The organism is Bilifractor sp. HCP3S3_D3, from assembly GCF_052063915.1.
In the GTDB taxonomy this organism is placed as follows: domain Bacteria; phylum Bacillota; class Clostridia; order Lachnospirales; family Lachnospiraceae; genus Bilifractor.
The window spans coordinates 1-115,343 of sequence record NZ_JBQHWP010000009.1; the positions used below are offsets into that span (position 1 = coordinate 1).

94 protein-coding genes and 1 pseudogene are annotated in these 115,343 nt (G+C 50.2%); 38 read left to right on the forward strand and 57 right to left on the reverse strand.

Translation table 11 applies throughout. From position 1 onward, the window contains the following. Positions 1 to 366: 366 nt before the first annotated feature. From ACTNDI_RS06750 to ACTNDI_RS06760, 3 genes are all read right to left on the reverse strand, one after another. Entirely contained in the window at positions 367 to 1,608 is a 1,242-nt protein-coding gene (locus ACTNDI_RS06750; RefSeq protein WP_441100122.1) for an S-layer homology domain-containing protein, read from the reverse strand. A gap of 327 nt (positions 1,609 to 1,935) precedes the next feature. Next, positions 1,936 to 2,187: a hypothetical protein gene (locus ACTNDI_RS06755; RefSeq protein ID WP_441100123.1), complete on the reverse strand. Its 252-nt coding sequence runs from the start codon at positions 2,185 to 2,187 to the stop codon at positions 1,936 to 1,938. Positions 2,188 to 2,615: 428 nt separating this feature from the next. Continuing rightward, positions 2,616 to 2,897: a zinc ribbon domain-containing protein gene (locus ACTNDI_RS06760; RefSeq protein WP_441100124.1), complete on the reverse strand. Its 282-nt coding sequence runs from the start codon at positions 2,895 to 2,897 to the stop codon at positions 2,616 to 2,618. Here ACTNDI_RS06760 and ACTNDI_RS06765 point away from each other — a divergent pair. The 3 genes and pseudogenes from ACTNDI_RS06765 to ACTNDI_RS06775 all read left to right on the forward strand — a co-directional run. Then, positions 2,861 to 3,205, forward strand: a complete 345-nt coding sequence (locus ACTNDI_RS06765; RefSeq protein ID WP_441100125.1) for a type II toxin-antitoxin system MqsR family toxin — start codon at positions 2,861 to 2,863, stop codon at positions 3,203 to 3,205. The genes ACTNDI_RS06760 and ACTNDI_RS06765 overlap by 37 nt on opposite strands. A 17-nt stretch (positions 3,206 to 3,222) precedes the next feature. Beyond that, positions 3,223 to 4,227, forward strand: coding sequence for a type II TA system antitoxin MqsA family protein (locus ACTNDI_RS06770; protein ID WP_441100126.1), 1,005 nt, complete (start codon positions 3,223 to 3,225; stop codon positions 4,225 to 4,227). A 100-nt stretch (positions 4,228 to 4,327) separates the two neighbouring features. Further along, positions 4,328 to 4,525: pseudogene (locus tag ACTNDI_RS06775) on the forward strand (ATP cone domain-containing protein); the annotation flags it as partial. A 313-nt stretch (positions 4,526 to 4,838) separates the two neighbouring features. Here the strand turns inward: ACTNDI_RS06775 and ACTNDI_RS06780 are convergent. After that, on the reverse strand, positions 4,839 to 5,921 hold the full coding sequence (locus ACTNDI_RS06780; protein ID WP_441100127.1) for a DUF2284 domain-containing protein: 1,083 nt from the start codon (positions 5,919 to 5,921) through the stop codon (positions 4,839 to 4,841). Between the two features lie 99 nt (positions 5,922 to 6,020). On the opposite strand from ACTNDI_RS06780, the gene ACTNDI_RS06785 reads away from it, so the two are divergent. The 19 genes from ACTNDI_RS06785 (at position 6,021) to ACTNDI_RS06875 (ending at position 30,497) form a co-directional block, all read left to right on the forward strand. Then, entirely contained in the window at positions 6,021 to 7,766 is a 1,746-nt protein-coding gene (locus ACTNDI_RS06785) for a hypothetical protein (RefSeq protein WP_441100129.1), read from the forward strand. An 869-nt stretch (positions 7,767 to 8,635) separates the two neighbouring features. Further along, the gene (locus ACTNDI_RS06790; RefSeq protein WP_441100131.1) at positions 8,636 to 9,325 is read left to right on the forward strand and encodes an ABC transporter ATP-binding protein; all 690 of its coding nucleotides are present in this window, start codon (positions 8,636 to 8,638) and stop codon (positions 9,323 to 9,325) included. Continuing rightward, positions 9,303 to 11,861, forward strand: coding sequence for an FtsX-like permease family protein (locus tag ACTNDI_RS06795; RefSeq protein WP_441100132.1), 2,559 nt, complete (start codon positions 9,303 to 9,305; stop codon positions 11,859 to 11,861). The genes ACTNDI_RS06790 and ACTNDI_RS06795 overlap by 23 nt, the downstream gene beginning before the upstream one ends. Before the next feature lie 119 nt (positions 11,862 to 11,980). Beyond that, a complete protein-coding gene (locus ACTNDI_RS06800) occupies positions 11,981 to 13,612 on the forward strand; it encodes an NAD(P)/FAD-dependent oxidoreductase (protein ID WP_441100133.1) in 1,632 nt (543 codons plus the stop codon). 384 nt (positions 13,613 to 13,996) lie between these two features. Further along, positions 13,997 to 14,773, forward strand: coding sequence for a RadC family protein (gene radC, locus ACTNDI_RS06805; RefSeq protein WP_441100134.1), 777 nt, complete (start codon positions 13,997 to 13,999; stop codon positions 14,771 to 14,773). A gap of 43 nt (positions 14,774 to 14,816) precedes the next feature. Continuing rightward, positions 14,817 to 15,836, forward strand: a complete 1,020-nt coding sequence (locus ACTNDI_RS06810; protein ID WP_441100136.1) for a rod shape-determining protein — start codon at positions 14,817 to 14,819, stop codon at positions 15,834 to 15,836. Beyond that, entirely contained in the window at positions 15,833 to 16,681 is an 849-nt protein-coding gene (mreC, locus tag ACTNDI_RS06815; RefSeq protein ID WP_441100137.1) for a rod shape-determining protein MreC, read from the forward strand. The genes ACTNDI_RS06810 and mreC overlap by 4 nt, the downstream gene beginning before the upstream one ends. Beyond that, complete coding sequence (mreD, locus tag ACTNDI_RS06820; protein ID WP_441100138.1) at positions 16,678 to 17,205, forward strand: rod shape-determining protein MreD; 528 nt, start codon at positions 16,678 to 16,680, stop codon at positions 17,203 to 17,205. The genes mreC and mreD overlap by 4 nt, the downstream gene beginning before the upstream one ends. Next, complete coding sequence (locus tag ACTNDI_RS06825) at positions 17,190 to 20,138, forward strand: penicillin-binding transpeptidase domain-containing protein (RefSeq protein WP_441100139.1); 2,949 nt, start codon at positions 17,190 to 17,192, stop codon at positions 20,136 to 20,138. Before mreD ends, ACTNDI_RS06825 begins: the two co-directional genes overlap by 16 nt. Before the next feature lie 99 nt (positions 20,139 to 20,237). Further along, complete coding sequence (locus ACTNDI_RS06830; RefSeq protein WP_441100141.1) at positions 20,238 to 21,428, forward strand: FtsW/RodA/SpoVE family cell cycle protein; 1,191 nt, start codon at positions 20,238 to 20,240, stop codon at positions 21,426 to 21,428. Further along, positions 21,364 to 22,671 carry a D-alanyl-D-alanine carboxypeptidase family protein gene (locus tag ACTNDI_RS06835; RefSeq protein WP_441100142.1) on the forward strand — a complete coding sequence of 436 codons (1,308 nt, stop codon included), beginning with the start codon at positions 21,364 to 21,366 and terminating at the stop codon, positions 22,669 to 22,671. The genes ACTNDI_RS06830 and ACTNDI_RS06835 overlap by 65 nt, the downstream gene beginning before the upstream one ends. Positions 22,672 to 22,856: 185 nt before the next feature. Further along, positions 22,857 to 23,282 carry a twitching motility protein PilT gene (locus ACTNDI_RS06840; protein WP_441100143.1) on the forward strand — a complete coding sequence of 142 codons (426 nt, stop codon included), beginning with the start codon at positions 22,857 to 22,859 and terminating at the stop codon, positions 23,280 to 23,282. A gap of 177 nt (positions 23,283 to 23,459) precedes the next feature. Next, entirely contained in the window at positions 23,460 to 24,788 is a 1,329-nt protein-coding gene (locus ACTNDI_RS06845; RefSeq protein WP_441100144.1) for an HlyD family efflux transporter periplasmic adaptor subunit, read from the forward strand. 207 nt (positions 24,789 to 24,995) lie between these two features. After that, the gene (locus ACTNDI_RS06850; RefSeq protein WP_441100145.1) at positions 24,996 to 25,703 is read left to right on the forward strand and encodes a YggS family pyridoxal phosphate-dependent enzyme; all 708 of its coding nucleotides are present in this window, start codon (positions 24,996 to 24,998) and stop codon (positions 25,701 to 25,703) included. 176 nt (positions 25,704 to 25,879) lie between these two features. Continuing rightward, positions 25,880 to 26,476, forward strand: coding sequence for a cell division protein SepF (locus ACTNDI_RS06855; RefSeq protein ID WP_441100146.1), 597 nt, complete (start codon positions 25,880 to 25,882; stop codon positions 26,474 to 26,476). Between the two features lie 518 nt (positions 26,477 to 26,994). Continuing rightward, positions 26,995 to 28,092, forward strand: a complete 1,098-nt coding sequence (gene aroB, locus ACTNDI_RS06860; protein WP_441100147.1) for a 3-dehydroquinate synthase — start codon at positions 26,995 to 26,997, stop codon at positions 28,090 to 28,092. Between the two features lie 119 nt (positions 28,093 to 28,211). Continuing rightward, positions 28,212 to 28,760, forward strand: a complete 549-nt coding sequence (gene lspA, locus ACTNDI_RS06865) for a signal peptidase II (RefSeq protein WP_441100148.1) — start codon at positions 28,212 to 28,214, stop codon at positions 28,758 to 28,760. Continuing rightward, positions 28,757 to 29,674 carry an RluA family pseudouridine synthase gene (locus tag ACTNDI_RS06870; protein ID WP_441100149.1) on the forward strand — a complete coding sequence of 306 codons (918 nt, stop codon included), beginning with the start codon at positions 28,757 to 28,759 and terminating at the stop codon, positions 29,672 to 29,674. The genes lspA and ACTNDI_RS06870 overlap by 4 nt, the downstream gene beginning before the upstream one ends. Positions 29,675 to 29,849: 175 nt before the next feature. Next, complete coding sequence (locus tag ACTNDI_RS06875; RefSeq protein WP_441100150.1) at positions 29,850 to 30,497, forward strand: AAA family ATPase; 648 nt, start codon at positions 29,850 to 29,852, stop codon at positions 30,495 to 30,497. 114 nt (positions 30,498 to 30,611) lie between these two features. Here ACTNDI_RS06875 and asrC read toward each other — a convergent pair whose 3' ends face one another. Genes asrC through asrA form a run of 3 tightly spaced genes read right to left on the reverse strand, consistent with a single transcriptional unit; the run spans position 30,612 to position 33,554 of the window. Then, positions 30,612 to 31,688 (reverse strand): sulfite reductase subunit C, encoded by a 1,077-nt coding sequence (gene asrC / locus ACTNDI_RS06880; protein ID WP_441100151.1) that lies wholly within the window; start codon positions 31,686 to 31,688, stop codon positions 30,612 to 30,614. A gap of 14 nt (positions 31,689 to 31,702) precedes the next feature. Then, positions 31,703 to 32,503, reverse strand: a complete 801-nt coding sequence (gene asrB / locus ACTNDI_RS06885) for an anaerobic sulfite reductase subunit AsrB (RefSeq protein ID WP_441100152.1) — start codon at positions 32,501 to 32,503, stop codon at positions 31,703 to 31,705. Continuing rightward, positions 32,490 to 33,554, reverse strand: coding sequence for an anaerobic sulfite reductase subunit AsrA (gene asrA / locus ACTNDI_RS06890; protein ID WP_441100153.1), 1,065 nt, complete (start codon positions 33,552 to 33,554; stop codon positions 32,490 to 32,492). Before asrA ends, asrB begins: the two co-directional genes overlap by 14 nt. 333 nt (positions 33,555 to 33,887) lie before the next feature. Here asrA and ACTNDI_RS06895 point away from each other — a divergent pair, with 333 nt between their 5' ends. The 9 genes from ACTNDI_RS06895 (at position 33,888) to ACTNDI_RS06935 (ending at position 44,310) form a co-directional block, all read left to right on the forward strand. Further along, positions 33,888 to 34,598, forward strand: coding sequence for a Crp/Fnr family transcriptional regulator (locus tag ACTNDI_RS06895; protein WP_441100154.1), 711 nt, complete (start codon positions 33,888 to 33,890; stop codon positions 34,596 to 34,598). Positions 34,599 to 34,752: 154 nt separating this feature from the next. Continuing rightward, positions 34,753 to 36,063 (forward strand): homoserine dehydrogenase, encoded by a 1,311-nt coding sequence (locus ACTNDI_RS06900; protein WP_441100155.1) that lies wholly within the window; start codon positions 34,753 to 34,755, stop codon positions 36,061 to 36,063. Positions 36,064 to 36,220: 157 nt separating this feature from the next. After that, entirely contained in the window at positions 36,221 to 36,628 is a 408-nt protein-coding gene (locus tag ACTNDI_RS06905) for a DUF6483 family protein (protein ID WP_441100156.1), read from the forward strand. 80 nt (positions 36,629 to 36,708) lie between these two features. Continuing rightward, complete coding sequence (locus ACTNDI_RS06910) at positions 36,709 to 37,353, forward strand: lysoplasmalogenase (protein ID WP_441100157.1); 645 nt, start codon at positions 36,709 to 36,711, stop codon at positions 37,351 to 37,353. A 222-nt stretch (positions 37,354 to 37,575) separates the two neighbouring features. Beyond that, positions 37,576 to 39,162 (forward strand): L,D-transpeptidase family protein, encoded by a 1,587-nt coding sequence (locus tag ACTNDI_RS06915; RefSeq protein WP_441100158.1) that lies wholly within the window; start codon positions 37,576 to 37,578, stop codon positions 39,160 to 39,162. 222 nt (positions 39,163 to 39,384) lie between these two features. Then, entirely contained in the window at positions 39,385 to 39,546 is a 162-nt protein-coding gene (locus tag ACTNDI_RS06920) for a hypothetical protein (RefSeq protein ID WP_441100159.1), read from the forward strand. A 159-nt stretch (positions 39,547 to 39,705) separates the two neighbouring features. Further along, complete coding sequence (locus ACTNDI_RS06925; protein WP_441100160.1) at positions 39,706 to 42,075, forward strand: S-layer homology domain-containing protein; 2,370 nt, start codon at positions 39,706 to 39,708, stop codon at positions 42,073 to 42,075. A gap of 118 nt (positions 42,076 to 42,193) precedes the next feature. After that, a complete protein-coding gene (locus tag ACTNDI_RS06930; protein ID WP_441100161.1) occupies positions 42,194 to 42,724 on the forward strand; it encodes an HD domain-containing protein in 531 nt (176 codons plus the stop codon). 236 nt (positions 42,725 to 42,960) lie between these two features. Continuing rightward, the gene (locus ACTNDI_RS06935; protein ID WP_441100162.1) at positions 42,961 to 44,310 is read left to right on the forward strand and encodes an S-layer homology domain-containing protein; all 1,350 of its coding nucleotides are present in this window, start codon (positions 42,961 to 42,963) and stop codon (positions 44,308 to 44,310) included. A gap of 88 nt (positions 44,311 to 44,398) precedes the next feature. Here ACTNDI_RS06935 and ACTNDI_RS06940 read toward each other — a convergent pair whose 3' ends face one another. From ACTNDI_RS06940 to ACTNDI_RS06965, 6 genes are all read right to left on the reverse strand, one after another. Continuing rightward, on the reverse strand, positions 44,399 to 45,424 hold the full coding sequence (locus ACTNDI_RS06940; protein WP_441100163.1) for a tyrosine-type recombinase/integrase: 1,026 nt from the start codon (positions 45,422 to 45,424) through the stop codon (positions 44,399 to 44,401). Positions 45,425 to 45,702: 278 nt separating this feature from the next. Further along, entirely contained in the window at positions 45,703 to 46,035 is a 333-nt protein-coding gene (locus tag ACTNDI_RS06945) for a hypothetical protein (protein ID WP_441100164.1), read from the reverse strand. A 370-nt stretch (positions 46,036 to 46,405) separates the two neighbouring features. Then, positions 46,406 to 47,911 carry a glycerol kinase GlpK gene (gene glpK / locus ACTNDI_RS06950; protein WP_441100165.1) on the reverse strand — a complete coding sequence of 502 codons (1,506 nt, stop codon included), beginning with the start codon at positions 47,909 to 47,911 and terminating at the stop codon, positions 46,406 to 46,408. Positions 47,912 to 48,219: 308 nt separating this feature from the next. Then, positions 48,220 to 50,793, reverse strand: coding sequence for a family 78 glycoside hydrolase catalytic domain (locus tag ACTNDI_RS06955; RefSeq protein ID WP_441100166.1), 2,574 nt, complete (start codon positions 50,791 to 50,793; stop codon positions 48,220 to 48,222). 18 nt (positions 50,794 to 50,811) lie between these two features. Further along, entirely contained in the window at positions 50,812 to 53,262 is a 2,451-nt protein-coding gene (locus ACTNDI_RS06960) for a beta-glucosidase family protein (protein ID WP_441100167.1), read from the reverse strand. A 116-nt stretch (positions 53,263 to 53,378) separates the two neighbouring features. Further along, complete coding sequence (locus tag ACTNDI_RS06965; protein WP_441100168.1) at positions 53,379 to 54,797, reverse strand: MFS transporter; 1,419 nt, start codon at positions 54,795 to 54,797, stop codon at positions 53,379 to 53,381. Between the two features lie 250 nt (positions 54,798 to 55,047). Between ACTNDI_RS06965 and ACTNDI_RS06970 the strand changes: the two genes are divergently transcribed. After that, complete coding sequence (locus tag ACTNDI_RS06970) at positions 55,048 to 56,256, forward strand: helix-turn-helix transcriptional regulator (RefSeq protein WP_441100169.1); 1,209 nt, start codon at positions 55,048 to 55,050, stop codon at positions 56,254 to 56,256. Here the strand turns inward: ACTNDI_RS06970 and ACTNDI_RS06975 are convergent. From ACTNDI_RS06975 to lexA, 6 genes are all read right to left on the reverse strand, one after another. Then, entirely contained in the window at positions 56,253 to 57,647 is a 1,395-nt protein-coding gene (locus tag ACTNDI_RS06975; protein ID WP_441100170.1) for an alanine/glycine:cation symporter family protein, read from the reverse strand. The two genes, ACTNDI_RS06970 and ACTNDI_RS06975, sit on opposite strands and share 4 nt — an antisense overlap. Before the next feature lie 154 nt (positions 57,648 to 57,801). Next, positions 57,802 to 58,383 carry a glycerol-3-phosphate responsive antiterminator gene (locus ACTNDI_RS06980; protein ID WP_441100171.1) on the reverse strand — a complete coding sequence of 194 codons (582 nt, stop codon included), beginning with the start codon at positions 58,381 to 58,383 and terminating at the stop codon, positions 57,802 to 57,804. Continuing rightward, on the reverse strand, positions 58,380 to 59,282 hold the full coding sequence (locus ACTNDI_RS06985) for a hypothetical protein (RefSeq protein ID WP_441100173.1): 903 nt from the start codon (positions 59,280 to 59,282) through the stop codon (positions 58,380 to 58,382). Before ACTNDI_RS06985 ends, ACTNDI_RS06980 begins: the two co-directional genes overlap by 4 nt. A gap of 112 nt (positions 59,283 to 59,394) precedes the next feature. Beyond that, a complete protein-coding gene (locus ACTNDI_RS06990; RefSeq protein WP_441100174.1) occupies positions 59,395 to 61,533 on the reverse strand; it encodes an NlpC/P60 family protein in 2,139 nt (712 codons plus the stop codon). A 113-nt stretch (positions 61,534 to 61,646) separates the two neighbouring features. Continuing rightward, positions 61,647 to 62,351, reverse strand: a complete 705-nt coding sequence (locus ACTNDI_RS06995; protein WP_441100175.1) for a hypothetical protein — start codon at positions 62,349 to 62,351, stop codon at positions 61,647 to 61,649. 612 nt (positions 62,352 to 62,963) lie between these two features. Next, positions 62,964 to 63,635: a transcriptional repressor LexA gene (lexA, locus tag ACTNDI_RS07000; RefSeq protein WP_441100275.1), complete on the reverse strand. Its 672-nt coding sequence runs from the start codon at positions 63,633 to 63,635 to the stop codon at positions 62,964 to 62,966. A gap of 509 nt (positions 63,636 to 64,144) precedes the next feature. Between lexA and ACTNDI_RS07005 the strand changes: the two genes are divergently transcribed. Then, positions 64,145 to 64,447, forward strand: a complete 303-nt coding sequence (locus tag ACTNDI_RS07005) for a LysM peptidoglycan-binding domain-containing protein (protein WP_441100176.1) — start codon at positions 64,145 to 64,147, stop codon at positions 64,445 to 64,447. Between the two features lie 254 nt (positions 64,448 to 64,701). Next, on the forward strand, positions 64,702 to 65,049 hold the full coding sequence (locus ACTNDI_RS07010) for an MGMT family protein (RefSeq protein ID WP_441100177.1): 348 nt from the start codon (positions 64,702 to 64,704) through the stop codon (positions 65,047 to 65,049). Between the two features lie 155 nt (positions 65,050 to 65,204). Here the strand turns inward: ACTNDI_RS07010 and rsfS are convergent, their stop codons facing one another. The 16 genes from rsfS to ACTNDI_RS07090 form a co-directional block, all read right to left on the reverse strand. Further along, entirely contained in the window at positions 65,205 to 65,582 is a 378-nt protein-coding gene (gene rsfS / locus ACTNDI_RS07015; RefSeq protein ID WP_441100179.1) for a ribosome silencing factor, read from the reverse strand. Between the two features lie 60 nt (positions 65,583 to 65,642). After that, the gene (gene yqeK / locus ACTNDI_RS07020; RefSeq protein WP_441100181.1) at positions 65,643 to 66,236 is read right to left on the reverse strand and encodes a bis(5'-nucleosyl)-tetraphosphatase (symmetrical) YqeK; all 594 of its coding nucleotides are present in this window, start codon (positions 66,234 to 66,236) and stop codon (positions 65,643 to 65,645) included. Positions 66,237 to 66,298: 62 nt separating this feature from the next. Continuing rightward, complete coding sequence (gene nadD, locus ACTNDI_RS07025; protein WP_441100182.1) at positions 66,299 to 66,964, reverse strand: nicotinate-nucleotide adenylyltransferase; 666 nt, start codon at positions 66,962 to 66,964, stop codon at positions 66,299 to 66,301. A gap of 257 nt (positions 66,965 to 67,221) precedes the next feature. Further along, a complete protein-coding gene (locus tag ACTNDI_RS07030) occupies positions 67,222 to 67,515 on the reverse strand; it encodes a YhbY family RNA-binding protein (RefSeq protein WP_441100183.1) in 294 nt (97 codons plus the stop codon). 120 nt (positions 67,516 to 67,635) lie between these two features. Next, a complete protein-coding gene (locus ACTNDI_RS07035) occupies positions 67,636 to 68,262 on the reverse strand; it encodes a hypothetical protein (protein ID WP_441100185.1) in 627 nt (208 codons plus the stop codon). Between the two features lie 112 nt (positions 68,263 to 68,374). Further along, complete coding sequence (gene obgE / locus ACTNDI_RS07040) at positions 68,375 to 69,673, reverse strand: GTPase ObgE (RefSeq protein ID WP_441100187.1); 1,299 nt, start codon at positions 69,671 to 69,673, stop codon at positions 68,375 to 68,377. A 261-nt stretch (positions 69,674 to 69,934) separates the two neighbouring features. Continuing rightward, positions 69,935 to 70,228, reverse strand: coding sequence for a 50S ribosomal protein L27 (gene rpmA / locus ACTNDI_RS07045; RefSeq protein ID WP_441100189.1), 294 nt, complete (start codon positions 70,226 to 70,228; stop codon positions 69,935 to 69,937). A gap of 3 nt (positions 70,229 to 70,231) precedes the next feature. Further along, a complete protein-coding gene (locus ACTNDI_RS07050; protein ID WP_441100190.1) occupies positions 70,232 to 70,564 on the reverse strand; it encodes a ribosomal-processing cysteine protease Prp in 333 nt (110 codons plus the stop codon). Beyond that, on the reverse strand, positions 70,565 to 70,873 hold the full coding sequence (gene rplU / locus ACTNDI_RS07055; RefSeq protein WP_441100192.1) for a 50S ribosomal protein L21: 309 nt from the start codon (positions 70,871 to 70,873) through the stop codon (positions 70,565 to 70,567). 295 nt (positions 70,874 to 71,168) lie between these two features. Next, entirely contained in the window at positions 71,169 to 71,915 is a 747-nt protein-coding gene (locus ACTNDI_RS07060) for a YoaK family protein (protein WP_441100194.1), read from the reverse strand. 151 nt (positions 71,916 to 72,066) lie between these two features. Continuing rightward, complete coding sequence (locus ACTNDI_RS07065; RefSeq protein WP_441100196.1) at positions 72,067 to 72,945, reverse strand: DegV family protein; 879 nt, start codon at positions 72,943 to 72,945, stop codon at positions 72,067 to 72,069. Positions 72,946 to 73,165: 220 nt separating this feature from the next. After that, positions 73,166 to 74,359 (reverse strand): lysostaphin resistance A-like protein, encoded by a 1,194-nt coding sequence (locus tag ACTNDI_RS07070; protein ID WP_441100198.1) that lies wholly within the window; start codon positions 74,357 to 74,359, stop codon positions 73,166 to 73,168. Further along, a complete protein-coding gene (locus ACTNDI_RS07075) occupies positions 74,349 to 75,596 on the reverse strand; it encodes a ribonuclease E/G (RefSeq protein WP_441100200.1) in 1,248 nt (415 codons plus the stop codon). Before ACTNDI_RS07075 ends, ACTNDI_RS07070 begins: the two co-directional genes overlap by 11 nt. Positions 75,597 to 75,757: 161 nt before the next feature. Then, positions 75,758 to 76,543, reverse strand: a complete 786-nt coding sequence (locus ACTNDI_RS07080) for a TIGR03936 family radical SAM-associated protein (protein WP_441100202.1) — start codon at positions 76,541 to 76,543, stop codon at positions 75,758 to 75,760. Further along, a complete protein-coding gene (locus tag ACTNDI_RS07085; RefSeq protein ID WP_441100203.1) occupies positions 76,527 to 78,404 on the reverse strand; it encodes a TIGR03960 family B12-binding radical SAM protein in 1,878 nt (625 codons plus the stop codon). The genes ACTNDI_RS07080 and ACTNDI_RS07085 overlap by 17 nt, the downstream gene beginning before the upstream one ends. A 192-nt stretch (positions 78,405 to 78,596) precedes the next feature. Further along, complete coding sequence (locus ACTNDI_RS07090; protein WP_441100204.1) at positions 78,597 to 80,135, reverse strand: 4Fe-4S dicluster domain-containing protein; 1,539 nt, start codon at positions 80,133 to 80,135, stop codon at positions 78,597 to 78,599. A gap of 552 nt (positions 80,136 to 80,687) precedes the next feature. On the opposite strand from ACTNDI_RS07090, the gene ACTNDI_RS07095 reads away from it, so the two are divergent. After that, entirely contained in the window at positions 80,688 to 80,969 is a 282-nt protein-coding gene (locus tag ACTNDI_RS07095) for a type II toxin-antitoxin system HicB family antitoxin (protein WP_441100205.1), read from the forward strand. Positions 80,970 to 81,043: 74 nt separating this feature from the next. Here ACTNDI_RS07095 and ACTNDI_RS07100 read toward each other — a convergent pair whose 3' ends face one another. From ACTNDI_RS07100 to ACTNDI_RS07200, 21 genes are all read right to left on the reverse strand, one after another. Further along, a complete protein-coding gene (locus tag ACTNDI_RS07100; RefSeq protein WP_441100206.1) occupies positions 81,044 to 81,703 on the reverse strand; it encodes a precorrin-8X methylmutase in 660 nt (219 codons plus the stop codon). Positions 81,704 to 81,801: 98 nt separating this feature from the next. After that, on the reverse strand, positions 81,802 to 83,319 hold the full coding sequence (locus ACTNDI_RS07105; RefSeq protein ID WP_441100207.1) for a cobyric acid synthase: 1,518 nt from the start codon (positions 83,317 to 83,319) through the stop codon (positions 81,802 to 81,804). A gap of 12 nt (positions 83,320 to 83,331) precedes the next feature. Further along, positions 83,332 to 84,414 carry a pyridoxal phosphate-dependent aminotransferase gene (locus ACTNDI_RS07110; protein ID WP_441100209.1) on the reverse strand — a complete coding sequence of 361 codons (1,083 nt, stop codon included), beginning with the start codon at positions 84,412 to 84,414 and terminating at the stop codon, positions 83,332 to 83,334. A 143-nt stretch (positions 84,415 to 84,557) separates the two neighbouring features. Beyond that, on the reverse strand, positions 84,558 to 85,541 hold the full coding sequence (gene cbiB / locus ACTNDI_RS07115) for an adenosylcobinamide-phosphate synthase CbiB (protein WP_441100211.1): 984 nt from the start codon (positions 85,539 to 85,541) through the stop codon (positions 84,558 to 84,560). Then, positions 85,522 to 86,958: a cobyrinate a,c-diamide synthase gene (locus ACTNDI_RS07120; protein WP_441100212.1), complete on the reverse strand. Its 1,437-nt coding sequence runs from the start codon at positions 86,956 to 86,958 to the stop codon at positions 85,522 to 85,524. The genes cbiB and ACTNDI_RS07120 overlap by 20 nt, the downstream gene beginning before the upstream one ends. A gap of 146 nt (positions 86,959 to 87,104) precedes the next feature. Further along, a complete protein-coding gene (gene cbiE / locus ACTNDI_RS07125; protein WP_441100213.1) occupies positions 87,105 to 88,400 on the reverse strand; it encodes a precorrin-6y C5,15-methyltransferase (decarboxylating) subunit CbiE in 1,296 nt (431 codons plus the stop codon). Positions 88,401 to 88,573: 173 nt separating this feature from the next. Further along, a complete protein-coding gene (locus tag ACTNDI_RS07130) occupies positions 88,574 to 89,536 on the reverse strand; it encodes a precorrin-6A/cobalt-precorrin-6A reductase (protein WP_441100214.1) in 963 nt (320 codons plus the stop codon). Then, positions 89,529 to 90,260, reverse strand: a complete 732-nt coding sequence (cobJ, locus tag ACTNDI_RS07135) for a precorrin-3B C(17)-methyltransferase (RefSeq protein ID WP_441100216.1) — start codon at positions 90,258 to 90,260, stop codon at positions 89,529 to 89,531. The genes ACTNDI_RS07130 and cobJ overlap by 8 nt, the downstream gene beginning before the upstream one ends. 190 nt (positions 90,261 to 90,450) lie before the next feature. Continuing rightward, positions 90,451 to 91,554, reverse strand: coding sequence for a cobalt-precorrin 5A hydrolase (locus ACTNDI_RS07140; protein ID WP_441100218.1), 1,104 nt, complete (start codon positions 91,552 to 91,554; stop codon positions 90,451 to 90,453). 100 nt (positions 91,555 to 91,654) lie between these two features. After that, the gene (gene cobM, locus ACTNDI_RS07145) at positions 91,655 to 92,425 is read right to left on the reverse strand and encodes a precorrin-4 C(11)-methyltransferase (protein WP_441100219.1); all 771 of its coding nucleotides are present in this window, start codon (positions 92,423 to 92,425) and stop codon (positions 91,655 to 91,657) included. Between the two features lie 163 nt (positions 92,426 to 92,588). Beyond that, positions 92,589 to 93,815: a cobalt-precorrin-5B (C(1))-methyltransferase CbiD gene (cbiD, locus tag ACTNDI_RS07150; protein WP_441100221.1), complete on the reverse strand. Its 1,227-nt coding sequence runs from the start codon at positions 93,813 to 93,815 to the stop codon at positions 92,589 to 92,591. After that, a complete protein-coding gene (locus tag ACTNDI_RS07155) occupies positions 93,794 to 94,813 on the reverse strand; it encodes an amidohydrolase family protein (RefSeq protein ID WP_441100223.1) in 1,020 nt (339 codons plus the stop codon). Before ACTNDI_RS07155 ends, cbiD begins: the two co-directional genes overlap by 22 nt. Positions 94,814 to 94,828: 15 nt before the next feature. Next, a complete protein-coding gene (locus ACTNDI_RS07160; RefSeq protein WP_441100224.1) occupies positions 94,829 to 95,569 on the reverse strand; it encodes a histidine phosphatase family protein in 741 nt (246 codons plus the stop codon). A gap of 101 nt (positions 95,570 to 95,670) precedes the next feature. After that, the gene (locus tag ACTNDI_RS07165) at positions 95,671 to 96,057 is read right to left on the reverse strand and encodes a bifunctional adenosylcobinamide kinase/adenosylcobinamide-phosphate guanylyltransferase (RefSeq protein WP_441100225.1); all 387 of its coding nucleotides are present in this window, start codon (positions 96,055 to 96,057) and stop codon (positions 95,671 to 95,673) included. A gap of 4 nt (positions 96,058 to 96,061) precedes the next feature. Then, positions 96,062 to 96,844, reverse strand: a complete 783-nt coding sequence (locus ACTNDI_RS07170) for an adenosylcobinamide-GDP ribazoletransferase (RefSeq protein ID WP_441100227.1) — start codon at positions 96,842 to 96,844, stop codon at positions 96,062 to 96,064. A 24-nt stretch (positions 96,845 to 96,868) separates the two neighbouring features. Continuing rightward, on the reverse strand, positions 96,869 to 97,384 hold the full coding sequence (locus ACTNDI_RS07175) for a bifunctional adenosylcobinamide kinase/adenosylcobinamide-phosphate guanylyltransferase (RefSeq protein ID WP_441100229.1): 516 nt from the start codon (positions 97,382 to 97,384) through the stop codon (positions 96,869 to 96,871). Then, positions 97,381 to 98,463, reverse strand: a complete 1,083-nt coding sequence (gene cobT / locus ACTNDI_RS07180) for a nicotinate-nucleotide--dimethylbenzimidazole phosphoribosyltransferase (RefSeq protein WP_441100230.1) — start codon at positions 98,461 to 98,463, stop codon at positions 97,381 to 97,383. Before cobT ends, ACTNDI_RS07175 begins: the two co-directional genes overlap by 4 nt. 30 nt (positions 98,464 to 98,493) lie before the next feature. Then, positions 98,494 to 99,984 (reverse strand): threonine synthase, encoded by a 1,491-nt coding sequence (gene thrC, locus ACTNDI_RS07185; RefSeq protein ID WP_441100231.1) that lies wholly within the window; start codon positions 99,982 to 99,984, stop codon positions 98,494 to 98,496. 239 nt (positions 99,985 to 100,223) lie between these two features. Further along, positions 100,224 to 101,885, reverse strand: a complete 1,662-nt coding sequence (locus tag ACTNDI_RS07190; RefSeq protein ID WP_441100233.1) for a 2-isopropylmalate synthase — start codon at positions 101,883 to 101,885, stop codon at positions 100,224 to 100,226. 454 nt (positions 101,886 to 102,339) lie between these two features. Continuing rightward, positions 102,340 to 103,872 (reverse strand): sodium/proline symporter, encoded by a 1,533-nt coding sequence (locus ACTNDI_RS07195; RefSeq protein ID WP_441100235.1) that lies wholly within the window; start codon positions 103,870 to 103,872, stop codon positions 102,340 to 102,342. A 499-nt stretch (positions 103,873 to 104,371) separates the two neighbouring features. Further along, the gene (locus ACTNDI_RS07200; RefSeq protein WP_441100236.1) at positions 104,372 to 108,070 is read right to left on the reverse strand and encodes an ABC transporter ATP-binding protein/permease; all 3,699 of its coding nucleotides are present in this window, start codon (positions 108,068 to 108,070) and stop codon (positions 104,372 to 104,374) included. Positions 108,071 to 108,596: 526 nt separating this feature from the next. Between ACTNDI_RS07200 and ACTNDI_RS07205 the strand changes: the two genes are divergently transcribed. Together ACTNDI_RS07205 and ACTNDI_RS07210 are read left to right on the forward strand one after the other, a co-directional pair. Further along, positions 108,597 to 110,435, forward strand: a complete 1,839-nt coding sequence (locus ACTNDI_RS07205) for an ABC transporter ATP-binding protein (protein ID WP_441100238.1) — start codon at positions 108,597 to 108,599, stop codon at positions 110,433 to 110,435. Position 110,436: 1 nt separating this feature from the next. Further along, positions 110,437 to 112,230, forward strand: a complete 1,794-nt coding sequence (locus ACTNDI_RS07210; RefSeq protein WP_441100240.1) for an ABC transporter ATP-binding protein — start codon at positions 110,437 to 110,439, stop codon at positions 112,228 to 112,230. A gap of 289 nt (positions 112,231 to 112,519) precedes the next feature. Here ACTNDI_RS07210 and ACTNDI_RS07215 read toward each other — a convergent pair whose 3' ends face one another. Beyond that, the gene (locus ACTNDI_RS07215) at positions 112,520 to 113,836 is read right to left on the reverse strand and encodes a CapA family protein (RefSeq protein ID WP_441100242.1); all 1,317 of its coding nucleotides are present in this window, start codon (positions 113,834 to 113,836) and stop codon (positions 112,520 to 112,522) included. Positions 113,837 to 114,089: 253 nt separating this feature from the next. Between ACTNDI_RS07215 and ACTNDI_RS07220 the strand changes: the two genes are divergently transcribed. Beyond that, positions 114,090 to 115,046, forward strand: a complete 957-nt coding sequence (locus ACTNDI_RS07220) for a LysR family transcriptional regulator (RefSeq protein WP_441100244.1) — start codon at positions 114,090 to 114,092, stop codon at positions 115,044 to 115,046. Positions 115,047 to 115,343: the final 297 nt, after the last annotated feature.

Genomic DNA, 115,343 nt, shown 5'->3' on the forward strand with positions numbered 1-115,343 from the left:
GGTTTGCGCCAGACTTCGTTACGTAGCGGCTTCGGATTGGGGAACCAAGCGGTATCTCAACATGGATCATCTGTTCCAGATGGAACTTATGAACAATACGGAAACGGCTGAGACGTCTGCTGGCTAACTACCAAGAATCCGATGGTTGAAATTGAATTTGCGAAAAATTCTTGACACTATCCGGCGGACCGGGAAGAATGATCATCCTTGTCGTGTCCATCGCTGCGATTGCCCTTGCGATCTTTGCATTGCTTGCGGTCATGAAACGGCAGAAAGGAAATGAAGCTTAAGGATTGACATAAAGAGAGCCGGGAGCGAAAAGCTTCCGGCTTTTATCTTATGGAGGGGGAGTGTTATTTATAAAGATTACTTTGTTGCGCCGCAGATGGAGCATTTATATCCGGTTGTTACGGTTTCGTCATAGGCCTGTTTGTCTACTACGGTTTTGGTCCCGGTCTGCACTTTCTCGGTATGACCTTCAGCATCATGATAAATGGTCTGAACCTGTTCAGGGATAAGACTATATGAATATCCTTCCACAACAACGTGATCAATCATCGCAAGATGATCGGTTGTTGTCCATCCACAATGATTGCATTTGTAGTATGAATTACTAACAACTTTCGTCTCTTCCCATGCCGGCTTATCCTCTACCCATTTCTCCTCGTATACTGGTTCCTCATGTGTTACCGCATCATGATGCACCGTTTTCGTAATCGCAACCCAGTTGTGCTCGTGAGCAGGAGTTGTGCTGGTATCCGACTTTTCTGTGTTTTCAGAGGTACTTCCGGTATCCGTCTGCTTGGTATCCTCAGAGGTGCTTCCGGTATCCGGCTTCTTCGTGTCGTCCGTTACCTTGCTGTCGTCCGGCTTCTTCGTATCATCCGTCACCTTGCCGTCATCCGGCTTCTTCGTGTCGTCTGTTGCCTTGACGTCATTCGGCTTCCTCGTGTCATCCGTTGTCTTGCCATCATCCGCCTGAACGCTGTCGGTATTCGCGATAAACTTTACAATCTGCGCTCTGGTACAGGGATTGTCCGGGCCGAACTGGTTGTTTCCGACGCCGTTGGTGATGTTGTTTTCCGCAGCCCATGCGACCGCCTTGGAATAATACTTTCCGGAAGGAATATCGCTGAAACCTGCATCCTTTGTCGGCTCCTGGCTGCCCTCGAGTCTCCACAGAAGAGTGATTGCCTCTTTCCGATCAATGGTTCGTTCTCCGCTGAAAGTGGTTGCGGAGGTTCCTGCTGTAATCTTGTTGTTTTTCGCCCACATCACAGCCTCGGCATAATACTGATTCGTGACGTCCTTGAACGGATTTCCGGCAAGGGATGTTTTCGGAGAGCCCTCGTATCTCCACAAAAACGAGACAATCTCTCCTCTGGTACAGGACTTCATCGGGCTGAAGGTCGTTTTGGTCGTTCCAGCTGTGATGCCTTTGTCCGCTGCCCAGTATACCGCGTCGTGGTACCACGCACCCGATCCGACATCAGAAAATGAAGAAGCAGAAGCGGCGGGCTTTGTATCCGCATAGGCAGGTAATGTTGCGGAAATTATCATGGTGGCCGTTAGAACTGTCGGGATAAGTTTAAAAAATTTCTTTTTCATAATTACCTTCCTTTAATGGGTTTTGGTTAGAGAAATGTTTACTTTGACATGTAAAATGTGAACAAAAATGGTACAAGAAACGTTATATTCTGAGGCGGAACTATCTGAAGATGGAGAACACGATCTGATTGATTTTACCAATATGCAGGTTCGAAACAAGACGTAAGCGGAAGGAAAAATGCAATTGTGTTCACTAGATTTTACTCCGCATGCCGGCCAGACAAATTGGAAGGAGCTGCCGCACTAAGAAAATAGTGTGGCAACCTTTTGGGGAATGTTTTTGCAAATCAGATAAGCTCTTTTTCTTCGTCCATCAGACGTTTTGCGTCATCTTCTGAGATCTGATATTTCTGTTTCCCCGTAATCCTTTGGTTCGCCGGTGATCATATCATTGGTGCTTCCGGGATCTACCGCGATGGATGAGATATGCGGCGTATCGATCATCCCCTGAATTTCATCCATGGAAAAATTTTCAAAGTCGGATACCGCGTTTTTCAGGATAAACGCCAGGATCGGTCTTTGTGAGAGGATTTTCTTAACCGCCATATCCAGCGCTGGATTCCGGCTTGTATCATACAAAACCCCTCCAAGCTGATTTGCTGTTTTTTTCCATTGGAATGCCCCTCCTTGTTTTATTATTTTAACATCAAACATTGCTTTCCGCAATTTCATGTGCATTTTTTGTGTCAAACCCCAATACGTTATAAGGCCAGGTCAAATGCCCCGACCCGTAAAGGGATCGGGGCTTGCTAAAGGCTCCTGCCCAATACAGTTTCAAAGGCTTACAGCATGTCCATGTGGTTCTAACGTAAGTCTCCCACACTATGCTTTTGCCTGCATCCCTCGGTACATAGGATTACGGCTGCATCGCCGGGCTATTGACAGAGCCCGTTTGTACATCTCGCCAACCGAAGCTGACAAAATGTCAGTTAATTAATTGATTTTTCGTTTTCCAAATCTTGGGTTGGAATCGCCGGATACATACATGGTACCGAGCATTTGAATAGTCATAGCTCCAACACGATCGTCGTTTGATCGGAAACCGCAGCAGTCACACACATACTCGTGCGTTTTGTGATTCCGGTTTTCTTTCGAGTCCGTCCGCATTTCGGGCATCTTTGTGAAGTGTAATGCGGATCTACCTCAAGAACTTCGAAACCGACAGCATTTGTCACAACGCGGTCATATGACCGCATTTTTCTTGAATTTTTAGGATCCTTGAGTATAATATAAAGTACACGGAGGTATCTGAGTGAGTAATCAAGCAAGCAACGGGCAGATTGTAGCATATCTTGCCGAGGTCAAACGGCTACTGTCTGCAGGAAAATACGATTTTGTTCCAAGAAGAAAAAATATGCAAGCATTGGCGCAACATGGTCTTACTATCACAGATGCAAAAAATGAGATTTTAGGGCTTGTTGTCGGTGATTACTACAAAGGCCCTAAGCAGGATCGCGATCCTAATCGTCCTGGAGACATTTGGGAATTTAAAAAAGATATTGATGGAATGCAATTTTACGTAAAAATAAAAATTGTTCAGGAGAACGGAGAAGATATCCTGAAATGTATTGGATTCCACGAGGACGATTTTGCTTAGAAAAGGAGGTGGCGTCGATGAAGAAATATTGCGAGGAATGTGGAAAAGAAGTCGGGACTAAGGTAGTTTTTAAGAAAGAAACGTATGATGTTTGTGGAGAGCCAATCGAAGTTGATGCTCAGATATTGGTTTGTGCTGAATGTGGAGAAGAGTTATATTGTGAGGAATTTGATAACGCCACGCTTATTAATGCATACAACGAATACCGTAGAAAGCATAAACTTCTGCTGCCAGAAGAAATTAAAAAAATCAGAGAACAGTATGGGCTCAGTCAGAGGAGTTTTGCTAAGCTCTTGAACTGGGGAGATAAGACTATCTGTAGATATGAGAATGGCTCTATCCAGGATAAGGCTCATAATAGTCTTCTTCTATTCTTGCGTGAGCCTGAAAACATGAGGACATATCTGACGGAGAATGAGATTGCCCTTGATGAAAGGCAAAAAGCAAAGCTGCTTGATACTGTTGATAAACTTGAACAAGATACGGAATATCGAGTTGGTAGACGGTTCTTTGATTTGTTTTTTTCAAGTGTTCCTTGTGAGGAAAACGGATTCAAGGGATTTGATTATGAGAAGCTCTGCGCCATGGTTCTGTTTTTTGCGAATAAGAGCACTGAATTATTAAAAACAAAGCTTATGAAGTTGCTCAACTACTCAGATATGATTTTCTATAAAGAAAATGGAGTATCAATATCTGGCTTAAAATATGTGCATCTGCCTTATGGACCAGTGCCAGATCATTTTGATATGATTCTTGGAAAAATGGAAGCAGATCATATTGCCCACATCGATGTATTTTATGATGGCGGCTATGAAAAACATCAGGTAATTCCAGAGTGTGATATACCTAAAGGTGTGCTTTCTGATGCAGAGATAGAAGTACTGAACCGTATATACGAGAAGTTTAAGACCTTTGGATCAGTGGAGATTTCCGACTACTCACATAAGGAGAAGGGATATAAAGCCACAAGGACGGGAGAGACTATTTCCTATGCATACGCAATGGATATTCAATTGAATTGATGTAAATAAAAAATTGAAGCAGCGGCCTCCGGCGATGAACCGGGAGTCGCTATTTTCATAATTATTTTTCGTTTTATCAGAAAGCAACACGCAGATTGCCGCCGAGTCTACGCACGCGCTGGACGTGGAAGAAATCCAGGATATGGTAGAGACCGGGATCATGGAAATGCGCAGCTATGAGGTTGCGCAGAAATATGTCCGGTACCGTTATAAGAGAAGCCTGGCTCGTAAGGCAAATATCACAGACGCCAAGATGCCCATCCTGCTCGATGTAGCAAACGAGGAGGTAAAACAGGAAAAACAAATCACTGCAGCGTCTTGCTACCGGTATGGAAATGAAACTGCGATTGGAATTCCTTCCGGACGTGGCCGGTGCGGTATTAAAGAGATGATGATAGTGATCTGCGGTATATCTAGGAAGAAATTAAACACAAACAGGAGAGATAAAGCACGCTCCCTCCCGTCAAAAGTCTGGGACGATTTGATTTTTGGGGATCTTCTCCCGAAAGATAAAAAGTAAAGGAAGGCGTTGTGCCTCGGACTTTGTCTACAGTCTGAAGTCTGCTGCACTAAGAAACAGTGCAGCAGACTTTTTTGATGTTTTTTATAAATCAGACTAGCTGTGGAGCAGCTGGCGGATCGTGCGGCAATGAGCCTGTATTTTTAGTAGAGTATTTCTTTGAGTGCCGGTTATAGAATACCGCACCGAAAAAAGTAACAGAACCTGGCCCGTGCAAATACCGGATCCCTGCCTTTTGGGCAAGCTCACTGACAAGAAAGCCGTATCCTTCTATGGAGTGAAAGCATTTGTCGGGGAACCGGCAAGGGCTGTCCGGCCAGGTGCACTTTTTGCATCTGTCACAGGATTCATTTGAAAGAATCAGGGCTTCCGGAAATTCCTGCCGAATCGGATCTGCCGCACGCTGAATATATTCCTTAAATTCGTGCATGGCGTTTTGAAATGCATCAAAATCAAAGGGGTCGGTTACCGGAAATGCCTTGGAAAAGACCTGCAGTTCTTCGTACTTCATGCATCGCTTCCGGCATTCCTCAAGGGTGCCGACGGCTGGCGGGCATGCCCAGGTTTCCTGATATCTGCCGCATTTGTTTTCCTTGCAGAGCTTTCGTACTTCCGGGTAAAAAACAAGATCGGAAGGATGCAGGATTCCGCTTTCCAGAAGACCGTTTTTCAGCAGCAGTTCCCGAATTCGGGCAGCGGAAGACCATGCCTGCCGCAGTGCGGCAGCTGTTTTTTCTGCAATTAACGCGCTCCATTCGGACATTTTCCGGCAGATGCAGTACCGGCAGAGACTGTCCGCGGTCTCCTGTCTGGCGGGACAGTAATAAACCGCCTTATCCTCCGGGAACTGCACGATCCACTTTGTTTGGTTGGCTGCGTGCAGAGGCTCAGCAAAAATAAATGCAAGAGACACGCAGGAAAGAATGACAGGTAGGTGGGCATCCGGATGATCCGTCATATATTTTTCCAGATAGGCCTTCAGCTTTCTGCTCATTTCAGAAACTGTGTCCCCCGGGATTTCGGCATCCGGATCCGGGATGGCTTCCAGAAGTCGAAGTAATGTTTTCCGGTTGAAGGCGCTGACAGGAACAGGAAAGTCATCTTGTCGGAGCATCTCCCATTCTTTATCGGAATATGCCGCAAGTATTTTAAGTTTTAATTCATCTCTGGTCAATTTTCTGGTAAACTCCTCCATATCAGTAAAGTGTGATTGCTCTATAAACAGAATAGTCATTACAGGGACGGAAGTCCAGCTTTTCAGGAGGTGCAGGATTTGAAACAAAGCTGTAGGGAAAATATTTATCGGATCGGGGAGGGAGTACCGGATAGCTACAAGTGGAATCTGTCAGGCAGGAGACTGGCTGTGCTGTATCGTTTTTTCTCTGCATTTCTTGTCCCTGTCGCCTGGGTGTTTCTGGTAATTTTTCTCGAATGGCATGTGATACGCATCGGGTCATTGACTGCCGGTGGTATTCTTTGGACTGTTGTGGCGTTGGTTGTCCTGTTTTACTCGGTTTTAATTTTCCTGAATCATTTGTTTTCCGGCATTTCCCGAAGGCTGGATCCGGAAGAAAGACATGATTATATCCTTTATGGTTTTCGTTATAGAAGCAGGAGAAATGTAAGACTGAGAGCACAGTCTCTGCTTTTTATGGCACAGCTGGATATTCGGATGCACCGCCCCGAAAGAGCAGGAGAGGCATTGGAAGAGATTCCTACCGACAAGCTTTCTGTGAAGCAGATGAAACTCTATACCCTTCTGAAGCTGGCAGGGGAAGTGTTAAGTGAAGAAGGGGCGACAGAGGGAACGCTAAGTGAGAAAGGAGAGACGGAGGGGACAGTCCGGGGAGTGGGAGAAAAGCAGTCTCGTGCATCGGCAGAGGACTGGTATATCCGCTATTCCGGATTTTCCGATCAAACAGGGAAGTTCCCGGATAATGCCGCTGTAGAATCGTGGATAAAACCGGAAGCTATGGAAAATAAGCGGGCGCAGGACGAAATGATTGCTGTGATTTCCGGTATTTCCATCGAGCCGGAGCTTCATCCGTTTTTAAATTTATTTTTCGGGATGATGCTGGCACACAGCATTTTCTTTCCGGCTGTTCAAAGCTTTACTGCTTCAGGGTGGCATCTGCGGTCGAAGTATTCCTTTTTCGCAGGAGGGCTGGCCGGTCTCTTTGTTCTCATTCTCGGAATTGGGATTCTGTATCTTTTGCTGAAAAAACACAGGGACGCAAAACCTGCAGAAAAAGGGGTGGATAAAGCACGGCTGATTATTGCCGGGATTGCCTGGGTGCTGCTTGTTCTTTCTCTCTCAGCTATGGTATTTCTTGGAAGCTGGGCGGGAACTTCAGATCAGGAGCGCGTACTGGCGGATGCGGTTCCGGATCCGCTTACCGGGATCAAATACGTGTACCTTGCCGAAGAAAAGGATTACGGCGGCATCAGATACTATCGTTCCCCTGATTTTATTTTTATGGAAGAGTGGAGCGAAGCCATGTATTACGATACAGAGGCCGGGAATGATCTGCCGGAAGCAGTCGGAGAGAATCTGAATACGGCGTCTGCTGTGAGCGGAAGTTCCGCAGAGCCCGGGGGACAGGATCAGAAAATAGGAAGCAGCAGCCTGGGTGCGTCAGCGTCGGTCAGCAGCGATTCCGGGTATGACGGCGGGACTGGTTCCGATGACAGCTTTGCCGCACAGAACGCGATGCAGGCGGTTTACGAGTATTTGAAAGGTAATGGAGAATTTCAGAATTTGAGCATTTCGTACAGTGCGAATGCTAAAGGAGACCTCTATGCCCGGATTGGTTCTGGATCCGATGTACAGGGTACGGATAATAGCTATGAGCTTCACCTGTACGACAACGGGGAAAAAGAGTCTGACAGCGGGTTTTGCCGGGAAATTGTACTGGAGAAGGTCTATACGGCCGAGGATGGAGAGACAGAACTGCTTGATTTTTTCCTTGTTCATCCGGGAACACTGGAGGTAACGGATGAACATAAGACGGATTGGTAATTAATATATTTCATGGCTTGCCGCACTAAGAAAATAGTGCGGCAGCCTTTTTGAGGACTGATTTTCTTCGATAAAAGCGTGGATAGAATTTGTGTCAACCCCAAATACGTTACAAGACCGGATGAATGATTCCTTCATTTGGATGTTTTCTGATCCAGAAGGTTCAGGAGTTCTCTCGGTGTTACCACAAAAGGCTTCCCGGGAAAATGTTTAATGTTTCCGGCAACCAGATCCGTTCCCGAACAACAGCCCTTGCAAAAATATTAATCGCCGTTGTTGCTGTCATGCCAAAATCCTGGCAAAGACGATCAAACTGTTTTTTTTACGTTTCATCCATACGAACACTGAACGTTGCTTGTGCCATAATATGCACCTGCTTTTTATATATGATATACGAAAAGGTGCGTAAAGCCAATGATTTGAAACCTAACAGGTTCGAATATGCATCCAAATAGGTTCGAATAGTCAGTTACTCCGACACATAAAAACCGAAATCCTGGGCAGGATAACAAAAATATAGGGGCAGGGGAGGGCACGTGCAGGGGCATATTGTTGACACCAATACGGCATTGCCACATAATAAAAACAGGGTAGTGGCAAACGAATGATGAAAAAATCGTCTCCCACTACTAAAAACAGAAGGAGGGAAAACAAATAGGTGGGATGACGTTTCGTTGTACAGGAACGAGTTCACCGAAACCATTTCGAGACTGGCTTTTTACGGTCTCGGCACCGCAGACATCGACCTTTCGTCCGCATCCCCGAAACTTGTGATGGGCGGATCCTTCCCCAAATGCGTAAAAAAAGGACTCTTCTTGACGTTAACATTAAGCTTTAGACAATTATTTGAATTTAGAGTGAGATATTGTATGAGTGATGACATACTTGTGGGAACCAGAGCATTGACGGTAGATTTTTCGTGTGGAATGACTTTTTTACGAGCTTTAGATAATGTTGACATAACGATTCAGAGGGGAGAATTTGTGTCTTTAGTTGGAGTTTCCGGGAGCGGCAAAACCACTCTTTTGAACGCAATCGGAGGATTAATTGTCCCGACTTCCGGTTCCATAATCTTTAACAGCATTTGTTTTGACTCCATGAATGAAGAAGAACGAACAATTTTCAGAAGAAACCATATCGGGTTCATTTTTCAAAATTATAATCTCATTCCCTCGCTAAACATATTTCAAAATATATGTTTTTCCGCTCAACTGTCGCAAAAATCCATCACCGCTCAGCAAGTGGAGAAAATTGCGCGGCAACTTGGCATAGAGGATAAATTAACACAGATGCCAGCTGAATTATCCGGAGGGCAGCAGCAGAGGGCTGCGATTGCAAGGGCAATGCTTGCAAGGCCATCCCTGTTACTTGCGGATGAACCTACGGGAAGTCTGGATTCGGTCAATGGCAGAGCTATCATGCAATTGCTCCGAACTGCAGTATCTGAAAATAACATGTCCGTTCTTATGGCGACACATAATGAAGAATTTGCTTTACAAACCGATCGGATTATACATATTGAGGATGGTAAAATCATTGCGGAAGAGAGTAAAAAATGACAATTTCATAGATCTTGCCTATAAGAAAAAGAGCGCATTATACCATCAGTTTCTTAAGGGAACTATCGTAATCGGCGTTTTTTTGTTGACCCTTCTGCTGAAGCTGTCTGCGTCAAAGATCATGAATTCAGCAGCCAGGAGTGTGCAGGAGCACGGAAATACCGCAGAAGCTCAAGTAGAAAACGCAGATGCAGAGGTAGTCTCATCTCTTTCGGGGTCGCTTCACATTAAGAAAATCGGAAGAATCCATGATTTAGGAAAGCTCACCGATAAAGAACAGGTTTATGCGTCATGCGTTAACTGCGACACAGATACGTTTCAGACAATGATCCGTCCTTCTTTTACCTCTTTCAGCGGTACATATCCCGAAAAAGTTAATGACATCATGCTTTCCACAGCAGCTTTAAAATATCTGGGGATCTATCATCCGGAAATCGGAATGACGATTTCTGCCGATTTTTATTGGAATGATCTTTTTCATACGCAAAATACAGGAAAACGAACCTTTACATTAACCGGTTATTACGATAGCTTGTCTGATACCTCGACGGCATATATGTCCGGAAATGCAAAAATGCAAAGCGGATTCCATGATTTTCCCTGCACACTGCTGGTTTCATTTACAAATCCTGTGATAACCAAAGCGGAAAGTCAGAACATCCTTTCCAGACTGGTAGCTGATAAACAAGTTCAGATTACATATGAGGATTCTGCACTTTATACATCGCTGGTGCACTTTTCCGGGAATATCGTTCTGGCCGTTTTCTCATTCCTTATTATTTGCTGTGTCATGATATTTTTCATCAGCCGGATTATCCTTACTACTTATAAGGAAAGTGTGCGTTTTTGGGGTCTGATGAAGGTGTTGGGAGTTACCAACAGACAAATTGCCTTTGTATTAAGGAAGGACGAATGCAATACCTGTCTCTGGCCTTATCTTTTCGGTGAAATGTCGGCCTATCTGATTATGTTTTTGAGCAGCCGGATCGCTCTCTATCATCATCATGACGGCCTTTTTATTTTCAATTTGAAATCTGATGTGCTGATCTGCGGATTTGTTTTTCTGATTGTCCTAGCATCTATTATCATTCCAACTTCAACGGTTCTTAAAAAAGTCAATTCGATTTCACCGCTGGATACCGCTTCCTATTATGGGAAGTCTCATGAAATGACAGGCAGTAAGGTGCGACCAGCCAAATTATTAAAGTTTACTGGTAAAAACGTCCCTGTGCAGCTATCCCTGATGTTTCTATCGAAGCAGAAGAAGGCATTTATGGCAACTGTCATTTTTCTCTTTTTGGGATGTGAAATGGCTCTTGTTTCCTATACCTTAGCCTCCGGTGCTGATTACGAAAAGGCATTTTTAGCAATTCCGGATTTCCAGGTCGGTATCACACAGAATGCATGCGCGAATATGAGAGAAAATCTGTCGGAAAACACCGAAAATCAGATGTTTACGTCGGGTATGGTTCATGATTTGACGGACAACCTGCATGATTCCATCCGTGACATTCGTTTTGTGAAAGGATATTTTCCATCCCTGGACACAGATCAGAAGAGTGTGCTTGGAGTTTTAAAAATGAAGGACGATACACAGATCGTTATCCAGCCAATGGATAAAAGCACAGTAGGCAAGTTGTGTTCCTATGAAGAAAAGGCAGGAAGAAAAATAAATAAAAATGAATGGGAACAGCATCATGGTGCGATCATCATAAGCAAAAACCTGCTTTACAGCAATGCAGATTCAGCTATCCGTTCAAACATGGGAAAATCCTTTACCGTATATGATACCTTGCCAGATGGTTCTGACCTCGATGATTATCCATCCGCACAACTATCAGTTTGTGGGTATGCCGAAGCTGAGGAAAAAGATTTTCCCAATATTCCTCTGGCATGGGATGGGGACAATGTTGTCATTATTGCGGTGACACCTGATACCTATAACTTACTTGGTGCCTCTATGCACGAACAGATCCTGTCTATCAGTTTTAATGCGACTGGTAACTTGGAAAGCAGCGTGAAACAGCAGCTTAATGCGTGGATCCGAGATGAAAACTATAACTACGATATGGAAAAGGGGCTGACCACTATCAATCTTCTGGAATGTATATCAAGGACTGATCTGATTGCGGAAAATAAAAATTATATTACGTTCAGCCGGATCACAATGACCGGGGTAAGCATCCTGTTTTTCTTTCTCGGAACCATTGTCTTCCTCAATACTTTATTGACGGAATATGTACGTGACAAACAGGAACACATTCTTTTACGTTATCTTGGAGTAACAAAAAAAGAAATGATAAAAGCCTTCATGATGGAAGGGGTATTATATTTTTCAGTGTTAGCTTCATTGTTGGGTACACTAGGAATATACTTGGACTTTATCATTGGTAAATTAGCAAAGAGAGAAATTCCTTATTTTGAATTTGCTTTTCCTTACCATACTTTCATCCTGCTGTTAACTATTTTTTTTACAATAGGTGTTTTATTGCCTCCAATAATCAGCCAACTTCAATTGAATCAGGCAAAAAAGTAATCAAATAAATAATTAATCAAGAAAAAAGGATATATTTGCTTATTGCGCTAACCGGCTTTATAATTCTAATCTGTAATACTTCCTTCAAAACTTGAATACTTCTCAAAAGGTGGTCCAATATGTTACAAATTTCTCAGTTGAAGCTTCCTGTCTCTCACACAGAAGTTCAACTTCTCCACAAAATAGAAAAAGTGCTGCATGTCCGTTCCACGGATATCACGGAGTGGAAAATCCTGAAAAAATCCATTGATGCCAGGGACAAGAGCAGGCTTCTCTTTGTATACACCATCGGAGTCCGGCTGTCTTCGGAAAAAACGGAACGGTCGATCCTGATCCGGGGCGGTAAAAATCATGTCTCCGCGTATTCGGCGCCGGAATATCATTTCCCGGAAACCGGCTCCCGCGAGCTTTCTGCTCCTCCTGTCATCGTAGGAAGTGGTCCGGCAGGGCTGTTCTGTGCCTGGGAACTTGCGATGCATGGATATCGCCCGGTCCTGCTGGAACGAGGGGAGAGTGCTTCACAGCGGAGGAATGCGGTGGAGCATTTCTGGAATACGGGAGAACTGGATCCGGACAGCAATGTACAGTTCGGAGAGGGCGGCGCAGGTACTTTTTCCGACGGAAAGCTGAATACCGGGGTCAAGGACAAATTCGGACGAAATCATGAGGTTCTGAGAATTTTCGTGCAGGCCGGTGCGCCGGAAAATATTCTCTATGACAGCAAGCCGCACCTTGGCACCGATCTGCTTGTTCGTATTGTCGAAACCCTCCGGAATCAGATCATCGCAGCGGGGGGTGAAGTACATTTTCAGACCAGGGTAACGGATCTTCTGACACGTACCGACCCGCTGACGGGAGAGGAGCATATGACAGGGGTTCGCACAGCGTCTGGAAAGGAATTTTTCTCTGACAACGTCGTACTGGCCATCGGCCATTCCGCCCGGGACACCTTCGAGATGCTGTCCCGCCAGAAGCTTCTCATGGAGCCGAAGCCCTTTGCGGTAGGCGTGCGTGTCGAGCATCTGCAGAGCATGATTAACCGGGATCAATACGGACCGGACGCTCCTTCCTTTCTGGGCGCCGCTCCTTACAAGCTGACCGGTACCGCTGAAAATGGCAGAGGTGTGTATTCCTTCTGCATGTGTCCCGGAGGATATGTTGTGAACGCATCCTCGGAACCGGAGAGACTGGCGGTGAATGGAATGAGCTATCACGCCCGGGATTCGCGCAACGCGAACAGTGCCATAGTGGTTTCCGTGACCCCCGGGGATTTCCTGCCGTACCATCAGGAAGGAAGGCCGGACGTCCTCAACGGAATGTATTTTCAGCGCAGGCTTGAATCCCTTGCCTGGCGGGAAGGACAGGGACGGATTCCGGTTCAGCGTTTCGAGGATTTCCGGAAAAACCGACTGGGAGGCATCGGAACCGTGGAGCCCTGTTCAAAGGGAGAATTCCAATGCGCCAATATCCGTCATATTCTGCCGGAATATATCTCAGAATCTCTGGAACAGGGGATTCTGAGCTTTGACCGCAGAATTCCGGGATTTGGCGGAGACGACGCCCTTTTGTCAGGTGTCGAAAGCCGCACCTCTTCACCGATCCGTATCGTCCGCGACGAGTCGCTCCAGAGCACGATACGTGGGCTTTATCCCTGTGGAGAAGGAGCAGGATACGCCGGTGGAATTACCTCTGCGGCTATGGATGGTCTGAAAGTCGCCGAGAGAATTTCTTCTATATATAAAGCGCTCTGAATATAGGAAACTCTGACACGTGCAACGCATCTTGAAACAGAAGAAATTCTGTACGAATGACACTGCGTGCCGGAACTGTTCATTCGTGATTTTGCAGATTCACATGGTTTTCATAATGTGTTAAAATTATAGTTCACAGGATTATCTCTTGTCTTTCTTCAGGAAATGGCCATACGATACATCGTGCCATAAACTGTATAAGCTACGGATTGCTCCGTGCTTCGCACTCCCGCAATCCTACAGGCATTCGGATTTCGCGCGTTCGCGCTTCATCCTCATACCTGTTGCCTTCGAAATCGCATACAGTCTCTTACACACGCTTCGCGCGTGACGATCCTGTCTGCGTTTTCGAAGAGCTTATACAGTAAACAGGAGGACAGGAAAATGGAGAAAAATTCAAAATCTATACCCCGCAAGAAGATTGAGCCTGCAGCCCGGATGAAGGAACTCCCGGATCAGTCACGTCCCTATGAGAAGGCGCTCCGGTTGGGGACCGGTGCACTGACTGACGCGGAGCTTCTCTCAATCATTCTCCGGTCCGGTACGAAGGGAAAGAACTCCCTCCAGCTTGCGGAAGAAATATTGGATCTGTGCAAGTTCAGGAACGGATTGCTTGGGATCTATCATCTCACGCTTCAGGATCTGATGTCGCTGGATGGAATCGGTGAGGTGAAGGCGCTGCAGATTTTATGTGTTCGCGAGCTCTCCAGGCGGATTGCGCAGATGAACACCTCTTCAGCTCTCTGTTTTGACCGTCCCGATACGGTCGCGCAGTATTTTATGGAAGAAATGCGTCATCAGGAGACGGAGAAGGTTATCTGCGTCATGCTGGACAGCAGAATGCAGCAGATTGCGTCTCCGGAGATTTCCTCCGGCACGGTAAACATGTCTCTGGTATCTCCGAGGGAGATCCTGCAGAAGGCATTGTCCTACCATGCGCTGCATCTGATACTGATTCACAATCATCCGAGCGGAAATCCATCCCCGAGCCACGAGGATTATCAGGTCACCCGGAATCTCTATCAGGCAGGCAAAATCGTCGGGATCGAGCTGTCGGATCACATTATCATCGGAGACAGGACCTATTTCAGCTTCCGTGACGACGGATTCTTTGATACGCTTGCCTCTCAGGAGGAAACGCAGACAGACACCGGTGATTAATGTGGCCGGGGCGTACAGCACAGTCAGAGTACAGGAGTTTTATATGTCATTTAACCATGTGTATGGCGTGGATATGGGCACCGGAACGGTGAAGATCTACGACAGGAACAAGGATTCCATTACCAAGGAAGTGAATATGATAGCGGTCCGGAACGGGGACACCGTGATAGCAGTCGGCAATGACGCCTATGCCATGTATGAGAAGACTCCTGAGAATATCGAGATCATCTCACCGATGAGCAATGGACGGATCAATGACGTTCTGATGATGGAAGCTGTGCTGCACACGATGCTCGGACGGACCGGCGGATACGCCGGGTATCGTCCGGTTCTGTATTTTTCCGTTCCCGTCGATATGACTGAGATCGAGCGCCGGGCATATTCCACAATTGCGCGGAAGGGCCGGTTCCGCCGAAGCCAGGTTTATCTTGTGGAAAAACCGATCGCAGACGCACTGGCGCTGGGCATCCCGCTGCATCACACCAGAGGATCGATGATTATCAACATCGGAGCTCAGAGCACCGAAGTCTCCTTCATCGCCGATGAGCGGGTGATTATCAGCAGAATGATTGCCATCGGCGGACAGGCATTCACCTCCGCTATCGTAGAGGGCATCCGACGAAAGAACAGCTTCATCGTCAGTCACCACACAGCACAGCGTCTGAAGCTGACGCTGACAAATCTGGAAAAAGACATCAATGAGGGATGTAAGGTAAACGGTATAGATCTGGACAGTGGTCTTCCGCGAAACGGCGTCGTGACGAGCTACAATGTTACCGCCAGTGTCACCGCAGAGATGCAGAAGATTGCCGCAGAAATCCGCCGGATTATGGAACGGATTCCGCCGCAGATCCGCGCGGGTGTTCTGAAGGAAGGAATTTATATCACCGGAGGCAGCACGCACATTGCCGGCATGGTGCCGTTTCTGGAGGAAGCGCTCGACTGTCCGGTTATCCTGTCGAAATATTATGATCTCAGCACCGTATGCGGTCTGAAGGAGCTCATCACTCATCCTGAAATGCAGCACTGGGCATATCTGCCGGGAAAGAAGTCATATTCATGAAAAAAAAAGGGACACATATTAAAAGCAGATATCTGCTTGTCATTCTTACCATCATCTGCGTCGCGCTTGCCATGCTGACCGGCAGTCAGGTCATATCCATATCACCGCTGCGGAACGCCGCCGGAACTTTTCTGGTTCCGCTGCAGACCGGGATCAATAAGGTCGGAGACTGGCTGAACGGACAGAGAATCGGGCAGAAGAATGCCAGACAGCTGGCTAAGGAAAACAAAGAGCTGAAGAGCAAGGTGGCAGATCTGGAAGAGGAGAACACGGTTCTTACCGAGAACACCAAAGAACTGGAGGATCTCCGGAAGCTCTATGATCTGGATCAGGATTATAATGACTACGACAAAATTGCTGCGTCCGTCATCGCAAAGGGCACGGGAAACTGGTATAACACCTTTACTGTGAACCGCGGCACGGACGATGGCGTTGCCGTCAATATGAATGTCATTTCCGACGGCGGTCTTGTGGGTATCGTCACCGAGGTCGGTAAAAACTGGTCAACCGTCCGCTCCATCATCGACGACGACAACAACGTCAGCGCCATGCTTCTCGATTCCTCGGAAAACTGCATTGTCACAGGCAGTCTGTCACTGATTGAATCCGGTAAGCTTGCGCTGAGCGAGCTCAGAACAGATGCCAAGGTATCCACCGGAGAACGTGTCGTCACCTCCAACATCAGTGACAAATACCTTCCCGGGATTCTGATCGGGTATGTGGATTCTGTACAGGATGACTCCAACCTGCTGACGAAGACGGGCTATATTATTCCTGCAGTGAATTTTCAGTCCGTGAACACCGTTCTCATCATCAAACAGCTGAAGGAGACCGCTGATCAATGAAGAAAAATATCTGTATTTTTCTGATAATTGCCGCAACCTTAGTGGTGCAGTCCTCGTTGGGTTTGATTCTGCCGGCAATTCTGTCTGTGCCGAATCTGGCGCTGATCCTCACATGCTCCATGGGCTTCATGCGGGGAAAGAAATCCGGCATGTGGACAGGCTTTATCTCCGGACTGATTTTGGATCTGTTTTACGGCGGAATATTCGGATTCACCGCGCTTATTCTTCTATACATCGGATATTTTAACGGATTTCTGTTCAAGGTATTTTTTGATGAGGATATCCGGATTCCTCTTGTCGCAGTGGGAATCAGCGATATCGTTTACGGCCTTGCCTGTTACCTGATCCGTTTTCTGAATGGTACGAGCCTTACGCTCGGATCCTGTATGATACACACGATTCTGCCGGAGGCGGTATGCACCATGCTCTTTACCATTCCGCTTTATTTTCTGTACCACTGGCTGAACAGAAAGATCACCGCAAATGAACTGGAGGAAGAACAATCACCTTGGCTAAGAAGATAAAAAAAGCATTCATCCGTTTTTTCAGCAGAAGAGGACTGATCCTTGTTCTGCTTTTTGCTGTTTTGGCTCTGATCCTTCTGGTGAGGCTGTTTCATCTTCAGATTATCCGCGGAAAGGATTACGCGAACAGCTTCACGGTCATGACGACCGCTACGCGCACGCTGAAGAGCACCCGCGGCAATATCTATGATGTAAACGGGAAGGTTATCGCGTCCAATGAACTGGCAAATAATGTCACGATAGAGGATAACGGGTCGTATGATACCACCCGGCAGAAGAATTTGGCCCTGAACGGCGAGATCTACCGCCTGACGAAGATGATCCGTTCCAACGGCGACACCCCTTCCCATGATTTCCATATTATTATCGGATCGGACGGAAATTACGCCTTTGATACCGACAATACCACGACAATCCAGCGTTTCCGTGCGGACATCTACGGATATCAGACAACGGATGAACTGAAGGCAGGCGAGGCGGATGCATCCCCGGATAAAATTGTCCAGGATCTGAGCGGTTCAAAATACTATGGACTCACGGATTCGGATGAGCCGTATACGGCGGAGGAGCTTGCCGAATACGGCCTCCCTGAAAAGCTCACAAAGGAAGAGGCACTGGATATTATTGTGGTCCGCTACCAGCTCAGTCTGGTCAGCTACCAGCGCTATGTCGCGGTGACTGTCGCGACCAATGTCTCCGACAGTACCGTTGCGGCAGTGAAGGAAAACACGGATTCTCTGCAGGGCGTGGAAATCGCAGAGGATTATATCCGTGTCTACAGCGGCGGTGAAGCAATGGCTCCTGTCGTCGGCTACACGGGAAAGATCTCCTCGGACGAACTGGAAGATTACGGCTCCGGCGATACACGCTACAACAGCAACTCCATTGTAGGAAAGGCCGGAATCGAGAAGGCAATGGAGAGCACCCTGCAGGGAACCGATGGCTCCGAGGAGGTTACGATCAATAACCTCGGAAAGGTAGTCTCGGAAAATAAAGACTCCCTGGTGCAGCCTGCCAAGGGCAATGACGTTTACCTTACCATCGACAGCGAGCTTCAGAAGGCAGCCTATCAGATTCTGGAAGAAAGAATCGCCGGTATTCTCCTGACCAATATGACGGATGCAAAATCCGTGGACGCGGCAAGCCTCGCGGACAATGATACCATTTCCATCGCCAGTTACGACTGCTACAACGCGTTGATTGAAAACAGCATCATTGATATTGATAAATTCTCAGACGACGATGCTACAGAGGCGGAGAAGAAGGCACAGACCGCGCTGGATACCAGCCAGACCAACACGGTGAACTGGATCACCGGTCAGCTGAGCAGCGACAGCGCTTCCAGGTATTCGGATCTGTCTGCTGAGCAGAAAGCTGTGTTCGATTATGTGATATCCGATTTTCTCACAACGGAGTACGGAATTCTGGACAGTTCTTCCATGAAAACAGACGATGCCACCTACCAGGCATATTTCAAGGACGGCTCCATAAGCCCCCGTGCTTTTCTCCAGTATGCGGCAAATAACAGCTGGATCAATGTAGCCAAGCTCAGCGACAAGGATTCTTCATATCTGACCTCAGATGAAATCTATCAGGCAGTCCTTGATTTCATCTCCAGTCACATCACCGGAGAAAAAGTGTTCCACAAGCTTCTCTACAAATATCTGCTTCAGGATGACGCGCTGGAGCCGAAGGTGATCATGCAGATCCTTTATGATCAGGGAATTCTCTCAAAGGATGACGCTGACTATGCTTCCTTTGAGAGCGGGGCGACCAGCGCGTACCAGCTGCTGTACAACAAAATCTACAGCTTGGAAATTACGCCCGCCATGCTTGCCCTGGATCCGTGTTCCGGTTCCATTGTCATCACGGATCCGGATACCGGTCAGGTTCGTGCCTGTGTCTCTTATCCGGGCTATGACAACAACCGACTTGCAAATGACATGGACACCGATTACTACAACAAGCTGAATACCGATCTTTCCACTCCTTTTTATAATAAGGCGACGCAGCAGCTCACCGCTCCGGGATCTCCCTTTAAGCCGGTCATGGCAGCCGCAGGTCTTACCGAAGGGGTCATTGACGGTTCAACATTGATTGACTGTACCGGCGTCTTTGGAAAGGATATTCCGTTCCTGTCTGACTCGGACCGGGTGGCCTGCTGGAACAGCAACGGCCACGGCTACCTGAATGTGGTCGGCGGAATTACAAATTCCTGTAACGTCTTTTTCTGTACCGTTGGCTTTGATCTGGGTCTTGATAGCAATCAGAACTATGATCAGGATACCGCTCTCGCAAAGGAGCAGAAGTACGCCGCAATGTTCGGTCTTAATGAGGGAACGGGGATTGAAATTTCCGAATCGGATCCTCATGTGTCCGACAGTCTTCCGATTCCGTCCTCCATCGGACAGGGAACGCATCAGTACACAACGACTCAGCTCGCCAGATACGCGGCGACCATCGCAGACAGAGGCGTATGCCGGGATCTGACCTTGATTGACAAGACCGCGGACTCGGAAGGAAATACGCTGAAGCAGAACGAGACAAAAACACTCAGCACGGCAAATTCCATCAGCAGCACGACATGGGATCTGATCGATGAAGGAATGGCAGGGGTTGTATCAAATGACGCGACGGTATGGCCGGGATTTTCCAGTACCATTACCGTGTACGCGAAGACAGGAACCGCACAGGAATCCATGCTGCGCGCGGATCACGGTCTGGTCATCGGATTCACAAGCGGCGCAGAGGACAGCACTTCCTATGACGATGTGGCTTTCGCCGTCCGGATCGCGAATGGTTACAGCTCCACAAACGCAAGCCTTGTCGCAAGGGATGCCCTCAGGTATTACTTCAATCTGGATTCCGAGGAAAATATCATCATGAAACACGCAAATACGGATTCGATCACAAAGAAGATTGTTGCTGACTGAGTTTTTTCAACAATTTGCAAAATTCGCCCGGGATGTGATTTGAGCACGGAGAAAATCGCTGCCGACTGAGCCGGCGCACAGATAAAGGGAAAATATCGAATGCTGAAGTTATATAAACTGAAAGATTACAATTTCATGCTGATGCTTCTGCTGATTATCATCAGTTCGATCGGTGTGGTCCTCGTCGGATCCGCCGATCCGACCCTCAGAAGCAGACAGCTTATGGGCTTTCTGATGGGGCTTGCGCTGATGATCGTGATATCTCTGATCGATTACAGCTGGATTCTCCATTTTTACTGGATCATCTACATTATTAACATTCTGTTGCTGATCATGGTCCGCCTGTTCGGTACAACAGCGCTGGGAGCGGCACGCTGGATCAACATCGGAGGATTCCAGTTCCAGCCGACCGAGCTGTGCAAGATCATGATGATTCTGTTTTTTTCCATGTACTTTATGAACCATGAAGAAAACCTGAACTCCTGGAAGACAGTTTTCCGGTCAATCATTCTTCTTGCATTCCCGCTGTTCCTCATCCTGAGCCAGCCGGACCTGAAGAATACCATCACAATGACCATTGTATTCGCACTGATGTATTTCGGAGCAGGGCTCAGCTACAAGAAGATCGGCATTATCCTCGCGGTAATCGTACCGGTTGTGCTGGTGATGTTTCTCCTGATCGTCAAAACGGATCTCCACATCGTCGACGATTATCAGAAGGATCGTATCATGACCTTCCTCAGCTCCGATGACAGCGAGGAGTATTCCGACTCCAAGATGCAGCAGCAGAATTCCATCATGGCAATCGGTTCCGGCCAGGTCACCGGGAAAGGGCTGAACAACACGGATCTTTCCGCGAACAGCGGCAATTTCATATCCGAGATTCAGAACGACTTCATCTTCGCGGTTGCAGGAGAGGAGCTGGGCTTCATCGGAAGCGCCATTATTGTCATCCTCTTGTTCCTGATCATTCTGCTTTGCTTTCTGGCGGGCAGAGCGGCAAAAGATCTCTCCGGCACCCTGGTCTGCTACGGTATGGGATGCCTGATCGCGATACAGAGCTTTATCAACATCTGCGTCGCAACAGGACTTCTCCCGAATACCGGAACGCCGCTTCCTTTTGTGAGCTACGGCCTGACCTCTCTGATCAGTCTCTACATCGGAATGGGTGTAGTGATGAATATCAGTCTGCAGCGCAAGAAATATTTTGACTATGGAGGAAAATATGTCTACACAGGAGAAACATTCAAACCGGACTCCTTCGAATCCGGAACCGGAAAGAAGGCCTAAGAGAAAATACAGCCGGAATGCGAGGCGCAGACGGCAGCGTCTCCTGCATCGTATCGCGGCAATTTTCATCGCGGTGATCCTTGTGCTGGCAGCTGTTCTGATTCATCTGATCTTCACGCGGAGCACGACGCTCGACACATCCGAGGCCTATAATCTCTCCGCCCAGAATGGGGCCGAGGAGCTTTCTCCCTTCACCCTTCAAAGTACATCGAATTACACGGAAAGCGAGGGAATTGTCTGTTCCGAATCCGAAGTCGGATCCGGAAGTCTCAGCCTCACTGAGGATGATGAACGGGCGCTTCTGTTTAATCTCGAGGATCACACCAGTCTCTATGCAAAGGGCATCTACGATAAAATTTATCCTGCCAGCCTGACGAAGATCATGACGGCTCTCGTGACATTTGAGAGCGGCGCAGACCTTACGCAGCAGGTTACGATGACGGATGCGGATTTTCAGCTCGGTGAGGACGCGCAGTCCAGTCAGCTTGAAGTCGGAGACAAGGTTGCTCTCGAAGATCTGCTGAACCTGCTTCTGGTATACTCCGCGAATGACGCGGCCATGGCGATTGCCCGAACGGTCGGCGGCAGCGTGGATAAATTCGTGGAGATGATGAATTCGGAAGCTCAGAAGCTCGGGATGACGGGAACCCATTTTGTCAATCCCTCCGGACTCCACGACGACAGCCACTACACAACACCATATGACATTTATCTGATGCTGAACCGTGTCTATCAGGATTATCCTGATTTTTCAAAGATCGCGTCACAGTCCCAGTACCAGACAAGCGTCACCGGAACCGAGGGAGAGAGCACCTTCCTGTCCATCACAACCGATGAATATCTCGACGGAACCTATTCACTGCCTTCCAATGTACAGATTCTTGCGAGCAAGACCGGTACAACAGATCAGGCCGGGTCATGCCTTGCTCTCGTCGTACAGAACGGTTACGGCGTTCCCTTTATCGCAATCGTCACCGGTGCCGACACGAAGGATACTCTGTACAACGATATGAGCAAGCTGCTCAGTCTGACGAATTCGGACGCCTCTTCCGCTGCGGGATCTTCCTCCTCCGCAACGGATGCTTCTTCCTCCGGAACGAAATCCTCATCGTCCGGAACGGATGCCTCCTCTTCCGGAGCGAAATCCTCATCCTCCGGAACGGATACTTCCACTTCCGGAGCCGAAAAGTTGTCTTCGTCCTCCAATACGGAGGAGAGTGTTTCCTCAGTCTCCGGTTCCTGATGAAAATAAGGAAAGTGTCTTGCCTTTTTTGTATAAATACACTATAATTAAACCATCAACCCGAAACGATTTTAGTCAAAAAGACAATTAAATCGTACCAGGCTGTGTCGGTTATGCAGCTTTTCGGGAAATTATGCTATACCAATGTATTTTACATTACGATACTGCTCAAGGAGGAATCAGCCATGGTTCAATTAATTGTAGGCAAAAAGGGAAAAGGGAAAACCAAATATATTCTGGACAAGGTGAATACAGCAGTCAGGTCGGCGAGCGGAGATATCGTATATCTCGACAAGAGCGCAAAGCATATGCTTGAGCTGAACAATAAGATCCGCCTGATTGATGTATCCGTTTATCCGTTAAAGGACTACAATGAATTTGTCGGTTTTATCTGCGGAATCATCTCTCAGAATCGTGATATCGAGCAGATGTATCTCGATGGCTTCCTGAAGCTGACGAAGCTTGAAGACAACAAGGATAAGGTAGACGACTGCATCGAACAGCTCGAGCAGATCAGCACAATGTTCCATGTTGACTTTGTCATCAGCATGTCCATGGACAAGGAAGAACTGAGCGCAGATATGCAGGATAAGATCCTCCTTGCTCTGTAATATCCGTACATGTATCGAATTCAGACAATAGTTTTTGGTTCCGAACGGGACTTCAGAAAGCTGCCGCACCTGCTGTGGCAGCTTTCTTTATGCCTCCCTGCGGGCAGCTTTCTTTTGCTTGTAATAAATTTCGGATAATGCTAGAATAAGAAGTCAAAGCGTATGCAGGAGGCAACTGTGGCAAAAAAGAATAAAAGAAAACACGGAATAAATTTCAATATCGGCACCGTGATCTTCGGAGCGCTCTTCCTGTATCTGATCATCACGATCTTTATCTATGCGACCTCAAAGCACATTTCCTCATATATGGTAACTTCCGGCACTCTTTCAAATAACGAATCCTATTCAGCGCTTGCGCTTCGGTCGGAAGAGCTGGTTGATGCTTCGGCCTCAGGGTATGTCAGCTATTATACGCAGGACAGTGCCCGGGCATCCAAGAATGACATCGTGTGCAGTATCGGCTCCAGCCCTGATTCTTCCTCCACGGTCAAACTGGCAGACTCCGACATCAGCAAAATCCGGCAGCTTGCCTCGGAATTTACGGGGGCATATAATGAGGACAATTTCGGAACCGTCTATGACTTTCAGTATTCCCTGAACTCTACCGTCATCAACGACAGTGATCCATCCTCTGTCAACGGAACTGCCTGTCAGGCAGATAATGACGGTGTCATTACCTATACGACAGACGGATATGAGACGCTGACACCGCAGGACGTCACCCTGGATGATTTTAACATTAAATCCTATGAGAGCACACAGCTCCGGACCAGCGACAAGGTTTCGAAGGGAGATCCGATCTTTCGCATTGCGACCGATGACACCTGGTATCTTGTCTTCCCCTTAACGGACAGGCAATATGCCGCTCTTTCCACAAAGTCAACAGTCCGCGTAAAGTTCAGCAAAGACGGGAATTCCGAGAACGGAGATCTCACTCTGTTTGACAAGGACGGCACGCATTTTGCAAAAATTACTCTGTACAGTGGTATGGTACGGTACGCAGATGACCGGTTCCTGAATATTGAACTTGTGACAAATACGGACACCGGACTGAAAATTCCCCTTTCTTCTATCGTCACAAAGGAATTTTACACGATTCCGGTAGATTATTTGACGACAGGAGGCGATGACGACTCCGACGGATTCATGAAACAGACGAAGAGCAGCGGAGGCAGTTCCTCAACAGAATTTGTGGAAGCCGATTTGTATGAGAGCACCACGGATGATTCCGGACAGAAGGTTTACTATGTAGATGAAGCGGATTTCCAGCCTGGTGATCTCATCCTCAAGCCGGATTCCAGTGACACGTATACCATCGGAGCTACCGCGTCGCTGGAGGGAGTTTACTGTATCAACCGCGGCTACGCACAGTTCCGCAAGATCGACATTATCGATCAGAATGATGAATATTGTCTGGTAGAAGAGGGCACAAACTACGGAATCTCCCAGTATGATTATATTGTCAGAGACGGAAGCACCGTGAACGAAGCGGAGATCCTCCGATAAGGGCAATACGTCATACAGATCCATATTCTCGTAAAGGCATTGCGTCATACAAGTCCATATAAGTATAGGGATTGCGAGAGTGCAAAGCACGGCGCAATCCTTAGCTTTTACCGTTTGTGATACCATATATCATATGATGGTTTACAGGAAACACCCTTGCCTCTCGGGCAGGGTGCCACATATATACAGAAATGTGAGGTGTTGAAGATGCTTTTGGAAAATTATAAAGCTGTTCGCAGAAACATCGATGAGGCCTGTGTCCGCGCGGGCAGGAATCCGGAGGATGTCACGCTGATCGCAGTCAGCAAGACAAAGCCGGAGGAGAATATCGAAGAGCTTTACCGTGCCGGGGTACGTGACTTCGGTGAGAACTATATTCAGGAACTCCGCCAGAAGCATGATGACCTTCCAAAGGATATTCACTGGCATATGATCGGTCATCTGCAGAGAAATAAGGTCAAGTACATCGCGGAATACGTCACGATGATACATGCCGTCGATACCTATGAGCTTGCTCAGACTATCGAGAAGGAAGCAGTTAAGCACAGCCGCCGGATTCCGATCCTGATTGAGGTCAATGTTGCGGAGGAAGACACAAAATTCGGCGTTTCCTGCGAGGAAGCCCCGGAGCTTGTGAAAAAAATTGCAGAAACGCTTCCACATATCATTGTAAGCGGTCTAATGACCAGCGCTCCCTTTGTGCAGAACCCGGAGGACAACCGTCCGGTCTTCCGCAAATTGAGACAATTAAGTGTTGACATCAACAATGAAAACACTGATAATGAGAATGTTGAAATGAAGACTCTGAGTATGGGTATGACCAATGATTATATTATTGCAGTCGAAGAGGGTGCCACACTTGTCCGAGTAGGTACCGCCATTTTCGGCGCACGCGATTATACGCACAAACAGTGAGATGCATTTTTCCATTTCAGCATTGCACTGCGGAAGATTTCATCATTGTGAAATAAACGGCCATGCCCCGCAGGCGGGGTGCCACAATAGGTATAAGTCCCCGCGTTACGTTAGCTGCTCCGCAGCTTCCGCGCCGCCCCTGAGTCTGTAAGAAATTGTTAGGAGAGAATGATAAGATGGGATTTTTTGATAAGTTCCTTGATGCGGTACGTCTGAATGACGATTATGATGATGACGATGAATTCTTCGATGACGACGATGAAGATTATGATGATGAGCCGGAAGAAGAACCAGCGCCGAAGAAAAAGCATTTTGGAAGCCGCAAGAGCGTAAATGCAGCACGCGAGGCAGAAGAGGAGGAGCCGGTTCGCAAGTCACAGCCGGAGACCTCAGGAAGATATACCACGGCTGCCCGCATGCAGACAAGACCTGCAGCACAGTCACAGAAAGTAACGCCGATGCATCGCGCCGCATCGTCCTCCCGCAGCGGTATGGAAGTCTGTGTAATCAAACCTGCAAAGGTCGAGGACTACAGGGAGATTGCAGACACCCTGCTTTCCGGCTGTACCGTTGTACTGAATCTGGAGGGACTTGATGTCGAGCTCGCACAGAGAATTATTGATTTTTCCTCCGGTTCCTGTTATGCAATCGGCGGAGGACTGCAGAAGGTTTCCAGTTACATCTTCATTCTGACTCCTTCTACCGTCGAGATTTCCGGAGACATTCAGGATCTTCTGAACGGCGCGATGCCGACGATGCGCACTGCGTTCTGACAGAGCTTTTCATCGCGATGGCTTTCCGGACATCCGGTTCTGATCACATAAGACAGAACAGCATTCCGGACATCCGGTTCTGATCGAATGATGACGGAGCAGCATTCCGGGTAATCCGGTTCTGATCGAACGATTACCGGTCAGTTTACCGGGCTTCCGTATCTGTTCAAATGATTACAGTAACGGCCATACGATACATCGTGCCACACACTGTATAAGCTGCGGATTGCTCCGTGCTTCGCACTCCCGCAATCCTACAGGTATTCGCACTTCCGTGCCGCTTGCGCGTCACTTCGTGCTCATACCTGTTGCCTTCGAAATCGCATACAGTCTCTTACACACGCTTCGCGCGTGACGATCCTGTCTGCGTTTTCGAAGAGCTTATACAGTAAATGACCTTGCAGGCATCAGTTAGAAGCGATTCTTACTGATGCTTTTCTCTTATCAGAAAATACCGTAAAGTTCCTCTTGCTTCAGCAGTGGGATACAGGCGACAAAGGATTGAGAAGGAGATTATTATGGAATCATTAATTGTAGAGAGAAAAAGCTCAGGCATGGAGTTTTCCTATCGGATTGTGTGGGAGAGCAGCTTTCAGACCCTTGCGGATGAAATCCGCCAGATCAGCGGTTTCCGGGCAAAAAAGATCTGTGTGGTATCCGACAGCAATGTGGCGCCGCTGTATGCCGGGGAGGTTGAGAAGGCACTCGCTCCGCTTGGCCTTACGGTTGAAACCTACGTTTTTCCGGCCGGGGAGGAACACAAGTGTCTGGATACGGTAATCGGCCTGTATCGTTTTCTAATCGAACACAAGTTTCAGCGAAACGACATACTTGCCGCACTTGGCGGCGGCGTCGCCGGTGATCTGACCGGTTTTGCGGCAGCTACTTATCTGCGCGGCATCGACTTCATCCAGATTCCGACTACCCTTCTTGCGCAGGTGGACAGCAGTGTCGGAGGGAAAACAGGTGTCGATTTTGAGCAGTACAAAAATATGGTAGGCGCATTTCTTCAGCCGCGCCTTGTCTACATGAATATGAAGACACTGAAGACACTTCCGCAGGATCAGTTTGCATCCGGCATGGGTGAGGTTCTGAAGACCGGTGCGATCCGCGACAGAAATCTGCTCACCTGGATCGATTCCCACGAGGCAGAGATCCTCCGGAGAGATCCGGATGCTCTGGCGACCGTGATCCGTGCCTGCTGCAGGGTAAAGGCGTCCGTTGTCGAGGAGGATCCAAAGGACAAGGGACTCCGTGCCATCCTCAACTTCGGTCATACGCTCGGCCATGCCATTGAGAAATGCAAGAACTTCGAACTTCTTCACGGTCAGTGTGTCGGGATTGGCTCCATCGGAGCTTCCTGGCTGTCTATGAAGCGTGGCATGATTTCAGAGGAAGATTACCGTTGGCTGCAGAAGCTTCACCGGGATTTCGGGATTCCCACCTCTGTCAGCGGCCTGACCGTTGATGAAATCGTCCGGACGACCCGATCCGACAAGAAAATGGAAGAGGGGCATATCCGCTTTATTCTTCTTGACGGTGTCGGCAACGCGGTTATTGACAGCAGCGTCACGGACGAGGAGCTGCGCGAAGCAGCATCTGTACTTATTAAATAAACGTCCCTGTCCCGCAATCGGACCCCACCTGCTGTATATGCTTCGGATTGCTCCGTGCTGCGCACTCCCGCAATCGGGGCTCTACATACTGTATTAATGAAAGGAACTGTAGTTTACCCATGAGCAATACTGCTGAAAAAAAACGAACAAGTCCGCTTCTCCTGCTGATTGCGGGCGCAATCCTTGTGATTCTCGATCAGTTTACTAAGTACCTCGCCGTCAGCCATCTCGCCGGAAGAGAGGCACGTGTTCTGATTCCCGGTATTCTTGAACTCCGCTACCTTGAGAATAATGGAGCAGCCTTCAGCATGCTTCAGAATCAGCAGTGGTTCTTCTATATTCTGACCGCAGTCTTTCTGATTTTCGCCATCTGGCTGATGAGGAAGATCCCACAGAATACATCTGCATTCAATCCTCTTCTGTGGAGCCTTGCCATTCTCTGCGCAGGGGCGGTCGGCAATCTGATCGACCGGATCATGCACCGATATGTGGTCGACTTTATTTATTTCTCCGTCATTAATTTTCCGATCTTTAATGTTGCGGATATCTACGTCACCATATCTGTGATTCTGTTGATTATTCTGGTTCTGTTTCACTATAAGGACACGGATCTGCAGAAGATCTTCGGGCGGAAGAACAACGCGGATCAAAAAGAGGACGCACAATGAAAGAAATCTCGTTTGCCGTCGAGCCGGAAGACCAGGATAAAAGAATTGATATCTATCTGACCGAACAGCTTGAAACCATGTCACGCTCCCATATTCAGAAGCTTCTGAAGAATGAGAGCGTTTTTGTCGCGGACCGGACGGTCAGAGCCAATTATAAAATCCAGGCCGGAGACCGGATTCACCTGACAATTCCCGACAATCAGGAACCGCCTGTTCTGCCCGAGAACATCCCTCTCGACATTCTCTATGAGGATGATTGTCTCCTCGTCGTCAATAAGCCGAAGAATATGGTCGTTCATCCCGCCGCGGGGCATTATGAGCACACTCTGGTAAATGCTCTGCTGTATCACTGCGGAGACAGTCTGTCCGGGATCAACGGTGTCCTCCGGCCGGGCATCGTTCACCGGATCGACAAAGATACGACCGGAGCGCTTGTCGTCTGCAAAAATGATATTGCTCATCAAAGTCTTGCCGCTCAGCTTGCCGTACACAGCATCACCCGCAGATACCGCGCGATCGTTCACGGAAACCTGACGGAAGACGAAATTACAATCGAGGGCAATATCGGACGCCATCCGGTTGACCGCAAGAAGATGGCAGTCGTTCCGGACGGCAGGGGCAAGCCTGCCGTTACCCATGTCCGCGTGCTTCAGCGGCTGAACGGCTACACTTACATTGAATGCCGCCTGGAAACCGGGAGAACCCATCAGATCCGCGTACATATGGCACATATCGGTCACCCGCTCCTGGGCGATGAACTCTACGGGCCAAAGAAATGCCCGGTGAAGGGACTGCAGGGCCAGACGCTTCATGCCATGATTCTCGGTTTTCAGCATCCGGTCACCGGCGAATATATGGAATTCACCGCGCCGCTGCCGGATTATTTCAATAAGCTCCTGATAAAACTGGCCTGAATTTTGTCCTCCGCTTTTATTCTGATTATATTTGTGCAAACTGACAGTTATTTTGTGAAAGTATACAAAAACATATCCTTTTCGCATAAATTTGTGTGTGATTTTTTGAGGGTTCATGTTATAATGAGCTTAGAAAATTTCTTGCTACAGCACGATGCAGGAAGGAGGACTTGTTATGAAGACCATCATTACAATCGGACGTGAATTTGGAAGCGGCGGACATCTGATCGGCAAATTGCTTGCAGAAGATCTGAAGATCCCGTTTTACGACAAGGAGCTTCTCGACCAGGCCGCCAAGCACAGCGGACTCGCCAAGGAAATTTTTGAAAATCAGGATGAGAAACCGACCAGCAGTTTTCTGTATTCTCTGGTAATGGATACCTATTCCTTCGGTTACACATCGAATGTCATGAACGATATGCCATTGAATCAGAAAGTATTCCTGGCACAGTTTGACACCGTGAAGAAGCTTGCACAGCAGGGACCGTGTGTTATCATCGGAAGATGTGCGGATTACGCGCTCGAGGATAACCCGAATCTTCTGAGCGTATTCATTCACGCGGATCTCGATGTCCGGGTGAGAAGAATTTCCAATCTGTATGATCTGACGGACAATAAGGCCAGAGACCGGATCCGGAAGAACGACAAGAGCCGTTCCAGCTACTACAACTACTATACCAGCAAGGAATGGGGATCGGTAGACAGCTACCATCTCTGTCTGGACAGTTCGAAGTTCGGAATCGACGGCTGCGTGGAGATTATCAAGAACGCGATTGCTCACAAGGAGAGCGGATATCACCACGGCATTACCGATAAGGACTGATTTTGGCAAATACGGGGCTGCCGCGCGAAAATGTGCGGCAGCCCCGTTCGGCGTTTCGATTGTTCTCTGTATTGTTTTTTTGTTGCTTTTTTGCGTTCTTGTTTCTTTTTTCGGTTATCTCTTTTTCTGCGGCTGATCTTCTCTCGGAATACCGGAGTATCCGTCGTACGGACGGTCGGAGAAACGGTACATGGAGGAGCGGAGCTCATTGGTCTGATCGTAACGCTTGCCGCCCCAGTACGGTCTTCCGTTCATCTCGGTCTTCGGTCCGAAATGAACATCCTTCATGATATACTTCAGGAACTCTTCAAAGCCGGTGCGGTCAACAATGTAGCCGATATGCTCCTTGTTCTCAACCGCTCCTCTGTCCTGATAAGCATCCAGATAATCATAGGTGTTCTTGATAATCTTGAGAATGCTTTCCTCATCCGCCCATTTCAGAAAATCAACACCAAGCCGCGGGTTCTTCTTGCCGGTGCGTCCGAGAAGCGACACGCGGAAATAATGCTCTTTGCTTCGCGTCCACGCGCGGGTAGGGCAGTAGATGACACAGACACCGCACCCGATGCATTTGTCTGTATCACGGACAATCTTTCCGTTTACGACAGAGAGCGCACCTACGCTTCGTCTGCTGCAGTACTTCACACACTGTTCACAGCCGATACAGCGGTCAGGGTTGTACTGAGGCTCTGTCTGCCCGATAATACCGAAATCATTCAGTCTGACATGCGCACAGTCATTAGAGCAGCCGGTGCAGGCAATCTTCACGTGATGATCGTTCGGATAGATCAGCTTGTCGATTTTTGCTGCAAGTTCCTTGGTGTCATAGCATCCGAATGGGCACAGAGATTTGCCCGGGCACGCGACAACATTTCTGGTTCCGGAGGAGGGATAGCCCTCGCCCGGCTTGTTCGGCGCCTGTGTCACTCCGCTCGCGTCGATGATAGACTGCAGTGCCTTATTCACCTCTTCGACATCTTCAATCGGAATTCCCGGAATCTCAAAGCCCTGACGGTTTGTCAGATTAACCTCTCCGGTGCCGTACTTAACCGCGATCTCAACAACCTTCGCGAGAGAGGCCGCATCGATTCTTCCTCCCGGCACACGCACACGGGAGGCGACTTCTCCTCTGACCTTCGACTGACGGAAGTTGTTCTTTTTTAATTTCTTTACATTACAATCGTAACCCATAGATATCTCCCTCCTCAGTCAAGCATATTCTTGCTCTCGGTATAGTTGAAAACCGGACCGTCCAGGCAGACGTACTTCTCGCCGATTCTGCAGTGGCCGCACTTTCCGAGGCCGCAGCACATCTTTCTTTCCTGAGACACCCAGATGTTCTCCTCACGGAAACCCTTCTCGAGAAGCCCCATGACGGAGAAACGCATCATCGGCGGCGGACCGACCACGATCGCCGCGGCCTTCTCCACATCGCGGATTTTCACATCCGGGATATATTTGGTCACAAGACCGATCTTTCCGTCATATCCCTCGGGCGCTCCGTCAACGGTGAGCCAGAGATCCAGACGCTCATCCCATATCTTCAGGTCATCCCGGAACAGCATGTCGTCCGGGCTCTTGAATCCAACGATGACGTGCTTGTCCGCAGCATCCGGTTCGTCCGCGAATGCGCTCACAACACCGCGAACCGGTGATACGCCGGTGCCTCCGGCAATCACCAGAACTTCTCTGTTCCGATAGAGATCCATGTCAAAACCATTTCCGTACGGACCACGAAGCAGGAGAGTCTGTCCTTTATATTTCTCAAAGACTTCATCTGTGACTCTGCCGACCTTGCGGAGCGTCAGATCGATATAATCCTTACCGATGCCGCTGACAGAAATCGGTGCCTCTCCGAACTTCGGAACAGATACCTCAAAAAACTGACCGGGCTTTACCTCTCCCGAATAGCTGAGACGGAAGGTATATTCCTTTTTTGTGTGCCGGATTACATCCAGAATTTCAGACGTGAAGGGAATGTATGGATTTTTTTCATTTGCTGCCATTTGCACCTGCCTCCTTTCCCGCTGCATCCGCAGATTCCGCAGCGAGTTCATTCACTCTCTGATTCACCTTATTGATGATTTTGGAGAAGGAGATGTACTCCGGACAAACAGCATCACAGCGGCCGCAGCCGACGCACATATCATAGCCGAAGCGTTTCCGGAAGTCATAGATTTTGTGAAGCACCTTAAACCGCATCCGTTCTCCCTGCGTTCTTCTGTACTGACCGCCGCCGGCTACGTTCGTATAGCCGTCAATCATGCAGGACGCATTTACACGGCGTCTCTCGCCAACCTTCCCGTTGTCGGTATAGTAGATGTCCTGCATGGTGAAGCAGGTGCATGTAGGACATACAAGGGTACAACGGCCACAGCCGATACACCTCGCCGTGTATTCATCCCAGATCGGATCCTTGTAGATACTGTTCGGAATTTCATCGGGGATTTCCACCCTGGTCCGGTTCTCAACGGGATAGGAGGGCGTTATCTCGGCCTTCACACCGCCAGCCTCTTCAAAAACAGCCTTCAGGGAAGTGTCCGGTACATCACAGCAGAATCCATCCGGCGTCTGCTCTACGGAGAACAGATATCCCTCTGTCACCCGGTTTGTTCCCATGCTGACCGAAAATCCGTCCGGATCATCCGCCTCATCACCGGCGATCAGCGCAAACTTTACATGATCGCGGATGTTCTCATAGAAATAATCCTTCGGTCCATTGCCAAGATAGATCTGATCCAGTCGTTTTACCGCGTGAATATCATAGCTGCGAAGAAAAACAATCACATCCCGGGTGTCACGATCCGCTTCCTTCACAACATTCTCCGTGAAGAAGAAGAGCGTCTCAGACAGCGGCGTCAGGATCTCCTTGAAAGAGTAGTCCGACTTCTTCTGAAGCTCGATTTCCGACGCATCCGTAATAAACTCATAGCGGATGACATCCGTATCCGTGAATCTTCCCTCCCCGACCTTACGGACAGGCGCAAAGATTCGATAATTTTTGCCGAGATTCTTCACCACCCGAGAGAATCCGGCTCCATCTAGCGTGTATCCCATGTAAATACCTCCTCGTATATATACAGGACATCTACTTCCACACTGTTAAATATAACAAATACTATGAAAAAAGAATACCGATTTCATTATAGTTAAAAATTTAACAATGCGTATCTGACTCATCATTCCAATTATATCACTCCCGCAGATTCATCTGGTTGCACATGCAACGTTAATGATCAATTCTTTGTAAACGCAGACCGGTTGCGAAAAAAATGACCAATTCTTTGTAAACGCAGACCGGTTGCGAAAAGAGAGCCTGCGTCCTATAATTTTGCTTAAGGTTACGTCTGGCCTGATCCGCCGGACAGTCAATGGATACGGAGGAACAGCATGCGGTTAAAAGAAGAAGAAATCGCAGAGATATGCGAGGCAGAGATACCTCTTTTCGCGGGACTCGATTCCGGGAAGATCGGAGCGCTGGCCGGTCATCTGGACAGTCATATTTCCGGTTTTAAAAAGGGATCGCATATAATTATGGAAGAGGAAAATGTGAAGTTTATCGGCATTGTTTTGTCCGGAAGGGTGGATATGATCCGGGAGGATGTCCGGGGAAATAAAATTTTCATCATTTATATGAGAAAAGGGGAACTTTTCGGAGAAACCTTCAACATCATGAAGCAGACTGCCTCGAGGGTCACCTTCTGTGCGGCGGAAGATACCCGTGTGATTTTCCTGTCCCTGAACCGCATCCTTCATCCCTGCAGCAATCAGTGCGTCTTTCATGTGAACCTTGCGGACAATCTGTATGATCTTCTCGGGCAGAAAAATATGCAGCTGATAGAAAAAATAGAGATCGTATCCAAGCCGGACCTGAGGAGCAAGATCCTAAGCTATCTGTCGCTGCAGGCAGAAAAGCAGAACACCCGCTACATCGAAATCCCGCTGAACCGCGAGGAAATGGCGGAGTATCTGTGCGCGAACCGAAGTTCACTCAGCCGTGAACTTGCTTTGCTGAAGCAGGACGGTATTCTTGATTATCACAAGAATACCTTTGTTCTGCTCCGCAATCCGCTTCACGCATTTCCCGCACAATATCAATGAAAGCCTTTCACAAGAAAATTGTGCGCAGCTGCAGACATTCTGTTATAATAGTAATTCAATCGGATTTCTGATCCGATAAATTCACAGAATAATCATATTTATTCTATATTATATACACCATCATTCAAATATACACCGGGAGTGGAGAACAATCATGGAAAAAATAAAAGTCGGCATGCTTGGAATCGGCAACATCGGCAAGGGAACCTACAAGGCACTTGCCATGAATCAGAAGAAGATCGCGGATACAACCGGACTGGATATTGAAATTGTGAAGATTCTGAACCGTCACCCTGAAAAGGACCGCGGAATCGACATTCCCCGCGAGAAATATACAACGAATGTAGATGACATCCTGAACGATCCGGAGATCAGCATCGTCGTGGAACTGATCGGAGGTATCGAGCCTGCCACCACGTTTATGGCACGGGCGCTCGAGAACGGCAAGAGTGTTGTCACGGCAAACAAGGCGGCGATTGCTGCAAACGGCCGCATGCTTGCGCAGCTCGCACAGGAACACCATGTGCTGCTCCGTTTCGAGGCGGCTGTGGCAGGCGGAATTCCGATCCTGACCTCTCTGACGACTGCCCTTTTGTCTAACGAATTCAGCTCCGTTCACGGCATCCTGAATGGAACGACAAACTATATCCTGACGCAGATGGAAGAAAATGGCAAGGATTACGCCGATATCCTCCGGGACGCACAGGCAAAGGGATTCGCGGAGGCGGACCCGACCGCTGATGTGGAGGGAATCGATGCGGCGAATAAACTCTCGATTCTGATATCTCTGGTATTCGGTCTGGGTGTAGGACCGGATCAGATTCCTACACAGGGCATCACCCACGTTGGATCGGATGATATCGCCTTTGCAAAGGAATCCGGATATAAGATCAAGCTGCTTGCGAGTGCCCGTGAGGAGAACGGAGAGGTTTCTGCCAGCGTGGAGCCGTCACTCGTTCCGGTCAGCCATCCTCTGGCGAATGTCCGCAATGAGTTCAATGCCGTGTTTATCACTGGCAACGCAGTTGACAATCTGATGTTCTATGGCAGAGGGGCCGGTCCGCTTCCGACCGGAAGCGCTGTCATGGGCGATGTAATCGGCGTGGCGCGCAAGTGGGAGAAGGATTCCGCCTACGATATCGTTCCGCAGCTTCGCTACGACGCTGACCTGAAATTCATCGGTGAGGGCAGCAATAAATACTATGTGCGGATGATGGCTGAGGATATCCCCGGCGTCATGGGCAGAATCACCACAATCCTGGGAGCGCACGGAATCAGCATCGAGACAGCCCTGCAGCGGCCCGGCAGAAATAACGGCGACACGCGCACCTCATCGGCTCCCATCGTCCCGCTGATCTTTATCTTTGCTAATGTGGAGAAGACAATCGTCAGCGACGCGCTCGATGATCTTCTGGAGAATCACTGCGTGAAATCTGTCGAGACCGTGATGCGTGTAGAAGAATAGTCTTCCGGATTATTGCACGAAGAAGAATAGTCTTCCAGATTATTTTTGCACACAGAAGAATAGTCTTCAGAATTGTTTTTGCACGAAGAAGAATAGTCCTCTGAATTTTTTACGATTATTTGTATCCGAACAGTAAATTGTAAAAAGGATATCCGCTATGTTTGAAGATGATTATGTAACCCGGCAGAACCGGGAAATCCTGAATACACTGCGAAAAATTGTGTTTGGCGAGGCCGACAGGCCTCCGTATAACACTGCAGCCCGAGAGAACGGAAGAGAGGCGCAGAATATCAACGAACAGATGGACGACACCTCCGAAGCTCTCTTTGAACTACAGTCTATGGTAGATGACGGAGACATCAATGACGCCGAAAACAAGGTCTATGACCTGATCGAAACCGGTGACCGGGGGAATATGCGCACGGCGCTATATTTCTACGCGTACCTGAATGACAAATCCGACGATTTTCTGGAAGAACACCAGTACAGCCGTCAGGAAGTCACCGATGGCATCCGGAATGTATGCGAAACCTACGGACTCGGCAGCCTGGTACAGGTATTCTGAGTATTCTGACCTGAAGACGGTTACAAGGTGGAATTTATTATTTAGGGGTGAGTTTATTATTTTGGGGAGGAGACTTTGAAATGGCACTCTGTGTATCGATCCTTTCACTGGCGTGCTTTTGTATACTGAGTGTTTTGGAGCTTCGATTCCACCAGACGGAAAAGGAGCGTTTCTTCAAACCGCTGCTGATGCCGGTGCTGATTGTATTTTATCTGTCATCCGTCTCCGCGTCGGGAAGGGAAATCCGGTATCTTCTGATTCCGGCTTTGATCGGAGGATTTCTTGGAGATACATTTCTTCTCCGGGAGGAGTACTTTATTCCGGGTCTGCTGTCCTTTCTGGCAGGCCATGTCTTCTATCTCATTGATTTCTGGAGAAACATCAAGGTATCCTGGCTGCGGCCCATTCCGGTCATTGTCATCTTCATGATCTATTTTCTCTATATGATCCTTGTCGTTCAGAAACTTTTTCCCGGCATGGACCCTAGGGCAAAGGTGCCGGTAAGCCTCTACATCAGTGTTATTCTGGCCATGAGTTTCAGCTCTTATCTGATGTATATGACGGGTAAAACCACTGGAAGAATGATTACCTGGGCCGGAACCATGCTCTTTATCGTGTCCGACACCATCCTTTCCTTCCAGGTATTTCACAGGAAGCGCGGCACATGGGTTATGCCGACATACCTTGCCGCGCAGTTCCTGATCGTACTGGGTGCACTTATGTAGAATGTGCTGCAGTTAGAAAATACATTGCGCAAAATCTGACATAAAATTATCTTTTCTTGTAATGTTTTTTTTACTATATACGGGTATAATCCTGTTTTGAAACCAGGAATACCGTCCGGCAGTGTTTTATGATCGCCGGACAAATCAACAGGGTACAACTAACCAACATGCCTCGGAGCGGGGTACACAAACTGTATAAATTCAACAGGAGCGTGATATTTTTTGAATAAAACTTCAAGTACCAGACACAGACAGGAAACCAGGAAACTTTCCGTCAGCACAATTGTACTGATCGTGATGCTGGCGGTTATCATTATCGGCATCATATCGGTATTCGCGATTTATCAGCACGCAAAGCATACGGACACTTTCATGAAGAACACCACCTTCAACGGTGCTGATATCTCCGGGATGACGCCGTCACAGGTTGCTGATCAGATCATTCAGAACAGTCAGCCGGTGACGATTGATATTACCGAAAACGACCAGACGGTGCTTACCGGAGATCTGTCTGACTACGGTTACAGTCTGGATAAAAACTCAATGACAGCCTCTCTTGAAAAAGCAAGAGAAGCACAGACAGAGAGCATCAGCGCCTATCTGCAGAACACAACCGGAGGAGATAACATCTCCGCAGACAACGTATATTCGTTCGATGAGTCCACTTTTGACTCTTTTGTACAGAGCTCAAAGTTCAGTGTCGCCCGTGTAAAATCAGTCGAGGCTGCGGTTAATCTGGATTCTTCGAGCAACACTTATGTTGTCACACAGCCGGTGCAGGGAAATGAAGTGGATGACACAAAACTCCAGAAGGCAGTCCGGGACGCAATTGAAAGCGCATCCGAAAACGGTACACTCACTGGCACTCTTAAGATCGCAATTCCCGAAGACTGTTACACTTCAAAGACAGTGAATATGGATACCACAGATCTGCAGAAGGAAGCTGATGACAAGAATAAGGAGCTGAAGCTTCAGGCTTACAAGGACATGGTGATCACCTACCAGTTCGGGGATCAGAGCGAGACGCTTACATACGATACCTTCAAGGACTGGCTCACCATTGCAGACGACGGAAGCTGCACCGTGGACAAGGACAAGGCCGCAGCGTGGGTGAGTGATCTTGCGAATAAATACAATACCCGTCATATTGAAAAAACTTTCAAGACCACGGGCGGTCTGACCATTGACTTCCCGGCCGGAAAGGTGGAATACGGGTACACTGTTGATGAGGATTCCGAAACCGCGGAACTGATCAAGGATCTTCAGGCAGGCCAGTCCGTCAGCCGTGAGCCGATATACGTTCAGACCAATGACTATGGAAACCCGTACTACTACAAGAGAAACGGAACGGATGATCTGGCCGGAACCTATGTTGAGGTCGACCTGACGAAGCAGCACCTCTGGTATTACAAGGATGGCTCCCTGCTTCTGGAGAGTGATCTTGTAAGCGGTGACCTTTCGAAAAACCAGGGCACCATGACCGGCATTTTCCCTGTCGCATACAAGGAAAGTCCTTCCACTCTGGTGGGCGCGAACTACTCCACAAAGGTTCAGTACTGGATGCCATTCTATGAGGGTGAAGGCCTTCACGATGCGTGGTGGCGCACCGCATTCGGCGGTGAAATTTATAAGACCAACGGATCAAACGGATGTCTGAATCTTCCGTCGAATGTAGCACAGTCCATCTATGAAAACATCGACGCGGGTGTCCCGATCGTGATCTATTATGAACCAGGCACCGAACCGGCTGATTCAACCTATGCGTCAGATTCTACGACAATGGCGGACAACGCAGCCGCAGCCGGCTGATAGGAATCACTGTTCATCCTTTTTGTAATTCAACAGTGAATAAAGATTTGCTTTTTCTTTTCAAAATTATTAAAAAGAGATCCTAAATTTCTTCATTTCGTGATACAATCAATTACATAACAGCATGAAAAGCGTACGGTCCGATAACTTCTATCAGGCCGTACCTTTTTACTGTATAAGTCCAGTCGCAATGTTCTTGGCCCACGGGGAGCTTGCTCACCAGTGGGCAAGAACATTAGCGACGACAACAGGTATGAGCATGGAGCGGTGCGAAGCAACGCGGGAATGCGAATACCTGTTAGAGGCACGGAAGCTGCGAAGCAGCGAAGTGACGCGGGGACTTATACAGTTTGTGGCAACATGTATGAGCATGGAGCGGTGTGAAACACCGCGAGAATGCGAATACATGTGGCAGCTGCGAGAGTTGCGAAGCAACGGAGCAGCTGGCTTTATACAGTGTGTGGCAACATGTATGAGCACGAAGTGACGCGAAAGCCTACACTGTTTGCTAAAAATTTATTTATATCATGGGGAGGTAATACCTTGAAACACAAGCACCTGAAGCTCGCAGCGAGTATTCTGATGAGTATCAGCATCGCACTGTCAGCTGTTCCGACATCCGCCGCTGACAGCACCGCTGTTTCATCCTCGGCTGCGAACAGCTCGGATCAGTCATTTTCGAACGAAGCAAATGCCTCGGGAGGACAGGAGAGCACAGAAAACAGTGCGGATGATGCGGAAGCTGTAGGAAATGATATTCGGGACATCATTGCTCAGACGGCAGACCTGTCAGACGGAAACGCAGATCTGACATCCGCGGACGCTCTCAAGGAGCAGATTGAAGACACCATCGAGGGATTTGATTCTCTTTCCGGAGAAGAACAGCAGCTTCTCTCAGAGAGCCGTAAGGCACTGACCAATGCGGAGGCATCTGTAGACAGCATCAGTGATGCGCTGACGCAAGTTGAGAACACCGGAACGGTCACTGTACAGCAGGATGAGAATTATAACAGCTGGCGATATATCAACGGACAGCCCGTTGACGATGCCATTGACACGGTTGAAAATGAAACGGCCGCTGTTCAGGCGCTGAATGAAGGAGAATCGGATACGGTCGTTCAGGCGCTGAAAAACGGAGAGGCAAGTGTCGTTACCGGTGAGACAGAAGCATACCATTCCGACGATTCATCCGAAAGCGAAGCAGACGGGATCCTTCTTGCAGATAAAGGCAGCTTCGGTGTCGATGTCAGCACCTTCCAGGGATCCATTGACTGGGCAAAGGCCAAGGCAGACGGCGTCACCTTCGCGATTCTTCGTGTCGGATATGGAAGCGATATCTCCAGCCAGGATGACGATACATGGGAAACCAATGCCGATGCCTGTGAGAAGCTTGGAATTCCTTATGGCGCATACCTGTACTCCTATGCCAGCACAACAGAGATGGTAAACAGCGAGATTTCGCATACACTGCGGCTTCTGGCAGGGCATCGTCTGAGTCTTCCTGTTTTCTATGATATGGAAGACGGTGTACAGGCTGCCCTCTCATCCTCAACTCTCTGCAGCTTTGCGAACCAATACTGCGCGGGCATCACAGCGGCAGGATATAAGGCAGGAATATATTCCTCCAAGAACTGGTGGGAAGGGAAGCTCTCCGGCATTGCGCAGGACACCACCTATTATCACTGGGTTGCCCAGTGGAACAGTGTATGTGACACAAATGCCGCCTATCAGTTCTGGCAGAATTCGAGCAAAGGAAGTGTAGACGGTATCTCGGGAAACGTGGACACCGATTACTCCTATGTTGACACGAACTCCCAGAGCCCGACAATTGTCGCCAACCCCGGCGTGCTTGACGAGGCAACCGGGACAAGGCTCCTTTATTCCACGTTCGGCAGTCAGAATGAATGGCTGACCGGTCAGAACGGCTCCACTGCCGGAACCACCTATGAAGACGGCAGCACTGACGTACTTCAGTTCCTGACAATCAATGAGACCATGGGTTCAAATCTATCGGTCAAATACCGCGTTTCATCCGCGAAAGTCGGCTGGGACACTGTGTGGCACAGTGAGAACACTTCACGGAACTGGCTCGGTACCCTGGGCAATATCGCCGGCACGGCCGGTCATCAGCTCGAAGCCGTTCAAATCGAGCTGACCGGGTCAGAGGCTTCCAACTATTCTATTTATTACTGCACAAATGTCTACGGTCTCGGATGGCTTGACTGGACCAGCGACGGGGCTACCTCAGGAACAACCGGACAGGGACGCGGCATCCTGGGAATCAAAATCGTCATCCTTCCGAAAGGATCTGACGCACCTGAAAACCTCGGCAGCGCCGGATATTCCGCAAGGGAAAATTCTGCGGCACCGGCTGCATCCGACGCCGTGTTCTCTGACGTACAGGATTCTTCTTCCTATTACTACACACCGGTATACTGGGCGCAGAAGAAGGGCATTGCAATGGGATTTTCCTCTGATACCTTTGGCACAAACACCATCTGCACCCGCGCACAGATTATCACTTTTATGTATCGACTGTTTGGAAACGGAGAGGTGCCATCACAGGCTTGTCCTTTCACCGATGTATCGAAGGACATCTATTATTACAATGCCGTGAACTGGGCATACAGCCATCATATTACAACCGGGACCACTGCTTCCACTTTCTCTCCGGACAAATCCTGTACGAGAGCTCAGATTGTGACTTTCCTGTACAATCACTTAGGAAAGGGGCAGACATACCAGACATCCGTTTTTCAGGATATCTCAAGGAACAGCTATTACTATAATGCGGTAAACTGGGCTGTATCCAGAGGTATCACATCGGGAACCACCAGCACCACCTTCTCCCCGGATAGAACCTGCTCCAGGGCAGAAGCGGTTACCTTCCTGTACTGGTCTGCAAAATCCTGATTCAACGGCGCTTTATTAAAAATTTATTTTTAATTGTTCAAAAAAGATATATAATAAGAAGTTAAAGACAAATCGTTAATGGTTCAGCATTTTACCGGAATCCGGAGGAAGGATAATCTTGCAGGAAGAAAATATTTCAAACATTGAAAAATATGGAAAACCGGTTCTCAACAGTCTGAAGTTCCGGGAAGCTCTGGAGCAGTGTCATCATCACAGCTCAACCGTAGGCATGCATTCTCTGAACGTCACCTTTGTTGCCCTCGGCATCGGGTACATGCTGGACAAGCTCCATATCCGCACGGACACGAGAGCACTGGTTGTCGGCTGTCTGTGCCATGATCTCGGCATCCTCGGCCGCGAACGCTTCACCTCAAGTTCATCTATGTGCAGACTTCATCCGATTGAATCCGCTGATCTTTCTGTTTTTTTTGCAGATCCGGAAGATAGGGACAAGGTCTATGATATCTGTATGCACCACATGTTTCCTCTGCTGGCTGCACCGCCAAGAACAAAGGAAGGATGGGTGATCACGGTTGCCGATAAGGTATCTGCCGTCGGTGAGAGGATGCTTCCCCCGGTCCGCAGGATGTGGGAGAAGCGAAATCTCAAGGTAATACCTGATCCTTTGATCTTGAACACTGCCGCATGAATGAACATGTCGGGATCGGATCAATACCTGATTCCTTCATTACGAACACTGCCACATGAAAAACTGCCGCTGGAATTCACATGGATTTCAGACGGCAGTTTTTCTTATTGTCATACTTTTTATAATAATCTGTAATTATCGGGTCAAACATTATTACAATAATGTTGCTTTTGTGTGTCAATATGGTGTATGATAGACAGGATGTAAAAATTATAAAAAAATGACAGGTTAATGGTATGAAGAATAAAGTACTGAGAACATTTTTGGTTGCCGGTCTGACTGCGGCGCTGACAATCACGGTCTCTGTTCCGGAAATGTCGGGTTATATTTTTCCCGGAACTGTGAATACGGTAGAAGCTGCAGAGAATTATACGATTGCAAATAACGGATTAGATGGAGTGACGATTGACATCAGCGGCTCACCCTATACAGACTTTGCGGGGATTCCGACGTGGGGCTCTTATGCTTATACCGGAGAGGGCTGTGCATGGTTTGCCTCTGCCCGTGTACGGGAGTTGACCGGACTCGGGAACACGATCTATGACGGAAACAGCTGGTACGACTGGGTATACGCCCAGTTCGGATTCACGAGAGGTACCGAACCAAAGGCATATTCTCTGGCATGTTATACCAACCACATCGCGGTTGTGGAAAAGGTGAATGGAGATACGCTGACCATCAGCGAGGGCGGGCGTTCCGACGTACCTGCAAATGCCGGACACTGTGGCATTTTTGAAGTATCGAGGGCTGAAGCAGAATCCTCCAGGGCAGGAGATTTTCTGGGCTATGTATATTTCGGCAGCAATTGTAAGGTCGCGGCATCTGCAATCTCCGTAAATGGCAATTCTTCCGTAGCAGCCGGAAGCAGCACACAAATGTCTGCTGTTGTAGCGCCCGAAGAGGCCACCGATAAGTCCGTGACTTGGTCCTCCTCAAATCCATCTGTCACCTCTATCGATGAAAATGGAATCATAACCGGCGTCTCACAGGGAACCGCCGTTATCCAGGCAACCGCAAACGATGGCAGCAATACCGTCGGCGAAAAGACCATTCAGGTGCTCTTTAACGATGTGACGGACCCGTCCTCAAACTATTATGACGCCGTGTACTGGGCGGTGAATAAGGGCATTACATCGGGAATCAGTCCTACATCCTTCGGGCCCGGAAAATACTGCACAAGAGGGCAGATCATCACCTTCCTGTATCGTGCCCTTGGAAACGGTGAAAATGCTCCGGACGCAGGATTTGCGGACAACAACCCGGGAGATTACTGGTATAAGGCAGTAAACTGGGCGGCCGCTCATGGCATTGCGGCCGGAACCGGCGCAAATACCTTCAGCCCAAACCGCAGCTGCACCAGAGGCGAGATCATCACTTTCCTGTACCGCGCCGCAGGCGGCGGAAGCAAAAATGTGGCCTGTAATTTCAGTGACGTGAAGAATGGAAGCTACTGTTACGATGCCGTCAACTGGGCAGTGGCGAATGGCATCACAAACGGCACAGCACCCGGCGCTTTCGGGACCGATAATTTCTGTACAAGGTCTCAGGCAGTTGTCTTTCTGTCAAGAATAATAAATAAGCCATAAGCCGTGATCAATATTCCGGTGCGGCGAAGCCGCCGGCACAGCCCAAAGGGATGTGCCGGCAATGCTCTCAATTGCGCTCTAATATCATTCAGGTTTTGGAGTCTTCCCTATATACGTCCTGAATAATCTCAACGGCCGTCTTCTTGTTCTCCGCGTTGTCGGTGATATAGTGGGCGGCCGTTACGCTGATATCCGAGTGATTCAGCGCCTGCTGCGTCAGCTTGATGTCGTGGGTGGCCTGATAGAGGTTGTCTCCGAAGGTTTTCCGAAGAGAATGGACATGAATATTCTTGTCCGGAACAACCGATTCCGTGTATTTCTTCACGATCCTCTGCACTGATCTCGGTGTAATTCTCCGCTTCTGATTGGAAAGAAAAAGCGCCGGATCGTCTGCATCCTCCGGACGCTCATAGCGTATATAATCATGCAGAGCACTTTCCGCATTCTCATTCAGGAAGACGATATCATCAATCCCTCCCTTGCGGTGGATCACAAGCTTATGTTCCTCCCACAGGATATCCGTAAGATCAATTCCCACACACTCCGAGAGACGGATCCCTGTGTTCAGCATGAGAGTGAAGAGGGCAGTGTCACGGTACTGATTTTCCCGGTTGCATTTCTTCTGGTGTTCCGATGACAGCGAGCTTCCGGTCGTCACCCCGGCCATCACCTGATTCACTTCCTCCGTACTCATAAACTGCAGATCCCGCCTGGGATCTTTTTTTTGTTTCAGCTCAATGCTGTACTCAGCGAGCGGATTGTGCGCAATAAAGCCGTATGATTTCAAAAATTTATAAAAGGAACGGAGCGCCGCAAGCTTTCTGGCCTTGCCTTCGGATTTTCCGGTGCGGAAGCTGCCGAAATAATCATCGAAATCAAAATTATTCAGCTGTCCGAGCGTATCCGCCGTAAGATCCATGAGATCAATACCTTGAGCATTCGCCGTAAACGTCAGGAACCCGCGAATGTCATACAGATAATTCAGAATCGTCCGCCGTGATTTGCTTCCCGCAGCAAGGTTGCTGATGTAGTTTTTTACATATTGCGGAAGCTCTGTCAATAGATCATTGATTTTCTCCATGGTGAGAATATCGACTTCTTCGTTGTATTTCATAAATGAAATCCTTTCGGCTTTGCGATGCGTAGCTGACTTCCTGAATACCAAATCACATCAGAATACCACGTCAGATAAGGCGAAAAATCTGGATAAAGATGAGAATGAGAGAAGACAGACAGGGATATAAAGTGTCGCAAAATAACAATTTTGCGACACTTTATATCCCTTTTCCGGAAATTAATACTCCTATGTGTCCTTATGAGCAATGATCTGCCTCATCGAATGATCTGCGTTATCCAATGCATATCTGCGGTTTCTTTTTCCCATTCTATTGATTATCTGTGGTTTCTTTTTTCCCGTTCTATGCGATCTCTTTCCTCTGCTGCAGCTGACCGGACATCTGCAGGTATTGCGTTTGATTTTACAATTCCAGGAAGAAGTTTTTCATAAGAAAGGTCGTTCCTGTCCTGCGCATGCAGCTCATAATCGCATCTGTAATAAGAATGTCCGGTATAAATATCCAGCCCGTCCTTATCCTTGTCCACACGAATAATTGCGGATGTTGTCACGGGTGTTCCGTCGTTTACGTCATACTTACGGTACACATATCCGCGCACCCAAAAAAATTTTCCATTGTAATGCAAAGACCAATCCTTCAGATCTGCCATATCTTATTTCCTCCGGCAAAAAATTCTTTTATTACAGCTTTAACGCAAACACATCATGCTGGCCGACCGGCATGAAGCCGCACATGTCAAATAATAGATGCAAAAGACGACCGGCATGAAGCCACACAAGTCAAATGATAGATGTAAAAGACGACAGGCACAAGGCCGCACATGTCAAATGATATGTGAAATATCCGATGTCATGATAGCTGCTGATATAGCTATCATTATACAGCCTTTTATCAGAGAAGCAACCGGTACCTGATTTATAATCGCGATGATACCGAACAAACGTACGATACCTTGTGCCAAATACTTATCAAATACTGTAAAAGTCACGGATTGCTCCGTGTTTCGTACTTCCCGATCCTTATTCTGTATCCTTGGCCCATCCGAGCGTCGAACGGACGGCCTGCTTCCATCCCTTCAGTTCTCTTGTACGGGTCTCATCGTCCATCTGAGGCCGGAATTCACGGTCTATGGACCAGTTATGCATGACATCGTCTCTGCTGCTCCAGAAGCCTGTTGCGAGCCCTGCGAGGTAAGCGGCGCCCATGGCCGTCGTTTCGACGCATACCGGGCGTCTCACCGGTGTGTTGATGATATCGGACTGAAACTGCATCAGGAAATTATTCATGCTTGCGCCGCCGTCCACCTTTAGCGAAGACAGATGAATTCCCGAATCCAGCTCCATCGCGTGAAGCACATCACTGGTCTGGAAAGCCAGAGATTCCAGCGTTGCCCGGATGATATGATATTTGTTTACGCCTCGGGTCAGCCCTGTTATGGCGCCGCGGGCGTACGGATCCCAGTACGGAGCTCCGAGTCCGGTAAAAGCAGGAACCACATAGCATCCATTCGTGTCCGGGACTCTTGTCGCAAAATATTCAGAATCCGGTGAGGAATCAACAATCTTCAGTTCATCGCGAAGCCATTGAATCGCAGCTCCTGCTACGTAGACAGATCCTTCAAGGGCATAATCCACTTTCCCGTCCAGCCCCCAAGCAATCGTCGTCAGAAGCCCGTTTTCGGAATATACCGGCTTATCCCCTACGTTCATCAGCATAAAGCAGCCGGTACCATAGGTATTTTTTGCCTCACCGGGTTGGAAACAGGTCTGTCCGAACAGCGCAGCCTGCTGATCTCCCGCTGCTCCCGCAATCAGAACCGGTGCACCGAAAAATTCTTTGTCCGTCTCTCCGTATATGCAGCTTGACGGTTTCGCCTCAGGAAGAATACTCATGGGGATGTCCAGAATGTCGCAGAGCTCCTCATCCCACTTCAGCGTGTTGATATTGAACAGGAGCGTACGGGATGCGTTGGAATAATCCGTCACATGAACCTTTCCCTTGGTCAGCTTGTAGATCAGCCAGCTGTCCACGGTCCCGAAGCAGAGATCTCCCTTCTCCGCCATCTCCCGGGCACCTTCGACATGATCCAGAATCCAGCGGATTTTTGTACCGGAAAAATACGGATCGATAATGAGCCCCGTTTTCTTCTTGAATATATCGACAATTTCCGGGCGGTTCACTCTCAGATTTTCTGTGAAATCAGCGGTACGGCGGCACTGCCAGACAATTGCGTGGCTGATCGGCTGCCCGGTTCTGCGGTCCCACAAAATTGTTGTTTCACGCTGATTCGTAATGCCAATTGCCGCAATTTCCTCTGGCGCGGCATCAATCTTCCGCATCGCTTCACGCGCTACCTGCAGCTGACTCTGCCAGATCTCATTGGCATCATGCTCCACCCAGCCCGGCTGAGGGAAGTACTGCATGAATTCCTTCTGCGCCATACTGCAGATTTCACCTCTGCTGTTGAACAGAATACAACGGTTGCTTGTGGTACCCGAGTCCAGTGCCATCACATACTTTGCCATAATTGTAAAAACCTCCCTTGTCCGCTGCTTTGTGGAAGCAAACGAAAAAGTCAGTCAATAGACGATAGTCTTTTTCTATCGCTTTTCGACTGACTCCATCCAACTCCAGTGCGTATACTCTATAACTCTTTAACTCTTTAGGTAAATCTCATAGATTCATTTCTGAAACAGTTATATTTTATTGCACTTTTACCAAATTAGCAAGCTGTTTTTTCAAGCTGTTTTTTCAATTGGCAGCATCTTAACCTCTCTGACAAACTTCTGCTCCGGAAGGATTATAGTACTGTGCAGTGATACATACTCACTTCTTAATACTGCCAGCATCCGGCCTCAGCTATGAAGGCTTCCCTTCCTGGAAGTTCCACGGTTGCTGTTGTATTTGCCGGTACCTGGATCGTGTAATGATAATTTCCTTCTGCATCCTTTTCCCAGCGGCAGGAGACCAGCCCGTACACGCTGTCATAGCTGCTCTCCGCGAAGCTGCATCTCCCGCCCGGCTTGGGCGCAATCCGGAAGGAGTTTCTTCCGTTCACGGAAATTCCACACATCGTGCGGAACAGCCACGCACAAACTGCTCCCTTGGAATAATGGTTCAGGGATCCGATCCCTCCCTGCTTTGACGCAGGTCCTTCCCATGCCTCCCAGATGGTTGTGGCCCCATTCTTCGGCATAGAAAGCCATCCCGGAATATCTTCGTTCTCCAGAAGACGGTACGCATACTTGACATCAATCTCTGTAAGCACGTCCAGAATTAACGGAGTAGAAAGGAATCCGGTTCCAAGTCTCCAGTCATAATGGTCCAACGCTTTGATCAGCCGTTTCTTGGCAAATTCTGTCTGTTCTTCATTCAAAAGATTAAAAGCAAGAGGTCTGACGAGTTGTGCCTGGCGGTCCGTATCCAGACTGTATTTTCCTCCGCTGACTAGCTCCTGATATGCTCTGCGGCATCCATTGCTGCTGCGCATAAACTCTCCGGCATCTCTATCGTGTCCGAGTATCCTGGCAATGTTCGCCATCAGACGAAGTACATATGCGGTATAGGCAGTCGATACCTCCGGGTGGGGAGTAACGAAATCCTGCCACCGGAAAGCACATACATCCTCAGGCTCCGCCCATTCCCCATAGCTTTGTCCCTTATTAACCAGATATTTCCGGTTTTCTGGGGAAAGTCTGATCTTTTCTGCTAAAGGTGAGTGATTCACGCCCATCCGCTTTTCCATGAAACGGGCATACCTTGCCATGCCGTCATAGAACTCTTCCAGAATGCTTTTATCGCCGAACATCTTTGCATAACGGTAGGGCATCAGGATTCCGACATCGGCCCATCCCACCGATCCGTTCATCGATCGCATATAAGAATCAGCGCCTCCGTCGGGCACGATATGCGGCAGGCAGCCGTCTTTCTTCTGCCAGTCAAAGACATCATGCAGCCATTTTTTAGAGAAGCTGGCAAAGTCCATCATATACGCTGCGGTTTCAAAAAAAATCTGCGCATCTCCTGTCCAACCGTGACGTTCTCTGGTCGGACAATCAGTCGGAATATCCAGATGGTTGCTCTTGGCAGACCACATTGTTGCCTGATAAAAACGGTTCAACAGCAGATCTGAGCATTTAAAGCTTCCGACCGTCTTCATATCGGAATAGACGGCAATGGAGACAATGTTCTCCGGATCCAGCTCCACATCGCCTTCCACCTCCGCGTATCGAAATCCGAAAACTGTAAAACGGGACTCATATTCATTCCATCCGTTTTTACAAGTAAATTCGATCTTCTGCAGGGGGGTAGTCCGTTTTTTTCTCGTGAGCTGAATATTGGCGAGCGTCAGATTTCCCTCCTCATCCAGCATTTCTCCAAAACGCCACACCATCCTCTGACCGTTCTCTGCGTGAACACGGAAAGAGATAATTCCGGCAAGATTCTGTCCAAAATCCAAGAGCTTCTTTCCGTTTGGCGCAGTCGTGATAAGTGGATGAAAGGTCTCATGTTTCGTAACCGGCACATTATTGGAGCAGGTCGGAAGTACCTCATGGCTTGTCAGCTTTGCATACCCAACATAGGAAGAATCTGCAAAAGCATCCATACGAGCATCCACAATTTCCCCATCCTTATTGTCTGCAAAACGGACCGGGCCCTGATCGGACCATTTCCAGCCTGCATCTGTTCCGATCACATCCGATGAGCCGTCCTCATAACAGATCTCCATCTGCGCCAGAAGCTTTGTCTCACTCCCGTACTGATTCTTCAATCCATAAGCACCGCAACTTCCGCGATACCATCCGTCAGCCAGATCTACATCCAGGATATGAGAATCCACTGAAAGCATATCTGTGACATCATAAGTCTGATACTGCACACGCTTCCTGTAATCCGTATAACCGGGTGCCATATAAAAATCACCCACTTTTACGCCGTCAATCCTGGCCTCATAGAGACCGCAGGCAGTGATGTAGAGTCTTGCCTTCTTCACCGCCCGTCTGCAGGTAAATTCCTTTCGGAAGCAATCGACCGGATAACGTTCCTTCTTATTCACCTTATAATTTCCGGTGATCCATTTCGCCTTCCAACAGGTCGCTGAAGCTAGACCGATTTCAAAAAAAGCCTCTTCGCTGATCTCTCCGGCTCTATCCTCCTCATCCCAAAGCTGCACCGTCCACAGGACAGAATCCCTGCTATGCAGTTGGTCGCCTTCCCAGGGAATCAAATGCATCCGGTCAGAGCAAACTTTTCCGGAATCCCATATAAGTCTCCCTTCTTTTTCTGCCCGAATCCGGTATGCTGTCTGTCTGCGTCCGACCTCACAATTCCAGGATAAACGCGGACGACGGATATCAATGCCCATCGGATTCGTCAAGTATTCCGTTCTAAGTCTGATTGCTTTCATCCCCATTTCCCTCCAAAATTAAACCCTGTGTTCTTTTCTGATTAAAGCCATAAATGCTCCTGCTTTTCCATGATTTGCCTCTGCAAGGATCATATCCGCAATCTTCTTTGGAAAGGCTCCACCGGAATTGACAATCATTCCATGCAGAGAACAATCCACGGTAGATGATACCATCATTCGGAATTCGGGATTGGAATAGTCCGGCTTCATTCCCATTTTCTTCGCAATCTGTTTTTCAATCATTTCACACATTTTACGCGCGATAAAGCTGAAGTCCTTCATCTCACTGAGTGTATTTCCGGATGTGAACTCTCCCTTCACAGGGGACCGATCCTCTTTAACCTCTCTTCCCAATAAAAGACTCCAGTCCTTCAGAGAAGGATGCCCTGCAGGCGCTTCATACCAGCTTCCCTTCAACCTATTCTCGGTGCGAAGAGTTACCCCTTCTATTATTAGACTCTTCTTCAGACGTATGTCTGCGGAAGACGCCCCTACCATAACCGTATAGTTCCCGGAAGGGATAATAAATTTATCCTGAAATACAGCAAAGCTCCTCGCATCCAGCATCATGGTCACCGTTTTTTCCTCACCCGGCTCCAGATAAACCTTTTCAAATCCTTTTAATTCTTTGATTGCCCGAAAAATTCCATCCTGTGGATTTCCGATATAGAGCTGTACAATTTCCGCACCCGGATTGCTTCCTGTATTTTTGATGCTGACAGATACCTCGTATTGATATTCTGCTTTATCAGTCTCTAAAATCTTCAAATCAGAATAAACGAAATCTGTGTAGCTCAGCCCGAACCCAAACGGAAAATTCACACTTACCCCCGCTTTGTCATAATACCGGTAACCGACATAGATTCCCTCCCGATACTGGGCGTTCTTGCGAACCCCGGCATAGTAGCCGTAAGACGGCACATCCTTCAGGGAACGAACCCAGGTTTCTGTCAGTTTTCCGCTTGGATTTACCGCTCCGGTAAGAACATCATAGATAGCAGATCCTGAAGCCTGTCCTGACAACCCGGCATATACAATTCCCTCCGCCCGGTCCTGATACGGAATTTCCATCACGCTTCCACCCATCAGAACAAAAACCACGTGAGCGTGATGTAAGGTTGCTTCATCTATCATCCGCTTATGTCCGACCGGCAGATCCAGTGTATCACGGTCAAATCCTTCCGACTCATATTGAGAAGGCAGGCCGGCAAAGACGATAACCTTATCATACTTTCCGGCTGTCTGGTCAATCGCGTCAAGTGCACCTTCGAGCAGGTGTCCCTTTTCATCTACCACTTCCAGATAATCCGCTTCCGGCATCATGGGCAGAAACTGATCCTGCATTGTCGGATGGATATGACTGCTTCCGGCTCCCTGGTAACGTCCATCCTTCGCCATATGTCCAAGAATCAGAATCTTCTCACCGCCGTTCAACGGCAGAACATGGTTTTCGTTTTTCAACAGAACAATTCCTTCTTCAGCTGCTTTTCTGGCGAGCTCGTGGTGTTTTGTCTCATCAAAGCCCCGTGAGTTTTCTGTTTGCGTAATTGTCTCCTGATACTGCTCCCGATTTTTCTGCATGTCGAACACCAGTTTTAGCACCCGTGCAGCACAGCGATCTACACTATCCTCACTAAGCCTCCCTTCACGAATCGCATGCATGGCTTCTTCATCTACCGATATCGCACCTCCGGGCATAGAAAGATCACATCCGGCAGAAAAACCGTTTGCTCTGTCATTCATTGCGCCCCAGTCGGTGACAACCATTCCCTTGAATTTCCACTCTTCCCGCAGAATTTCTGTCAGGAGATGATAATTGTCCGAGTTATAGACTCCATTGATTTTGTTATAGGAACACATGACAGTTTTAGGCTGCGCATTCCGGACCACTCTTTCAAAACCGGCCAGATAGATCTCACGGAGTGTACGCTCATCGATCTGAGAATCCGAAGAAAATCTCTTGTATTCCTGATTATTTGCTGCAAAATGCTTCAGGCTGCATCCCGTTCCGGTCGACTGCATACCCTCTACATAGGCGGCCCCCATTTCCCCGGCTGCAAATGGATCCTCTGAAAAATACTCAAAGTTTCTCCCACACAGCGGATTTCTCTTGATATTGATACCAGGACCCAGAACGACAGAGACATCATACGCACGTGCTTCTTCTCCGATCGCCTCAGCTACCTGACGAATCAGATCCCGGTTCCACGATTCCCCCAGCGTCACAGCTGTAGGAAAACAAGTGGCCGGTTCCGATTGATTGATGCCGAGCATATCCGCTTCCTCACTCTGTTTTCGAAGACCGTGAGGACCGTCCGTCATCATAATAGATGGAATTCCGTATTGTTCAAATGCCTTTGTATGCCAGAAATCCTTGCCGGAACAGAGGGCAATCTTGTCTTCCAGAGACATCTCATCCAGAATCTGTCTTATTTTCAGGTTTCTCATTTCCTCTGTGTATTTGTCCATGTAATTATTACACCCTTTCCTGCGCTATCCTCAAACTTGCAGCATTCTTTTGACTAATTAAGCTTTGTTGTCCGGGTTCGAAAATTTCTGTTCTGAAATTATTCTTACGTAAATTCTTATTTCACAGCTTTTTTCTTTCTCTCAGCAAGTTCTGTCACGATCTTCGAATAAATTTTCTCCAGGTCGTACATTTTAAACAGAATTGTCATTCCGATCAAAAGAGCCAGCGGAATATAGATAGAAAACGTAAAGATTCCTGCAGTAACCGCTGACGGCTGTTCTGCCGCTGCCGCGCCTGAAATAAATCCACACGCACCCAGGATCCACCCTATCAATGATCCTCCGATACCTGATCCGATTTTGGACCCGAAGGATGATGCTGAATTGCTCATCCCGACCAGCTTATGTCCGAACTTCCAGTCATTGTACTCAACACAGTTATTTACCAGTGCACTGGTCAGACACATGATTGGAATGTTCGCAAAGGTAACCATGCTTCCACCCACCAGACAGGAAATCAGGCTGTATGGGGTGAATACACGATAGATACAGCCGGCAATACCAATGATACAGCCGGTCAGGCAGGTCTTTGCCATTCCTAATTTCTTCGTCATCGGACCAACAAGTATAAAGCCCGCAAAGGTTGGAATCAGACCGACAGCGCCCAAAAGCGCGACAATGTTGTCGTTGCCAAGGATATACTTTGCGTAAAAGGTTCCTCCGGAAGTAGAGAGTCCGTAGGAAATATTCATCAAAAGATTGGCAATCAACATAATCACCCAATATTTATTCTGGAATAAAAGCTTGATTGACTGTGCAAAAGCTAGTTTGTCAGGGCCCTCTGTGCTCTCCGCATCCTCTTCCTTCCTACTCTCTGCGACCGTCTCTTTTGATGATTTGTATAAAACGACCATGCTGATGAAGGAAAGAATTGAAAAAACAGCTGCCACTTTGATCCATGCCGCCTGGGTCCCTCCCAGAAGATTCGTGATCGGTATCAGACCGATCGATATAATCATGCCGACCACATATCCGAAGACTGCGCGGTATATTCCCATCTTTCCACGCTCCTCGCTGCTCTCCGTGCGCATGGCAATCATAGCGCCGTAGGGGATGGCAATCGCTGTATAGATGACTGCGCTGCACAGGATGTTTGTGATCAGCACATAACCGGACTGAACACCCCTGGATGCCTTCGTGGGAACCGTGAAGAGCAAGACAATAATTGCCGCTATCGGAATCGCCATGATCCGAAACCATGGCCTGGCTTTTCCATCCCTGAAAGTAACATCATCCATAATCTTTCCCATGATCAAATCCGTAAACGCATCTATAATCTTAGCGATAACGAGCATGGTTGCCACCGCTGCCGCTGCAAGTCCCACTTTATCCGTATAGAAATACGTCAGTTGTCCCACCAGACAGGAAACCGCATTTAAAGGAAGCTGACCGATTCCATCTCCCAGATAATCCTTAAAGCGCATAGTTTTCTGAATTCCCATCGCGTCCTTACCAAGTGCCATTTTCTTTCCCATAATCTCCTCCTGTAAAACATCGATATCCGAGCTGGCCGGGCCCCATAACGGTTCTTTTATGAACAGTCTAACAGGAAAATAGCCCTTTTTATTGTAAAATTGTGATGATATATTGTAAAATTAAGGCATTATCGGAAGAAACTTATTACGGATAAGAAGCAAATCATTGAAATATCGAAGAATCAAAATATAGCAGTCTGAATATCTTTAAACATGAAAATCTACAGAAGATAAAAGAAAGGCTTCATTAATGAACATAGATTTTGAACAAAAGCTAAACATGATTTATCATGCCACCTATGTGCCGACCCACTATTACGTAAAGAGTAATCTGAAGGCTGTTTATCCTTCTCTCAGCCTTCCGGATGATTATCTGGAGCATTATAAGGACCAATTGCTCTCTGCACAAGATAATCTTCTTTATCTGACGACAAAAGAATTTGCCTATTTTGGCTTCTGCAGAAACCCGGAGACCGGTGAGTCTGTCGTTTTAGGTCCGGTCTGCTCAATACCCTTAGGTGACGAGGCAATTGATCATCTCATTTCCGCTTACAGCCTCCCGGTGCAGATGCGGCTTCAGATCATAGATTTTTTTCATCAGACGCCTCTTTTCTCTCTGGATCAGTTTCTGAATATCCTTGCATTAATCTATACAGAGCTGACCGGAAACGACATTGACATCTTTGCACGGTTTGGAATTGTAAATCATGAAAGGGAAGAAGAAATAGGAAATGTACACTCCAGGTTGCTCTATGAGCGCAAGGAGGAACAGCATTATCATGATACCTACTTTTTTGAGCAGGCCTACTATGGATTTGTCGAACGGGGAGATTTGAATGGCCTGAAGGATTTCATGAAAACGGTTCCACCGCTTGACATCGGTTCTGTCGCTCAGGATTCCCTGCGGCAATCGAAGAATATCTTTATCATCACTATTGCGCTTATGACTCGTCACGCAATCTCCGGAGGTCTCGATATTGAAACTGCCTATCAGCTCTCCGATTCCTACATTCAGGAAGCGGAGCGTATGACAGATGCCACAGCTATCACGCTGTTAACCGCAACAGCGACAATGGATTTCACCAGAAGAGTTTCTGACGCGAAAATTCCCAGCGGTATGTCAACGGATGTCTTTCGCGCCATTCAGTTTATCTCGAATCATATCAATCGAAACATATCTGTCAGTGATATAGCAAAGGAACTGAAAATGGACCGAAGTACTCTCTCCAGAAAATTCAAAAAAGAGCTTGGATTCCATATCAGTTCCTATATCATGCGGCGGAAACTGGAGGAGGCCAGAAGCCTTCTGCGCTACACCGATAAAACGATCAGTGAGATAAGCGAATATCTGTGCTTCTCCTCACAGTCCTATTTTCAGAATGTCTTTCGCAAAAAATACGGTTGCACACCCAGGGAATATCGAAAATCTGTCACGAAATCAGAAACGCACGCTCGTTAATTCATCCCTTTATATTCACGCGTGAGCTGAACAACAACCGGAGAAAGCAGAAGCACGGCAATCAGGTTTGGAAACGCCATGAGTGCGTTCGAGGCGTCCGCAATCGTCCAGGCAAGTCCCAGCTTTACATTTGCTCCGACCACAACGAAGATTACATAGATCGCCTGATATACCTTTGAACCGGTCGTTCCGAAAATAAATTCAAAACATCTGCTCCCATAAAGGCTCCAGGAAAGCAATGTCGAATAGGCGAACATGGCAATACATACGGCGATTACAATGGCTGCCAGCTTTGTTCCAAGCACTGTTCCAAACGCCATAATGGTCAGATCCGTTCCTGCGGTCTTTCCATAAAAGGCCTCGGCCTTGCCGGATATCAGGATCGCAAGCGCTGTCAGCGTACAGATAACGATGGTATCCGCAAAAACTTCAAATACACCATACATTCCCTGCTGAACCGGATGCTCGACATCTGCAGCCGCATGCGCAATCGGTGCCGTTCCAAGTCCGGCCTCATTCGAGAAAATACCTCTTCCGAATCCGGCCTTCACTGCCTGCTGAACCGCTACACCTGCAAGCCCGCCGCTGATGGATTTCGGATCAAAGGCACCCCTGAAAATATCGGAAAATACAGATCCGATCATGCCGGCATTTCCCAGAACCACGACCAGTGCCGCCACAATGTATACAAGTGCCATCACCGGAACCAGTTTTTCGGTTACGCTTCCGATTCGCTGCATACCTCCGAACAATACGAGAATGGTCAGGACCGCTCCAATAATACCGATCACCATATAAAGCGCCTGAAGGTCTCCCGCAGGAAGGTTCGGCTGGAAGGATGTGACAACTGCTCCGATCGAGGTAACGATGGTATTGATCTGGGTCATATTTCCTGTACCGATCGCGGCTATAGAGCCGAAAACACAGAACAGAACTGCCAGCCAGTGCCATCTGGCACCGAGTCCGTTCTGGATATAGTACATCGGACCGCCCACAAAATCTCCATTGCTGTTCTTCTTGCGGAAATGAACGGCAAGCAGAATCTCCGAGTATTTCGTACACATTCCAAACAGAGCCGCTATCCACATCCAGAAAATAGCGCCCGGCCCGCCAATTGCGATCGCACCCGCAACGCCGGCGATATTTCCGGTTCCGACTGTTCCCGCCAGCGCCGTGCTGAGCGCCTGTACCGGGGTCAGACTTCCATTTTGATTCTCCTTGCGAACGAACAGCTGTCCGACAGTCTTCTTCATGATATATCCGAACTTGCGAAACTGCATGAAGCGAAGACGAATACTCAGGAAAACGCCTGTTCCAAGCAACAGCACAAGCATGGGAATGCCCCAGACCAGCGAGTCGAACTGATTGATGATTTCCGTAATATTTTTCATGGTTTCCCCTTCATCGACAATCATATAAAATGACTACCGCATTTGAAATACCCGCCTCATTACCGGAGGCCTCTCTCACCTGCGATAGTCTTTCTGAAAAATACTGATTCCAAATGATAAAAACACTCCGCGATCCCGATGCCTGATTCCTCTGCTACAGCATATCCCAGATCGCCGGACTGGTGGCGGAAACCGCGATGGCTCCGTGGTCCAGCGCGTTCATCACATCCTCCCGGTCACTGATGAGTCCTCCGCAGATCAGCGGCAGATTCGCCGATCTCCGGATCTTGCTGATCACCTTCGGCGCCAGCGTTCCAGGAAGAATCTCAATCACATCCGGCTGTGATGAATAGCTCTGTCTGGTCAGCTTCCCGACGGTGTCCATTGCTCTGCTGTCCAGAATAAAGACACGAAGAACCGCTGCAAGTCCCCGGTCCTTGATGCAGGAGATCAGACTGCTCCTCGTCGTGATGATTCCCTGCGCCATGGTCCTCTTCTTCAGGAAATCAACGGCAGCCTCCCTCTGACTCAATCCGTCAATCAGATCCAGGTGAACGACCGGTGTCTTCCCGGCTTTTGCGATTTGCTCTGTGATTCCGGAGATACTGCACACATCGCCATAGAGAACAAATACAATCTCAACCTCTGTCTTCAGGCAGGCCTCAAGGCCCTCGTCATTTCTGACAGCCGCCACAATCGGACTGTCCTCCAGTTTATCCAGAAATTCCTTATTCATGTCTCATTGTAACGGCTGATGACCGTCTGTGCATCCAATGTAGTACTACCGTCTGTCGTATACAGTCTCACCTCACTGAAGGAAGGCTTTTCAAGCATTCCAACAAGCTCCCGCAGATTCATTGTCCGAACGCTGTATTCGCTGCCGCGCGAAGAAGCTGCGCGTGCCGCTTCCGTACGATCCGTATAAACAGGAATGCAGTGCGTCCGGGCGTCAGAAGCCCGATAGCAAACCATCCGTCTCTCATTTCCCTTGCAGATCGTGTAATATTCTCTATCCCTATTCAGCGCAAGCACCGCACTTTTCGATTTCTGCATCCGATAGCTCTCCACCGAATTCAGGACACCGGATATGTCTTTGAATCCGCTGTAGAGATCTGTCTCAATCCCTGTTTTATATTTCTTCAGCATCCCGGAATCACGGAGAATGTCCTCATCCGTCTTGCCGCAGGAACGGATACCGGTGAAGTGATCCACTTCCTTTCCGGATGCCGCGTCATACAAGGCAACCGTCTGAAGCGTCCATATTTTTTCCGATTTCCAGATAGCCAGAACCCTCTTCAAATACTTTCCGGTCTCCTCACGGTCTTTGCCCAGTTCGGATACGACTTCAGAACCGACAGCAGCAAGCCAGAACCGTGATCCGTCGCTGACATAGGCATACATTGCCTTTCCGCCCCTAGGGTCGTACTCCTTCTCAAATCTGAGGACCTTGTCCTCCTCGCTTTCCTCAGAGCTGCTGTATACCGCCGCAAAAAGGTGGTAACGTCTGCAGAACTCCTTCTCACGGATCTTCTCCGAATCAGGATCCGGAAGGACCGCCGCAATATTTCCGTTTTTCAGATAAAACCAGTCCGCATTCGGAAAGTTCTTTTCATTTATTGAAATTGAGTCGTTCATAATCGCATTCTTTTCTCCTTACATGGATTGCATATCGGAATTACCGCTTCCGAAGGCGGAATATTTCAAAATCCCATCAGCTGGAAAGCTCTCCGGGTATTTCAGAAGCCGGTCAGCCAAGAATCGAACCGTAATTGTGAGCCGATTGAACTGCCGCGTTCCATTCCGGATGGAACTCCGCAGTTCCCGGAACCGGATGCCCTTCCTTCCAGGTTCTTCCGGCAGCCATAAAGGAAATGGCGTTCTTTCCTCCCGCCAGTCCCCACTGATTATCAGACGGAGTCATGTTGCTTCCGACAATCGTTTTCAGTACAGTTCCATTCGAGAGTGTAAAATCAATAAGGTCTCCGACCTTACCAAAGGACGGCATACAGGAAATCACGTATCTTCCGCTGATTCTTCCAAAACCCTCCGCATCAAAATCTCCGTACTTTTCCTTCAGCCCTCTCTCAAAAGTTCCCGCCGCACAGAAATTGTCCCATATACCATAACCATACTGACCGCCCGCGGACGCAGCCGGAGTGACTGTCGCAGAATCCCCCGCCGTCAGGGCGTCCGGCTCATTCGTCTGGTCAGGAAGCACATGGGTACACCAGCACAAATCCGGCGTGTAGACGGTCGTCGCGATAATCCCGCGGCTTGAGCTGTAGGCCTCAATTGTTTTCCCGTCTCCGGCATATATTGCCACATGATAGATCTCACCGGTCGCAGCATTCCGGTAGAAACAGAGATCTCCGGGAACCGCGTCCTCCAGTGAAACCTTCGCGCCGACCTGTGCCTGATCCTGTGCCACTCTCGGGAGCGATATCCCGAACTCACCGTAAAGCGTCTGCACAAATCCAGAACAGTCCGCGCCATCCGTCAGACTGGTTCCTCCCCATACATAATTGTTTCCGATGTAATAGGAGGCGTTTTTGATAATTGAAGCACCGAGGTCTTTTTTCTCGGACCAGGGGGTTACCGAAGACAGACTGTAATAGAACGCCCGGTTATCCTTCGGGCTGACCTTCTCTGTGGCTCCCGCGAAACTGCTCTCTCCTGCTGCCGCAACCTCAGCATTGACTTCTCTGCCGCCCCGGACACTGCTCCTCGGAACAAATCCCCGGCAGTCACCGGATTCCACATAGAACCAGTCGCTTCCTGCGTTTTCAATCTTGTACAGAAGGCCGTTTGCCGGAATAGTGCCGACCACTGTGCTGTTCGGATCCGGCTGTTCTGTAATATTCACTGCGGATAGCGTGAGCAGATTATGCTTTTCAGCGATGGTTTCTCGCGTCGTTGTGTTCGTGTGTGTGAACGCCTCATTGTCCCAGATCTCAACTGTCTTCGAGGCAAAATAAGGGCTCCAGTCGAATTCGGCCTTTTCTTCATCTGTATGAGCGTTTCCAAGCCGATAACGCGCCGCAATCAGGTGCTTCGCAGCTACCTCCGACCGGATTGAAGAAGCAGGAATAAAACCGCGGACCTCTCCGGACTCGACATACAGCCACCCGTTCCCCTCATCCTTCAGGCGGTACATGATGCCGCTTTTCGTGATATGTCCGACCACCTGAGCGGATGTGGCAGCCGACATATAGATATTCATATCCTCCGCGGCAAAAACCGGGTGCTTACCGATCGTCTCAAATCGAAGATTGGATACCTTCAGATATTCAGGCGGAACAACCGTACGGGATCCGGTCGGAGCTCTCTGCGGTCCTTCTGCCTCGCCCCCATTCGCCCCGGTCGAATCAGAAGCCGGTGTCTCTCCTGCTGTATCTGTAATCGTCAGTCCATCGGTGTCCTTCTGCCCATCCGCAGCCTTATTCCCGGAGCTCTCGTCAGACGATCCATTTTCTTTCACAGCGGATGATTCCGAAGCACCGGCCGACCCGGAAGCGCTCTGTGTGGATGCAGAGGAACTGGAAGACACAGTACCTGTCTCCGATGAAGAAGCTGAACTCTCTGGAACAGATCCCGCTGTTTCAGACGATGCTCCAGGAGAAGCAATTTCTCCCGTCCCCTGATTTCCTGCGTCCGGAGTCGTCGTCGCAGGAGCAGACGGTACTGCTGTCCCAGTAGTTCCTGCCCCGGCAGACGAGGATGCGATACTGCTGTCCGGCACCTGGCTGCTCCCCGTTACCGCTGAAGAAGAAGCGGTCGTGATCTCATCCGCTGACACAGCGAGTGCGGACGGAGCCGCCGTAATCGATGCAATTACCAGTGCAGTCACAATAATACCGAGCTTTTTTCTTATCTGATTCTGTCTCAATGGTCCTGCCTTTCCAATGATGTTCTGTCAATTCTGTCTTTTTCACGTTCTGTCAATTCTGTCTTTTTCAGTCAGTTTATTTCTTCTTATCTTGCCTGCTTATAACCGTATTTTTACTCAAAAGCATTTCTCTCGATCAGAAGCTTGAGTGTCTCCCAGTTCTTTGCAGAATCCGCGTTCTGCACAATTGCTATTCCCTCATCATAACAGCCGGCATCGCTCATGATTCCATACAGATTTGTCGGGTCATTCAGAATACTGTCACCGGTGTCGTAGATTGTTCTCCAGTTTGCCGCAAGTGCGTCCTTTTCTGTATCATCCGATTTGTCGATTACATCCATGACAATACCGAGAAGTTTATCCTGATCCATATCCTTCACATCATTTGTATTTGCCCAGGTGATCAGCGTAACCGCTGATAACACGCTTTGCAGTGAAGAGCCAGCCGTTCCGGGTCCCCAGCTTGTACAGATATCAAGAACATCTCCGAAAGAGCTTTCAAGAGAAGCAGCGGAATCATCCGAACTGACGGCAACTGCGGTCAGAGCTTCCGTCTCGGGTGCGACACTGTTCTGTGAGGACGAAGACACGGATGAAGACATGGAATCCGATGAAACTGATTCTCCGGACGAGGAAGAAACAATGGATTCAGACTGAGAGCCTTCCGCACTGCTGTCGGAAGACGATGCTGCTTCCGTCACTTCAGCCGCGGTGCTCTTCTCAACGGACGGCGCAGTGCCGGAGGTACGGTTCCCGCATCCAGCGGCGGAAACAGCAATGGCACCTGCTAAAAGAACGGTTATAACAGATTTCTTCATGAAATGTTCCTCCCTGCGAAAGTCCGAAACCCGGGGCAATCCACACCAGATAATGATCTGTACTGCCCCGCCAGCGGGATATGGATCTATGAAGGACATACTTTCCCGCTAAGGCTTATTGTTATTATTATAGTCTTCTGCACCAATCCGCGTCAATCCAAGGATGAAAACTTCTGAAGTGTATGAGACCTGTATGAGAATTACGCCCGGTAATAGTAAACAGTGCCACAAACTGTATAAGCATAAGCGCTCTGATATGGGTTAAGTCTTCTGAAAAAAAGAAACATCTTTTGAAAAAGGAAAATATCTTCTAGAAAAGAAGGAGAAAAGTAAAGGAAAGGATGCAAAGGATGTGATCGGAGGATTCGGCCGACCCTCCGCCGGCATTTATTTACGCGAACAGTGAGCCGCGGCCGAATGCGAAGTATTCGTGTGCGGCGAGCGTCGCGATAGCGAGATAAAACTCGCGCAGCGTGTTTTATCTCGTTAACCCAAATAAGACAATACCCGAAAAAACCTCCGGGACAGCAGCATACCCTGTCCTGAGTGGACCACCACGTACCTTCAGGTGCGTGGTGGTTCATAACATTGTCCTGAAGAATCCTCAACAAGTTACAGAAAAAAGCGCATGACACCGATCACCTGCCCGAGAATCGAGAACGAATGATCCCCCGTCACAATGATCGGATCCATATGGTCGTTCTCCGGCTGAAGACGAACGTATCCGTTCTCCCGGTAGAAGGTCTTCACCGTGGCAGAATCATCAATCAGAGCCACCACCATCTGTCCGTTTCGGGCTGCATTTGTCTGACGTACCAGCACAAGGTCACCGTCAAGGATTCCGGCATTAATCATGCTTTCCCCGTGTACGCGCAGCATAAAAGTCTGACCGTTCGGCAGTTTATTTACCGGGATAGGAAAATAAGACTCCACCTGTTCCACGGCCAGAAGCGGCTGACCCGCAGCAACATTTCCAATCACCGGAACATTCTGATACTCTATGGCCTGACCGGTTTCTGCAGCCGGATCGAGCTGTCTCAAGCGTTCTTCACGAAAATCATCGTCCAGAATCTCAATTGCTCTTGGCTTTGTCGCGTCCTTGCGTATATAACCGTTCTTCTCCAGCGTCTCCAGATGTGCGTGAACGGATGATGTGGATTTAAGATGAACCGCTTCACAAATCTCGCGCACGGACGGCGGAAAACCGCGGTCGAGAATCTCCTTCTTCAAATAATCAAGAATCTCCTGCTGCTTCTTGCTGATTGGTTTCCTTCCTGACGCTATATGAGCATTCGACGTTATATGAGCATTCGAAGATGTATTCATAAACACTCCCCCAGACTATAGAAAAAATCTCCCATGGCACCTGCAGACACGGAAGTTCGCTGAATTCAAATGAATATTCAGAAAAAAAGCTTTACATAAATATACCATACGCACTTTAAAAAAGCAAACACATTTTCCGAACATGTATTCGTTTTTTACCGAACAAACATTCGTTTTTTATTGACACGTTTACAGAAGTGTAATATAATCGCAATATAAGAACAGGTGTTCGGAACCTGTGTTCGGGTTTTTCTGTTAAGCATTTTAATTGAGGGGGCAGATTTATGATTTCGAATAATTATTCCGTACATTCCCGTCGTATTTACTATAATTCAGCATATTCAGGATCAGACAGATCAGGATCGGCTAATTTTGCCAGAAGAGACGCTGCTGATCGCGCCGCAGGATATCGCCGTTCCAGTGGAAGAAGATCGCTCCGGAGAGAACAGCAGAGAAAACTTCGCCATATGAAGAGAGCTATTGTCATAATGATGATTTTCCTCGCTGCAGTCCTTCTGCTGCTCCACTTTACCGCGAACCGCACGGAAGCGGAGAAGGTGAATGTTCCCACCTACAAGTATTATACCAGTATCGAGGTGGATCAGGGCGAAAGCCTCTGGTCCATTGCCTCCGATCATATGTCGCCCGAATACAGGGATATCTACGACTACATGAGCGAGATTGCCTCTATCAACCATCTCCACGGAGATCAGCTCGACAGAGGGCAGCGGATTATCATCCCCTACTACTCCACGGAGCTCAAGGAATGATCCATACCTTTTCATCCCGTTGGAATCGAATCCTGCGAAAGGATACGATAAAGGCATCAGACAGCCCATGCAGGCCCATGAGAATCGATCGGAGTACCGGAAGCGCCAGAAAGTCTGGAAATCATCAGAGGCGTGGAGATCATCTGCGCCTTTAACACTCGACGCATAGACAACAGCAACGGACTCTGCTATGCTAAATGAAAGGATACAAATGGTGTGACAAATACGATAAACATCGGGGATACAAATACGAATTGAAGACAGAAGCGATAAATAAAAAAAGTTCCTTTGAAAGAATCTATGAGGTCGTGCGGCAGATTCCCGCAGGCAAAGTGGCGACATATGGTCAGATCGCGTCTCTTGCCGGCAATAAACGGTGGGCGCGCGTTGTCGGTTACGCCCTACACGTGAATCCCGACCCGGAACACATACCCTGTTACCGTGTCGTTAACCGGAATGGACAGGTTTCTCCCGCCTTCGCGTTTGGCGGAAGAAACCGTCAGATCGAACTTCTTGAAGCAGACGGAGTGCCCTGTCCCGATGGGATTGTAGATCTGGCAAAATATCAGTGGAAGAGATTTTCTCTGGCCGACTTTCAATAAGCCTATCAGAACACCAGATCCTGTTCTTGTCTTCCAGCCTCTAATGCCCGTCCGTCAAAATCCGTCAAAGGGAGATCCTTCCATAAGAACGGACTCTCCCATATGAGACCCGGCATTATACCGATTGTGGTGCCTCTCTTCCGGGGCATTACGGTTTATTTCTCCTCCGATTCAGATCCATCCTCAAGTGCTTCCGGAGAGATGACCCTGCCGTCCCTCCAGATCCGCTCCAAATCATAGAACAGACGATTTTCCTCATCAAACAGATGAACGACGATATCACCATAGTCAAGCAGAATCCAGTTCGCGTTCTGATACCCTTCTGTGCTTCTGGCATGAACACCTGTTTTGTCAAGTGCCTCATCAACGGCATCTGCCATCGCCTGAACCTGACTGCGGTTAGATCCGCTGGCGATAATAAAGTAATCCGCCAGTGTCGAGATATGAGAAATGTCGATGACCTTGATATCAATAGCCTTTTTCTCTTCCAGTGCTTTTACGGCAATATCTGCCATTTCTCTGGGCTCTGTCATTTTTTCCTCCTTAATAAATCCGTAGCTTATACAGTTTGTGGCACGATGTATCATCCGGCATTAATCGATGTGTTTCGTGAGCGTCCGATAGTAGTCATATGCTGAAAGCGTCGTCTCGTCCATTGACTTCGGATTTTCACTGAGATACTGCACCGTATCCTTCAGGATCATATACATGCATTCATTAATATCGCAGAATGCGACTTTCCGTATCTCCGCCAGATGAGGAGCCTTATCACGATTCGGTTCGATATAGTCCGCGATAAACGTGATTTTCTCAAGCGTTGTCATCTCCGGCTTTCCTGTCGTATGCCAGGTAATGGCATCCAGAACCTCCGTATCCTGGCACCCGTAGTCCTTCCTTGCAATATACGCGCCGAGCTTTGCATGAAGCAGCACCGGATGCTCCAGTTCAAACTTTTTCACCGGAATATTCTTCTTGGTGCAGATTTCAATTTTCTGCGCATTCGGTATGCACTTTGCACAGTCGTGCAGAAGTCCCGCCATCCGCGCCTTCTTCAAATCCACATCATAGCGCATTGCAAGTGCGCATGCCGTATAAGTGACTCCAAGCGTGTGGCGGTAACGGCTGTCCGTCAGTTCTTTCTTTAACTTGGATTCGATTGCATTCCACTCTGTTTTATCTTTGCCCATTTTCTGTCCTTCTTTGAACATTTTCTATGCTGATCATCTGCCCATCAGTTAACAGGGCTGTATTATCCTTTTCCGGAGCACGCCACCTTCTCCTCATTCTCAGCGGAAGACAGATAAATCCTGTTTTTCCGGATATATTCCCGCACCGGATCCGGAAGATAATATCTCGCCGATATTCCGTTTCGGATCAGCTCGCGGATATGCTTGGAGGAGATATCCAGATTGGGAGTGTCAAGCTTCAGGAAGTCTCCGTGAAACTCTTCTCTCCGCTGATCCAGAAGCCTGTTGAAGACATCCGGATCTGTCTGATTTCTTGTCGCGACGACGATATGGGCAGCATTGACAATTCTCTGCGGTTCACGCCATTGGTCAAAATCAAACAGAGAGTCCGCACCCATGATAAAATAAAAATCCATATCCGGGTTTTTGTTCCGAAGCATCTCCAGTGTTCGATAAGTATAGCTGTAGCCATCCTCATTCATCTCAAATAGAGAGAGCTCAAAGCCCGGATTCGATGCGATGGCCAGTCTTACCATATCTACCCGCTGTTCATCTCCGGCTCTTCCGGCACGGTTTCTTTTGTGTGGCGGATTGCCTGCAGGCATGAAGAAAACCTTATCCAGACTGAACTGCTGTCTGGCTGCCTCTCCCAGTATCAGATGCCCGATGTGAATCGGATCAAAGGTTCCTCCCATGATACCGATCTTTCGTTTTCTCTCTTCTGACATAGAAATCCCCTGTCCCAAATACCCATATGAACGGTTCCGTATCAGATGATGTCCGCAGCGCCGCCCTATCCCCGGCATGCCCGTTCTGCGGCACTGCCCGCAGGGAGTGCGAACGGAACAGCAAGGCCGACGAAGCCGGTCACCTCTTAACGGCGCAGAAGCTGTGAAGTGACGCGGGAACTTATACATATTATTGCGTCCCGTCTACGGGGTATGACGGTTTTTATTATAATAGGTGCGGACCTCTTGCCGGCCTTTTACTTCGGGAATACAATTTTCCTGTCATCACCCTGTCCCTCTTTATACAGAACGATCTTCTTGCCGATGATCTGTACAATCTGGGATTTGGTCCTCTCCGCCAGCATCTGTGCCATCTCCTTTGGATCGTCCATGCAGTTCTGAAGGATGCCGATCTTTATCAATTCCCTCGCGGCAAGCGCAAGGCGGACATTTTCCGTCAGTTCCGGCGTGATTCCGCTCTTTCCGATATGAAGAATAGTATCCTCGTTCATTGCCAGCCCTTTCAGGTAGGCTCTTTGTTTACTTGTCATCTGATTCTCCTGTTTTTATCTATCAATGTCATTTACGCGGCTCTCCTATACATCTGACAGACAGCCGCTGTCCTTTGTTCGTTCTCTCTCCGGCAGCGCTCACGTCCCGCCGCCCTTTGTTCATTCTCTCTCTGGCAGTACCCATGCCCCGCGGCCCTTCAGATCATCAAAACGAAGCTTTGACGCCTCCCGGCATTCCCGGAACGCGATTTCCTGATAATTGTCCTCATCGTCGGTGTGAAGAGAAAAGTACTTCTCAACCCGGATCGGACTCTCTTCAAAAGCCGTAATCGAATAATGACGCGTAACCTTCTCCCTGGTTTCATTCACCCTTATAGAAAAAGAAGTGATCTGAGAAGTCTCACAGAGAATCAGATGTCTTCCCTGTAGATTACGGAACAAAAAGCCGCAGGAATTATTTTCCTGTTCCAGATACTGCTCAAGCTGCCACGGAGAATCCGCATCCGGCTCGTCCATCCAGGTTCTCAGTTCAAAATTGCAGTTCGCGAACGGTTCTATCGTCTGGCGAAAGACCAGAAGATGCTCATTTCGCGGTGCCCCGAACCACTCTCTTTTCGAGGTGAACCGGATCCCCTCCCAGGTAAAGTCCGCATCTCTGCAGAAAATATCGAAAGGCGGAATCTTCCGTGTCTCCGAGTAGGTCTCATCCCTGTCGGAATGGCTCAGGTAATTAAATTCCAGATTTCTGACTTCCGGCAGCTCCTGCCAGATCTCGATCAGCCCCATTTGCAGGCACCTCCGTTACTTATACAGTATGTGGCAGCCGCGGGAATTGCGAAGCAGCTCCCGCATCTGGCTTTATACATATTGTGGCGCCCCGCTTGCGGGGCATGAACGTTTACTTATAATAGTCAAAATGAAGTCCGTACATCCGTACTGTATCGCCGTCCTGAATACCTGCCTTCTCGAGATCACTGAGAATGCCGGAATCCTTCAGGAACTTCTGGAAGAACTGGAATCCCTTCTCGGAATCCAGATTCGTGTATCCGAGCATCTTCTCGATCTTTGGTCCCTCAACGATGTAGGTGTGATCCTCCGTCTTTGACTTTGTGACGGTATAAGGAAGGTTGTCCTCGGGGATCATGATTTCCGGATCAAACTCCTGCGCGTACAGCTCCGTATTCTTCGGGATCTCATCCAGACGGTTCTGTACATAGTATAGCAGTTCTTTAATTCCTTTTCCAGTCGCAGCCGAAATCGGGAATACGCGAATGCCCTTCGGCTCGAACTCCTTTTTCAGCCTCTCCACCGGATCCTCTGTTCCATCCTCCGGGAAAATCAAATCAACCTTGTTTGCAGCGATCACCTGCGGCAGCTTCTCAAGATTCGCATTGTACTTCTTCAGTTCGCCGTTTATGGTATAGATGTCTTCAACAGGATCCCGTCCCTCTGTGCCGGCGGCATCCACGAGATGGATCAGCATCCGGCAGCGCTCAATGTGACGCAGGAACTCGTACCCCAGTCCCGCTCCCGCAGAGGCTCCCTCAATCAATCCCGGAATATCTGCCATGACAAATCCATTACAGCCTTCCAGGTCAACTACACCGAGATTCGGAATCAAAGTTGTGAAATGATACTCGGCAATCTTCGGCTGCGCATTGCTGACTCTCGACAGCAGTGTTGACTTACCGACACTCGGAAAACCAATCAGTCCCACATCGGCAATCATTTTCAGCTCCAGCCTCAGCTCAAGCTCTCTGGACGGCTGACCCGGCTGCGCGTACTTCGGTACCTGCATGGTAGGCGTCGCGTAATTCATATTACCCTTGCCTCCCCTTCCGCCCTTCAGAAGCACCACACGGGTGTTTTTGCCGGACATATCCGCGATAACCTTCCCGCTTTGTGCCTCATAGATCACCGTTCCGTCCGGAACCTTCAGGATAACGTCCGCTCCGTCCTTCCCGGTACAGCGCCTTTTTCCGCCCTCCTGTCCATCCTCTGCCTTGAATTTGTAATGATGACGAAAGCTGGCAAGCGTATTCAGTCCGGGATCCACCTCGAAAATGACACTTCCGCCATTTCCTCCGTTTCCGCCGTCCGGTCCGCCTGCCGCCACAAACTTCTCACGGCGGAAGCTTACATGGCCATCCCCGCCCTTTCCGGATTTCACCGCAATTTTCGCACGATCTGCAAACATAATGATCACCTCAGTTCATAAAAAAAGAATGTAACTTATATCGCCGACTCAGAAAAAATAAACAACAACTACAAAAACACATGGGTAGGCCATATAAATTGCATTCTCAACAATAATTTGCCCTGTTCCGCGCTTCTGGCCCCTGCAATTCTCTGTATAGCACAGGCAGCCTAAGCTTCGCGTCTGGCACTGCCGCAGTTCTTTGCCCACATAGCAGAAAGAGCCGTCACAGCGAATGTGACAGCCCTTATGTTTCAAAAATTATTCAGCTGCTTCAGCCTGCGGAATAACAGAACAGATCTTTCTGTCTCTTCCCTTACGGGTAAATCTCACGATACCATCTGCTGTAGCAAACAGAGTATCATCTTTACCAAGGCCTACATTCAGACCCGGATGAATATGAGTTCCACGCTGTCTGTAAAGGATGTTGCCGGCTTTTACAAGCTGTCCGTCTGCTCTCTTGGCGCCCAGTCTCTTGGACTCGGAGTCACGGCCGTTCTTTGTAGAACCTACTCCCTTTTTATGAGCGAAGAACTGAAGATTTAAATTCATCATTTCTTACACCTCCACGAAATTAACATCAATGAAGTCCTGATAGGACTCTTCTTCCTGCATATCGGAAAGGGTGGAAGCCAATGCCCGAAGCAGCAGCTCCGATCCGTCAGACGGAATACCCTTTACACGGACACAAATCACCGCATTCTCAGGATCCGAGGATTCCTCTATCTGATCTCCGGTAAAACGATCCAGTGAATTCACTGTGTGAATGACCAGAGCAGATACGGCTGCACAGACGATATCCTCGCCCGCCTCCGCATATCCGGAATGATCTCTTGCCTCAAAGCCGGTAATCCTGCCGTTCCGATTCTGATAAAAAGTAACCTTGGTCATTTAAGCATTGATCTTGCTGATCTGTACCTTTGTGTACTGCTGTCTGTGACCGTTCTTCTTATGATAGCCGGTTTTTCTCTTGTACTTGTAAACGATAACCTTCTTCGCCTTTGCATTGGCAAGAACCTTTGCTTCTACAGAAGCACCGGCTGTCTCGCCGCCGACCTTGATGGTATCATCGTCGCGAACTGCAAGTACCTGATCAAATGTTACTGTCTCTCCAGCCTCTGCACCGAGCTTCTCAACACGGATAACATCGCCTTCGGAAACCTTGTACTGCTTTCCGCCAGTTGCAATAATAGCGTACATATAGGACACCTCCTACTTTCTAAAACTCGCCAGATCCGGTGGTCTGCATGAATTCAGGCAGACTCTTATACCTCTCTGTGCGGCATACTCGGATATTATTGCATATGGCTTGATAATTGTCAACCAGAAAATCAAAAAATATGACTCGTTAATGCAGCTCACACTCCAATCACAAAGCCGCAGAATCCTCCTCCTGTCAGGAATGAGACTTATCCGGGACGTCCTTTCAGAAATAGCTGTTCGCAATGGTCTCTGAGGAACAGATCCGTGGAGAACGCCACCCGGAGATGCTCTCTCAGGAATGACCCCTGGGAACCTTTCCGAGCATATCCCTTTCATATGTGCGGTCGGCCACCATAAGCCGGATAAAGGTATACAGAAGAATCGGCACGCTCCCCCAGATCGCTCTGACCGAAAAAACCTCGCACAGCAACGTGGAAAGAATCCCTCCGGCCAGGAAAAACAGAATCATTGACCCATGCATTTTCCAGCGGAGAGCAGCCTTCGGATCCTTATCCCGCACGGCTTTGACCAGATTGCTGCCCGTCTGGCGGATATGATTGGTCACAAAGGTAGTGGCCATCGGAATTCCCTGATTCTGACGGAAGGTGTTGAACTGCATAGAACAAATAAAATTCAACGTAACCTGGCAGATCTGGTCAGGAGCATTTTCCGGAAGAGCTCCGAGCAGGATCGCCACAGGGATCTCAAATCCAACCAGGATCGTGTCCCAGCGCAGCATATGCAGCTGCTTCACTCGTTTGGCCAGAAACTCTGACAAAATTGCGCCGGCAAAGTAGGCAGAAATCGGTATCAGCAGGTATAATGCCTTATCCCAGTCTCTCTCGCCGATTGCCATGGACAGAAGAACGACATTTGCCGTCTGTGCGTTGCAGAACACACCACCCCGAACCATGAAGGTATACGCTCCGTAATAACCGCCTACCAAGATCAGCGACCAGAAAACCCAGTGCTTCTCACACTCCAGAAAAAATTCACGATGTGCATCATGTTCGGATAGCTCTTTTGCATTATGTCTCATTTCGATTACCTTTTCCAATTGCCTCTAAGGCAGAACCACTCTTCCGCAGGTGCATCGAACTGCGCCGTCTGCATAATAAGCGGAAAAAGTACAGACAGTACCCGCGTCTTTGCGTTCCTGTCTGTACTTTAATGTTATGCCGTGATTCATGTTATACCGTGATTTTATGATTGATGGTAATCGCCAGGCTTCCGGGCCCGATATGGCATCCGATGACAAGAGAAAGCGGATCGCCCTTGATTTCGTCATTCGGGAAGGCTGCCTGTATCTCATCCACCCACTCTTTCACTTCTTCGGGATCGTCTCCCTCAGAATATGAATAACGGATGGTATATTCTCCTTTATCCACAAATTCCTTAAATCTTCCGGTCATGTCCTTCCGTACAGCGTCCAGCATGATTTTCTTCGCCTGCTTTGTACCCCTGGCTTTCGCGTAAGCATCCAGCTTTTCGCCCTGAATCTGCAGTACCGGTTTGATGTGAAGCACACTTCCGATCAATGCGGCAGCACCTGTGATGCGGCCGCCTCTTTTCAGATATTTCAGAGTATCTACCATAATATATATGCTGGAATTGAACTTGTCCTCTTCCAGCTTCTCGCGGATCTGTTCTGCATTCCACCCGGCAGCTCTCAGCGTCTGTGCGTCTTCCACCGACTGGCGCATGGTAACGGAAATCCTCTGGTTATTCACCACCTGAACCTTGCCGTCATAGTTCTCCGCCAGCAGCCTGGCCGTCTGATAGGAATTGGAAAGTCCGCTGGAGAGCGGAATGTATACAATCTCATCATTCTCTCTGAGCACTTTGTCCCAGAGATCCGTAACCTCGGCGGGAGCCGGCTGAGAGGTGGAGACACTGACATTCGGGTCCTCAAGCTCCTTGAAAAATTCCGCCTGCGTTATATCAATATCTTCGCGGACCACCTTTCCGTTGATCAGAAATGACATCGGCAGCACATATACCCCGAGCTCCTTCGCCATTTTCTGTGTGATTCCGCTGTTACTGTCGGTTACGATTGCAACCTTCGACATGAAATATCCTCCTCACCCTGCTTGCAAACATATTCTAAATCCATTTTACAATAGCCCCGATAAAATGCAAACACCCACTTTTAAAAAATTGTGTCCTCATCAGGTTTTTCAAAAACCGCTCAGGAAAAGGAAAAAACCCCTATTTTAGTCTGCAGAGCAAAAAAAACAAAAAGCAGAAAGACGGCGCTTTCTGACGAAATAATGCCCATAACGGCTATCCTTATCTGCGGATCAAAAGAAAAAGAATTCCGGTAAGAAGGATCACCCCGGTCGGCACCAGAATCTGTGCCAGCCGTTTTTCCTCCAGACCCGGTTCGATAAAAGCAGGCTTCTTCCACGTGACGGATCTACGGATCAGCCAGCATCCCGTGTAAATCAGTATTGGAATCGGAATACCGTAAAACAGCAGAGAAACTCCGACCATCTGCGAGGACGCAGTATACGACGCCTGGGCAGTGGTATCCGATGCGAGAAAGGAGATCACCACCAGAAGCCCGTTATAACAAAAATGCAGCAGACTTGTGTAGAAGATATTATCTGTCTCGAGAATTACCCAGGTCATCAGCGCTCCGAGGATTCCGGGAATCCACCAGCGGACGGGATAGATATGAAAGACGCCGAACAGAACCCCTCCCACGAGGATGATCTGCCATCTCTTCCGGAAGCTCGTACGAAGGCCTGATACCAGGACTCCGCGGTGAAGAGCCTCTTCACACACGGCTGGCATGAAGGCGGTGAGAAAAAGCTCAACGGGCAGACTCGAGGAATAGGTGCCCGCAAGGCCCTCATCGATGCTCTGCAATGCATGCGGAACGAAAAACATCTCCAGAATCGTCACAACATCTGCTGCCAGATAACCGACGACTACCAGAATCAGGACTCCGAAAACAGCGGACATCCGTGGTTTGTGCAGCGGAAATACCTCCTTCGGATCTGCTCTCATGAAAAACACAAAGAGAACGGAGGCCACAACAAATTCAAGCTCCATCGCAAAGGAATCCAGATCCATGTTCCCGGTCAGCAGGTAAACCCATCCATTCGTAAAAATCCAGACCGCCATCATGCAGATGAAGAAGACCAGGCACTGCCAGAATTTCAGCTCACGCTTCGTCCGCGGTTTCTTCAGTCCCCTGGGCGCTGTTCCGGATATGCTCTCGTATGGCACCCACTCGTGTTCATACCTGTTTTCATTCCCGCGTGGATCATTCTCCCAGTTTCTGCTTCCGAACGATCCATTCTGCCGGGATCTGCTTCCTGACGGGTCGTCCTGCCGGGATCTGCTTCCAGATAGATCATTCTCCTGCTGGTATCTGCTTCCTGAAGAATCGTCCTGCCGGTTCCTGTCTCCGTAGAGATAATCCTGCCGGCTTCGGTCATCTCCGGAATGATTAAGATTGAAGGAATTATTCTGCATCTGCTTCAATATCCTTTAACTGCTCCTTGAATGATTTTCTCTTCTTGGTCCGCGTAATTTCCATGATGTCAAGCGCGGTGATATCGATGACCTGAGGCCGTGAGGGGTCTTTCCGGAATTCCTCCGTCATCCTCTCTCTCAGTCTTCTCTGATCACCCGCTTCTCTCATATTGATGAAATCCACGAGAATCGTTCCAGACAGCTGCCGCAGACGAATCTGCCTCGCGATCTCGGGAGCCGCTTCATCATTTGTCATCTGAACCGTTTTTGAGAAGCTTTTATTACCGGAATAACGTCCGGTGTTCACATCGACAGATACAAAGGCTTCCGTCTGCTCGATCACGAGGAATCCTCCGGACTTCAGCCAAACATTGCGGCTCTGAAGGGCTTCGAAAAGCGTCGTCAGATTATAGAGTTTGTAGAGATCCACCATCCGGTCCTCATAGAGAACCGCCTCCGGCCGGTCATCCTCCGAAAATGTCCGGAGGATATAATCGTCCAGCTCCCGTTTCGTCTCCGGATCGTCGGTGACGAGGCGCTTCAGTTCCCTGACAGGGCATTGCTTCAGAAGATAGATCGCATCGCTTTCTGACTGATACAGACATGAATAACAGGTTCTCTCCAGTCCGTGATCCAGAATCCGGTTCATCTGACCCGATAGTGCGTCCCATTCCCCCCGGAGCTCCTCCTCATCAGCCTCGGCGGCGTTTGTTCTGACAATGAGGCCGAAGCGGCCGTCGCAGAGCGGACGGAAAAAATCTTCCAGGCGCTTACGGTCGTCTTCCGCAAGCTTTCTGGAAAAATTCAGGGTCTTCCGCTCCGAGGTCAGCACCAGGAATCTGCCCGGAACCGTCAGGTTCTGCGTCAGCCTCGGAAGCTTCTGCTTTATCGCCTCTTTCTCAACCTGTACCAGAATCTCGTCTCCCGCCTTCAGTGTCCTGTGCTGCCTTGTATGCTTCGAAGGCAGCGGAAGATACCCGTTCCGGTCAGGACCGAGCCGGACAAAGGCAGCATTCAGATTGTTCTGGATGCTCTCGATCTTTCCCACATAAATATTGCCCAGTATGGACGGGCTGTCTTTTCTCCGAATATAGAACTCCACCGGTTTGTCATTCTCATAAAGCACCGATGCAAGACACGGAACTTCTCCCGCCGGATATTTTGCGATTACAATCTTCTTCTCTCCCATGTTCTCTGCTTCCCCCGCGGGTATACTCATGTCCTGTTTCTCAATCACCTTCAGGCCTGATCTGTTTATACAGACAGCCGCTCCCACTTTATCGGTTTCTTCACAAAGCCCGCATGCCTGTGACGAATTATGATTATGTACAGACTTGCGCCAGCCACATCGATTTCTTCGCACAGCCCGCACGTCCCTGACGGACTATATACAGATAATCACTCGAACTGCCGCATCGATTCTGCCGCATGGGGAACATGATCCAGCGGCACAAGCTTTCTGTCTTCAGCCGTTCCGATATTCGTATAGATGTCGTTGCGGTGAATCAGAAGACTGAAAGCCGGAATCTCAAAGCCTGCGGATTCCGCGAATGCGCTCATGACCAACTCCGGCTTCAGATTGCTGACGCTTCCGGCGGAAAGCAGCATATGGAAGGCGACACGCTCCGCGTCCGTCCCCTGGGGATGCTCCGCCAGTTCCTGGTCATCCAGCTCTGTCAGGTTCATCACATAGATCCAGGGAAGGATATCCGTCTCCGCCTCACTGCGTTTTGTTTTTCGAAGTACAATGACGGAAGGCGACGACAGAAAAGCGTTCAGCTTATCCTGGAGTACGTCACGATCCGGAAGCTTCACGCTTCCCTTCCGGAAACTTACCGTATAGTCAGCCGCGTTTACCAGCGTCATGCATTTCTCCGCCTTTGTGATTCCGATTCGGATGCAGCTTTCCGCATGCATCCCCGGAACCATCTGCCGGTTCAGTCTCTCAAGGATCTCTTTCTCGGGGATTTCTTCCTTCAGATCAAGATCAAAATATTCGCCGCTGCTTGTCTTGCCCACGCCGAGCGGAGCCGCGAAAGACATCAGCATATGAGGGCTGAATCCTTCGGACAGGGAAACCGGCAGCCCGGCTCTGCGGATTGCCTTCTGAAAGAAACGCATGACATCCAGATGACCTATGAATTTCAGACATCCGGTTTTTGTAAATTTAATCCTGACTCTCATAGCACACTCCTCCCCTGTAGACGCGGCATCCGCATCCACTGCATCTCTGCCGGCAGTTCGGTGTGATGATTCCCTCCTTGGCCCGCTTCCACTCCCGGATCAGAAAGTCCCGGCTGACCTGGCAGTCCAGAAAATCCCACGGAAGCAGCTCGGAGGTGTCTCTCTCCCGCGCGGTATAGAAATACGGATCAATTCCGCACTCCCGGAAGCTTTCCTGCCATCTGTCCTCATCAAAATACTCTGTCCAGGCATCGAAGATCGCGCCTTTGCGGTAAGCTGTCTCGATTGCCTGAGCAACGCGCCGGTCTCCTCTTGCGAGGACACCCTCCAGGACCGAAATATACGCATCATGATAGGTGTACCGGATGCTCTTCTGGTTCGTCATCGCGCGAACCTCGTCCTTGACCATATGCGCCTTATCAAGGAATTCCTGCTCCCGGTCCATCCGTGCCCACTGAAAAGGCGTGAAGGGCTTTGGAACGAAGAACGAGCTGCTCGCGGTTATGCTGATTTTTCCCGTTCTCTCCTCCTTTGGAATATTGTCATAGTAGCACTCGGCCACCTTCTGACAGAGGTGCGCAATATCCTTGACATCCTCTTCATTCTCTCCCGGAAGTCCAAGCATGAAATAGAGCTTTACCTTGTTCCACCCGCCGCGGAACGCCTCGAGAGCGCCGCCAAGGATATCCTCCTCGGTGATGCCCTTGTTGATAACATCACGCATCCGCTGTGAACCTGCCTCCGCCGCGAAGGTCAGGCTGCTCTTCTTCACATCCTGCACCTTCGACATCACATCGAGCGAGAAGGCATCGATCCTGAGGGACGGAAGCGAAATGTTGATGCCCTTTTCGTTGCAGATCTGAATCAGGAAGTTCAGAAGCTCATTCAGCTGTGAGTAATCGCTGCTGGAAAGCGAGCTCAGGGAAATTTCATCATAGCCGGTATTTTTCAGCATCACCTCCGCCTGCCGCTTCAGCCGCTCTACATTCTTCTCCCGAAGCGGACGGTAGATCATTCCTGCCTGGCAGAAACGGCAGCCACGGATGCAGCCTCTCTGAATCTCCAGAACGACCCGGTCCTGTGTGGCCTGAAGATAGGGAACAATCGGCGCGTCCGGATAGGTCACTTCACTGAAATCCATGACGATCCGCTTACGCACCTTTTCCGGCACGCCTTCCTCTGTCGGTGCAAAGGACGCGAGCGTCCCGTCCTCGTGATAGGACGCACGGTAGAACTGCGGCACATAAATTCCCTCGATACGGGAGGCTCGCAAAAGAAAATCCCGGCGGCTCATACCGGTTCTTTTTTTCTCCTGATACAGATCGAACAGCTCGTCGTACGCGACTTCGCCCTCACCGATATAAAACAGATCGAAGAATTCCGCGATCGGCTCCGGATTGTAGGTGCAGGGGCCGCCGCCAATGACGATGGGTTCATCCTCTCCCCTGTCCGCGGCGTGAAGAGCAATCCCGGACAGATCCAGGATCTGGAGGATATTTGTATAGCACATCTCGTACTGAATCGTGATTCCGAGAAAATCAAATGAGCGAACCGGTTCCTGAGACTCAAGGGCAAAGAGAGGAATTTTCTTCTCCCGCATGATCTCATCCAGATCCGGCCATGGAGAATAGACTCTCTCGCACCAGACATCCTCTCGTTTATTAAACATATCATACAGGATCTGAATCCCCAGATGAGACATACCGATCTCGTAGACATCCGGGAAACACATACAGAACCGAATCATCTTCTCCGGATCGAAAGATTCTGATTTGTCAACCGCATTCACCTCATTGCCGATATACCTGGCAGGCTTGTCAATTGACAGCAGAATTTCATCGCTCAATGCCAATCTTCTCATACATTCACCCTTTAAATATTTTATTTCGTTCAGGAAAAAACGAGATAAAACACGCTGCGCGAGTTTTATCTCGCTATCGCGACGCTCGCCGCACACAAATACTTCGCATTCGGCTGCGGCTCACTGTTCGCGTAAATCCACCTGTCCGCGGGTCAGAACAGAATCTCTGACAGCCGCGGGCAGGCATGCAGTTTATTCGGCGCTTCCCTGACCGGCCGGCTTCTGCGTCCCGTCAACCGGCTGTTTCCGGGTGTCACGGATGATATCGTCCCGGAACATGGAGAATTTGTCCATTGGATAATTCTCAAGGTTCTTCAGCACCTTTCTGCCGTCCGCCTTCTTCAGCAGCTTCTCACGGTCCTTCATTATCTCGGCGGCGGTTACCTTGCGGGACGGACCGCCCACGCAGCCGCCCGGACAGATCATACCCTCGATGAAATCTTCCTGAAGTCTTCCGAACTTCAGCATCGTGAGTGCCTTTTTGCACTCCGGACCGCCCGCGGCTTTCAGAAGCCGGATACCTGAGGTATCCTCACCGCGCTCCTTCATGCACTCAATCACGGCATTCGCAACTCCGCCGGAGGTGGCGAATCTCTTACCGAAGATGGAAGCCTCCTGATACGGATCGGTACAGGGCTTCAGCTCCACATCTTTGGAGCGTAAAAGCGCGGAGAACTCACCATAGGTCATGACATAATCCGCGTTTTTCGGCACACCCTCTACATCTGCCGCCTCGGATTTCTTCGCTACACAGGGTCCGAGGAAAACCGTCACGCATCCCGGATGCATGGCCTTGAGATATCGGGACACGGCGCACATCGGAGACACAACGGTGGACATGTTGTTCTTGTACTGCTCCGGGAAATGTACCTTCAGCATATTGATAAAGGCGGAGCAGCAGGAGGTCGTCATCTTCCGCCCTTCCTTCAGAGCTTCACTCCACTCTTCAGACTCAAAGGCTGCCGTCATATCTGCTCCCAGGCCGACCTCGACCAGATCCTTGAACCCGAGCTCCTTCACCGCCTGACGGATGGACCCCATTGTGATATCCGGTCCGTACTGACCCTCGGTCGCGGGCGCAACCATCGCATAGACTTCCTTTCCGGCCTTGATGTCACGGATGATGTCTACGAGGTAGGATTTTGACGCTGGTGCGCCGAACGGGCAGGAATGAATGCAGAGCCCGCACTGAATGCATTTCGAATCATCAATGACGCAGATCCCGTACTCATCATAGGTAATGGCGCCTACCGGGCAGGCCTTTTTGCAGGGCCGGACCAGATGAACGATCGCATTGTAGGGACACGCCTCCGCACATTTTCCGCACTCCTTACACTTTGTCGCGTCAATATGAGAACGATGCGCACCCATATCGATCGCCCCGAATCTGCACGAGCTCTGGCATGGCTGTCCCATACATTTGCGGCAGTTGTCGGTTACGGTATAGGCGGAAATCGGACACTCCTCACATGCCGGTCCGAGAACGCGCACGATATTCTTTGAGGTATCGTTCGGATCCGGGTTCTTGCCCTCCGCCAGACGAATCCGGCGCTTGATCAGCTCGCGGTCTTTGTAAACGCAGCATCTGTATTTTGCAAGAGGTCCCGGGCTCAGCTTCAGAATCAGTTTTTCCTTGCCGTCCTCATCCAGCTCGTCGTTCCAGGCGAGCCTTGCCGTTTCCTCAAGAATCTTATGCTTCAGCTGAATCAGATTTTCATCATTTGTAACCATACCACATACATCCTTTCCAATTTTAGGTCAAGTTCAAACTCACAAAGAACACTAACAGAGGAACGGATTCAACCGCATGATCCGCCCCGTCAATTCTCCGAAAATAGTCTCCGCACCGGGAGAATTGTACTCTTTTTATACGCACGCACGGGCCCCTGCATTCGGAAGATATACATATTATGTAAGCCCCAATGCTCTGTGCAGCGCTACATACTGTATAAGCTGCGGATTGTATACAGTCTCTTACACACGCTTCGCGCGTGACGATCCTGTCTGCGTTTTCGAAGAGCTTATACACTAATCTTACTATTTTTGGAAGGCTGATTCAACCGGTACCCTTCTGTGCGGACAAATGTTCTTTGAAAAATACACCTCATTGTTTTTCTTTGTGTTTTCTTTTGTTTTCTTTTTCCGGTTCGTCCATGTTTTCTTTTTTCAGCGGATTTGCTATAATATAGCGGCCCGTATAATAGTGACCCGTGAAATAGCGGCCCGTGTAATTCGTGCCGCTATTTTAGGAATGTTTGATTCACATATGATTTGGAGGTAAAGATGAAGTTTTATTATCCCGTTATTGTAAAGAAAACCGAAAACGGCTATCACGCGAAGTTTGCTGATCTTGAGATGTGTGAGGCAGACGGCGATACCCTTGACGAGGTGCTCGACAACGCGAAGGATGCCGCCTACAACTGGATTGAGGCGGAGTTTCAGGAGCCGGATCCGCAGCTTCCTCCCTCTTCCGATAAAGCGGATCTCGAGGCGGAAGCCGCGGAAGGCGAGATTGTCCGGGAGATTCTCATCACCTACCGGATGATGGAGGGATGGGAGGAGTAAACCCGATACGATATATCGTTCCACAAACTGTATAAGCTACGCTACGGATTGTTCCTTGTTTCGCACTCCTGCTGTCAATATCCCCTGTCGCTGCTCAGCATATACAGGAGGGCGTTGCAGATGCAGGCGGCGATATTGCTCCCGCCTTTACGCCCTCTTGCAACGATGTATGGTACATCGGTCTGCATGATCAGCTCCTTCGACTGCACAACATTCACAAAGCCGACCGGAACGCCGATGATGAGCTCCGGCTTCACCGTCCCATTCTCGATCATCTCATACAGGCGCACCAGCGCCGTCGGCGCGTTTCCCACCGCGAAAATAAGCTTCCGGTCCAACCTGGCAGCTTTTTCCATACATACCGCGGCGCGGGTGACGCCCCGTTTTTTCGCCTCTTCCGCCACATCCGGATCGGACATGAAGCACAGTGCCTCTCCTCCGTATCGGGCAAGCGTATGCTTGTTAATTCCCGAGTGCGCCATATGCGTGTCCGTAACGATACTTGCCCCGCCGCGAATCGCATCCAGTGCTTTTTCCACAACGTTCTCTGAGAAGCAGAGGTTATCCGCGTAATCGAAATCCGCGCTAGTATGGATACAACGCTTTACAATCAGCTCCGTTCCGGGTATCAGAAGACGGTTCTTCTCTCCCAGTTCCTCCGTGATGATCTCGAAGCTGCGCTTCTCAATATCCATCGGCTTCACATTTTCCAGTTCGATCTTTACTTCTGACATATCCGCAATTCCCATCCTTCCAGCATTCCCTGCACTTTTCCACGATGTTCTTTTCCTGATTTATTTCACGCACCGGTATCCGGAGCCTCATGCATTTTTCACACACCGGCATCCAGAATCCCGTATATTTTTTTCAGATCCATGTTTCTGCGAAGCTCCTCCGCCAGAATGTCATACTGACTTTCCTTGAAGGTCTGATAATCCACGCCCGTCATATCCGAGGTGTCCATCCCCTTCCTTCGTCCCAGAGCTTCCACAATTCTGTCGGCCACCATTTCCCGGTCGAAGACGCTGTGAACATAGGTTCCATATACGTTTCCCTGCTGAGCACCGTCCTCCTTTTCGGCCGCGCCCTCCACATTCGTATCCCGGATATGCACCGTCGGCACTGCATTCTCGTTCAGAGTGCTGACACCCATATGTATCTCATATCCCTCGATTGCCGTCCCGGACAGGTTTTTCAGAGCACCCTGCAGCTGTCCGAAGTTTCCTTCCACACGGGTGCGGGTTTTTTCTCCCGCAAAAACAGTGTGCATCGGAAGAAGGCCCATTCCCTTGATGGAACCGCCGTTCTCAACGCCCAGAGGATCGGAAAGTGTCTCCCCGAGCATCTGATATCCGCCGCAGACGCCGAAAATCACGGTGCCCTCCGAAGCCGCCTTCAGGACAGCCGCCTCCAGACCGTTCTGTCTCATCCAGAGAAGATCTTCCATGGTATTTTTGGTGCCGGGAAGAATGATCATATCGGGATTCTTCAGCTCCGACACCCGATCCACATACCGAAGAGAGACACCCTTCATCTTTTCAAATGGATTGAAGTCTGTGAAATTTGAAATCCGGGGTGTGCGGATGACCGCAATATCAATCGCGGCGACTGTCTGTCTGCCCGAGAACCGCTCTGTGAGGCTGTCCTCATCCTCCACCTCGATGTGAAGGTAGGGAGCGACACCGACAACCGGAATCCCGGATCTTTCTTCCAGCATCCGGATCCCCGGATCCAGAATGGTCCGGTCTCCCCGGAACTTGTTAATCACAAGTCCCTTCACCATCTTCCTTTCGTCCTCTTCCAGGAGTTCAACCGTTCCGATCAGCTGCGCAAAAACGCCGCCCCGGTCTATATCACCGACCAGAAGAACCGGCGCGCCGGCGATTTTCGCCATTCCCATGTTGACGAAACAGTCCGCGTCCTTCAGATTGATTTCTGCCGGGCTTCCGGCGCCCTCAATCACGATGATATCATTCTCTGCGGCAAGAGATTCATATGCCTTTCTGACCTCCGGGATCAGGTTCGGCTTATAGCGGAAATATTCCCGGGCATCCATGTTCCCCAGGACCTCCCCGTTTACGATGACCTGGGAGCCGGTGTCATTTGTGGGCTTGAGGAGAATCGGGTTCATCCGCACATCCGGCTCCACACCGGCACACTCCGCCTGCATCACCTGCGCCCGCCCCATCTCCAGGCCCTGGCGCGTGATAAAGGAATTCAGCGCCATATTCTGCGCCTTGAACGGCGCCACCCTGTATCCGTCCTGTCTGAAAATGCGGCACAGTCCCGCGGCGATCAGGCTCTTCCCGGCATTGGACATTGTGCCTTGAATCATTATTGCTTTTGCCATAATCAAATCCTCTTATCTGATGTCTTCTGATGTCTCTGTATCCCTGCGTTCAATCATCCGCCGGGTCATTCCAAGTGCTTCAATCAGCCTTTCGTTGTCCGGATGCATCCGCACCGCGATGCGGTAATACCCGTTTCCAAGATTGTGATAGTTGGAGCAGTCCCGGATCATAATCCCGTACGGCAGAAGCTTTTCGGAAAGCCCTTCCTCTCCCTTGAAGAAGATGTAATTCGCGCAGGAATCAAATACCTGAAATCCGAGCTCTTTCAACGACCTTTTCAGATAGGTCCGCTCCCTGCGCACAACGGCTCTTGCCTTCTCCACGTATTCCTCCTCGTGAAGTGCTGCCGTTCCCGCCTTCTGTGCCGGAATCGAGACATTCCATGGCTGCACAGCCGAACGCATCCGGGATAAAAGATCCGCATCCGACGTCATCCCATACCCGAGCCGAAGACCGGCCATCGCATACCGCTTGGTAAACGCCTTCAGAATAAAGATTTCCGGCTCCTCCTTCAGGTACCCCCTGACTGTCAGACGCTCCGGATTATCACAAAAATCCTGGAAGCATTCATCCACAAAAAGCCTCACGCCCCTTGACCGGCAGGTTCGGATAATCTCCCGCATCAGCGCCGGATCAACAGGAATGCCGGTGGGATTGTTCGGATTACAGAGAACGGCAACGTCCAGATCCTCTGTAATCGCTTCCGCGAAATCCCGCGTCAGCCGGTAACCATCGGACTCCCGCAGAGCATAGAGCCGCACCGCGCATCCGGTGCTTTTCAGTGCCTGTTCATATTCCGCAAAGGTCGGGGCAAGGACGAGCGCCTGCTTCGGCTGCAATGCCCAGGCATACGCAAAAATAACCTCCGCCGCGCCGTTTCCGCAGAACAGATACTCCTCCGGCACCTTTTCGTATGCAGACAAGGCACGGATCAGCTCCTCCTGCCGCACATCGGGGTAATGGCAGATCTCCGTCATGCTCTCCTGTGCCGCGCGGATCACGCGCTCCGGTGTCCCGAGCGGATTCATATTTGATGAAAAATCAATGACGCCGGGATGCCGGTAGACATCCCCGCCATGTACTGTCTTAATCATTCCTTCACCTCTCCCGCCGGCCCGATAATCATCACCTGCACTAAGCTCCGACTGTCCGGCCATTCCTTTCCGGCAAATCACAGCTGTGCTGAAATCACCGCCTGCGCTTTGTCCCGACTGTCCGGCCATTCCTTTCCGGCAAATCACACCAGCACAAGAATCAGCACCCGCACCGCTGCTGACAGAAGGAAGGCAAGCACGGCGGTTCCGTACATGATCCGGTTGGCGCGGGGAATATCCTCCGGCACAATCTCGCGGATCGGGTCACCGATATACGGTTTCCTGTGCAGCTCTCCGAAGTACCAGGCATCTCCCGCAAGCCGGATATCCAGTGCGCCGGCCATCGCTGCCTCTGTGTGCGCCGAATTCGGGCTGGCATGCTTCCGCCGGTCGCGCTTAAAAATCTTCATGGCATTTTTTCCGTCATTTCCGCAGATCTGAGCGGCAAGCACCATAAGCAAGCCGGAAATTCTCGCCGGAATGAAGTTCAGAACATCATCCAGCCTTGCTGCGAAGGTCCCGAACCACCGATACCGGTCATTGACGTATCCGATCATAGAATCCATCGTATTAACGGACTTGTAGAAAAATCCCCCCGCAGCTCCGCCGATCATCAGAAAAATCAGAGGCGCCACAACGCCGTCAGAGGCGTTTTCCGCGACGGTCTCGACCGCCGCCTTTGTGACTCCTGTCATGTCCAGTCGTTCCGTATCCCTCCCGACAATCATGGAGACTGCCCTTCTGGCCTTTCCGAGATCTCCGGTCTTCACCTCCCGGTAAACCTTCATGCTCTCATCCCGGAGGGATCTCGCAGCAAGAATCTGATAACACCAGAACGTCTCGACAGCAAAGCCAAGCCAGAAATTGACGTGATAGAAAAGTTTCAGAAGAACCACGGGAATCAGAGTGCTCACCGCCATGACACAGAGTGCGGTCAGAACGCCTGCTGTCCGCTCTCCTGTTTTTCCGGAAGGGAAAATCTTCCGGAAGAGCTTTTCAAAAAAGGTAATAAACTTTCCGATAAGCTGAACCGGGTGGTACAGACCGTGCGGATCCCCGAACACAAGGTCCAGAATTCCACCGAGCAGTACCGCTGGAACGATATGGTCAAAGGTTTCTATTAGCATGATACTCTGCACACCTCTCGATAAATGCCTCAGCTGTCCCCGGGTTCGCGTAGAAATACAGATGCGGGAACCCGGCATAAAGGGTATCCGTGCTTCTGACGCAGCGCCAGGAGCGGTTTCCGACCGGTTTCCGCGCGAGGAAAGTGCTGCCGGGGTCCTCCGATTCGTAGTAATGGAATTCGTGGGATCGGATCTCTCCGACATCCCTTCCGAACATGGTTCCTCCTGTGAGCGTCACATAGCCGAACCGCGTCAGACGTCCGGTATAGTACGCACTCTCCGGAAAAACACCCGCCATTGGCCATGCATTACCCTCCAGGTCGGTCAGCTGCCTGTGCAGGTAGAGAAATCCCCCGCATTCCGCCAGTGTGGGGAGTCCCCCTGTCACAGCTCTTCGAACAGACTCCCGCATCGAAGCATTCTCTCCCAGCTCTTTTCCGTAAAGCTCCGGGTATCCGCCGTGGAGCATCAGACCATCCAGATTATCGGGAAGGCAGGCATCGTGAATCGGAGAAAAAGGAACCAGCTCAGCCCCCATCTCCCTCAGAAGATCCAGATTGTCCGCATAGAAAAAGCAGAAGGCCTCATCCTTTGCGAGGCCGATCCTGACCTTTCCCCAATTCACGGCACTGTATTTTTCAGCATTGCCTTCCCGCACGGTCAGCGCCGGGGCGCTCCCGGCGATTTTAAGGATCTGCTCCAGATCCAGCGTACCGTCCAGAACATCTGCCAGCCTGTCCAGCCTGTCCTGAAATGAGGCAATCTCATCCGGCATCAGAAGTCCCAGATGCCGGCTCTCCAGCGCGCAGTCCTTTACGACCGGCACATATCCGACGACAGGAACCCCGGCCTCCCGCTCAATCATTTCCTTCATTCTGGGATAGAGTCCCGCGGAAACCCGGTTCAGAATCAATCCCCGGATACAGGGCTTTTCCTGAAAATCCAGGAATCCCCGAATCAGAGGAAGCACGGAACGGCTGACTCCCTTTGCCGGAACAATCAGAAGAACCGGTGTGTCCGTGACAGAGGCGAGATCGCTTGCCCCCGCCCTCGAGCTGTCAATTCCCATCCCGTCAAAATATCCCATTACGCCTTCCAGAACCGCCAGATCCGCGTCCTTTGCATTCCGCGCCAGAAGACCTCTGGTCGTATCCGGGTCTGTAAAAAAAGTATCCAGATTCCGGCTTCTCGTGCCGAGAACCTTCGTATGAAACATCGGGTCGATGAAATCCGGTCCGCATTTAAAAGAAGCCGGCTTCAATCCCTTTTTCTTCAGAAGATTCAGCAATCCGCAGGTGATCAGCGTCTTGCCGCTGCCGCTGGAAGGCGCCGCGATCATGATCCGGCTGATACTGATCTTCTTGCTGTTATCCTGATGAGTTCCCGTATTTTCCATGTGTACCCGATTATCATTCATATCTGTATTGCTTTCCATGTGAACCCTATTATTTTTCATATCAGCAAAGATTATTGCTTTCTATATGAACCGTGTTATCTTCCATATCAGCAATAACTATTACTTTTTATATGGACTGTATGATCTTCCGTATCAGCAATGACTTTTCAGTTTTCCTCGTTGAACTTCTCTCCGTCAACTCCGGTGTGGACGAGAGCTCTCTCCAACTCGTTCTCCGATTTTTCCGCCTCAGCGCCTTCCGCTGTGATCACATACACCGGATTCTGCCCCATCATCATGTGATAAGGCCCTGCCTTCTTCGATTTTGCAACCGTAATGCAGGCGATATCCGGCTCACCGAACGGAAGCTTTTTCAGAATTTCCAGTGCCTGAGAGACTGTCTCAAGCGTGATGGCATTGATTACAATGCGGATCCTCGGATTCTTGTCCAGAAGAGTCCGGAGAATCTCCTCCATATTTCCGCCGGTGCCGCCGAGAAACGCATGCGTCGGTACCGGAAGGTCCTTCAGCGCCTCCGGCGCCAGCCCCTCCACAATCTCCATATTGTCTACGCGGAACTTCAGCTTGTTCGAATAGAGAAGCCGAACCGCCGTGGGGTTCTTCTCGATTGCGTAAACCTTTCCGTTCACCGCCCGCAGTGCCGCTTCAACAGAGCACGAGCCGCTGCCGGCACCGATATCGTATACAACCGACCGGTCCGTCAGCCGGAGCTTTCCGATCGAAACGATGCGAACCTCTTCCTTTGTCATCGGAACCTTGTCCCGCAGAAAATCCTCGTCCGGTACCCCGCTCGTCACGACAGGATTCACGTTCGGATTTTCCACCAGAATCACACTGAGGGCAGATGACTCATAATCCGCAAAATCGACCGGACGCCCCGAAAGAATTTTTTCTTCCGGGTATCCGAGATTCTCACCGATATGCACCGTCACCTCATTCATGTCATAAGTGATCAGCTTCCGGCAGATCTCCGCCGCCTGATCCTTTGTGCCGAGGATGGAAAAAACCTTTCCGTTCCGGCAGATCTCGCCGATGAGGTTGCAGTTCATGCCGTGCATACTCGTCAGCTTCACGTCCTCCCAGGCGATTCGGAGCTGACTGCAGAAATAGACGACCGATGAGATGCCCGGCATAACGCGGATCGAATCTTCCGGATTGTTCCGTGTGCCGAGCGCCGCGTACAATTTTTTTGCTCCGCTGAAAAATCCGACATCGCCGGACATCAGCACGGAGATCCTCGTAGCCTCTGGGTGCGCATCAATCGCCGCGGCGACCCTCGCGGGCAGATATTCCGCGCAGGTCTCCTGCCCTTTTCCCGCGACATCCCGCAGCATCCGCTCCGCCCCGATCAACAGATCTGAAGAACGGATAAAATCCGCCGCCTCTACGGTCAGGCCATTTTCTGTTCCCATACCAATGCCAATCACGGCAATTTCACTCATAAATCATTCTCCTGTCAAAAAATCCTATCCCCGAGGCGTATCAAATCCGACAATCTCCGGCCGAGCTTTTCACGGAACGCATACTGCATAGACGCAAGTTATTAATCCGACAATCTCGAACCCGGGCTTTTCACGGAACGCATTCTGTATCGAAACCATCTTCTCATCTCAAATCAGATGATTTCCTTCCCGAACTTTTCCCGGATCCGTTTTACACACTCCTCCACAGATATGCCCTTCTCCTCGAGGGGTCTGCGTATGATAATCATCCGGCAGCCGCAAGCCTTTGCCGCGCTTTCCTTCTCTGGGAAGCCGCCCTCTCTTCCGGTATCCTTTGTAACCAGGTATTTCGCCTTCGTCTGATGGATCAGTGCGATATTCATCTCCTCAGAGAATGGCCCCTGCATGCAGATCAGGTTTCTTCCCTGAAAGCCGAGATCCGCGCATGAAGCCACAACAGATGGAAGAGAAAGCACTCTGGCAAAGAGGCGCTCCCGATAGCCCGGAACTGAGGTGAAGATCCGAAGCTCCTTGCTTCCGGTCGTGAGGAGCACGTTTCCTTCTGTCCCCGCGAGCCATGCGGCAGCCTCCTCTGTGCTGCCGACCACAATGTTTCCGTCAGGAAGCTCATAGAAAGAATCCGGCGCCATCTGCTTCCCGACCGTCCTTCCTGCGCCCTCAGCCGCACGAGCCGCCGGAGCAAAACCTGCCTGTACCATCTGCTCTCCGACCGTCTCTCCCGTGCTGTCATCCGCATGGTCCGCCGGAGCATGGCCGTCCGGCGTCTCCTCCTTTATTGTCGTCCCGCGAAGCACCCGGATATATTCCCTTCCCGCTTCTGCACAGGCCTTCCGGATATTCTCCGTCACAGCCGCTGCATACGGATGGGTGGCATCTATGATGACGGCATCCTCTGTCGTGTTCTCGCGGATCTCACGGACCATATCCACTTCCGTCAGCCTTCCGCTGTGAACATCCAGATTTTCCCCCGGAGAGATCAGACTTTTCCCGTACTCCGTCGCGGTAAAGCAGCAGATCTGTATTTTTCTCCGGCCGTTCCGTTCCCCGATCTCCTTCAGACGATCCGCCAGGACGCGGCCCTCTGTCGTTCCGGCAAACAAGAATACATCATACATTCCGATATCCTCTCGGCGTCACCATATGTCCGTTGACGATTTTTGTCTGGGAGTTTCCGATGAAAACCGTCGTAAACATGTTGACCGGCGTATCCCGAAGCTCGCGGAGCGTCAGAATCTTCATCGACTCTCCCTCCCTGCCGATATTTTCCACAATCCCGCACACATTGTCATCCTTCCGGTACTGCAGCAGTATGTCACAGGCCTTCTGGAGATAGTCGGATCTCTTCCGGCTCTGTGGGTTGTAAATCACGATCGCAAAATCCGCCTCACCGGCCGCTGCCAGACGCTTCTCGATCTTTTCGATCGGAGTCAGAAGATCGGACAGACTGATCAGACAGAAATCATGAATCAGAGGAGCACCGAGCACCGCAGCCCCTCCGAGGGCCGCCGTCACACCCGGAATAATTCGGAGAGATACCTCCGGGTAACGCTCCCCGACCTCATACATCAGTCCTGCCATTCCGTAAACTCCTGCGTCTCCGCTGCAGATCATGGACACCTTCTTGTCCTTTTCCGCCTCCTCAAAGGCAAGGACGCAGCGGTCCACTTCCTTGCGCATCGGGGTCGACAGGAATTCCTTCCCCGGAAGATGATCTCTGACCAGATCGATATACACGGTGTAGCCGATGATCGTGTCGCTGTTTTGCAAAGCCTCTGCGGCTTCCACTGTCATTTTTTCCCAGGCACCCGGTCCGATACCTACTACATTTATCTGTTTCATAAATAGAATCCTTTCGTTTGCTGCAGACGGGAACCCACTGCCTTTCGATTGCGGGCAGCTGACAGATTCCCTTCGGGCGGGTAAAACCGCCCTCTCCGCTTTCATCGTATATGTACATCTGCTGCCATCCGGCATTGAGCTTTCGGTTCAATACTGTCCAGCGCCAAGCTTCCGGTTCAATACTACTCTGCTACCCGACCTTGATCTTCCGGTTCAGCAACGCGACCGCCACCGTCACCCCGTCCTCAGCGACCTTACGGATGATCAGATCCCCGCCGCCGTCACAGACCGCGCTTCGCTCGCACACATTGTCGGTGCCCGTTGTTTTTCTCACAAAGTCTGATTTTGTGAAGCTGCCCTCTGCCATGTTCAGCTCATCCGCGGAGAAGGTATGCAGCGGCACTCCCAGGGATTTGCAGTACTCGACCAGCCCCGGCTCGTCCCTCTTCAGATCGATGCTCGCCACCGAGGCGATGGCTTCCGGATAAAGGCTGTACTGCCGCAGAGTATCATCCACCAGCTTCCGGATCACCGAAGCCGGCGTTCCCCTCTTGCATCCGATTCCGAGGACAAGGCACTTCGGAATCAGCCAAAGCGTGTGATCAAAATACTGCCGGTTGTAGGATGGACTGATGTAGATTCCCAGAGAAGTTCCCTCCTCCTCATTCTCCGCGCTCAGCGCTCTCGCCGTATCCAGCTTGTCAGACCAGTAGATACCCTCGGGCAGATCTCCCTCCACCGGGAAATGTGTGTAAAATCCCACCGGCTCGCCGGCGAGAAGCGCAGCCGAAACCTCCTTGGCGTAGGTCATATTTGAGATCACCATGTCGTTCCGGTCCGCATAGACATCGACCGCGAACTTGTGGCTCACATCGGTCGCCGTCGTGATGACCGGAACACTTCCGAGTCCCGCCGAAAGGTTCTCCACCATTTCATTTGCCCCGCCGATGTGCCCGGACAGCAGAGAGATGCAGAACTTTCCTCTCTCGTCTACCACAATGACCGCCGGATCCGTGCGCTTATCCCGGACGTACGGCGCGATCGCGCGAACCGCGATGCCCGCTGCTCCTACAAAAATGAGGGTGTCGCAGGTGTGAAAGCACTTACCGGCCCACTCCTGAACCGGGACACTCAGCTCCCGGAACCCTGTGCCGGCCAGATACTTGCCCTTCCCATACCACTCGATCTCTACATCGTCTGCATCCCCGGCCGCGAATGATCCACGCAGAACCCGGATGATTCGTTTCGATACTTCACTTCCCGATTTTGTAAAACATATTCCTGCAATCTTCATATAAAAGCCCCTGCTCTCTGTTGTGCCCCCGCATTCCGTATGTTCCAGATCCTTCCATATGTTTCTAAGCCAAGCCACTCTTGGCGTCCGCGCCTTCCTCTCAGGATTTTTTCCCGGAGGAAGCCTCTCTGAATTCCGTCGTGAATTCCGGGTCATAGAGCTTTGACCGGTCGTAGTGGGAATGTGTGACCACATCTCCAATAATCATCAGCGCTGTCTTCGTCACATGGTTTTCTCTCGCCGTCTCGGCCAGAGTCCCGACGGTACAGATATACGCCCGTTCATCCGGCCAGGTTGCGCGGTACACGATTGCCGCAGGTGTGTCTGCGGTATATCCGCCCTCGATCAGCCGCTTCGAAAGCTCCTCCAGCATGCCTGTACTCAGAAATACAACCATGGTCGCGTGATGCGCGGCAAAGGACTGAATGCTTTCCTTCTCCGGTACCGGCGTCCGTCCTTCCATTCTCGTAATGATCACACTCTGAGAGACGTCAGGAAGAGTATACTCCAGATTCAGTGCCGAGGCTGCACCGCAGAAGGAGCTGACGCCCGGTGTATAATCATACGCAATGCCCTTCTCGTCGAGTACGTCCATCTGCTCCCGGATCGCTCCGTACAGACACGGATCTCCGGTATGGAGACGGACCGTCATAAAGCCCCTTTTCTCCGCCTCAAAGATGACATCCAGCACCTCTTCCAGCGTCATCTTCGCGGAATTCCAGATTTTACAGTTTTTCTTCGCGTACTGCAGAAGCTCCGGGTTCACCAGCGAACCCGCGTAGATGATCACATCCGCCTTCTCCAGATACTCTTTTCCGCGGACGGTAATCAGATCCGCGGCACCGGAACCGGCGCCCACAAAATGTACCATTCTTTTTTCCTCCTGTCGCGTCCCCGATGCGGAACGCTGTCTTCAATTCTCTCCGTTGCGTCCCCAATGCGGAACGCTGTCTTCACTTCTTGTATACAATGCCCGCCGCTTCTCCGGATCATCCGGAGGCAGCAGAAACTAGTTATTCAAAATACAAAATTCTTCAGCCCTGTTTTCTCAGCTTTTCCACCAGATCCGGCACGTTCTCCGTCCTGCCGAGCATTCCGAAGTCATTTGAGAAGATCACGGCGCCGGTCTCGATTCTTCCCTGTACTCTGGCATTCAGATAAAAGCCGATCCGTTCGGTGATACGCTTCATCGATGCGTCAAAGAGTCCGTCGCCGCCCTCCTGTTTCAGGATCTTCAGCGCGTCCTCCGTGGTATTGGTGGACAGAATCTTCCGCGCCAGATCCGCACTGCCTCCGGCACGCAGCACCGCCGCTGCCATCAGCTCTGCCCGGCAATCCGCCTCATGAGAATGCGTGTTCATGATTCCTCCGGAAACTTTGATAAATTTTCCGATATGGGAGATAAAAAGGATGCCCTTTACTCCCAGATCCACCGCCATGTCCAGCGTCTCGCCGACGAAATTGCTGCATTTCATCTCATGGGTGCGGACCAGATCCGGCATTTCCGAAGCAAACCTCTCGCCGAAATTTCCCGGGGTAATGACAAGATATTCTCCGCCGTTCTCCCGGCGCATCTTCATCTCCACCCGTATCGTATCGATGAGAGCCTTTTCGCTCATTGGCATGACGATGCCGCTGGTGCCGAGCACGGAGATTCCCCCGACAATTCCAAGCCTCGGATTAAATGTCTTCTCCGCGATCTTCTGTCCCTCCGGGATCCGGATGATCACGGAAATGCCTCCCGTGTAACCCTGTTCCCTGCAGACCTCCAGAACGCCCTTTGTGATCATTTCCCTGGGAACATGATTGATCGCCGCGTTTCCGACCGGCTGATCAAGGCCCGGCTTCGTCACCCGGCCGACTCCTTCGCCGCCGTCAATGGTCACACCGGCCTCCCCGGTACACGAAACCTCCGCATAGATCAGGGCTCCGTTCGTCGCGTCAATATCATCTCCGCCGTCCTTACGGACCGCGCAGCACACCTTTACGGGAATTCCGCTCTCATCTCTCTGGATATGGATATCCTCGACCGGGAGATGCAGCCGGATTCCCTTCGGCGTATCCAGAACGATTTCCTCGGTCTCCACTCCGGTCAGGAGCGTTCTCGTTCCTGCCTTTGCCGCAGCCGCGGCACAGGAGCCGGTTGTGTATCCCATTCTGAGCTTTTTGTGATCATAGAGCACGAAAGATTCTTCCAGACCTGTCCGGGGTGAATCCTTGCTCTTATCCCTTCCACCGTTTAATTTTTTTTCTTTATCCATTGATGAATCCGTTTCTCTGACTGTGCAAGCCACTCGTTAAGTTCCGGGTCGTCCGGAAAAATATCCTGAAATGCCCGATATTCATCCCGGATGCCCTGCCCGTGCAGAACGCGATAAGCTCCCGCGTCGCTGCCAAGAGCGATCGGAATCCCAAGCTCACGTCCCCTTCGGATATTTTTCCTGAGACCACTCCAGATCTCTGTCAGAACCGCGTCGGAAAAACGTCCGGAGCCGATCAGATTTCGAACCGTCGAGCAGGTCGGTACCCAGACCGCTCCGCTCTCCGCCAGAGCCTCCAGACTTTCCTCGTTCTGAAAATTTCCATGCTCCAGAGAATCCACACCGGCCTCCGCAGCGTCAATCACCCCTCTGCTTCCGTTTGTGTGACTCATGACCTTCATGCCGGACTCATGGGCGATATGAACCATCTCCCTGACATCCTCTCTTTTGAGCCCCTCCTCCGAAAGACCGTCGGCTGTCTCAAAAGTCATGATTCCCGAAGTCATGATTTTGATGAAGTCTCCGTCCTGCTCCTTCACCTCCGAGACGAGCTGCGCGTATTCTCTGAGGTTCGAAAAAGGTCTTCCGACCACCCTGCCGTAATGTCCCTCACGGAAAATTCCGAAAACCGGCGTAAGATACCGGATTCCATATTCCGGTGCCAGTTTTCGCGCAAGAACTGATACTCCATAATGATCTCCGCCGTCACGTACAAACGTCACGCCCGCATTTCTGTACGCCTCAAGCTCCTTTCGGATCACCTTTACATCCGGATGATCCCGGTGCGTTCTTACCGCGACATGGTAATCATAACCATTCATAAACAAATGCGCATGACATTCACCGAACATTCCGATCTCCAGAATTTCCTCCTGAACAACACAGCTTCCAATACTCTCCGGAATTTCCTCCTGAACAACACAGCTTCCAATGCTCTCCGGAATTTCCTCCTGAACAACACAGCTTTCAATGCTCTCCGGAATTCTCTCCTGAATCAATCAAAGAGCGCTCTGCTAGAAACCGCGCCGGACAGAAAGCCGGAGATCGTCCCCCGTTTCCCTGACGGAAAGCAGAAAACCATCTCCGTTTCCCACATGCCATTCAAAATAGCTCTTCCGAGGATACCCATATTTCTCCAGCACAGCCATGATCGTTCCTCCGTGTACCACCATGGCAGCCCGGATCACCGGATCGCCGGATGTACCGGAAATACTCCGGTCCTGCGCCTCTTCCGATGCTTTGCCGGTTCTCCCGGTTTCGCCGCAGAGATACTCCGATGCCCCGCCGGCTATCCCGGCTTCGCCGCAGAGATGCTCCGACGCCTCTCGGACAACCCGGTCAAAGGCACGGCAGACCCTCTCCTGAAAGGAGCTCATGGATTCTCCGCCCGGAAAAGGCAGCCTTCCGCCGCTGTCAATCCAGCGCTGATAATCCACGTTTCCGCTCAGCTCCTTATAGTTTTTGTTTTCGAATTCACCGAAATCACACTCCCGGAAATCCGGAACGATCACCGGCTCCGATTCCGGAAACAGAATCGCCGCCGTCTCCAAACAGCGTCTCATGGGGCTTACAAGGAGTATATCCGGATGATCCATCCGCATCTCCTCCAGCGTTTCCCGCTTCGCCAAAAGGTGCTCTGCCTCAGAAGCAAGCAGCGGCTCATCCGTCGTGCCAATGTACCGGTTCTCCATATTCCCCTTTGTTCTGCCGTGCCGGATCATGACCAGTTCCATCATGCCTTCGTGAATCCTCATGTCTTCATGCCTTTTTCAATTCCCGTATCTTCAGGGGGGTCTCGTGCCTCTTCAATGCCCGTTTCTTCAAGAATTCAACTTCCTTCGAGCCTCGTGATTCCTCATACCTTTTTGATAATGGTCGGTATTCCGCACACAATGCGGATCACCTCGTCCGCGCGCGACGCGATTTCTGTACAGATTCTTCCGTCCGTTTCCCTGTATCTGCGGTCGAAGCTGTCCGCCGGAACAATTCCGTAACCCAGTTCATTCGCCACAATGATGATGTCCGGATTTCGTGCCATCAGCTCATCCACAAAATTGTCCAGTGTATCTCCATTCTGCAGGCTTCTTCCCACAAACTGGTGAAAATGCATGACACCCCTGCTGTGATAGATCTCATTTCTGGAGCAGTCCTGTCCGTCCGCCCAATCCTCCGGAGCAATCCCGTACTTTTCCTCCGCATAATGCGTTTTTCCCTGAAATGCACCGCCGATAATAAACTTCATATTATTAACCTCTCAACAATATTCTTCCGATACCGTCGCCGGCCACCGCCAGAATCAGCATCAGGAGCTCCGCGCCCGATACAAAAAATCCCGCAAGGTCTCCTGTCATTCCCCCGAAGTAATGCATGCAGGTCCGATAATAAATCAAAAATGCCAGCACAGAACCGGCGATCACAAAGATGCCGGTAAGCGGGTCGATCAGAATCAGGCAGACGTAAAGTGCCGCAAGATAGACGATCATCACCCGTCGCACCATCCTCTTCCTCGCATGGCTGCCAAAAGCGGCAGCGGTTCCCTTCGGGTTCGCATTCGGGAAGGAAACCACGGATATCGCCGAATATGAGCGCGAAACCGCAAACATCAGGCACAGACATGTTGCTGTTTTCCCTGATACCTCCGACGCAAAGCCCAGTGCAATCAGAAAGAAGACACAGGCTCCGATCACCGCGAATGCTCCCACATGAGAATCTTTAAGAATGCGAAGGCGTTCCTCTCTGGTTCTCCACGAACTAAGCGCGTCCGTCGTGTCGAGAAACCCGTCGAAGTGGATTCCGCCTGTCACCAGAAGCGGTATCACAACCGCGATCGCGGAGCGGAGCAGATCCGAAGCACCGGTCCATCCACAAAGCAGAAACCAGAGATACTCCAGCAGACCGATTACGAGACCGATCCAGGGGAAAAAACACATGGAATACTTCATGCTTTTTTCCGACCACTCGATATGCGGCATCGGAATCTTGGAATACATCGAGAACGCAACGATTAAGCTTTCAAATAAAGATTTCAATGTACCAAAACCTCTGTGCTTCCTTTATTTCACCGTGAGGGGAATTCCGTAAACCACCTCGGTGACCTTGTCGGCCAGCTCTCCGAGCTCCTGATTCACCAGACCCATGAACTGCTGAAAAACGCGGGTGGCATTGTCATAATCCACGCCGTCCGAATTGATCTCATTCGTGACGATGATCAGATTTGCGGCAATATCCATCAGATAATTGAAGCCGTCCAGCACGGAATTGACCGCGTGGATTCCCGATGCATCCGGCAGAAACATCTCATTCGCCACAAGGTTTCCAACATCCTCCAGCAGAATATTCGAATTCTCCGGAATTACGGCAGCGGACAGATTCGTCGGACATTCAATCGTCTCAAAATTCATCGGTGCTCTGCGGTCACGGTGCCTCTGTATGCGCTGCGAATTCTCCGGATCAACGCCCGGAAACATCGTCGCGACGTAGATTCTTCTGCCCTCGCCGAGCTCCAGAATCTTCTGCTCCGCATAGGCGGATTTTCCGCTCCCGGCACCGCCGGTAATTAAATGGATCATTTCAACTCCTTATACGCTTCAATATCATCCTCCGCGAAGGTTGACATCCGGTCATACACCTCAAGAGCCATGTCCAGCACCGGGAACAGAACAACCGCTCCGGTTCCCTCTCCCAGACACATATCCGCGTGCAGCACAGGATCCTTTCCGAGTGTCCTCATCATCAGATCCGCCGCCGGCTCGTGGGACATATGTGAAGCGATCATGTAATCCTTTGAGAGCGGACAGATCTCAGAAGCGACAAGCGCGGCGACGCCGGAGATAAAACCGTCGATCACTACCGGTATTCCTTCCGCCGCCCCGCCGAGAAAAACGCCTGCCATTCCCGCGATATCCAGACCGCCGATCTTTGCGAGAACATCCACCGGGTCCGACGGATCGGGCTGATTCACCTCAATCGCCTTGCGGATCGCATCGATCTTGCGCTGTAATCCCTCCGATGTAAGACCTGCCCCCCGACCGGTCATCTTCTCTACGGGCTGCTTTAAAAAGAATGAGGCAAGAGCACTGCTCGTCGTGGTGTTGCCGATCCCCATCTCACCGGTCGCGAGAATACGGTAGCCGTCCGCCTTCTTCTCGCGGACGAGGGCGATACCTGTCTCCAGGGCCTTCACCGCTTCCGCGCGCGTCATCGCCGGTCCCTTCGTCATATTCTTCGTCCCGTAGGAAATCTTGCAGTTCCGGACAATCGTGTCCCTCGCGATACCGATGTCGATCGGAAAAATATCAGCTCCCGCCTTACGGCACAGAATTCCCGCCGTAGCCTTCTCCGAAAGGAAGTTTTCCGCGACCTGCGCCGTCACCTCCTGTCCGGTCTGGGTCACTCCCTCCTCCACGACGCCGTTATCGGCGCACATTGTGATCAGGCCCTTTTTGTCAAGCTTAACACGCGAGGTCCGCTGTATGCCGGCGATCTGTATAATCATATCCTCCAGCTTACCCAGACTGTGCAGAGGATGCGCAATCGCATTCCAGCGATTCTGCGCCTCCTCCATGGCGTCCTTATCCGGTGCCTGTATCCGGCTCACCGTCTCCTCGAGGAGGCCGTCATACAGATTCAGTTTTCTCTCTTCACTCATTCCCCATGCCTCTGCAGTCAAAATTTATTTTCAGATGCCGAGCATCTTCCGGATAACGTCCTTCATCTCACCGATTTCCGCAACGGTGCTGTGACGGATCGGCGCCGTCTTGATCTCCTCGATCGCTGCCGGAATCTTCACGCCCGATACTTCGTGCAGAGCGTCAAACTGCTCCAGATCCGTCATCGGATCATACTTCGCTGCGTCAATCGCGTGCAGAACATTTCTCGCGAACTTGTACGGACTCGCCGTGGAGGCGATAACCGTCGGTGTCGTATCACCCGTCTTCTTCTCATAGCGGTCATAGACGGTCGCGGCAACCGCGGTGTGGGGATCAATGACATAATGATCCTTTGTGTAGATCTTGTGAATCGTGGCAAAGACCTCGTCCTCCGCAGCGTATCCGCCCACAAAATCCGACAGCTTAGCCCTCATCTCCGGTGTGATCTCGTACCTGCCGCCATCAGAGAGCGCTTTCATCAGAGAGGCGGTCTTTGCGGCATCCCGGTCTGCGATCAGATAGATCAGCCTCTCCAGGTTGCTGGATACCAGAATATCCATCGATGGAGAAGAAGTCAGAATGAACGGACGGTTCCGGTCATAGATTCCGGTAGAGAAGAAATCAAAGAGAACCTTGTTCTCATTAGACGCACAGATCAGTTTGCCGACCGGCAGCCCGATCTGCTTCGCGTAGTACGCCGCGAGAATATTTCCGAAGTTTCCGGTCGGAACAACGACATTGATCGGATCTCCTGCCTTGATCACTCCGTCGCGGACAAGGGTGGCGTAGGCGTATACATAGTATGCCGCCTGCGGAACCAGACGTCCGATATTGATCGAATTCGCGGAACTGAACTGAATGCCGTGAGAAGCCATCTCCTCATTCATCTCCCGGTCACCGAAGATCTTCTTCACGCCGGTCTGGGCATCGTCAAAATTCCCCTTGATGGCAACGACATGCGTATTCTCACCCTTCTGGGTCCGCATCTGGCGCTCCTGAACCGGACTTACGCCGCCCTCCGGATAGAACACAATGATCTCTGTGCCGGGAACATCCTGGAATCCCGCCATGGCCGCCTTTCCGGTATCACCGGAGGTAGCCGTCAGGATGCAGATTTTGTTCGTGATATTGTTCTTTCTTGCGGCGGTAGTCATCAGATACGGAAGAATCGAGAGTGCCATGTCCTTGAAGGCAATTGTCTTGCCATGGAAAAGCTCCAGGAAATAAGCACCGTCCGCCTTGTGAAGCGGAGCGATCTCCGGGACATCGAACTTCGAATCATACGCGCTGTCAATGCAGCGGCGAAGCTCCTCCTCCGTATAATCCGTCAGAAAAAGAGACATCACCTCGTAAGCCAGATCTCTGTAGTTCATCTTCGAGAGATCCTCCAGAGAAACCCTCAGTTTTGGAAAACTGTCCGGAACATAAAGGCCTCCGTCGCAGGCAAGTCCGTTCAGAACCGCCCTGGATGCCGGAATATCCTTTTCGCCGCCCCTGGTGCTCTTGTAAAGAATCTGCATTTGTTTATTCCTCCTGTCAGATGGCTTCCGCCGTCTCGATAAACTAGGCCTAAAGAAAACAAGCGCGGAACCGGACAAGCGAAACCTGTCCGAAAACGCTAATATTAGTATTATAGCATAAGCAAACTTGAGTGTGAAGTAGAGAAAACCGCCGGCTGGAAACTGCGGATGCAGTCCGATCGGCGGTTTTCCCGTGCAATATGAAAGATGTATTCGTCTCCGGCGGTTTTCCCCGGTTCTCAACGGTTGTTGATTGCGGTAATCAGTGCGTCAATGGATGCCCGGATAATATCCGGATCTACCGCGGCGCCCCATGCCTGTGTGCCGTCCGGCTTTGTAATTCCGACATAAGCGATCGCATTTGAGCTCGAGCTCTTGGAAAGCGCATGCTCCTGATATGTAGAGAGCTGATACTCGAAGCCGTATGCCTTCTTCAGCGCATTGCTGACAGCGTCAAGACGTCCGTTGCCTTCAGCCACGGTAACACGGTAATCTCCGCTTCCGTTCTTCGCATTGACGCTTGCCTCGATCTGTCCGTCATCCAGCTGTCTGAAATGAACGCCGTGAACAGAAAGCGGCTCCTGAATATTTTCAAATTTTTCCTTGAAGAGGCTGAAGATCTCATCGGGCTGCAGCTCCTTGTGCAGATGATCGGAGAGATCCTTGGCCGCATATCCCATGGCCTCACGCATCTTCTTCGGGAGAATGAGGTCATAGTTCGTCTCAAGAACATATCCGACGCCGCCCTTTCCGGACTGGCTGTTGATACGGATGACATCCTTGTCGTAGCTTCTTCCGATATCGGTCGGATCGATCGGAAGATATGGAACGGTCCAGTGATCCGGATCCTTTTCCTCTCTCCAGTGCATGCCCTTTGCAATCGCGTCCTGATGCGATCCGGAGAATGCGGCAAAGACCAGCTTGCCGCAGTACGGACTTCTCGGATTCACTTCCATTCCGGTGAATTCCTCATACTTCCGGCAGATCTCCGGCATGTTGTCGAAGTGCATCTTCGGATCGGTTCCCTGCATATAGAGGTTCATCGCAAGAGTGATGATATCCACGTTTCCGGTTCTCTCTCCGTTTCCGAAAAGCGTGCCTTCCACGCGGTCCGCTCCGGCGAGAACTCCGAGCTCCGCGTCCGCCACTCCGCTTCCGCGGTCATTGTGCGGATGAAGAGACAGCATTACATTGTCGCGGTATTTCAGGTTCTTGCTCATGTATTCCACCTGCTGCGCGTAGACATGCGGCATGGAAAGCTCAACCGTACTCGGAAGATTAATGATCGCCTTCCTGTCAGCAGTCGGTTTCCACACGTCCAGAACTGCGTTGCAGACCTCAAGAGCATATTCCGGCTCTGTTCCGGTGAAGCTCTCCGGGCTGTACTCGAAGCGGTACTTCTCTCCCGCCTCCTCGGTCAGCTCCTTCAGAAGCCTTGCGCCATCGACAGCGATCTGCTTGATGTGCTCCTTATCCTTCTTGAACACCTGCTGTCTCTGTGCAAAAGAAGTAGAGTTGTAAACGTGAACAATCGCGTTTTTGCAGCCCTTCAGAGCCTCGAAGGTTCTCTTGATGATATGCTCCCTTGCCTGTGTCAGAACCTGAACAGTCACATCGTCAGGGATCAGATTCTCCTCAATCAGACGGCGAAGAAAAACGAACTCCGTCTCGGAAGCGGCCGGGAATCCGACCTCAATCTCCTTGAATCCAACCTCGCAGAGCATCTTGAAGAACTCAATCTTCGTATCCAGATCCATCGGAATCACAAGAGCCTGGTTGCCGTCACGCAGATCGACGGAACACCAGAGCGGTGCCTTGTCGATGGCATCCTTCTTCACCCAGTCATTGCACTCAACCGGCGGCATATAATACTGTTTCTGATATTTTCTGTAATTCATCATAGCTGCGTTCCTCCTTATGCTTCAAGATTCTTCAAGGTTTTCCAAAAAGCTTCACAACATCTCCGGATATCCGGGTAAAACAGGAGAAAAGAAAAAGCCTTACGTCTCCTGTCATTTGCAAGAGACGTAAGGCTGTTAATCACCTGAAAACTAACAGGAACCCTGCGCGGTACCACTCTTCTTCACGGTTTCCCGTGCTCTCATCCGGATACATGCATATCCTCACCCCTGTAACGGTGGGCTTCCGTCTGCGTCTAATCTCAGAGTATCTGATTTCGGGCAGCCACTCGGAGGGCAGTTCCAAAAGGACCTTCTGCTGCCTCACACCACCCGGCAGCTCTCTGAATTCCAGTCACTGATGTACTATTCCTCGTCAACGTATTTAACTGTTTTCTACCATAACATCTTGCCCGGAAAAAGTCAACCGCGGAAAGCAGAACGAAAATGCAAAAAATCAGCCAATTTTTTTCATCTCATCAAACACATCCGTGATCTCCTTCTCCGGAGCCGGAGTCAGAAGACTGACGATTACATTTACGAGAATCGCAACGATGAATGCCGGGAGAAGCTCGTAGATATTCCATGCTCCGCCGATCGGACGAACCGCATATTTCCAGACGAATACCATGATGCCGCCGCTGATCATTCCGAAAAAGGCTCCGTACTTGTTCGACCTTCTCCAGAACAGGGCCAGAAGAACGATGGGACCGAAGGTCGCGCCGAAGCCTGCCCATGCGAAGGACACAATGCCGAAGACAGAGCTGTTCGGATTCCAGGCGATTCCCACGCCGATCACGGCGATGATCGCGAGACTGAAACGGGCGATCAGCATCAGCTTTTTCTCATCCAGATCCAGATGGAAAAACTCATGGATGATGTTCTCGGATACGGACGAGGAAGCCGCGAGAAGCTGAGAATCAGAGGTGGACATGGTTGCGGCAAGAATTCCGGAAAGAACAATGCCCGCGAATACAGCCGCGATCACGCCGTGCTCACTCATAAGCGCGGATATCTTCACGATAATCGTCTCAGACGCGGATCCCTCCAGGAATGGAACGACGCCCGCCTTTGTCATGCCGAGGCCGACAATACCGATCAGAACAGCGATTCCCATGGAGATCACAACCCATACGGAGGCAACTCTTCTGGAAATCTTCAGCTTGCTGTCATCCTCAATCGCCATGAAGCGCAGCAGAATGTGAGGCATTCCGAAGTATCCGAGACCCCACGCAAGCGTCGAGATGATGGTCACGACGCCATAGGGGGAAGCCTTTCCTGCCGCCGCGTCATAGCTCTGCACCATACTGAAATAGCCCGGAAGAGACTTCGCGTTTGCGATAACCGCGTCCATTCCTCCCGCCTGGCTGATGCCGAAGATCAGGATGATGATCAGAGCAACCGTCATGACAATGCTCTGAATCAGATCGGTCAGGCTGGCAGCAAGGAAACCGCCGGTCAGCGTATAGGAAATGATAACCGCTGCGCTGATCACCATCGCGATGTGATAATCTACCGAAAACAGGCTGGAAAAAAGCTTTCCGCACGCAGCAAAGCCGGAGCCGGTGTACGGAATAAAGAAAATGATAATGATGCATGCCGCGATCAGCATCAGCGCCCTGTGCTTATCCTTGTAGCGGTCTGAAAAGAAATCCGGAATCGTGATCGAACCCGTCCTGGCAGTGTAGCGCCGGATCCTTTTCGCGACGAGCAGCCAGTTGATATAGGTGCCCGCGGCAAGACCGATACAGGTCCATCCCACATCGGCCATACCGGACAGATAAGCCAGTCCCGGAAGTCCCATCAGAAGATAGGAGCTCATATCCGAGGCTTCCGCACTCATAGCGGTCACAATCGGCCCGAGCTTTCTGCCCCCGAGGTAAAAATCACTGATATTCTCATTCTGTTTTGCCACCACGAATCCAATCGCCAGCATACCGAGCAGGTACACGATCATGACGATCAGAATTCCAACCTGTGAACTTGTCATTTCTCTCCCTCACTTCTTTATAAAATCCTGTAAAACACCTGAAAATATCCTGATATACATACGGCTCGAAAATACGCAGCACAGGTTTCTGTCTGCAGCTTAATCCATGATACACACCAGCCCGAAATCACCCGCCGCGCATCTCAAATTAATCCTGCAATACAATCATTACAAATTCGCATATATAACATGAGATTTTCAAATGCATTGTGGAGAGTTTACCACATTCCAGTGGTAAACTCAATATCTCTAAGCAGTTTTTCTCCGATCGGATAACTTCGGATAACTTTAAGCGGTTTTTCTCCGACCTGAATATCTGAATATCCGCAGGCATTTTTGTCCAAAGACAGACAGCAATGCAGTGACGGCAGGCAGCAAAAAGGCGTGAAGAGGTAATCTCCACGCCTTTTCCAAGAATAAATTTTATTCAGCTTCGCAGTTTCGAGTTGCTTCTTCCCGAACATTGCATCCACGTTTTGTATGAATCTAAAATTTTATATCAGCTTCGCAGTGCCGTCACCGGATCACTTCTGGATGCCTTCCGGGACGGAATCAGACCGGCAAACATGGTCAGCGCCACACTGAGCGCGATCAGCATCAGCGCCGCTGCCGGCGGAAGTGCCGCATGTATCTCCTGACCGGTCACACGAACAATCAGCGCATTGATCGGGATCGTAAGCAGCAATGTGACGCCGACACCGATGCCCCCGGCCAGGATACCTGTGATGAAGGTTTCCGCATTGAACACCTGCGCCACGTTGTGACGCGATGCGCCCATCGCCCGCAGGATTCCGATCTCCTTCCTCCGCTCCAGCACACTGATATAGGTAATAACCCCAATCATAATCGAAGAAACAACCAGCGAGATTGCGACAAAAGCGATCAGGACATAGCTGATAGTGTCAATGATTTTTGTGACGGACGACATCATGGCAGTAACCATATCCGTGTAGGTGATCACCTTGCTGTCCTCGCCCTTCTTCTCCATCTGCTTATTGTAAGAGGTCAGGAGATTCACGACCTCATTTTTTGCCTTGAAATCCTTTGGATAAATATTGATTTCGGAGGGCTCGGCAGGATCGGCATAACCAAGAGAAGACAGATTGTTCTCCAGAGAGCTGCTGTTGCCCTGCATCATAGAGCTCATCAGTTTCTGCAGCTGTCCGGCGTCCATGTTCGCCCGAAAGGCAGATGCCAGCTGGTCCGGATCGATCTGGAACATTTTCTCCATATTCCCAGAGATCGCGCTTACGGTCTGACCAAGCGCCTGTGAGAGCGCCTGCTGCAGCTGTCCGGTCATTTGCGTCATAGCTGATGTGATCGCGCCTTCGATCTGCGCGGTAACCGCCTGAATCAGCGCGCTGACCGTGCTCTGAAGCGTATCCGAGAGGGCGCTCTGAAGCCCGCTTACATCCATCATCTGCCCCGCCGCATTCAGAAGAAGCTTCTGCGCATCCTCGGACTGCAGATAGGCAGCAAAAGAATCCGCTGCCTTAGACAGCTGCGGTGCGTCATGTTCACCCGCCCACTCGTCATAGCTCTTCGAAAGCGTCTCCGTCATGGAAGCTGCATCCCCGTCTGTCACCGTAAAGCGGCTGAGCTTGTCTGTGATGACGGAAAAGGCTTTTCCAACGGTTTCCTCCGCATCCGGAGAGGACAGCCAGCTTTTGAAGCCGTCCGGACTCAGGGGATCATCGGGCAGATTCTTCTGTGCATATTCCGAATATCCGTCAAAAATCTCAGATGCCATCTGTACCACATCGTCCCGGGTAATGAGATTTTCCTTGTTGGCATCAAGAATCTTCTGCATTTCCGACTGAACCGCGGCCCTCCCCGTCTCCGACTGAAGATATTCCGCGAATGCGCTGCCAAGCTTCGTATAGTCGGTGGAAGGATCCTTCGAGATGCTTTCCAGATAGCCCTTCGCCGCCTCCTGAAAGAGACTCTGAAGCTGTTCCCCGGTCACATGCACCTGAACCCTGGAGAGAAGACCCGCAAGGTCTACACTGCCAAGATCCGGCATCGCCTTCTGCATTGCCGACGGGTCAAGGCTTTCCTCCAGATTCAGATTGCTGAAATCCAGATTCTGAAGATTCAGGTTCTGAAGAACTTTGTTCAGATCCAGGCTGTCCGGCGAGATCGATTCTGCCTTCGACGAGAATGCCTTCTGAAGCGCGTCCCCATCGATGGAAAAAAGCTTGCTTAAATCCAGATCGGACGAGGCGTTCTCTTCGGAGAACTTCTTGCCTGTCAGTACATTGACCTCCGGATTCTTCAGCTGATCCTTTACGACCTCACTTTGAGCGGCGGCCTTCATCAATTCTTCCTCCAGCATCGGGGAGTAAGCGATCCCGGTACTCAGAGCCTCTGACATAGTTTCCTTCTTCGGCTGTACGATTCCCGTGATCGTCAGTTTCTTCCCGTTTTCCGCCAGTTTTTTCACAAAATCCCTGTCGCCGCTCTGGTCGGTCCAGACATTATACGTATCGTCGCGGGTATAATAGTCACAGGCATTCACTAACCGAAAACTCTTACCGAGAAAATCATCATAGGCATAGACAGATTCCGCGCTTTCTGTGCTGCCGTCCTGTACGGCGCGATCCGAACCAGAGGAAACCACGGACCCGCTTCCGTCTTCTGTCCCGCTTCTGTCTTCTGCCCCGCTGTCAGACGTTTCCCTTACAACCGCCTTCGTGTCATCCTTCTTTCCGTCCGCAAAATTCTCGATCCGCTGCTCCAGCTCCTTCCGGTCCCGAAGCCCCAGGGCATAGAGGATCACATCGCTGACCTCACCGCTTGAATTCAGAACCAGAGTCAGATCGGTATCCTTTTCCGGCCAGTGTCCCGCCTTCAGATCATAGGACTCCTGATAAAGCTCTTTCGACGTCGGAAGCTTGCTGAAAAGGTTCACGCTGAGGGAACCGGTCATCATCCCGGCAATGTCCATATTCCCCGAATCATCAGAAGAGAGGGAATCAAACAGATGATTCGGATTCAGCTGTTCGGCCGTGCCATCCTCCAGCGTATAGATCTGCGGCGTGATTCCGTAGTTGTACTCGATGGCATTCACATACTTCTGAATTCCGCTCTCCCTGCTGTCCAGATAGCTTTTCAGAGCCCTCAGATCGTTCGTGCTTACATCCTTCAGCAGCCTGCCCGCCGTTTCATCCACACCGACCGCGTCGGTATAGGTCTTTGTGCCGCCTGATCCAAACATAGATCCCGGATCATCGCCCATGCTCTTCATCATAGAGGTCAGATCATATCCGGTCTTCTCAATCTGAAGCGGATACACCGCAAGCGTCTCTGCCTCCTGTGTCTGTATAAAGCGGTTCGCGCCGCTCGAGAGCGCAAGGATCAACGCGATGCCGATGATGCCGATGGATCCCGCGAAGGAAACCAGCAATGTCCTCGCCTTCTTTGTCCGGAGATTGTTGCCGCTTAAGGCAAGCGCGGTCAGAAAAGACATGGCGGCTTTTCCCATGTTCCGGTGAACCGGTGCTTTCTCTTCTCTTCCGGTTTCCGGCGGATTGGTGTCGGACAGAATCCGCCCGTCCTTAATGGTCACGATCCGGGTGGCATACTTCTGCGCCAGATCCGGATTATGCGTCACCATAACGACGAGCCGGTCCCTTGCGACCTCCTTCAGAATATCCATCACCTGAATGCTCGTCTCCGTGTCAAGCGCGCCGGTGGGTTCATCCGCCAGCACAATGTCCGGATCGTTGACAAGCGCTCTTGCGATTGCCACCCGCTGCATCTGTCCTCCGGAAAGCTGTGACGGTTTCTTGTGCTCCTGCCCGGCAAGTCCGACCCGGCGCAGAGCCTCCATAGATCTCTCCCGTCTCTCATTTCCGGAGACGCCAGAGATGGACAGTGCCAGCTCTACGTTTGCAAGCACACTCTGGTGCATGATCAGGTTGTAGCTCTGGAAGACAAAACCGATCGTGTGGTTCCGGTAGGAATCCCAGTCCCTGTCCCTGTATTTCTTCGTGGAAATTCCGTTGATCACCAGATCTCCGCTGTCATACCGGTCCAGACCTCCCACAATATTCAATAAGGTCGTTTTTCCGGATCCGCTCGGCCCGAGAACGGCCACGAATTCACTGTCCCGCAGATCGAGGCTCACATGATCCAGCGCCTTCTGGACCAGGCCGCCGGTCCGGTACTCCTTGCTGATATTTTTTATTTGAAGCATAAAATTCAATTTCTCCTTTATAAACGGCCCTGCTGCGAAGCCACCATTTACATCCGCAGCAATGTCCGGCAAGCCCTCCCCTGGCAAACTCCCCTGCTACAAAGCCGCAATTTACATAAATGACAATGTCCGGCAAGCGCAGCGGCAGTGATCCACCGGGCTTCGGTGTCACCATATGAATCGTGCCTGATACGGCAATATGGTCATTTTATGCAAAACCACTTTGAAACGCAATGATCTTGTGCAAAAATGCAGACCTGATGTTATCCGGACACAGGGCTGCGAATTCATTTCTATATTTTTTATTTGCCAAAATTCGATCACATATACAATTCTTATATGGTTATTCAAAAGATTTCGTATTTGTGTTTTCTATACTTCCGGCGTACACTTCTATACAGCATAAGTCCTGTCGCCTGTAAGGCGCAAAATTGTGCAGCGTCTGATAAATGGACTCAATCATTACAGCCGGGACAGATTGACTCATTTCATTGTTATTTCATTATTTATAGAAAGGACTCATTTCATGAAACGACTCTGGTCTTATCTGAAGCGGCATCTGGCGGCGACCATCTGCGCCCCGCTTTTCAAGATGCTGGAAGCAACCTTTGAACTGATCGTTCCGCTGATCGTCGCAAAGATGATCGATGTCGGAATCGCCAACCGCGATGTCTCTTACATCATTCACAACGGAATTCTGCTGATCATACTCGGATTCATCGGCCTCGCATCCGCAATCACCGCGCAGTATTTTGCCGCAAAGGTCGCCACCAGCACCTCAACGATGATGCGCAATGACCTCTACGCACATATCCAGACACTTTCCTGGAAGCAGATTGACAGCATCGGGACCTCCACTCTGATCACGCGGATGACGAGTGACATCAACACCGTTCAGAACGGCGTCAACATGTTCCTCCGTCTCTTTCTGCGTTCACCCTTCGTCGTTTTCGGCGCCATGATCCTGGCCTTCACCGTCGATGTTCCGACAGCTGTCAGCTTTGCCATCGTCATCCCGGTGCTGCTCTTTATCATCATGTCGATCATTCTCATCACGATGCCTCTGAACCGCAAGGTACAGGCGCAGCTCGACAGGATTCTCCGGAAGACCCGCGAGAATCTGCAGGGCGTCCGCGTCGTCCGCGCGTTCAACCAGCAGAAGCGGGAGACCTCCTCGTTCGACAGCGAAACCGAACGGCTTTATCAGAAACAGGTCCACGTAGGAAAAATATCCGCGCTTCTGAATCCCATGACCTATGTCGTCATCAATCTCGGCATCGTCGCCATTCTCTGGATCGGCGGCGGAAGAGTCAATTCCGGCGCCCTGACACAGGGAAGCATCACCGCCCTGGTCAACTATATGACACAGATTCTCACCGAGCTGGTAAAACTCGCCAATCTTATCATCCTGCTCTCCCGGGCAGCCGCATCCATGAACCGCGTGGACGATGTCTTCCGGATGCAAAATACACGGGCAGACGGCACGGTCGATTTTCCTGCCGGAGCAGACGGAGCCTCCATTGACTTCGATCACGTCACCTTTACCTATCAGGAAGGCTCCTCCCCCGCGCTCGATGACATCAGCTTTCACGCGGACGCAGGCTCCACCCTCGGCATCATCGGCGGTACCGGTGCCGGAAAGAGCACACTGATCAATCTCCTTCCGCGATTCTACGACACGGATTCCGGTTCGGTGTCCCTGAACGGGAAGAACGTCCGCGACATCCGCGAGAAGGATCTCCGCTCCAGCATCGGCGTCGTCCCCCAGAAGGCCGTACTCTTCCAGGGAACCCTTCGCGACAATATGAAATGGGGAAATGACAACGCCACAGACGAACAGATCTACAAGGCGCTCGATATCGCCCAGGCCAGAGAATTTGTAGACAAGAAGGGAGAGGGCCTCGATCTTCCGATCGAACAGGAGGGGCGCAATCTCTCCGGCGGCCAGAAACAGCGCCTGACCATCGCCCGCGCCGTGGTGCGGGACCCGCAGATCCTGATCCTGGACGACAGTGCTTCTGCCCTCGATTTTGCCACAGACGCAAAGCTTCGGAAGGCCATCCACAACGACATCTCCAGACGTACCGTCATTCTCGTCTCCCAGCGTGTCAGCACCATCCGGAGCGCCGACCAGATTCTGGTTCTCGATGACGGAAGGCTGGCAGGAAGCGGGAACCACTTTGAGCTTCTGAAAAACTGCAGCATATACCGGGACATCTGCCAGTCACAGATGACACCGGATGAAATTGAGCGAGATCTGAAGGGGCCACTTGAGATCGAAGGCAGCCGGAAGAACACAGACGCGACATCGGCCAATCGAAAGGCACCGGATGAGAGCAACTCCACCCAGAAGGGATGTGAATAAAATGACGATAAGCACAAAAGATCCGAAAAACACAAAAAAGGCAATGCGGAAGAGCACTCTCCTGCGGATCATCAGCTACGTGAAGCCCTACATGGGATTTGTGATCCTGTCCCTGGTCCTGGCCGTTCTGTCTGTCGCTCTGACCCTGCTGATCCCCATCTTCATCGGTAACGGTGTGGATCTGATCGTCTCAAAGGGACATGTCGATTTCGCGGCTCTGCTCCGCATCATTCGCAGAATCGTCATCTGCATCGCAGTGACGGCAGCTGCCCAGTGGACCATGAATCACATCAACAACAAAATCACGTACCTGATCGTGCGGGATCTGCGCAAGGAGGCCTTTCACAAGATTCACAGCCTGCCGCTCTCCTACATTGACGCGCATCCCACCGGCGATCTGATCAGCCGTGTCATCACAGATGTCGAGCAGCTCTCCGATGGAATTCTGCTCGGATTCACCAACCTATTCACCGGTATCGTAACCATCGTGGGAACGATTATCTTCATGCTGACGCTGCAGCCACTGATCACGCTCATCGTCGCCGTTCTGACGCCGCTGACATTTTTTGCCGCAAAATTCATCTCCGACCGTTCCTTCCGTTTCTTTAAAAAACAATCGGAATCCAGAGGAAACCTGACGACACTGACTAACGAGATGATCGGGAATCTGACCGTCGTCCAGACCTTCGGTCACGAGGCGGCCGCCCTGAAAGAATTCGAAAAGCGCAGCCGGGAACTCGGCGAGAACAGCATGAAAGCCACCTTCTACTCGTCCCTGACCAATCCGACGACAAGATTTCTCAACACCCTGATCTACAACGGCGTGGTCATCGCCGGGTGCCTTCTCTGCTTCCTGTCGCCCATCGGCTCCTCGCTGCTGACGATCGGAAAGCTGACCAGCTTCCTCGCCTATGTCAAGCAGTACAGCCAGCCGTTCAACGATATCACAAACGTGATCACAGAATTCCAGAACTCCGTCGCATCCGCGAGCCGCGTGTTTGAGATGCTCGATGAGGAACCGGAACCGGCGGACGATCCGGACGCCATTTCCATCGAACACGCAGAAGGCGCCGTTCAGATCAAAAATGTCGCCTTCTCCTATACGCCGGACCATCCGCTGATCGAAAATCTCAATGTGGATGTCGCGCCCGGCAGACGAATTGCCATCGTCGGCCCGACCGGCTGCGGCAAAACCACCATCATCAACCTGCTCATGCGTTTCTACGACGTAAACAGCGGTTCCATTTCCGTGGACGGTACCGATATCCGCAGGATCCGCCGCCTGAGTCTCCGCGACAACTACGGAATGGTTCTCCAGGACACCTGGCTGAAGGCCGGAACAATCCGGGAGAACATCGCATACGGCAGACCCGACGCCACCGATGAGGAAATCGTCGCAGCGGCGAAGAAGGCCTACGCCCACAGCTTCATCCTCCGCATGCCCAACGGCTACGACACGGAAATCGAGGAAAACGGAGGAAACCTCTCCGCGGGTCAGAAGCAGCTCCTCTGCATCGCCAGAGTCATGCTGAACCTCCCACCGATCCTGATCCTTGACGAGGCGACCTCCTCCATCGATACGCTCACCGAGATCCGTATCCAGAAGGCCTTTGATGAAATGATGAAAGGACGGACCAGCTTCGTGGTCGCGCACCGTCTCTCCACCATACGGGACGCCGATGAAATCCTCGTCATGCGTGACGGCCACATCATCGAGCAGGGCAATCATGAACAGCTGCTCGCAAAGAACGGCTTCTACAGCAGGCTCTACCATTCGCAGTTTGAGAGAAGCTGAATATTGTATCTGACCCCGTTGCGGCCAGGCCGGATATGCTCCTGTGAACGTAAATAAAGAAGCTGGATGCGGCATCTGACTTTGCTGTTGCCGGATACTCCCCTTTGTACACGTAAATTAACAAAGACCCCTGTACGAGATTTGATGTTCTCATCAGGGGTCCTTTTACTATATTTTTCTACTAAATTTTTTCTGCTATTTTTTTACTATATTTTTCTACTATCCGTTCAATATTTGATCAGCGTCATGGATCATGTACTCGTCTGACCCTGCCTGAACGCACAGTTATTCATCCGACACTGCTTGAACTCACAGTATTTCCCCCAGAAGTGTCGGTACTGTCATACACCGTATCCGTCTGATACGTGGACGCGATCTCCTGGCTTCGCTCGTCCAGCTTATCAATCACAGACTGTGCGTCCGCCCCTGTCAGCGGCGTGGGAACATAATCGTTGTACTCCCAGGTCGTGGACTCCAGACAGGGAATGATATTAATTGCAGAACCTGTCATCCTTGCGTTTTCGTCCACCGAGATGGTTGTCTGGAAAATCATCGTATCGATTTCGGTCGGATGATAATTGCCTCCGAAGCAGAAATTTCCGAGGGAATAAGCGATGGTCTTTCCCTTATAGTACTCGATTCCCTGTATCACATGCGGATGATGGCCGACCACGAGATCCGCTCCCTCGTCGATCGCCTGATGCCCGAGCTTCACCTGATACTGATCCGGGCAGCTCTCCAGCTCATTGCCCCAGTGGAAAACGGCGATAATTACATCTGCACCTTCCTTTTTCAGCTTGTTGATATTTGCGGTAACCTGAGGTGCCACGCCGTCATACTCGTCCAGCTCGTAGATTCCGAACAGACCGACCTTCACGCCCTTTACCTCAATCACGGCAGTATCGTCATAGCCAAAAGGCTCAATGTGATTTTCCTTCAGCGTGTTCACGGTATCCGTAAAGCTCTTCTCGCCGTAATCATGGCTGTGATTATTGGCCACGTTTGCGGCCTCAATCGACTCCTTGTTGATGATGTTCACATATTCCGGCGGAGCCTTGAAGGCGAACTGATTAGCAACCCTGGCAGTCTCGTTGGTCAGTGTCCCCTCAAAATTGATAACGGTCAGATCATCCTTGCTGAAGATATCCTTTACATTCTTCAGAAAATAATCCGGGCCATTGAGGTCGTAGTATGCATTCATGCTGGTGCTGTAATCAAAATACTCATCTGTCCCGAGGATTACATCTCCGGTAAAAGTCATCTTCAGGTCTGTCGGCTTGATCTTCGCGGATGCTGCCGCCGCAGCTTCCGAACTGGAGACGGTCACCGCTTCCAGCGTCTCACCGGATGCAGTCTTTCCTCCTCCATTCTTCGAGGGACCGCCTGCGTGAACCGCCGCAGCGATGATAACCACAAGCAAAACTCCTCCGCCCGCACAGCAGGCCAGTATCTGCTTCCTTCTCCGCACCTGTGCCTGCCGGCGCCGTCTCGCCGCCATCCGCCTCTTTCTCGCGCGAATCTCTTCCTCCGTCATGCCGGAAATGTCCCGCCGTGAATCCCGCCGCGCACCTGGCTTTGTGTCACGGTTCCTTCTCCCGCCATCCATAACCATAATCCCCCACATTTGAAAACTATATTCGCAGCTTCCGTGCCGCTAACAGGCGACCGTCGTTGTCGTCGCTAATGTTCTTGGCCCGCTGATGAGCAAGCTCCCCGTGAGCCAGGAACATTGCGACTTGCCTTATACAAGTATATATGCAAATCATCGTGATGAAAAGCCTTTCATTTACTGTGATTCTTTCTTCTCCACTCTGGCTGTGATATAGTATTTAAAGAAATTTGCAAGTGAGGTCTCGGACATGGATCTGAAACAGATGGAATATTTTCAGGCGGTTGCAGACGCGGGCAGCATCAGTGAAGCGGCGAGGAGGCTTCATGTCGCACAGCCGCCGGTCAGCTATCAGATGAAGATGCTGGAAAACGAGCTCGGCGTTCAGCTCTTTGAAAGAGGCGCCCGCCACATCCGGCTGACCAAGGCGGGTCATACTTTTTATACGCGGGTTACCCGCATCCTCGAAATGGCAGACAATGCGGCAAGGGACACGATTCGGGCCGGCAAGGGGCAGACGCTGTATCTTGGGATGACATCCACAACCGTCTCCATCATCCAGCCCGTACTGAAACGTTTTGCAACAGACCATCCCGATGTCCACTACCAGCTGTATGACGGCTCCACCTTTGAACTCCGCCACCTGCTTGACACGGGCGTGATTGAGGGTGCCGTTCTCCGGACCCCCTTTCCCGTGGAGGAGTTCAACTGCCGCCTGATTCGCACCGAACCGATGCTTGCAGGATTCCCTGCACAGTGGAGCCTGCGAAAGGCAAGAGATGCAGAATTCCCGGCCGCAGAATCCCCAACCGCTAAATCCCCGGAAGAATCCATTTCAGATTCCCCGGAAGAATCGATTCCCGGAAATTCCGGAAGGATCTCTCTCTCAGAGCTCTCCCGCTATCCGCTCTCAGTTTACCGCAGGTACTATGATCTGATTCATGAACAATTCACCGCGCAGCATCTCACACCAGATTATTTCAGTATCTGTGACGACGCCAGAACATCATTGCTCTGGTGCAGCAGCGGATGCGCCGTGTGCCTGTTCCCGGAATCACTCCGGCCCGCACTTCCCGACGGAATCCGGACAATGACCATCGACTCGGAAGAACTGCGGACCTCAATCCTGTTCGCTGCTCCAAAAGAGCGGCAGCCCTCCGCACTGATCACCGACTTTACCGGCTATCTCATGTATGCGGCCGGATAAAATATCAGCTGCAACGTACATGTATGCGGCCGGATAAAATATCAGCTGCAACTTATTCAGTACGTCATGTATGCCTGCCGGATCCGGTTCTTTTCTCATCATACAAACGGCAGGTTATACTCATCACACAAACCGGCGGGTTATCATCACACAAACCGGCAGGTTATCATTGATTTTACCCCCAGTCTGTACTAATATAGTTCCATAGGCAAAGCAGGATTGAAATGCGTAGTGTTTCCACTGCACGGGAGATGAGTGGGAAACGAATTGCCGGCCTTAGACAGTATATGGCACTTG

Bases quoted from the DNA above. Each gene is read 5' to 3' on its own strand.
- ACTNDI_RS06750 (WP_441100122.1), bottom strand. From the start codon at position 1,608: ATGAAAAAGAAATTTTTTAAACTTATCCCGACAGTTCTAACGGCCACC.
- ACTNDI_RS06760 (WP_441100124.1), bottom strand. From the start codon at position 2,897: ATGCTACAATCTGCCCGTTGCTTGCTTGATTACTCACTCAGATACCTC.
- ACTNDI_RS06770 (WP_441100126.1), top strand. From the start codon at position 3,223: ATGAAGAAATATTGCGAGGAATGTGGAAAAGAAGTCGGGACTAAGGTA.
- ACTNDI_RS06790 (WP_441100131.1), top strand. From the start codon at position 8,636: ATGAGTGATGACATACTTGTGGGAACCAGAGCATTGACGGTAGATTTT.
- ACTNDI_RS06800 (WP_441100133.1), top strand. From the start codon at position 11,981: ATGTTACAAATTTCTCAGTTGAAGCTTCCTGTCTCTCACACAGAAGTT.
- radC (WP_441100134.1), top strand. From the start codon at position 13,997: ATGGAGAAAAATTCAAAATCTATACCCCGCAAGAAGATTGAGCCTGCA.
- ACTNDI_RS06810 (WP_441100136.1), top strand. From the start codon at position 14,817: ATGTCATTTAACCATGTGTATGGCGTGGATATGGGCACCGGAACGGTG.
- mreC (WP_441100137.1), top strand. From the start codon at position 15,833: ATGAAAAAAAAAGGGACACATATTAAAAGCAGATATCTGCTTGTCATT.
- mreD (WP_441100138.1), top strand. From the start codon at position 16,678: ATGAAGAAAAATATCTGTATTTTTCTGATAATTGCCGCAACCTTAGTG.
- ACTNDI_RS06830 (WP_441100141.1), top strand. From the start codon at position 20,238: ATGCTGAAGTTATATAAACTGAAAGATTACAATTTCATGCTGATGCTT.
- ACTNDI_RS06835 (WP_441100142.1), top strand. From the start codon at position 21,364: ATGTCTACACAGGAGAAACATTCAAACCGGACTCCTTCGAATCCGGAA.
- ACTNDI_RS06840 (WP_441100143.1), top strand. From the start codon at position 22,857: ATGGTTCAATTAATTGTAGGCAAAAAGGGAAAAGGGAAAACCAAATAT.
- ACTNDI_RS06850 (WP_441100145.1), top strand. From the start codon at position 24,996: ATGCTTTTGGAAAATTATAAAGCTGTTCGCAGAAACATCGATGAGGCC.
- ACTNDI_RS06855 (WP_441100146.1), top strand. From the start codon at position 25,880: ATGGGATTTTTTGATAAGTTCCTTGATGCGGTACGTCTGAATGACGAT.
- aroB (WP_441100147.1), top strand. From the start codon at position 26,995: ATGGAATCATTAATTGTAGAGAGAAAAAGCTCAGGCATGGAGTTTTCC.
- lspA (WP_441100148.1), top strand. From the start codon at position 28,212: ATGAGCAATACTGCTGAAAAAAAACGAACAAGTCCGCTTCTCCTGCTG.
- ACTNDI_RS06870 (WP_441100149.1), top strand. From the start codon at position 28,757: ATGAAAGAAATCTCGTTTGCCGTCGAGCCGGAAGACCAGGATAAAAGA.
- ACTNDI_RS06875 (WP_441100150.1), top strand. From the start codon at position 29,850: ATGAAGACCATCATTACAATCGGACGTGAATTTGGAAGCGGCGGACAT.
- asrC (WP_441100151.1), bottom strand. From the start codon at position 31,688: ATGGGTTACGATTGTAATGTAAAGAAATTAAAAAAGAACAACTTCCGT.
- asrB (WP_441100152.1), bottom strand. From the start codon at position 32,503: ATGGCAGCAAATGAAAAAAATCCATACATTCCCTTCACGTCTGAAATT.
- asrA (WP_441100153.1), bottom strand. From the start codon at position 33,554: ATGGGATACACGCTAGATGGAGCCGGATTCTCTCGGGTGGTGAAGAAT.
- ACTNDI_RS06895 (WP_441100154.1), top strand. From the start codon at position 33,888: ATGCGGTTAAAAGAAGAAGAAATCGCAGAGATATGCGAGGCAGAGATA.
- ACTNDI_RS06900 (WP_441100155.1), top strand. From the start codon at position 34,753: ATGGAAAAAATAAAAGTCGGCATGCTTGGAATCGGCAACATCGGCAAG.
- ACTNDI_RS06905 (WP_441100156.1), top strand. From the start codon at position 36,221: ATGTTTGAAGATGATTATGTAACCCGGCAGAACCGGGAAATCCTGAAT.
- ACTNDI_RS06910 (WP_441100157.1), top strand. From the start codon at position 36,709: ATGGCACTCTGTGTATCGATCCTTTCACTGGCGTGCTTTTGTATACTG.
- ACTNDI_RS06935 (WP_441100162.1), top strand. From the start codon at position 42,961: ATGAAGAATAAAGTACTGAGAACATTTTTGGTTGCCGGTCTGACTGCG.
- ACTNDI_RS06940 (WP_441100163.1), bottom strand. From the start codon at position 45,424: ATGAAATACAACGAAGAAGTCGATATTCTCACCATGGAGAAAATCAAT.
- ACTNDI_RS06945 (WP_441100164.1), bottom strand. From the start codon at position 46,035: ATGGCAGATCTGAAGGATTGGTCTTTGCATTACAATGGAAAATTTTTT.
- glpK (WP_441100165.1), bottom strand. From the start codon at position 47,911: ATGGCAAAGTATGTGATGGCACTGGACTCGGGTACCACAAGCAACCGT.
- ACTNDI_RS06955 (WP_441100166.1), bottom strand. From the start codon at position 50,793: ATGAAAGCAATCAGACTTAGAACGGAATACTTGACGAATCCGATGGGC.
- ACTNDI_RS06960 (WP_441100167.1), bottom strand. From the start codon at position 53,262: ATGGACAAATACACAGAGGAAATGAGAAACCTGAAAATAAGACAGATT.
- ACTNDI_RS06965 (WP_441100168.1), bottom strand. From the start codon at position 54,797: ATGGGAAAGAAAATGGCACTTGGTAAGGACGCGATGGGAATTCAGAAA.
- ACTNDI_RS06970 (WP_441100169.1), top strand. From the start codon at position 55,048: ATGAACATAGATTTTGAACAAAAGCTAAACATGATTTATCATGCCACC.
- ACTNDI_RS06975 (WP_441100170.1), bottom strand. From the start codon at position 57,647: ATGAAAAATATTACGGAAATCATCAATCAGTTCGACTCGCTGGTCTGG.
- ACTNDI_RS06980 (WP_441100171.1), bottom strand. From the start codon at position 58,383: ATGAATAAGGAATTTCTGGATAAACTGGAGGACAGTCCGATTGTGGCG.
- ACTNDI_RS06985 (WP_441100173.1), bottom strand. From the start codon at position 59,282: ATGAACGACTCAATTTCAATAAATGAAAAGAACTTTCCGAATGCGGAC.
- ACTNDI_RS06995 (WP_441100175.1), bottom strand. From the start codon at position 62,351: ATGAAGAAATCTGTTATAACCGTTCTTTTAGCAGGTGCCATTGCTGTT.
- ACTNDI_RS07005 (WP_441100176.1), top strand. From the start codon at position 64,145: ATGAAGAGAGCTATTGTCATAATGATGATTTTCCTCGCTGCAGTCCTT.
- rsfS (WP_441100179.1), bottom strand. From the start codon at position 65,582: ATGACAGAGCCCAGAGAAATGGCAGATATTGCCGTAAAAGCACTGGAA.
- yqeK (WP_441100181.1), bottom strand. From the start codon at position 66,236: ATGGGCAAAGATAAAACAGAGTGGAATGCAATCGAATCCAAGTTAAAG.
- nadD (WP_441100182.1), bottom strand. From the start codon at position 66,964: ATGTCAGAAGAGAGAAAACGAAAGATCGGTATCATGGGAGGAACCTTT.
- ACTNDI_RS07030 (WP_441100183.1), bottom strand. From the start codon at position 67,515: ATGACAAGTAAACAAAGAGCCTACCTGAAAGGGCTGGCAATGAACGAG.
- ACTNDI_RS07035 (WP_441100185.1), bottom strand. From the start codon at position 68,262: ATGGGGCTGATCGAGATCTGGCAGGAGCTGCCGGAAGTCAGAAATCTG.
- obgE (WP_441100187.1), bottom strand. From the start codon at position 69,673: ATGTTTGCAGATCGTGCGAAAATTGCGGTGAAATCCGGAAAGGGCGGG.
- rpmA (WP_441100189.1), bottom strand. From the start codon at position 70,228: ATGATGAATTTAAATCTTCAGTTCTTCGCTCATAAAAAGGGAGTAGGT.
- ACTNDI_RS07050 (WP_441100190.1), bottom strand. From the start codon at position 70,564: ATGACCAAGGTTACTTTTTATCAGAATCGGAACGGCAGGATTACCGGC.
- rplU (WP_441100192.1), bottom strand. From the start codon at position 70,873: ATGTACGCTATTATTGCAACTGGCGGAAAGCAGTACAAGGTTTCCGAA.
- ACTNDI_RS07060 (WP_441100194.1), bottom strand. From the start codon at position 71,915: ATGAGACATAATGCAAAAGAGCTATCCGAACATGATGCACATCGTGAA.
- ACTNDI_RS07065 (WP_441100196.1), bottom strand. From the start codon at position 72,945: ATGTCGAAGGTTGCAATCGTAACCGACAGTAACAGCGGAATCACACAG.
- ACTNDI_RS07070 (WP_441100198.1), bottom strand. From the start codon at position 74,359: ATGCAGAATAATTCCTTCAATCTTAATCATTCCGGAGATGACCGAAGC.
- ACTNDI_RS07080 (WP_441100202.1), bottom strand. From the start codon at position 76,543: ATGAGAGTCAGGATTAAATTTACAAAAACCGGATGTCTGAAATTCATA.
- ACTNDI_RS07085 (WP_441100203.1), bottom strand. From the start codon at position 78,404: ATGAGAAGATTGGCATTGAGCGATGAAATTCTGCTGTCAATTGACAAG.
- ACTNDI_RS07090 (WP_441100204.1), bottom strand. From the start codon at position 80,135: ATGGTTACAAATGATGAAAATCTGATTCAGCTGAAGCATAAGATTCTT.
- ACTNDI_RS07095 (WP_441100205.1), top strand. From the start codon at position 80,688: ATGAAGTTTTATTATCCCGTTATTGTAAAGAAAACCGAAAACGGCTAT.
- ACTNDI_RS07100 (WP_441100206.1), bottom strand. From the start codon at position 81,703: ATGTCAGAAGTAAAGATCGAACTGGAAAATGTGAAGCCGATGGATATT.
- ACTNDI_RS07105 (WP_441100207.1), bottom strand. From the start codon at position 83,319: ATGGCAAAAGCAATAATGATTCAAGGCACAATGTCCAATGCCGGGAAG.
- ACTNDI_RS07110 (WP_441100209.1), bottom strand. From the start codon at position 84,414: ATGATTAAGACAGTACATGGCGGGGATGTCTACCGGCATCCCGGCGTC.
- cbiB (WP_441100211.1), bottom strand. From the start codon at position 85,541: ATGCTAATAGAAACCTTTGACCATATCGTTCCAGCGGTACTGCTCGGT.
- ACTNDI_RS07120 (WP_441100212.1), bottom strand. From the start codon at position 86,958: ATGAATGATAATCGGGTACACATGGAAAATACGGGAACTCATCAGGAT.
- cbiE (WP_441100213.1), bottom strand. From the start codon at position 88,400: ATGAGTGAAATTGCCGTGATTGGCATTGGTATGGGAACAGAAAATGGC.
- ACTNDI_RS07130 (WP_441100214.1), bottom strand. From the start codon at position 89,536: ATGTATGATGTATTCTTGTTTGCCGGAACGACAGAGGGCCGCGTCCTG.
- cobJ (WP_441100216.1), bottom strand. From the start codon at position 90,260: ATGAAACAGATAAATGTAGTAGGTATCGGACCGGGTGCCTGGGAAAAA.
- ACTNDI_RS07140 (WP_441100218.1), bottom strand. From the start codon at position 91,554: ATGAAGATTGCAGGAATATGTTTTACAAAATCGGGAAGTGAAGTATCG.
- cobM (WP_441100219.1), bottom strand. From the start codon at position 92,425: ATGGTACATTTTGTGGGCGCCGGTTCCGGTGCCGCGGATCTGATTACC.
- cbiD (WP_441100221.1), bottom strand. From the start codon at position 93,815: ATGGATAAAGAAAAAAAATTAAACGGTGGAAGGGATAAGAGCAAGGAT.
- ACTNDI_RS07160 (WP_441100224.1), bottom strand. From the start codon at position 95,569: ATGAGGATTCACGAAGGCATGATGGAACTGGTCATGATCCGGCACGGC.
- ACTNDI_RS07165 (WP_441100225.1), bottom strand. From the start codon at position 96,057: ATGAAGTTTATTATCGGCGGTGCATTTCAGGGAAAAACGCATTATGCG.
- ACTNDI_RS07175 (WP_441100229.1), bottom strand. From the start codon at position 97,384: ATGATCCATTTAATTACCGGCGGTGCCGGGAGCGGAAAATCCGCCTAT.
- cobT (WP_441100230.1), bottom strand. From the start codon at position 98,463: ATGAGTGAAGAGAGAAAACTGAATCTGTATGACGGCCTCCTCGAGGAG.
- thrC (WP_441100231.1), bottom strand. From the start codon at position 99,984: ATGCAGATTCTTTACAAGAGCACCAGGGGCGGCGAAAAGGATATTCCG.
- ACTNDI_RS07190 (WP_441100233.1), bottom strand. From the start codon at position 101,885: ATGATGAATTACAGAAAATATCAGAAACAGTATTATATGCCGCCGGTT.
- ACTNDI_RS07195 (WP_441100235.1), bottom strand. From the start codon at position 103,872: ATGACAAGTTCACAGGTTGGAATTCTGATCGTCATGATCGTGTACCTG.
- ACTNDI_RS07200 (WP_441100236.1), bottom strand. From the start codon at position 108,070: ATGCTTCAAATAAAAAATATCAGCAAGGAGTACCGGACCGGCGGCCTG.
- ACTNDI_RS07205 (WP_441100238.1), top strand. From the start codon at position 108,597: ATGAAACGACTCTGGTCTTATCTGAAGCGGCATCTGGCGGCGACCATC.
- ACTNDI_RS07210 (WP_441100240.1), top strand. From the start codon at position 110,437: ATGACGATAAGCACAAAAGATCCGAAAAACACAAAAAAGGCAATGCGG.
- ACTNDI_RS07215 (WP_441100242.1), bottom strand. From the start codon at position 113,836: ATGGATGGCGGGAGAAGGAACCGTGACACAAAGCCAGGTGCGCGGCGG.
- ACTNDI_RS07220 (WP_441100244.1), top strand. From the start codon at position 114,090: ATGGATCTGAAACAGATGGAATATTTTCAGGCGGTTGCAGACGCGGGC.